The organism is Ralstonia mojiangensis, assembly GCF_023955645.1.
Lineage (GTDB): Bacteria > Pseudomonadota > Gammaproteobacteria > Burkholderiales > Burkholderiaceae > Ralstonia > Ralstonia mojiangensis.
Map to the genome: position 1 here is coordinate 687,093 of NZ_JAMXHU010000005.1, position 111,864 is coordinate 798,956.

Genomic DNA, 111,864 nt, shown 5'->3' on the forward strand with positions numbered 1-111,864 from the left:
TTGCCGGTCGATTTCGATGGTGAGTGCGGGTGTGGGAGCGTTCATGGCGGCCTCGACGGCAAGAAAGGCGGAGACGACTTGGACTAGTCATTTCGACAATTCTTGGCCCTTATTTATAGGGCGTGATTGTTCCACACTGGGTCTCAAGCGATGCGACGACAGCGACATGTTCAGACGGCGCCGCGCCCCTCCAGCACCCTGTGCATTCACTGACTCTCATTCGGAGAATCTGCCATGAAGATTGTCGTAATCGGTGGTTCGGGCCTGATCGGCTCACGTGTTGTCGCGCTGCTTAGCGAGGCCGGTCATGCGGTGCTTGCCGCTTCGCCGCGCAACGGCGTCAACTCCGTGACGGGCGAGGGCCTGAGCGATGCACTCACCGACGCGGATGTCGTTGTTGATGTGACGAATGCACCGTCGTGGGAGCCGCAAGCAGTGCTCGAGTTCTTCCGCAGCTCGGCGCGCAATCTTGGCAAGGCAGAGGTTGCCGCGGGGGTGCGCCATCACGTCGCGCTGTCTATCGTCGGCACTGATCGGATGGCGGACAACGCCTATTTCACCGCCAAAGTTGCGCAGGAAGAGGCCATCGAGGCGGCCGGTGTGCCGTACACGATTGTGCGTGCGACGCAGTTCATGGAGTTCATCGGGGGCATTGCCGACTTCAGCACGGTCGCAGGCACGGTGCGCGTCGGTAACGGTTTGTTCCAGCCGATCGCGGCCGACGATATTGCGGCGATCCTCGCGCAGGTGGCAGTCGCGGCACCGCTGAACGGCACGATCGACATTGCCGGACCGGACCGCGCGCCGTTCGCCCAGATCATCGCGCGCTATCTCAAATCCATTGGCGACACACGCCCGGTCGTGACGGACCCCAACGCGCGCTACTACGGCGGCTTGGTCGAAGAACTGTCGCTCGTACCGCTGGGCGACGCACGGATCGGCCGCATCAGTCTCGACCAGTGGCTCGCCGCACAGGCAAAAAGCCACTGACCACTGACCACCGACTCACACATCCCACCAGGTCCGGGGCCGCGCATTACGCCGTTGCCGGGCACCGCCAAGCGGTCATCTCATCAGGAGCGCATCATGACGCAACGCCTCAACTACTTTCAGCAATCTCCCGAACTGAGCAAGAAGCTCGTGGAGCTCAACACGCTGCTTCAGAAAACGACCATCGAGACGCACATCCGCGAGCTTGTCGAGCTGCGCGTGTCGCAAATCAATGGCTGCGCATTCTGCGTCGACATGCACGTCAAGATGGCGAAGATCCACGGCGAGCGTGAACTGCGCCTGTACCACGTGGCGATCTGGCGCGAATCGACGCTGTTCTCGCCGCGCGAACGCGCCGCGCTGGCATGGGCTGAGGTGCTGACCCAGATTCCCGCCTTGGGCGTGTCAGACGAAATCTACGACAGCGTGCGTGCCCAGTACTCCGAAAAAGAGCTGGCCGATCTGACGTTCCTTGTGGGTGCGATCAACAGCTGGAACCGCCTGAACGTGGCGTTCCGCATGGTGCCCGGGTCATCCGACAAGGCATTCGGGCTCGACAAGGCCCATCTGGAGTGATGCCATGAAAAATCCAGTGTCCTTTGCTGCAGCCGTGGTGTGCTCGTGCCTGCTGATGGCGCAGTTGGTCAAGGCTGCGCCGGAAGCGAGCGTGACGCCGCTGCGCACGGAATCGTTGCCGGAGTACGCAGGCAAAGAGGTTCAGATGATCGTGGTGGACTATCCGCCCGGCTCGGTCGACCCCGTGCATCGCCATGACGCGCACGCCTTTGTCTATGTGCTCGAAGGCAGCATCGTCATGAGTTTGAACGGCGGCAAGGAGGTCACACTCAAGGCTGGCGATACGTTCCACGAAGGCCCCAACGACGTCCATACCGTCGGGCGCAACGCCAGTGCCACGCAGCCGGCCAAGTTTGTGGTGTTCCTGATCAAGAAGAAAGGCGCGCCGATCCTGACGCCGGTGAAGTAGCCGAGTCTTCTACGCAGGCATCGGCAACGCCGATGCCCTTGCAGGCGGGCAAGAAGAGCTCCACCGCAGCGTTCTTGCCTCGCACCTTGCTTCCCTAAGAGAGCTGATCCGCCGATCCGCGCACAAGCGGAGGGCGCCGCTTTGCCATTCGACACAACACGTGAGCTGGATCATGAGCACGTCGACAACGAAACCCTCGCGCCCCGATCGGCGGATTGGCCAATCGCCGGGCGATGCTCGGGCACGCCGGGCACACCGGGTCAGCCCCGCCGCGCGCGCCATTCCCGTTCTGGTGGCCGCCGTGTTGGCCGGCTGCGCCAACTATGCCGGCATCACCAGCGATAAGCACATGGCAGATGCCAGCACCTACGCCGCCACGCAGAGCATTCCGGCCGAGCAAGGCCGCTGGCCATCCGCGGATTGGGCGGCGCAGTTTGGCGACGCGCAACTCAAGGCGTTGATTGACGAGGCACTGCAGATCAGCCCTTCGCTGGAAATGGCCCGTGCCCGTGTGGCGGCCGCCACCGCGTTCAGCGAAGGCGCCAATGCCAACACGTTGCCGCAAGTGGGGGCCGGATATTCATGGACGCGCCAGCGTTTTTCGGAAAGCGCGCTGGTACCGCCCCCGTTTGCAGGCGCCTGGCAATCGGAGAACAAGGCGTTCATCAATGCGTCGTACGAGCTGGACTTGTGGGGCAAGAACCGCGAGGCGCTCAAGTCTGCGGTGTCCGCCCTGCATGCCAGCGAAGCCGAGGCGGAGCAGGTCAAGCTGACGCTCAGCGGTGCAATTGCCCGCGCCTATAACGAACTGGCGCGTCTCTACGCGCTGCACGACATCGCGCAGGATGAGGTCAAGCAGCGCCGCGAAGTGCTGCGCGTGACCAACGGACGCGTCACGCTGGGTCTGGATACCGAGGTGGAGAAGCGCACCGCTGAAGCCAATCTGGCGTCCAGCGAAGTCGCGCTCTCGTCGCTGGACGGCAGTCTCCAGCGCACGCGCTATCAGCTTGCGGCACTGCTCGGGCAAGGGCCGGACCGTGGGCTTGCGATCCAACGCCCCGCCCTTGGCCCTGGCGATGCCGTGCGGCTGCCAGACAACCTGCCGGCCGACCTGGTTGCACGCCGCCCGGATATCGTCGCCGCGCGCTGGCGCGTAGACGCGACCTTGCACGACATCAAGGTAGCCAAGGCGGAGTTCTATCCGGACATCAACCTGAGCGCCATGATCGGCCTTGACGCCTTTGGCTGGGGCCGCTTCCTGCGCGCCGCCAGCCGCACCGCGTCGGTTGGTCCGGCGATCCACCTGCCGATTTTCGATGGTGGCGCCTTGCGCGCCCAGCTCAAGGGCCGCTATGCCGAATTCGACTTCGCCGTAGCGCACTACAACGAGACGCTGGTCAACGCCTTGACCGAGGTCGCCAGCCAACTCTCGGACATCCGCGCCGTCGACGCGCAGATCGACAACGCCGTGCGCGCCGATACCGCCGCGCGCCGCGCACAAGCCCTGGCGCTGGCGCAGTACAAGGCCGGCCTGACCACACAGTTGACGGCGTTGAACGCGCAGACCAACGCGCTGGTCAGCAGCCAGGCGCTTGCCAACCTGCGCATGACGCGCCGCGACGGGCAGATCGCCCTGGCGGCTGCATTGGGCGGTGGCTATACAGCGCCCGCCGCGAGCGAACACGAAAAGGTGATGCGATGAACCAAACGACCCACTCAGCCCCCGCCGTCGAACAGACCGGCGCCAAAGCCGCCGCCGCCACCCAGCCGGCCGGCAAGCGGTCCCGCAAACGCCTGTTGATCCTGCTTGGCCTGAGCGCCGCGCTCGTCGCAGCAGGTTATGGCGCGTACTACTACACCGTTGCGCGCTTTCACGAGGAAACCGATGACGCTTATGTCAACGGCAACCTGATCCAGCTCACGCCGCAGGTGAGCGGCACGGTGGTCGCCGTCAACGCTGACGACACACAGATCGTCAAGGCCGGCGAACCCGTGGTCACGCTCGACACTGCCGATGCAAAGGTCGCGCTGGCTGCAGCCGAGGCAGCGCTCGGCCAAACCGTGCGACAAGTCAGTGCGCTTTATGCCAACAACAATGTGCTCGCGGCGACGGTGCAGCAGCGCCAGATCGACCTTGCTCGCGCACGAGGCGATCTGCGCCGCCGCGCCGAGGTGGTCGAATCCGGCGCGGTGGCTGCGGAAGACTTGGCCCACGCCCGCGACGCAGTCACCGCCGCCGAAGCCGCGCTCGACACTGCGCGTCAGCAGCTTGCTTCCAACCGTACGTTGACCGACCAGGCCACCGTGACTGCCCACCCCAGCGTCCTGGCCGCTGCGGCCAAGGTGCGCGAAGCCTATCTTGCCGATGCCCGCAATGCGCTTCCCGCGCCAGTCACCGGCTACGTTGCGCGCCGATCCGTGCAGGTAGGCCAGCGCGTGGCACCCGGCAACTCGCTGATGGCGATCGTGCCGCTCGACGGTGTGTGGGTCGATGCCAACTTCAAGGAAGTCCAGCTCCAGCACATCCGGATTGGTCAGCCGGTCGAACTGCATGCCGATGTGTATGGCGCCAAGGTGACCTACCACGGCAAGGTTGTGGGTTTTTCTGCCGGCACCGGCAGCGCGTTTTCGGCCCTGCCCGCGCAGAACGCCACGGGCAACTGGATCAAAGTGGTGCAGCGCGTGCCCGTGCGCGTTCAGCTCGATCCAGCGGAGTTGCGCGAGCATCCGTTGCAGGTCGGACTGTCGATGCAGGTCGACGTGCAAACGCGCCGGGAAGACGGTTCGCGCCTTGCCAGCAGTCGCCGCAGTGGTGGCGAAGCACCGGTCCGCACGACCTACCGCACCGACGTATTTCAGCGCTACGGCGAGCAGGCCGATCGTGAAATCGCCCGGATCATCTCGCAGAACCACAACGCACCGGTCAGCACGGAACAGGCGGCCGAACGCGTAGCGCTGCAGAAGCCGAAGGCAGTGCCGCAGCCGGAGCAGAACCGGTTGCGTGCGGCTCCCGGCGCGTCCGCACATCGCGCGGGGCCGGCGGCGGCCTAGACGATACGTCGCGCCTGCGGCCTGTCTTTTCGCATTTGCCTGCCATATCAGCTTTTCATGTGACCCACTCCCTAGGGAGCGCATCATGCAGCCCCAAACCCAGACCTCAGCCGTGCCACCTCCATTGACCGGCGCCAAGCTCGTGATGGGGAGCTTTGCCGTGGCCCTGGCCACGTTCATGAACGTGCTGGACTCGTCCATCGCCAACGTCGCGATCCCGACCATTTCCGGCAACCTTGGCGTGTCGGTGGATGAGGGTACGTGGGTCATCACGCTGTTTGCTGCCGCCAACGCCGTCGCCATCCCGCTGACGGGCTGGCTGACTCAGCGCGTGGGCCAAGTGCGCCTGTTTGTTGGGGCCATCCTGATGTTCGTGTTGTCGTCGTGGCTGTGCGGCATTGCGCCCAACTTGGTCACGCTGCTGGCCGCGCGCATCCTGCAGGGCGCCGTGGCGGGGCCGCTGATTCCGCTATCGCAGTCGATCCTGCTGTCCTCTTATCCCAAGGAAAAAAGTGCCGCCGCGCTTGCGCTGTGGGCAATGACGGCCACGGTCGGGCCGATTGCCGGCCCTGCACTGGGCGGCTGGATGACCGACAGCTATTCCTGGTCGTGGATCTTCTACATCAATGTGCCGGTCGGCTTGTTTGCCGCAGCCGTCACCTGGGCCATCTACCGTGACCGCGAAACCGCCACGCGCGTGCTGCCCATCGACCTCGTGGGCCTCGCCTCGCTCATCACCTGGGTGGCGTCGCTGCAGATCATGCTCGACAAGGGCAAGGACCTCGACTGGTTCAGCTCGCCCGTCATCGTCATCTTGGCCGTCGTCGCGCTGCTCAGCTTCCTCTTCTTCGTGATCTGGGAACTGACCGAACCGAATCCGATCATCGACTTGCGCCTGTTCAAAGGCCGCAATTTCTTGGCTGGCACGGTCGCCATCTCGGTGGCCTTTGCCATCTTCTTTGCCAACCTCGTGGTGCTGCCGCAGTGGATGCAGCAATACCTGGCCTATCCCGCCGTCAACGCAGGGCTTGCGATGGCGCCGTTGGGCATTTTTGCCGTGCTGCTGGCGCCGGTCGTGGGCAAGATCCTGCCCAAGTCGGAATTGCGGGTGCTTGCCACGCTGTCCTTCCTCGGCTTTGCCGGCGTGTTCTACATGCGATCGCAATTCAGCACCGGCGTAGACATGTTCACGCTGGTGCTTCCCACGTTGCTGCAAGGCATTCCGACGGCGCTGTTCTTCGTGCCGCTCACGGCAATCATCCTGTCGGGTCTGCCACCGGAGAAGATTCCGGCAGCTGCCGGGCTGTCCAACTTCGTCAGAGTCTTCTGCGGAGCAGTGGGCACGTCGTTGGCCACGACCGTGTGGAACGACCGGGCCGTGCTGCACCATGCGCGTCTGGTGGAGCAGGCCAGCCCAGGCAACCCGCTGTATGCCTCGGCGCTTCAGTCGATCGAGTCGACCCTGGGCTTCAGTCCCGCACAAGCCGCTGCCTACTTCGAACGCGGCCTGAACACGCAAGCCATCATGCTTGGACTGAACGACATATTCTGGATTTCAGGCGTGATCTTTGCCGCAGTCATTCCGCTGATCTGGTTCACGAAGCCCGACAAAGGGGCCGCATCCAGCACTGCGGCCGCGGCCCACTGACACCAGGAACCGATATGTCGGACAGCGCTCTGCCGCACCGTTGAGAGAGGCACACCATGCACCTGGGGAAATCGTACTCACTGTTCGAGTTCACGCTCTGGTCGAGACGGCAGCTCTATGCCTCTCTGGCATGTGGTTCGCTGCCCGTTCTCCTCTACCAGTTCCTCGGGTTGAAATGGCTGTCGATTCCGGTGTCGGTTGTGGTGCTGCTGGGCACGGCCACGTCATTCATCGTCGGTTTCAGGAATGTGCAGACCTACGGCAGAGCCTTGGAAGCACAGCAAATCTGGACGGAAATCCTGAGCCTCAGCCGAAGCCTGGGTGTCATGGCGCGTGACTTTCCGGCAGCGCCGGCCGCCGGGCGAGACCTGATTCTCCGGCATTGCGCATGGTTGACGGCACTTCGCTATCGACTGAGAAGCCCGCGAGTGTGGGAAAACACCGGCAAGGCAGCCAACATGGAGTACCGGAAGTACTACCAAGTGCCCGAGTGGGAAACATCAGTGGAACAAGCGCTCGCGCGATATCTGCCACAGGCCGAGCTCGACTCGGTTCTGCATGCCGAAAGCAGGACGACCCGACTGCTCGGAACCCAAGCGGCCGCGATCAAACGGCTGCTTTCCTCCGGCGAGATCAGCAATGCCTTCTACCTGGAGTTGGGAGGAGTGATCCGAAGCCTGTTCGTACAGCAAGGGCGGGCGGAGCGCGTCAAGGAGTACCCGTATCCCAGGCAATATGAGGTCATCAACAAGCTCTTTGTCAGTACCTTTTGTCTGCTGCTGCCTTTCGGCATTCTGACTGAGTTCGAAAAGCTCAATGCCAGCGTGACAGGTGTCATGCATGGCCACATGATCTGGCTCGTCATTCCCTTCAGCACGATGATCTCGTGGATGTACCTCGCGCTGGAGCAAGTGGGCGAAAGCACGGAGAACCCGTTCGAAGGCAACCCGAATGACGTGCCCATGGCTCGGATCTGCAGGAAGATCGAACGCGAACTCATGGACATGCTTGGCGAAAAGAGCGATGTGGTCGAACCGGCGGCAGAGCACGGCATCGTCTTGTAGGCCGGGCAAGGCACTTGCCCGGGGGGAGGGCACTGGATGCTGACTTTTCGCCGCTGTTTTTATCCTCCCTTCTTGGTGGGCCTGCCCGAGCCGGCATGACGAATGCGTCAAAAACCTACGAGAAACAGTACATATCGCTGCCGTAGGAGTGTGCGAGAGTGCAAGCCACGGCAATGGCATCCACGTCACATCACGGGCACGCGCACGCTGTGGAATGCCTCGACCGCAAATGCCGGCGCCCGCCCCTTGAGGAGACATGCATGGTCAGCAAGAACACGATCTGTCTGTGGTACGACCGCGATGCGCTGGACGCGGCCAACTTCTACGCCAAGACCTTCCCAGACAGCAAAGTCACCGCCGTGCACCGTGCGCCCGGCAACTATCCCTCCGGCCAGGAAGGCGATGTGCTGACGGTGGAGTTCACCGTGGCGGGCATTCCGTGCCTGGGGCTGAACGGCGGCCCGCAGTTCAAGCACAGCGAGGCGTTTTCGTTCCAGATTGCGACCGACGACCAGGCCGAAACCGATCGGCTGTGGAACGCCATCGTCAGCAACGGCGGGCAGGAAAGCGCGTGCGGCTGGTGCAAAGACAAGTGGGGGCTGTCGTGGCAGATCACGCCGCGTGCGCTCACCGCGGCTTTTACTGATCCGGACCGCGCAGCAGCCAAGCGTGCCGTTGACGCGATGATGACGATGGGCAAGATCGACATCGCCAAGATTGAGGCGGCGCGGCGCGGCTAAGTTCGCCGGTTGCCGCATCTGCATTGCCGAGCGCCAGCGACTCGGCATTGCAGACCAATGCGTTGATCAGGCCGCGCTGGTTTGGCAAAGCCGCGCGGTCACTTCTGCGCCTGCGTGCCGGCCCCCTGGTTTTGGCGCGGGTCATAGCCGGTGAAGTACCAATGCCCGTCTGCTCCTAGCTGGAAACTCACCTTCTCGTAGACGATGCGGCCGTCGGTCAGCCGCGTTGCGAAGTCGACGTTGGCGTACAGGCCATCGGGAACGTCTTTGACCTTCGTATAGGTGAGCCGCGTCACCGAAGCCCAGCCGCGCTGGGTGACAGCCCCTACAGATTTGCGCGCTTGCGTGAGCCCGCTGGCAAAGCGATCCGGCGTGTAGAACCCGCGTACGAAAGGCGCCGTCTGCTGCCAGAGCGCGGTGTAGTCGCCCGCGTCGATGCGCTTGAGCGCGAGCGCAGCGTTGCCGAGCAACTCATCTGCAGAGTCGCCCGCTTCTGCGCCGTGAGCCAGCACGGAAGCGGCGGCAAGCGCGCACGCCGCAACCACCTTGAATGCGCCGTTAAAACGTTTCATCAACCACTCTCCTTCGAATCTGTCTGGTTACTGTGCGGGCTTTGCCGGTGCAAAGGTTTCGCACTGCGGGTCGGCCCATCGCGTCTTGGTCACGCGGTTGTCGTCGTCAAACTGGATCTGGTACTGACACGCGACGGATTTGTCTGCGCTGTGGAAGTGGAACAGGTAGTTCCACACGCGCACGCGAAACACGCTCTCATGAAAGTGCGGCACGCCGATCAGCTCATAGACCTGGCCCTTGGTCATGCCGGGCTCGACCATGCGCAGATGGTCAACGTTGGGGAACGAACCCTCGGGCGTCATCGCCGTGTCCAGTTTGGGGAACGCGGTATCGGTAGGGCCAGGGCCCGCGCATGCCGCAAGGGCGAAGATGCACGAGAGCGTTGCGATGCAGGCTGGGATTGAGCGCTTGTTCATATCAGGAATCCGAAAGTGTCACGTTGCGGTGGTTGCTGTGCTGCGGCTGGCCTCACCACTGATACCCGGCACCGACCACGGCGCCATACGTGCCGCGCGTGTTGGTGGAAACGGCGGCCTTGTAGATCCAGCGGTTGTTTTCCGACACCGTTGAGATACCGAGCGCCTGCCCCGATTGGCCGTTGTAGACACTGCCTGCCACCGCGACCATGCTCTTGCCGGGGCCCGTGGGTTGCGGCAAGCCCGCCATTGCCATGGCCATGGCGGTACCGCCTTCAGCATCGCGCCGGTACGAATCGATGCTGTTGCGCAAGCCCGCGACCTGGTTGTCGGTGTAGTTGTTGGCTTGCGTGACGGCGTTGTTCAGCTGTGACACGTTGACGGCATCGGTGGGTGCCGTGCCGGCGGCCACGTTGATGACCTGCCGCGACAAGGTAGTGGAGCCCACCGAGACGACATCCGTGCGGCCGCCGTCATTGCTGCCTGCGCCAATGGCGGTCGACCCGCTGCCCGTGGCCACGGCGCCGGTACCAACGGCGGTGGTGTTGTTGCCGGTGGCCTGCGAGCTATTGCCCAGCGCCGTGCTGTTGCTGCCCGATGCCACCGAACCCGTGCCCCCCGCCGAAGAGTTCGGCCCCGGCGTGGTCGGCGGCGTGTTGTTGGTGGTGCCGTTGGGCGAGGTAGAGGTGAACGGGCCCCCGCTGTTGCTGATGATCGTTGAGAGCTGCTGCTGGACGGCCTGCAACTGCGACACGTTCACTGCATCCGTACCCAGGCGGCCGGCAGCCACGCCCGTGATCTGGCGGTTGCCAACGTTCAGCTCACCCGACGACGTTTGCGGCGCCGTCAGCCCGAAGGCCATGTAGTTGGTCAACGCGCCCACGGAGGTGAGCGAACCGGCGCCCAGCGCAACGCTGTTGGCAAAGGTGGCGTTGGCGCCAGAGCCCAGCGCCATTGCATCAACAGCAGTGCTCTTGGCACCCGAGCCAATGGCGATGCCGCCCGCCAACGCGGCGTTTGCGTTGGCGCCCTGCGCGATGGACTGGGCACCGTTTGCCGTCGATCCGCTGCCCAATGCAATCGCATCGGCCTGGCCGGAGGTCGATGCCTGCCCAATGGCGATACCGCCAGGCGCGGTTTGCTGGACGATCGCGCCGTTGCCGATGCCGACACCGTTGTCACCGTTGACCACCGTTGTCGGCCCAACGGCCACCGACTGCGAGCCGACCGCGAGCGAATCGGCCGCTGTCGAGTTGGCATGGAAGTACAGCGTGGGCGTGACCGCGAAGGATTGCAGCGCGCCGGTCAACTGGCGGATCGTTGCCGCATCGTGCTGGCCCGTGCCGTCGGCCACGTTGGTCAACTGGCGGTACGTATTGCCTGCGGCGCTGCCGAATGACACGGCGCCCAGCAGCGTCCCGTCGGACGTGTTGAACGGCACGGCCTGACTCCCTGCGGGAATCGACCCGATACCAGAAGCAATGGGGCGGTCAGAGATCGCGCCAGAGCCGATCGCCACACCGCCCGCCACCGACACCGTCGACAGCGAACCGAGCGCGAGCGCGTTGGCCGTTTGCGCCTGCGCGCCATTGCCCGCTGCAAGGCTCGTGGCGCCGGCTGCAACCGCCAGCGGCCCAATGGCCACGCTGTCAGTGCCGGTGGCCTGGCTGTCAGCCGCCGTTGAGTTTGCGTGGAAGTACTTGATGCCGCCGCCGTTCTGGATGTTGGTGATCGAGTTGCCCAGGTTCGTGACGTTCTGGTTGGTGGCGAAGAGCTGCGAGCCATTCACCGCATCCGTGCTGGTGGCATTCAACGCGCCCGGCGCAACGTTGGTGATGATGTTCGGGCCCGTGCCGCCGTGGTTGGCACTGAAGGCGCCCGCGCCGCCGTTGGCGGTCGGGTCCCACAGCAGCGCGTCGTTCTTCGTCTGCGTCAGCTCGGTTTGCACCGACTGCAACTGGCTCACGTTCACAGCATCAGTTGCCGCCGAGCCTGCAGCCACGTTGGTGATGCGGCGCTCGTTGCCGGCCGAACCCACCGAGACCTCGCCCACCGGCGAGGTGCCTGCCAGCGCTGCCGTGCCGGGGTTGTACGCGGCGGCGCCCAGGTTGGCGGTGGTGGTGGAATTGGCGCCGAGCGCGACGGAGTTGGCTGCCGTGGCCTGCGCGCCGTTACCCACGGCCACGCTGTTCGCGCCGCTGGCAACCGCAAGCGGCCCCACGGCCACGCTTTCCGTGCCGGTGGCCTGGCTATCCGCCGCCGTGGAATTGGCGTGGAAGTACTTGATGCCCCCGCCGTTCTGGATGTTGTTGACCGTGGTGAAGATGCCGTCCACCGCCTGATTGGTCGCAAACAACTGCGAGCCGTTGACGGCATCGGTGCTCGAATTGCTCAGGCGCCCGGCAGCGACATTGGTGATCTGACGCTCTGCGCCGAGTGCACCGACGCTGACAACGCTGGTCGGGTTGGTCCCTGCGAAATTGCGCGTGGCACCGGCGATGACAGCGCTCCCCGTCGGATTGGATGCGGCGGTAACGGAGCCGGAGCCGAGTGCCACATCTCCTGCATTGGTTGCACGTGCAGTGGCGCCGAGTGCCAGCGCGTTGGTGGCCTGTGCCTGGGCTCCGTTACCCGTCGCAACGCTGTTCGCCCCACTTGCGACCGCGAGCGGGCCGACGGCGACGCTATCCGTGCCGGTGGCTTGGCTATCCGCCGCCGTGGAATTGGCGTGGAAGTACTTGATGCCCGCGCCGCTCTGGATGTTGTTGACGGTGGTGAAGATGCCGTCCACCGCCTGATTGGTCGCGAAGAGTTGCGAGCCGTTGACCGCATCGGTGCTCGAGTTGCTGAGGCGGCCTGCGGCGACGTTGGTGATCTGACGCTCTGCGCCGAGCGCACCGACGCTCACAACGCTGGTCGGGTTCGTACCCGCAAAGTTGCGCGTGGCACCGGCAACCACCGCGCTCGCTGTCGGGTTGGATGCGGCGGTAACGGAACCGGAGCCGAGTGCAACGTCGCCGGCATTGGTGGCCCGTGCAGTCGCGCCCAGTGCAAGCGCGCTGGCGGCTTGCGCTTGCGCACCGTTGCCGGCTGCCACGCTGTTCACCCCAGTGGCGACCGCGAGCGGCCCCACGGCGACGCTGTCCGTGCCGGTGGCTTGGCTATCCGCCGCCGTGGAATTGGCGTGGAAGTACTTGATGCCCGCGCCGCTCTGGATGTTGTTGACCGTGGTGGAAACGCCATCGATGGCCTGGTTGGTCGCAAAGAGTTGCGAGCCGTTGACGGCATCGGTGCTCGAGTTGCTGAGGCGGCCGGCGGCGACGTTGGTGATCTGACGCTCTGCGCCGAGCGCACCGACACTCACGACGCTGGTCGGGGTTGCACCCGCAAAGTTGCGCGTGACACCGGCAACCACCGCGCTCCCTGTCGGGTTGGATGCGGCGGTAACGGAGCCGGAGCCCAGTGCCACATCTCCTGCATTGGTTGCACGTGCAGTGGCGCCGAGTGCCAGCGCGTTCGCGGCCTGTGCCTGGGCTCCGTTACCCGTCGCAACGCTGTTCGCCCCACTGGCGACCGCGAGCGGGCCCACGGCGACGCTGTCCGTGCCGGTGGCCTGACTATCCGCCGCTGTGGAGTTGGCGTGGAAGTACTTGATGCCGGCGCCGTTCTGGATGTTGTTGACCGTGGTGGAGACGCCATTCACCGCTTGGTTGGTCGCAAACAACTGCGAGCCGTTGACCGCGTCGGTCGAGCTGCTGCTAAGCCGTCCGGCTGCGACATTCTGGATCTGCCGCGGCGCGGCAGCCGAGCCGACACTGACGACATCGCCCGCCGCCGGCGCACCGCCCGCAAACGTATAGTTCGTCCCTGCGATCGTGGCGTTCGGCGTCTGCACCGCCGCCGACACGGTCGAGGCATTGCCGAGGACGACTGCGCCATCCAGGCCGCCGGCTACCGTCACGCCGTTGCCCACGACGAACGCGTTGTTCGCATTGATCGTGTTGTTGTTACCGAGCGAATACGAACCCGAGCCCGTGATGGTGCTGGGATCGCCGATCGCCCCAGAATTCGCCCCACTGACGACGTTGTTTGTGCCAATGCTCACGCTATTGGTGCCCGTAGCCCGCGCGCCCAGACCCATCGCAACGGCGTTCGTGCCGGAGGCCACCGCGTTGTTTCCGATGGCCGTGCCTGACACACCCGACGCCGTTGCACCGCTGCCCATGGCAGTTGCACCACTTTGTGAAGCCACCGACGCGTTGCCCACCGCCACGCCAAAACCGCCCGCGGCCGCCGACTGAACGCCGATGGCGATCGATCCGGTGGCTGATGCTTTGGCGTTCAGGCCGACCGAGGTGGTGCCGTTTGCTGTCACGCCGATGCCCGCGTTCGTGCCGATCGCGACGTTGTCGTTGCCGGATACCAAGTTACCTGCGGAAGCGGCCAGCGTACCGTCATACGTGACCGTGCCGTCGCCCGTGCCGAACGCGACGTTGCGCGTGCCGGTGACGCCAGACCCCGCGCCGCGCATCGCGCTCGCGATACCGCCGCCGACTGCGGTGTTCTGCGCGCCGCTCACGAGCGTGCCGGTGGCGATACCGACGGCGACCGAGCCGGTGTTGCCGGTAGTTGAGCCGGCGCCAGCCCCCTGACCCGCCGCAACGGTGCCGTCGCCAATGGCGAGCGCCTGCCCGCCGATTGCGAGTGCCGTGTTGCCGCTGGCTTTTGCGCCGTTACCGACTGCGGTGGCGGCGGAATTCGTCGCCTGGGCGTTTGCGCCAAGCGCGACGGCGTTGTCTGCGGTTGCCTTTGCCAAAGCCCCGACGGCGGTCGACAAGTTGCCGCTGGCAACGCTTTGGACGCCGATACCAATGCCCGCCGTGCCGCTGGCAGTGACGTCCGTACCGATACCGATCGTCGAATCGGCAGTTGCACCCGTGCCCGGGGCGGTGCGTGCCCCCACGTTGATGGAGTTGGTCCCGGAGGCAATGGATTGGAAGCCGACTGCTATTGCGTTAAGCCCAGTACTGTTGGCGCCATAACCGACGGCCGTGGCCCCGCCTTGCGTGGCGATCGACATGAAACCGACGCACGTCGTGCTGCCGCTGTAAAAATTGTACGGGGCCGTAGAGCAGTTCGCCTGCGCATATGCCTGCCCAGGAAGAACAGAACCCAGGAGCGCCACAGCGGCTGCAATCAATGTCATCGCGCCGCCGGACGTGTTCTGGCAAGCGCGCTGCACAACCGAGCCGCCCTTTCCTTTTGCCCGGTCCAGCTCCGATGCGGCCACCCAAGCGCCCAGCGCCTCATTCCAAATCGTTTTATATGATTTGTTCATATTGATTCCACCGTGCTCGCCGTGAGCTCAAGAAAAGAAATAGAAAAAAAGAGGGGCCATCGCGCGGCGCAAACCATAAGGACGAGCGCGCCCTTGGCACCCGCAAAGGCTGCGGGTTCCCGGTTGATTGGAACTGCCAGAAAATCAATGGCCGATGACCACGTGGCTTTAAAAAGGACGCAGCAACTCGCCGCCCCCCTTTGGGAGCGTCTTCAATACAACGCGAGTTGGATGTTGGTCCGCCGAGCCTAACGTTTAGCGGTCAACGGCTTGGCCTGTGAAGGGCAAAGGAAATCAGGGAGGATCAAAGGGCCATTTGATAGCGACATGAATGGCGTGGGCTGGGCATGAATCGACACATCGCAGGTGCCTTGTATTTGCCCAAACGTTTGCCCAGACCGTGTAGCTCGTCGTACTCATAGCTACCGTACCCCCGGTAGATGCGGCTTTTTTATTGACGAAGGAGCGCCAACTCAAACACACACCCATCTTGATGTGCAGGGGCTGAGCGAGCGCAGAGGGAAAACTCTAAATTCTGAACAAAAGTAGACGACTTTGTGAATTGTGTCTAGATAGTTAGGACTATAAATATCGAGGTTTTTACAATTGAAAAGGCTCAGTATGCGTATTTTGGTAAACCAAATGATTTAGATATAGCGAACGCACGGAATTGTTAACAAACGGAAATATTCCTACAGCATCGGTTGATAAATCCATACTCCGATAGGGGCCAATATCATCGATGACATTTTCAAGAACACTTTTGCGCAAAGAATAAAAAAACGGCACGCCCATACCTAGGCGTGCCGCGCTTTAATTGCGTACGAATTGGGTTAACTGGACAACCGTTCTGAGCAGTGCGTGCTCGTGCCGTTAGACGAGCGCCTTCACTACGCCGCCGGGCGCGGCACCGACGCACGAAACCGATGCGCAAGCGTGTGATAGAACGACGGCGTCAGCGCCTTGGATACCTGGCTGGACAACAACGCCACCGCCATGAGCGGCAAGACCATCTCGTGGCCGTCGATCATCTCCATCACGATCACAAACGATGTGATGGGCGACTGCGTGACCGCCGCCAGGTAGCCGACCATACAGAGCGCGGCAAGACTGGGCAGCGGTATCGCCGATGTTACGAGCGACATGACGTTGCCCAGCCCCGCCCCAATTGCCAGCGACGGCGCGAAGATGCCGCCCGGAATACCGGACAGGTACGACGCGATCAGCGCGCAGAACTTGAGCACCGCATAAAACGGTGAAAGCGCCTGATGGGTCTCCAGCAGGCCCCGAGCTTCTGCGTAACCGCTGCCGAACGTGGTGCCGCCTGAAACCAAGCCGATCAGCGCGATGGCGATACCGCACAGAAAAGCGAACCACACCGGTTGCGCTTGTCGGATATCAACCAGCCGCGCGGGCATCCAGCGCGGTATGTTGAGCAGCAGCCAGCAGAACGCGCCGCCGGCCACGCCCGAGATGACGCTCGCGGCAATCACCACAGGCACCAGCGCCAGATGAAACTGCCCAATGGCCTGGATGCGCCCGAAGTACAGGTAGTTGCCTTGCAGGCCCAGGGCGACCACGCCGGAAAAAATGATGGCCGTAATGAGCGTGCCGCTGTTACGGGCCACGAAACTGCGCGTCAGTTCTTCAATGGCAAACACGACGCCTGCCAGCGGCGTATTGAACGCAGCCGCAAGCCCGGCCGCTGCGCCCGCCAGCGCGAGTTGTCGCTCGATGTGCTTGCTGCTTCGACGATAGCCCCGCCGCATGGCGTACATGAGCGATGCCCCGATCTGCACCGTGGGCCCCTCCCGGCCGATCGTGAAGCCACAGAGGATGCCCAGGAACGAGACCACGATCTTGCCGATCATGATGCGCAGGGAGAGCAGCGCACTCGACAGCCGCCCATCCTCCAGCGTCGCTATGACCTGCGGAATGCCACTGCCTTCGGCACCGCGAAAAAACTGGCGCGTCAGCCAGATGGCAAGCGCCGCACCAACCGGTGTAATGACGATCGGCAGCCAGAACGCGTGCGACACCATGCCTCGAAAAAGCTCGAACCCTAAATCGATGATCTTGGCGTAAGCGACGGATACCAGACCCACGAGAACGGCACCAAGCCAGAAGATGCCGTAGTTTGCCCAGAGTCTCCTGGCCCGACGCGCTGACCGATCGGCGATGTGGAGAGGAGAAAACATGGTGGTTTGGGCGCTGGTCCGTGAAGCGGAGATTATAGGACCCGACGCGAGACGGCCTCCGTGCGGGTTACCGCTAACGCCCCGCAATCGACAGCAGCGAGTCGAACAAGCTGTTTGCTGCCTGCATCACCTTGGCTGATGCCTGGTAGGCCTGCTGATATCGCATCAGGTTCATTGCCTCTTCATCGAGGCTCACGCCCGACACCGATTGCTGCTGCCGCGTTGAGCCTGCCAGCAGCGCCGTCTGCGAGGTGAGGTTGCCGCTGGCCTGGTGGGTCTGCACGCCCACCTGCGTGACGAGGTTGTTCCATGCCGAGCCCATCGATGTGGTACCGCCATCGAGCAGCGTGGCATTGCGCATTTTGGCAAATGCGCTGGCGTTGCCGTTGTCGGTGCTGTTGGCAATATTGGGCGAGAGCTTGAAGGTGTCGCCGTTGGCGGGTGTGCCCGTCATCGCCATCTGCACGCCGTTGAACGCGTACGTTGCACCCTGGGCGTAGGGCGCCGTGCCGGTGTACGTAGTCGACGTGCCGTTGACGGTGACAGTCACGCTGCCCGGAAAGCCCGAGAGCGAACCGCCACCTGCCGCGTTGTAGTTGAGCGTGACGGGGGATGCGAGCGGCGCACTCGCATAGCCCGCATTCACGCCCACGGCCGTAACCGCCCCGCTGCCCTTGTTGTTGCTGCCCACGTCTGCCACCACGGGCGATGCTGCGGCAATGGCGCGCGGATCGCTCGTCAGCGTCTTCATGCTCGACGCGGCATCGGCCGTCGGGCGCACAAGGAACGAATCGCCGTTGTTCATCGTGCCGCTCAGGTTGAGCGTGACGCCATCCACGGTGGTCGGCCAGCTCGTTACCGTGACCGCGCCGCTGCCATCCGGATAGCGCGACACCGTATAAGCGCCGCCCTGGAACTTCACCTGATAGTCGTAACCCTGCCCCGCATTGGCGTTGGTGATGCTGGCGGTGAGCGCGCCGCTGCCGGTGTTGCTGGTGCTGGGTGCGACGCTGGGGCCAGCCACGGAAAACACATCTGCACCCAGCTTGCCGTTGGCGTCCATGCCAAGCCTGTTCTGTGCATTCACACTGGCCGACACGGCGGCCGCCAGACGCCCCAGGCTGTTCTGCGCAGGGATAAGCGTGTTGCGGCGAAACTCCATCAGGCCACCCAGCGCGCCGCCGCCGAGCTGGCTGTCGTCCATGCTGACCGTGCCGGCAGGGCTCTTGTAGCCCACCGACAGTTGCGTCGGGTCATACGGCGACGACACCGCCGTCAATTCGAAACTCTGGTTGCCCTGCACCAGGGCCTGCCCGTTGCCGACGTAGACGTTGTACTGGCCGTCGCCCGTCTGCACTGCACTGGCCTTGATCGACTTGTTGAGCGTCTGCACGAGCTGGTCGCGCTGGTCACGCAAGTCATTCGCCGGCTGGCCGGTGGCGCTTTCTGCCTTGGCGATCTGCTCGTTGAGTGCGGCGAGCTGTTTGGCTGCGCTGTTGACGGTGCTGATGTGCGTCTGCACCTGCGTGTTGACCTGGTTCGTCAGCGCCGTCATCTGCCCCGCCACCGCATTGAAGCGGCTTTGCAGGCCCGAGACGGCGTTCATAAAGACCTGCCGCGCGGTGGTATCCGACGGTTTGGAAGCCAAGCCATCCGCGGCGTTGAAGAAACCGGTGAGCGCTGAACTCAGCCCGCTGTTCGGGTCTGCCAGGTATTTGTCCAGGCCCGTGAGCAGGCTGCTGAGCTGGCTTGCGGCGCTGGTGGCCGCCTGGCCGTTCTGCACCTGCGTGGTCAGAAACTGGTCATAGATCCGCTTGACGGTGGCCACGTTGGCGCCCTGCCCCAGAAACCCGACGCCGGTGTGCAGCGGAATGTTCTGCGTCTGCACTGCTTCCTGGCGCGAGTACCCGGGCGTATTGGCGTTGGCGATGTTGTTGCCCGTCACCTGCAGGTGAATGCCTGCCGTGCGCAAGCCCGATGCGCCAATGTTCAGAAGAGAGGAACTCATATGTGCACCTGCATCACCTCATTACTTGAGTTGCGCGACTTTCTCCAGCATGCGGTCGGCCGTCTGCACGGCCTTGCTGTTGATCTCGTACGCGCGCTGCGTCTGGATCATCTGGATCATTTCTTCCACCACGTTCACGTTGGACGTTTCTACGTAGTTCTGATTGAGCGCGCCCACGCCGTTCGAGCCCGGGTTGGCCAGGTTGGCCGTGCCGGAGGCTTCGGTTTCCGCATACAGGTTTTCGCCCAGGCTGCGCAGGCCGGCCGGGTTGATGAAGTTGGCCAGCTGGAACGTGCCCACCTGTGTGTTGTTGACCGTGCCCGGCGTGGTGACCGTCACAACCCCGTCCTTGCCGATGGTCAGGCTGGTGGCGTTCTGCGGCACCGTCACGGCCGGCTGCACCGCATAGCCGCTGGAGGTCACAAGCTGCCCCTGGGCGTTGATCTGGAAATTGCCGTCACGCGTGTAGGCCAACGTGCCGTCGGGCATCTGCACCTGGAAGAAGCCGTTGCCGTTGATGGCCACGTCGGTGGAATTGCCAGTTTTGGTCAGGTTGCCCTGCGTGTGCAGACGCTCGGTCGTGACCACGCGTGTGCCGGTGCCGATCTGCAGGCCGGAGGGCAGCGTGGTCTGCTGCGATGACTGTGCGCCGGGCTCGCGCGCGTTCTGATACAGCAAATCTTCGAACACGGCGCGCGAACGCTTGAAGCCCGTCGTGTTGACGTTCGCCAGGTTGTTGGACACGACGTCCAGCTGTGTTTGCTGGGCGTCCATCCCGGTCTTGGAAATCCACAGGGAGCGGATCAATTGGTGGCCTCGTCAGAGTCAGAATCAGCAACGTGGGCGATCAACGCAGGCTGACCAGCGTCTGCAGGATCGTGTCCTGCGTCTTGATGGTCTGCGCGTTGGCCTGATACGAGCGTTGCGCAACGATCATGTTGACGAGCTCGGCAGACAGATCCACGTTCGACTGCTCCGCAGATTGCGATTGCAACAAGCCGAATGACCCCATGCCCGGCGTGCCGAGATTGGCCGCGCCCGAATCGACCGTCTCCACCCACTGGTTACCGCCGATGTTCTGCAGGCCGTCCGGCGCCTTGAAGTTGGCCATCGCAAACTGGCCCAGCACGGCGGTGCGGCCGTTGGAGTAGCGCGCCATCACCGTGCCGTCATTGCCCACGGCATAGCTGGCAAGGCGCCCGGTGGCGTAGCCGTCTTGCGAGACGCCCGGCGCGGTGTCGTTGTAGCCACCGCCGTATTGCGTGGTGCCGGTCATATCGATGCTGCCGATGCTCATACCGGCAAAGGCCACGTTCACTTTGGCAGGCGTGGAGGTCAACTGCCCGCTGCCGTTGAAGGTGAGCGTACTGATCGGGTTGCCGCCTGTGGGTGCCGCGCCATCCACCATGGCGTGAACGTCCCACCCCGTGGCGGTGCGCACGTAGTAATTGGTGAGCGTATGAGCTTTGCCCGTGCCGTCGTACACCTGCTGCGACACCGAGTGGTTGAACGTGGCCGAGTTGGTGGCCGAGAACGGCGTGGTGGCGGGCACCTTGGCACCCGCATCCAGATTGACGCCAAACACGGTGCTGGTGGTGGCCAGCGGCGCCAGATCGTTCACGGGAATCTGCAGGTTGACCAGCGCAGCCGTGTTGACCTTGCCCGTTGCATCCACGCCGTAGCCGGTCAGGTTCTGGCCCGTGGCGGAGACAATGTAGCCGTTCTTGTCGGTATGAAACTGGCCGTTGCGCGTGAATGAAACCTGGCCGCTGCCCGGGTCCACCATGCGGTAAAACCCCGTGCCATTGATAGCGATGTCCAGCGGATTGCCCGTCCGCGTGACATTGCCCTGGGTGAAAGACTGCGACACGCGGGTCACGTTCACGCCCTGCCCGATCTGGTTGTCCGACGCGCCCACCAGCGAGCGTGCATACACGTCGCCAAACACGGTGGTCGCTTTCTTGTAGCCGACGGTGTTGGCATTGGCGATGTTGCTGCCGATGGTGTCTAGCGATTTGGACGCGGCATTCAGGCCGCTCAGCCCTTGTTGGAATCCCATGATGTTCTCGCTTGGAAAGTTGTACCGCCGTTCTGGGGGCCAGCCAGTTGGAACGGCCAGCTTGCGTTAAAGACTTCGGAGTCGACCTCACGGCGTCGCCATCCGCTCATCGACCATGATGTTTTCGTCTTTAACCTGCGTGTTGCTTTTCCCTTGCGAACACCTTATTCGGCCTGTTTTTAAAGCGCTTTCTTACGATTCTTACGAGATTCTGATGTCGAAACTTTGAATTAAAAGGCTAAAAGCACCGCATCATTCTGAATTGAATCGAGGCGTTTCATGATGCATGGTCAGACAGGCTCGCCAAACCAGCGCATGGCGGCTTGAACCAGTTCCGCCTGGCTCACTGCACCCTCGGCCGCCCACGCGACGATGCCGTCTGGGCGCACCAGCACGGCGCTCAGGCCCTGCGCGTCGGTCGCATCGCCAGTGACATGGACGAGGCGATCATTCCACCCGTCTGCCAGCGTTTGCAGCGACGCGCCTGCGGTGAAATCCAGCAACAGGCCTCTGCCATTGCGCAGGCGCTCGCCAAGGCGGGTGCCGTCGGCAAGCGCAAAGTCGGGCGCGCTGCGGCCGGCCAGCGGGTGGCCGTCGCCCAGGTCATAACGCAGCGACAGGCCCCAGACGCGGCTTGCAAAATAGGTCGCCCCGTCGCGCGTCTCGATCAGGTCTCGGATGATCGCTGCGAGCGCGCGCGTGCTGGGGCTTGGCCGCATGAGCGCAACCTGCGCGCGCGACCAATCGAGAATCTGCGCGCCCACGGGGTGCCGTTCCAGCGTGTAGCTGTCGAGCAAACCGTCGGGCGCGTCGCCACGAATGGTGGCGGCGAGCTTCCACCCAAGATTCATGGCATCGCCCAGGCCGAGGTTCAGCCCCTGGCCACCCAGCGGTGAATGCGTGTGCGCTGCATCGCCAGCGAGCAGCACGCGCCCGTTGCGGTAGGTGGTCGCTTGAAACGCGCGGTCCGTCCAGGTGGTCACAAGCTTGAGCGCCGCGACGGTGACATCCACGCCGGAAACCCGCCGTAACACCGCTTGCACGTGTTCCAGCGTGACCGGCTGCGTGCGATGAAACGCGCCGCCATCAAAGTCGACCATGGCGATGGTGCCGGGCGGTTGGTAAGTGAACATGCCGGTCGGCGTGTAGTGACGGCCCGGTGCGAGCGTATGCGGCGCTGCCAGTTCAACTTCAGCGGAATAACCGGTGAACTCCGGGTCCGTACCGCCAAATTCGAAACCGCCCGCTTTGCGTACCGTGCTGCGGCCGCCATCGCATCCGACCAGCCAGCGTGCGCGGAAGGTCTCACTGCCCGCATGGATGGTCACAGCGTCGCCGGTCTGCTCGAAGCCGGTCACACCGGCGCCACGCCGGATCTCTGCGCCCATTGCGTTGGCGCGCGTGGCCAGCACGGATTCGATGTGTGCCATGTCGCTGGCCATATGGGTGTCGGCCGGACTTGGTAAGCGATACGGCCAGCGCGCGCTATCGATATCGATCTTGTCGTGGAAAAACTGGATGCCCGCAAAGTGGCCGCCTGGGCGACGCTGGTGTTGCATCCAATGCGCGGTCGACGCGTTGCGGCGGCTATGTGCATCTTGCGCGCGAGGCTGCGCCGCAATGTCGGCCAGCAAACCGCGACGGTAGAACGCTTCGATAGAGGGAGATGACAGCCCGCGCATCCCGAACGGGAGCTGCTTCAAGGGTGAGTGCGGGGTTTCGGCTTGCTCAAGCACCAGCACCGAGAGACGGGCGAGGCGCAGCTCGCAGGCGAGGAACAAACCAACCGGGCCGGCGCCGGCAATGACAACGTCGTAGACAGTTGTGTCGTGCATGAACGACTCCTGTGTGGTCGTTCGACCGGAGCGGCTCGTCGTGTCTCCATCTAGAACCGCACGGACGAACAATGGGCGCCGGAATGGCGTCCGATGTTCGTCGGGGGACTAGTGCACGCGGCACGGCCAGAGCTTCCGCTGCGCGCAATGTAAGTGCAGGGAAGGACTTGGGCTTACCAAACCAAGTCTGCCTTTTTCGACAAGGTCGTAATGTAGCGCTGCGGCTGGCGGGCAGCAATGGGAGGCGCGCTCGGCTGTGGCCAATTCACACAGGTGGGCGTGATAGAGTCGACCGCCATCCCGTACCTGATCGTGTAGCCCTATGTCGACATTCGCGCTTGTCCCCAAGCAAACGGCGTTGTTGGTCATGCACTACCAAACCGACATCATGGCGTTGTTTCCATCGGTCGCGCCCACGCTGCTCTCCAACACCCGCACGCTGTGCGACGCTGCGCGAGCCAAAGGCGTCAGCGTCTATTTTGCGAAGTTCCACTTCAGCCCCGGCTATCCGGAAGTCAGCCCGTTGAACAAGAACGGACAAGGCGTGAAGCAACTGGGGCTGTTCGTTGAAGACAGCATCTCGCCGGAACTCGGCCGGCAGCCCGATGAGTCGATCATCATTGCGCACCGCGCCAGCGTGTTCTACGGCACCGATCTGCAGGTGCGGCTCTCCGCGCAGGGCATCGATACCTTGATCATGGTGGGGGTTGCGTCGACGGGCGTGATGCTGTCGTCCATTGCCCACGCGAGCGATGCGGACTACCGCCTGTTCACCGTGAAGGACTGCTGCTACGACCCGGACCCGATCGTGCACGACCGTCTTTTTGCCACGGCGTTTGAATCGCGCACGACGGTGCTGTCGCTGGCAGATGCGTTGTCGCTGCTGGAGTAATCACAGCGTTTTTTAGCGAGCCTCAGGTGCTGACCACCTTGTTCTTGCCGGCGCGCTTGGCCTGATACATGCCGCGGTCGGCGCGGTGGACGGCCGCCATGGGTGGTTCGTCCTTGCCGACTTCCGCCACGCCGGCAGAGAAGGTGATGAACAGCCGCGTGTCACCCGCCGCAAAGAAGCGCTGCGTGAGCGCCCGCTGCAGACGGACGATGGTCTGCACGCCCTCTTCCAGCGGCGTGTCCGGCATCAGGATCACGAACTCCTCGCCACCAAAGCGGGCGAGCGTGTCTTGCGGGCGCATCGACTCGCGGGCCACCTGGGCCAGGTGCGACAGCGCATCGTCGCCAAAGCTGTGGCCGTGCGTGTCGTTGATCGACTTGAAGTCGTCGATGTCCAGAAACGCAATGGAGAGTGTGGTGTTCTGGCGCGCCGCCCGGGCAACTTCGCGCTCCAGCGCCTCTTCCAGACCTTTGCGGTTGAGCGCGCCGGTCAGCAGGTCGTGTCGCGCTGAAGCCGATGCCATGTCGAGCGCCTTGCGCAGTTGCGCCACCTCGGCGGCGGCCTCTTCGGCCTTCACCTTCATCGCCGACAGCACATCGCGATTGCGGGCCGACTCCACCGACATCCAGCGGGTGGCCGACAGCGCGTCCTGAATGGCCGGCGCGATCTCCGCGATGCTGTTGGCCGATTCGATCTTCTTGGCGCAGGCTTCCATCTGGCGGTGATGCTCGCCCGAGGTTTCGGCGGCGGCCGACAGGCGCTCCATGAAGGCGGCCAGCAGCCGCTTCATCTCTTCCTGGGCTTCGATCGATTTCGACTTCAGCGAGCTTTGCTTCTGGATCACCTCCATGAGGCGGCGCCGCAGGTCATCCAGCCGGCGCAGGCTCACGGGGGCTTCGCTGGCTTTCATCAGGGCTTCGATCTGGCCGCGCAGCCAGCGGTCGTCCAATGACAGCTCGCCGATGTTCTCGAACACCAGTTGCAGCAGGCCCAGCAACGCCCGACGGATCTCGCTCTGGTCTTCGGCCGCGAGCGACAGCCGGTGGTTAAACGTCGAGAGCTTGGCGGTCAGGTTGGCCAGGCTTTCGAATTCGGAGCGGCAGGCCCGGATCAGCGCCCAGGCGGCGGGGCCGATGCTGGCATCGTCCTCACCGAGCACCGGAAGGCAGCATTCCACCGTGCGCGCGAGCTGTTCGCACAACTCCCGTACCAGCGCCATCCGTTCGGCGTCCGAGGCGTCTCCGTTTGGCTTGCTGCCGGCGATCTCGTAATAGATCGAGGCAAAGTTGTCTGGCGTGGGCGCCAACCTGCGTGAGGCCAGCAGCCTGAGGGCATGCCGGGCAGTCTCCGAGGGATTGTTTTCTGTCATTCCGAACTACAGGTTGGCGAGCAGGGTTGGAGCGCGATTCTCCACGGTTCCGGCCCGACCGAAAAGCCGTCCAAAGGGTTATGTGGGCTTTGCGCTGCACGGCTAAAGCTTGCCAAATTGGGTGTCGCGGCAATCATCTACGCGAAGAGCGTGACCCCGTTTGGCAGGATCGCCACGCGCGGCGTTTCGTCACCCGGGCGTGCGCCGCCAGCAATGATGCCCTGCGCCGCGCGCCGCCATCAAAGCGTCTGGATATGCCTCAGGAATGCAGGGGATTTATCTCGTGCGCCGTAGAACCGGATGACGCCCGACACGTCGCCGTACTGCTGTATCAGGCGTTCCGTAGCAGCACGAACGCGCCGAACCTCTGGCACCTTGTTCAGGAAGCACTCCACCAGCGTTGGGTCAAAGTATTGGCCGCTTCGGTCTGCCAGCGCATCGAGTGCGTCGTCTTCCGGCATCGCTTGACGGTAGACGCGCGGCTCCAGCATGGCGTCGAACGCGTCTGCGATGGCCACGATGCGTGCGGCAAGCGGGACGTCTTCACCCGCAAGGCCGGCGGGATACCCGCTGCCGTCAAAGTGCTCGTGATGATGGCGCGCAACGCTCGCCGCCATTTGCAGGATCGGATCGGGCGTTCCGGCAAGCAGGTCGGCACCGATGTCCGAGTGCCGTTGCATGATCTCGTGCTCTGCATCGGTCAGGGATGCGGGCTTGAGCAGCACGTCATCCGGAATGCCCAGCTTGCCGATGTCGTGCACGGGGGCCACAAGGTAGATGTGCCGCTGCTCGGCGTCGTCGAGCTCCAAAACGTTTGCCAGATACGCCGCAACAGCGGCCGTCCGGAGCAGATGGCCCAGAGCCGACGGATAGCGCGACCCGCCAGCAAGCGTCAGGCTGGCGAGGATGATGTGGGGGCGGCTTTGTTGTGCCATGGTGTTGACCTTCTTGGTCGCGCACCTGTCGGTACGCAGTGAGGCTCTATGGAGCATTGCACGATAGTCACCCCGCCGGTCGACCGCAACACCCGCGCCGCTGATTATTGATCTAGCCCATCTGCAACCGTCGCCACAGCGTCGTCTTGCTGATGCCCAATGCTGCGCAGACGGCATCCCGTTCGCGTCTCTGCCGTAGCGACGTAGCTAGCGTCACCGTGTCACGGATGTCGAAAAGCTCGGCAGCAATCCACTTGCTCAGTTACTGCTGCGTCGAAGGACAGTGGCAACAAAGAAATAATCTGACCACGAAAATAAAATAACACCACAAAGTACGCAATAAAATAGTTGAATTTTGCAAACAAAAATCTGCGACCCCAATGAAGAACTATTATCCCCTCCTCATATTCCCATCAAATTGAGCCATTTATATAGGGGGCCGGATGTTTGAACGAGGCGTTCGAGAATCAATGAACAGATTTCCTATTTTATTGCAGCCAGTTCTCACCTGACTCACAGGAAAACCGCTCGATGATTCAGAAAAACCATATTCAATTCCAAAGACAGTAGATATTGCAATGACGCCGCTAATTGGCGCTCTTTCCATTCAACTCTTGGCACTGCTTTCAGAATCGAATACACCGGTCGCATGGCCTCTCATCTTTCTGCTATGGATTGTTCTAGTCGGAGTCTTGCGCAAATTGCAGGTCACTCACTTGCACCACGCCACTCACAATCGCCTCTTTTGCAGCGCAGCACTCAATAAATTCTACACAAAATTAATTCCTTCGATCATCTTTGTGCAAAATGGCAGCGAATATAAAAAAAACACCTTGCGCATCATAACGCAGACATTTTCACCACAAAGCAAGACGCAGATGCCGCATTTCTAGCGCAGCTTGGATTTATGCCTGGTCGAACGAGAAAGGAGTTATGGCAGACGCTTTGGATCACCGTCTTTAGCCCCGCTTTCCACGCACTGTTTCTTCAAGCACGCTTGAGATCGATTCTGGTCCGAGGGAAGAGCCACGAGGTCACGCTGGCATGGGTCATGGTTGGCCTGCATTTTGTGTTCGCCGCTCTGCTCGGTCTGAAGGCGTATCTGATTGCGGTGTTCATTCCCATGACGGTTCTGTACCACATCAGCGCCCTGCTCCAGTTCCTAACCGAACACGCGTGGGATGTGACCGGATCCGCTCCGTCCGACTGGGACGCGCATGCAGCTCGCTGTTGGGGACGATTTTGCGGAGAGCGTTATCCCGAGCGTTCCGGTGGCGGCCCGATTAGAACCACGCGCCACATGATCCAGGTGGCGATTTGGAGCGTGCGAATGTTAGTGATCCATGCACCTGTTCGGCTAGGTTGTCTTGTCTCGGACTTACCCGCCCACGATTGGCATCACCTCGCGCATCTTGCGGGCCAGAACTCCCGAGACTGGCCTCGAAGCCTATACCTGCGTCAGGCCGCTATTGCATGCGGAGACAGGCCCGGTTTCGCCGGGCGGGAATTGTGGGGAATCTCAAACATGATCGAACATCAGTTCCGTTGGCTCGAATACGCACAGCACACCCATTCAAGCTCTGCGGGCAAAGCGCTGGCTACAGCCGCTGATCAACGACTTTTCGTCGCAGTTGAATAAGATGGCATACGCAGACAACGCAAGTAAGACGGTGATCGTCGTGAACTCGGAGTTCCCCGCCCCCACGATCATCAATGCCGTCGCACACTCTGTGCTGGGACTCATTGGATCCAACCGTCGGGATGCATGGAACCTGTTGGCATATCCCAGCCCAGCCTTTTCATCGGAAAGCCGCATCAGCGAGTTTCCTGCCATCGTGCTGCGAGCGAAACGCTCATCCTCCCTCGAGAAGTTGATTTGCGCGCTGCGCGATACAGGCATCCCGCACAACGCCTTCATTGACTCCATGATCGGCACCAGCGCTGAGAATCAGCAGGCAGCAACCCTGGCTGCGACTCCCGAGCAGAACAAGCTGATCTGCGTTGCGCTGTTTGGCCATGAAGAAGCGATTCGCCCGCTCATCAAGTCGTTCTCCCTGTACAAGGAATCGGAGATCTCTCGTGTTGCACCGACGGAATGAAGCACCCGCGACCACGAAGGGATCCGACCGGGCCGCTCTTCTGCGGCTGACCATCCCAGTGGGTATGGGTTATTTACCCACCGGATTTGCCTTTGGCGTCCTTGCCATGCAAGCGGGATTGTCACCCGCCATCGTGGTCGCGATGAGCGTCTTCATCTTTGCCGGCGCACTCCAATTTGCGGCAGTGCCGTTGTTGGGCATGACCACAGGGCTTGGCACATTTGCCATAACGACGCTACTGATCAACCTGCGCCATGTCCTCTACGCCATCCCGCTGATTGAGCAGCTGCCTGCTCGGCGCTGGCACCGGGCCTATGTCGTCGCAGCGCTGACAGACGAAAACTACTCCGTTCTCACCACCCTTCCCGCGAATAGGAGGCAGCAGTTCGCCATGTTCGTGACGTTGATTCATCACGGCTACTGGATCGCGGGAACCGCGCTTGGAGTGCTGTTCGGACAACAGGTTGCGAATTGGATTCCCAACCTGGACTTTGCGCTGCCGTCGCTGTTCACCATTCTCGCCATCGAACAATACCTAACGCAAAGAAAACTGGCCCCGGCACTGGTAGGCGTATTGGCTTACTTTATAGCGACGCGACTGGCGACAGACTATCTGTTGGTCACAGCCCTCGGATTGGGACTGGTCACGTTGCTAGCGCGCGCACTGGTCCGCGGTAGCGCCTTGGAAGCGTCCTGAAGGAGCGAGACGGAATGAGCAGCATTGAACAATGGATCGGCGTCGGCATCATGAGCGTACTGACGGTCCTTCTCAGGGCATCCCCGTTGATGATCAACCGCACGGTGCTACGCAGCCGGCCGGTGACCCAACTCAATCAGGAATTGCCGCTTTGCGTGATGGCCGTCCTGGTTGCGAACGCCCTTGGAAGTAGCGGGATGTCGAGTCAGATCGGCCTGGAATTGATTGCGCTTTGTGGTGTTGCCTTGACCTATCTGATGTGGCGAAACGCACTGCTTAGTGTTATCGTCGGCATCGGCGGACTGACGCTGTTACGCTCCCTCCTTTGATCGCCTGCAAAACGACACGTTGACCGGCGTGCCGCGCCGGAGGAAGGGACTTACCGCGCCGATGCCGCCTCCTGCAACCGCCGCCACAGCGTCGTCTTGCTGATGCCAAGCGCCGCGCAGACCGCATCCCGGTCGCCGCCGTGCGCCGCCAGCGCCACGCGTATCTCTTCGGCTTCCACGCCCCGGCTGCGCTCGCGCAGCGTCAATGCTGCCGATTTGCCCGGCGCGGCGTGGGCAAACACTTCCGGCGCAATCAGCCGCAGCACGTCTTGCGTGACGGCGCTGGCGTCTTCGGTATAAGCCAACTCCACGGCGATCCGTTCGACCACGCTCTGCAATTCGCGCACGTTGCCGGCCCAGGCGTAGCGCCGCAGCGGCTCGGCAATGCCGGCCAGCACGCGGGCGGCCTCTTCCGTATCGGCAATGCGCAGCAGCAGGCGCGGTTCGCGGCGCGCGGCTTGCACGAGCAGTTCGGCGGCCAGGGGCATCACGTCGTCGGGCCTTTCGCGCAACGGGGGCAGCGCAATGCTGAGGATGTTGAGTCGGTAGTAAAGATCTGCGCGGAAAGTGCCGGCCTCTACCGCATCCGTCAGCGCGCGGTGCGTGGCGGCCACCACGCGGATATCGACGCGCGTGGGCTCGGTGGAGCCCAGCCGCACCACCTCGCGCTCCTGCAACACGCGCAGCAAGCGGCTTTGCAGCGGCAGCGGCATCTCGCCGATTTCATCGAGGAACAGCGTGCCACGGTGCGCGGCTTCAATCAGCCCGGTCTTGCCGCCCTTGCGCGCGCCCGTGAAAGCGCCCTCCTCGTAGCCGAACAGTTCGCTTTCGAGCAGCGCCTCGGGAAATGCGCCGCAGTTGATGGCGACAAATGGAAAATCGCGCCGCGCGCTGAGCTGATGCATACCCTGCGCGACCATCTCCTTGCCCGTGCCGGATTCGCCCAACACGAGCACGGTGGCGTCGGATTTTGCATAGCGACGCACCAGCGTGCGCACGCGCTCCATCGGCAGCGACTCGCCCACGAGGTCTTCGAGCCGGTAGCGCGCGCTGAACTGCTGCGGGCGCTGGCGCGAGCGCAGCGTGCGGTCCAGCCGCTCCACCGCGCGGGATTCCTGGAAGGTGAAGACCGTGCCTTCCGCCGCGCCGGCGCCGGTGCTCGTCAGCGGGCCACGGTGGATGACGTAGTTGACGCCCCGCACGGTGCCCAGCGTGTCGCCGTCGGCATCGGGCAGCAAGCCAAGCAGGTTGGGCGCGATGCTGAGCAGCGGTTGCCCGATGGCCTGCTTGGCCTCGATGCCCAGCGCTGTGGCTAGCCGCTGGTTGATGGCTTCCACGCGGCCCTGCGCATCCAGCGCAACCACACCGTCACGCAGATGCTGCAGCAGGTTGTCCAGCCGCTGGCGGCGCAGCGTTTCGCGGCGCGTGGCCTGTACGACTTCCAGCGCGGTATCGAATGCGGCCCGCACAGAGTCACGCGAATACAGGAACACGGCGTTCATGCCCGCCTGCGTCGCCAGGTCCGTCACTAAGCCGGGGCCAACCACCACGCCCACACCACGGTCGCGCAGGTCCAGCACGCAGCTCTCTGCGCCCTGGCGCGAGGTATACGAGGCAAACACCACGTCCATGCCATAGGCGGCGACAAAGCGGCGCACTTCCTCGGGCGTCTCGCCGTGGGTGACGAGCGCTACCGATTCTGCATCCCGCCGTGCCCGCGCCAGCGCGTGCATCACGTCAAAACCTGTCGGGTTGATGACGACCACGGGCAGCGACAGACGCGGCTTCAGATACGCGCCGTTGGAGCCGCCCGCCACCACTACGTCGGGGCGGTCAGCGCCGGCGGCATCGATCTCGCGCACGATGTCTTCAAAGCCGCGTGTGATGACGCGCAGCTCGGCGCGGTCGTTGTATTCGGCGGCAATGTCGAGGAAGAGATCGCTCAGGCGGCTGATGCCGCAAGCCCAGATGCGGGGGCGGTCGGTCAGGTCGGTTTCAGTGGAGCTCATGGTGCGGTGCGGCCAGAAAAAACAGCGGTCCGGACATTATGCGCCGAGCGTTTCCATATTGAAATTGCAAATTTCATTTCTGAAACAGAGTGCACGCGGACGGCAACGTCACATCCATAAGAATCAAGGGGTTACGGTGGCTCGCCCGGGTGGCCCGCTTCCTGCTCTCTTAGGCCGTTCTTTCTGGAGCCCTCATGAGCACAACCCAACGACACCCCGCCAGCGCCGGCGCTAAATTCCGTGCCGCCGTGGCTGAATCCCAACCGCTGCAAGTGGTGGGCGCCATCACCGCCTACGCTGCCAAGATGGCAGAGCAGACCGGCTTCAAGGCTGTGTACCTGTCGGGCGGCGGCGTGGCTGCCAACTCGCTGGGCATTCCGGATCTGGGCATCAGCACAATGGAAGACGTGCTGATCGACGCCCGCCGCATCACCGATGCCGTGCAGATTCCGCTGATGGTCGACATCGACACGGGCTGGGGCGGCGCCTTCAACATCGCACGCACCGTTCGTTCGTTCATCAAGGCCGGTGTGGCCGCCGTGCACCTGGAAGACCAGGTTGGCCAGAAGCGCTGCGGCCATCGCCCAGGCAAGGAAGTCGTTTCCACCGACGAGATGGTCGACCGCGTGAAGGCCGCCGTGGACGCCCGCACCGATGACGATTTCGTCATCATGGCCCGCACCGACGCAGCCGCCTCCGAGGGTATCGACGCCGCCATCGAGCGCGCCGTCGCCTACGTGGAAGCGGGCGCCGACATGATCTTTCCAGAGGCGATGAAGACGCTGGACGATTACCGCCGCTTCAAGGCCGCCGTGAAGGTGCCCATCCTGGCCAACCTGACGGAGTTCGGCAGCACGCCGCTCTTTACCACCGACGAGCTGCGTAGCGCCAACGTCGATATCGCGCTGTACTGCTGCGGCGCCTATCGCGCAATGAACGCAGCGGCGCTCAACTTCTATCAAACGGTGATGCGTGACGGCACGCAGAAGGCGGCCGTGGAAACCATGCAGTCGCGCGCCGATCTGTACCAATATCTCGGCTACCACGCGTACGAAGACAAGCTCGACGCGCTGTTTGCCGCACAGAAATAACGCCTCCGCATCCAAACCAATTCAACGCATCCAAGGAGACCACACCATGAGCGAAGCCGATAACAGCACGCCGAACGCCGGCGCTTTCAAGCCGAAGAAATCCGTGGCCCTGTCGGGCGTGACGGCCGGCAACACCGCATTGTGTACCGTTGGCCGCACTGGCAATGACCTGCACTACCGCGGCTACGACATCCTCGACCTGGCCGGCGCGTGCGAGTTTGAAGAAGTTGCCCACCTGCTGGTGCACGGAAAGCTGCCGAACAAGGCTGAACTGGCGGCCTACAAGGCCAAGCTGAAGGCGCTGCGCGGCCTGCCCGCCAACGTGAAGGCCGCCCTGGAATGGGTGCCCGCCTCCGCGCACCCAATGGACGTGATGCGCACCGGCGTGTCGGTGCTGGGCACGGTGCTGCCCGAAAAGGACGACCACGCCACCCCCGGCGCACGCGACATCGCCGACCGCCTGATGGCCTCGCTCGGCTCGATGCTGCTGTACTGGTACCACTACAGCCACAACGGCAAGCGCATCGAAGTCGAAACGGACGACGACTCCATCGGCGGCCACTTCCTGCACCTGCTGCACGGTGTGGAGCCGCCGAAGTCGTGGGTCGATGCCATGCACGTCTCGCTCAACCTGTATGCCGAGCACGAGTTCAACGCATCGACATTCACGGGCCGCGTGATTGCCGGCACGGGCTCGGACATCTACTCCGCCATCACCGGCGCGATCGGCGCGCTGCGCGGCCCGAAGCACGGCGGCGCCAATGAAGTCGCCTTCGAAATCCAGAAGCGCTACGACACCCCGGACGAGGCCGAAGCCGACATCCGCCGCCGCGTGGAAGCCAAGGAAGTCGTGATCGGCTTCGGCCACCCGGTGTACACCGTGTCGGACCCGCGCAACAAGGTCATCAAGGAAGTGGCGCGCAAGCTGTCGAAGGAAGCCAGCAACACCAAGATGTTCGACATTGCCGAGCGCCTGGAAACCGTGATGTGGGACATCAAGAAGATGTTCCCGAACCTGGACTGGTTCAGCGCCGTGTCGTACCACATGATGGGCGTGCCGACCGCGATGTTCACCCCGCTGTTCGTGATCGCGCGTACGTCGGGCTGGGCAGCGCACATCATCGAGCAGCGCATCGACAACAAGATCATCCGCCCGAGCGCGAACTACACCGGCCCGGACGACCTCAAATTTGTACCGATCGGCAAGCGTCCGTAAGACCGCAACAGAAGGAACGTCAACCCCAGACCGTAGATGGTGTGGCCGTTGACGTTCCTGCCCTAGATGGCGCCTTGAATTTCTGTAAGCGGGCGGAAAGAAGACGGGAAACTGTTTGAGCGAAGCGAGTTTTTCCCGTCTCCGCCCGGTTACAGAAATTCAAGGGGAAGTCGCCATCTCGGGCGCGCCTTTCTTTTGCTTACTTTTCTTTGGCAAGACAAAGAAAAGTGAGTCGGCCCCGGCAGGGGACGATACCCGGGATGGACCACAACCGCCCGCCCCCGATAGGGGATGAAACAAGGGATGCACCCACACCATGAATACAGCACACCGCAAACCCCTCCCCGGCACCCAGCTCGACTACTTCGATGCGAGAGAAGCCGTCGAAGCCATCCAAGCCGGCGCCTACGACAAGCTCCCGTACACCTCCCGAGTCCTCGCCGAGAATCTGGTACGCCGCTGCGCCCCGGCCACGCTCACCGATTCGCTTAAGCAACTCATCGAACGCAAACGCGATCTGGATTTCCCCTGGTTCCCGGCGCGCGTGGTGTGCCACGACATCCTGGGCCAGACCGCGCTGGTCGATCTGGCCGGCCTGCGCGACGCGATTGCCGACCAGGGCGGCGACCCCGCCAAGGTCAACCCGGTGGTGCCCGTGCAGTTGATCGTCGACCACTCGCTGGCGGTGGAATGCGGTGGCTTCGACCCCGACGCTTTCGCCAAGAACCGCGCCATTGAAGACCGCCGCAACGAAGACCGCTTCCACTTCATCGACTGGACCAAGCTCGCGTTCAAGAACGTCGACGTGATCCCGGCGGGCAACGGCATCATGCACCAGATCAATCTGGAGAAAATGTCGCCCGTCATCCAGGCGCACGACGGCGTGGCCTACCCCGACACCTGCGTCGGCACCGACAGCCACACGCCGCACGTGGATGCGCTGGGCGTGATCGCCATCGGCGTGGGCGGCCTGGAAGCGGAGAACGTGATGCTCGGCCGTGCATCGTGGATGCGCCTGCCGGACATCGTCGGCGTGGAGCTGACCGGCCAGCGCCAGCCCGGCATTACCGCCACCGACATCGTGCTGGCACTGACCGAATTCCTGCGCAAGCAGAAGGTCGTGGGCGCATACCTTGAGTTTTACGGCGAAGGCGCCTCCAAGCTCACGCTGGGCGACCGCGCCACCATCTCGAACATGGCCCCCGAGTACGGCGCCACCGCGGCGATGTTCTCGATTGACGACAACACGCTCGACTACCTGCGCCTGACCGGTCGCACCGACGAGCAGGTCAAGCTGGTCGAGACGTACGCCAAGACCGCGGGCCTGTGGTCCGACACGCTCAAGAACGCTGAATACGAACGCGTGCTGCGCTTCGACCTGTCGAGCGTGGTGCGCAACATGGCCGGCCCGTCGAACCCGCACGCACGTGTGGCAACGACCGAATTGGCCGCCAAGGGCATCGCCGCCAAATGGGAAGAAACACCGGGCCAGATGCCGGACGGCGCCGTCATCATCGCCGCCATCACGAGCTGCACCAACACCAGCAACCCGCGCAACGTGATTGCCGCGGCGCTGCTGGCGCGCAATGCCAACCGCCTGGGCCTGACGCGCAAGCCGTGGGTGAAGAGCTCGCTGGCGCCGGGCTCCAAGGCCGTTGAGCTGTATCTGGAAGAAGCCGGCCTGAAGCACGAACTGGAAAAGCTGGGCTTCGGCATCGTCGCGTTTGCCTGCACCACCTGCAACGGCATGAGCGGCGCGCTGGACCCAAAGATCCAGCAAGAGATCATTGACCGCGATCTGTACGCCACGGCCGTGCTGTCGGGCAACCGCAACTTTGACGGCCGCATCCACCCGTACGCCAAGCAGGCGTTCCTCGCGTCACCGCCGCTGGTGGTGGCCTATGCGATTGCGGGCACGGTGCGTTTCGATATCGAACGCGACAGCTTCGGGACGGATGCAAACGGCAAGCCGATCCTGCTCAAAGACCTGTGGCCGACGGACGAAGAGATCGACGCCATCGTGCGTGCGTCGGTCAAGCCGGAGCAGTTTCGCAAGGTGTACATCCCGATGTTCGAACAGCGCAGCGCTTCTGTGGCCAATGTGAGCCCGCTGTACGACTGGCGCCCGCAGAGCACCTACATCCGCCGCCCGCCCTATTGGGAAGGCGCGCTGGCCGGTGAACGCACGCTCCAGGGCCTGCGCCCGCTGGCGGTGCTGGGAGACAACATCACGACCGATCACCTCTCGCCTTCCAACGCCATCCTGGCGAGCAGCGCCGCAGGTGAATACCTGGCCAAGATGGGCCTGCCGGAAGAGGATTTCAACTCGTACGCCACGCACCGCGGCGACCACCTGACCGCGCAGCGTGCGACGTTTGCCAACCCCACGCTCATCAACGAGATGGCCGTGGTCGATGGCACCGTGAAGAAGGGATCGCTCACGCGCATCGAGCCCGAAGGCAAGGTCACGCGCATGTGGGAAGCCATCGAAACCTACATGGACCGCAAGCAACCGCTGATCGTGATTGCCGGCGCCGACTACGGCCAGGGCAGCTCGCGCGACTGGGCCGCCAAGGGCGTGCGCCTGGCCGGCGTGGAAGTCATCGTGGCGGAAGGCTTTGAGCGCATCCACCGCACGAATTTGATCGGCATGGGCGTGCTGCCGCTGGAGTTCAAGTCGGGCACCACGCGCCTCACGCTCGGCATTGACGGCACCGAAACCTTTGACGTGGTCGGCGAACGCAAGCCGCGCGCGGACCTCACGCTCATCATCCATCGCAAAAACGGCGAGCGCGTGGAAGTGCCCGTCACGTGCCGCCTGGACAGCGATGAGGAAGTGTCGATCTACGAAGCCGGCGGCGTGCTGCAGCGTTTCGCACAGGACTTCCTTGAGTCTTCCAAGGAGGCAGCATGAGCCATCCCGCGCAAGTGAAGATTCCCGCCACCTACATCCGTGGCGGCACCAGCAAGGGCGTGTTCTTCCGTCTGCAAGACCTGCCAGAGGCCGCTCAGCAGCCGGGCGCCGCGCGTGACGCCTTGCTGATGCGCGTGATCGGCAGCCCCGACCCGTACGGCAAGCAGATCGACGGCATGGGTGGCGCCACGTCGAGCACCAGCAAAACGGTGATCCTCAGCAAAAGCACGCGCCCGGACCATGACGTGGACTACCTGTTTGGCCAGGTCTCCATCGACAAGCCGTTTGTCGACTGGTCGGGCAACTGCGGCAACCTCTCCGCAGCGGTCGGCCCGTTCGCCATCAGCAACGGGTTGGTCGATGCGAGCCGAGTGCCGCAAAACGGCGTCGCCGTCATTCGCATCTGGCAGGCCAACATCGGCAAGACCATCATCGCGCACGTGCCCATCACCAACGGCGCGGTGCAGGAGACGGGCGACTTTGAGCTCGACGGCGTGACGTTTCCGGCGGCGGAAGTGCAGCTCGAATTCCTCGACCCCGCAGCCGAGGAAGACGGTGACGGCGGCGGCGCGATGTTCCCCACCGGCAACCTCGTCGACGACCTGGATGTGCCCGGCGTGGGCACGCTCAAGGCGACGATGATCAACGCGGGCATCCCGACGATCTTCATCAACGCAGAGGCCATCGGCTACACCGGCACCGAGCTGCAGGACGCCATCAACGGCGATGCGAAAGCGCTGGCGATGTTCGAGACCATTCGCGCGCACGGCGCGGTGCGCATGGGTCTGATCAAGAGCATCGACGAAGCCGCCACGCGGCAGCACACGCCCAAGGTGGCGTTCGTCGCGCCGCCGAAGGACTACGTGGCATCGAGCGGCAAGAAGGTTGGCGCGGGCGATGTGGATCTGCTCGCACGCGCGTTGTCGATGGGCAAGCTGCACCACGCCATGATGGGCACGGCAGCGGTCGCAATCGGCACGGCAGCGGCGATTCCCGGCACGCTGGTCAACCTGGCGGCTGGCGGCGGAGAACGTGGTGCGGTGCGCTTCGGACATCCGTCCGGCACGCTGCGCGTGGGCGCGGAGGCCAAGCTCGTTGACGGCGAATGGACCGTGACCAAGGCCATCATGAGCCGCAGCGCGCGCGTGTTGATGGAAGGCTGGGTGCGCGTGCCGGGCTGACCCGCCGACGGCGCACGCAAAGCAAAACCGCCGCATCCTGCTTCAGCCGGATGCGGCGGTTTTTTTGTTTTTCGGAACTCAGTTTGTGCCGGTGTTCTTCATGCCGAGCACCTCGATCGGCGCAATCTCAGGCGGTGAGGCCAGCAGCTCGGCCGCATTCGCCATGAGCGCCTTGGCGATCGGACCGTCGAGATGTGCCTGGCGATCCTGCTCGCTGGCAAAGGCATCGAAGATGCCGAAGACATTGGGCGCAATGCGCAGCGCAAACCAGATGGGTGTGGTCGCTTCCTGGTTGGCCATTTGCAGGCCGGCGGAAAGGAAATCGGCCACTGCCTGCTCCTTGCCCGGTTTGGCAATGAGCCGGGCAAATAATGCGTGCTTGATCATTTCGGTCTCCTGATACTGCGCTGAAGGGGCATGCGCGGTCAGGCGTACTGTATGCCGAAAGCGGCAGGCCGCGTCATACGAACACGCGTACGAGCCGCCCCACACGCAGCGGGAACGGCTCGATGACGGGCCAAGCGCACAGGCCGGCCCGCCGTGCTGCTACGCTCAGTGGTGCAACGCGCCGCCCACCGTGGTCAGTGCGCCACCCACCGCGCCCGTGACGGGCGCAAGCGGCGTCGCAGCCCCAGTGGAAGTAAGCGAAGTGCCGACGGTGGTGACAAGCGAGCCGACCGGCGCAGTCACACCTCCAGCCGTCGTGCCGCCGCCGGCTGCACCGCCCAAGGCGCCCGTCACGCTCCCCAGCGGATTGCTGCCGCCGCCCACGCCGCCCAGCGCGCCGGTAATCGGCGCCAGCGGATTTGCCGAAGTCGCCCCGCCCGGCGTGGAGGTCACGCCGCCCAACGCGGCCACCGTGTTGCCCGTCGCAGTCACCACACCACCCAGGCCGGACACGACTGGCGCGTTCGTCGCCGTCAGCGACGTACCCACATTCGCCACCCCGTCGCCCACGGTCTGCAGCAGATTGGTTGCCGGAGCGCCCAGGCCTGTTGTGTTACCCAGCGTCTGCGTGGCGGTGGTCACCTGCGAGGTGAGCGGCACCACAGCGGAACTGACCTGCTGCGTGACCTGCTCCACCGGCCCGGTCGACAAGGCCGTGCCGAGCGTGCCGCCCGCGCCCGCCACCGCCTGCCCAACCTGCGAGACCGCGCCGCCCACCGGTGACGTGACCGGCGACAGCGGCTGCAGCGGTCCTGCGCCCAGACTGCTCACAAGGCCACCTGTTGCGTCGACGGTGTTCCCGACCTGCGTCACCACATTGCCGGTGCTCGATACCGTGGTGCCGATCGGGTTCGGGTTGGTGCCGATGCTGCCCAGGCCGGACTGCACGCCCGTGCCGAGGGCCGACACTGTGTTGCCTACGTTGTCGACCACGTTGCCCAGCGCCGATGCGCCTGGCAGATTGCTCCCGCCGATGGTCGAACCGAGCCCGCTGACGGCACCGCCCGTGGCCGTCAGCACGCCGCCGCTCTTGTTCGCCACTTCGCCGGTGGGCGTGGTGGATGCGGTGGTGGTCGTGCCGCCCGAGCCGTTGGAACCGGAGCCACCGCCGTTGTTGGCGGAGCTGCCGTCGCTGCCGGACGTACCGCTCATGTCGCCCGAGCCGGAGCTAGCGCAACCGCCCAGCGCAAGCAGGCCGACCAAGGCCGCCGAAACCAGGGTCCCTCGTTGCAATGTCTTCATGTCTGCCTCCCGTTTTAAAAATGCGCTTGATAATGCGCACTTTTTGCCTGATTCGATACGTTATCGGTACGCCCCCGGATTAACTGGATAGCGCGTTCAAATTAAGTCTATTCACCGATTCTGCGTCAATTGCAAACATTGTAAAACGCGGAGAAACCGCGCCCCGACGCCGGATTTACGTAGGATACCCACGTAAAACCGGGCATAGCGGGGGCCGCAAACGTTCTCGATATACGCGGGCACTTGCATGTGTTTTGAGGCAGCGTTCTAAATTACCCAAATTGAGTTAAATACCGGTGACTGGATTATCGGGTTGCCGCACGAACGAATGGCAGTCGGGGCAGCCGCAAACCGGCGGGGCGTTTCGAAGCGGCGGCATCAAAGTGATGGCGCTCGATAACGATGCCGCGCGCCGGCGCCCCCTCGATGAAGTGCTCGACCATCTCGCGCACGTCCGGGTCGATGTAATCCGCTCGGGCGCCGTCGACGATGAGCGTGGCGTGGTCCGGCACCTGCGCCAGATAGCGCTTGAGCGGCACCTTGCCCATGAACGACACGTCCTTGCGGAACGACAGCAGGAAGTGGTCGTGATGGCGCGCCATGACAATCGTGCGGCGCAGGTTGGCGCGGATCGCCAGCGCGATGCTCAGCGCAATGCCGATCACGATGCCAATCAGCAAGTCCGTCAGCAGCACGCCGACGATGGTTGCAATGAACGGCGCAAAGCGGTCCCACCCCTGCCGCGCCACCGCCACGAACAGCGACGGCTTGGCGAGCTTGTAGCCGGTGAAGATCAGGATGGTGGCCAGGCACGCCAGCGGAATCAGATTGACGATGGCGGTGAGCGCAAACACGCTCGCCAGCAGCAGCGCGCCATGCACGACGGCCGACCAGCGGCTCTGCGCGCCGGCGTGCACGTTGGCCGAACTGCGCACGATGACGGACGTGATCGGCAGCCCGCCCAGCGCGCCCGCCACCATGTTGCCGATGCCCTGTGCCTTCAGCTCGCGATCCGGCGATGCGGCACGTTTCTTTGGGTCGATCTGTTCGACGGCTTCCAGGCACAGCAGCGTCTCGAGGCTGGCCACGATGGCCAGCGCCATCGCTAGGCGCCAGACATCCGGATTGCCCAATGCCCCAAGCGTGGGCGACTCAAGCGCATCGAGAAACGCCCCGAACGACGCGAGCGACGGCAGACCAACACGATGCTCAGCCGGTACTGCAATGCCTGGTGCCACCACTTCAAGCAGCAAGGTCACGCCAATGCCGAGTGCCACCACAACAAGCGGCGAAGGCAGCGCGCGGACCAGCGTGAATCGTCGCAGCATCGGCGTATCCCAGCCGATGAGCACGGCGGCGGAGAGCAGCGTCACCAGCATCGCCGTGACCGAGAACGCGCCAAACGGTGTGGCGAGCGTGCCGGCGCCGGCAGCGGCATCTCCGCTTGCCATCCCAAGCGCGAGCGGCACCTGCTTGATGATCAGCAGCAGCCCGATCGCCGCGAGCATGCCCTTGATGACGGACGACGGCACATACGCCGCAAAGCGCCCGGCGCGCAGCATGCCGAACACAAACTGCAGCGCGCCCGCCAGCGCCACGGCCACCAGAAATGCCGAGAAACCGCCCAGCTTGGCAATGCCGTCCACGACAATCACGACGAGGCCCGCAGCCGGGCCGCTCACGCTCAGTTGCGAGCCGCTGAGCAGCGCGACCACCAGGCCACCGATCATGCCGGAGAGCAGCCCCGCAAGCGGGTCAACGCCCGATGCGTTGGCAATACCCAGGCACAGCGGCAGGGCGACAAAGAACACGATGACCCCGGCGAGCATGTCGCGCGGGAAGAAAGCCGGAGAGGTTGGTGTCTGCATGGTTGTTGGAGTTGTATGAACTGCGCACGCGCGAATGCCTGCCTGCGGGCGGGGGCACCGCCGGCATGCGTGAGGAGAGAAAACGTCGGGAACGGGCGACAGCCGCGAAAGCCACCGCCGATCGGGTTAAGCGATGGCCTCGGCGGGCATCAGGATGTCGCCGCGGGTGGCGTGTTCCGCATCGGGATCGCCCGACGCCAGCACGCGGATATGCCCATCGGCCAGGCCGAAGATCCAGCCGTGTATGCGCGGCGGGCGTTCTGCCTCGCGCACGATGGGGCTCTCGCGCAGGCAGCGCACCTGCTCGAGCACATTCAGTTCGGCCAGGCGATTGACGCGTGCATCCAGATCGGACACGGAATCAAGTTCTGTACGGTGACGGCCGGCCAGCGCGCACAGCGGCGCAATGCGGCGCGCCACGTGTGGCAATCCATCGGGCGGCGGCAGCAGCGATGCACGGACGCCGCCGCAGCCGTCATGCCCGCACACGATCACGTGCGCGACCTTGAGCACGCGCACCGCATATTCCAGCACGCTCATCGTGTTGTCGTCCGCCGGGCAAACGAGATTGGCGATATTGCGGTGGACGAATAAATCGCCCGGGTTGGAATGGGTAATGGTTTCAGCGGGCACACGGCTGTCTGCGCAGCCGATCCATAACACCTGGGGTTGTTGGCCTTGGGCCAAACGCGAAAAAAATCCGGGGTCACGCGCGGCAGTTTCGTGCGCCCACGCGACATTCTCGACAAGCATGCGTTTCGGTCGATGCATTGGTATGGCTCCTGCGGAATCTGCGAAACCGCTGCTGCCCGGAAACCCAGTAGGGCGGGTATTCTCGGCAAACATTGCAGTGCAGCGGAAACGTTACGAAAACCATCGTATGAGAAAGGTTCCCGCTGTGCCAGTGAGGGTATCGACGCCCAATCCAATCGAATATGCACCGATAATGCGCACGCCCTGCGCGACTGTGTCGCACCGATTATCTGCAATCGGGAAACTGCGTGCAGTTATTGCACTGCCCGAGTTATCTATCCGAAATATTTAATCCCTGGATCGGAAAATATTCCATCACAGGTGAATGACCAGCGCGCTGGATCAACCGCGCGGGTGCCCGCATTTGGGGCACATCTTCTAAGCCGATCAACAGCTTGCGCGTTAGCCCAGGCGAACTTGCGCAACGGCTTCGCGCCATTGCGTGAACCGCCGGGCACGCGCTTGCGCATCGCCATCGTCACGCCCATAGCGTAGGGCGACGTAGCCGGCGGCGGCATCGCGCAACGCCTGTGCCGCTTGTGGAAACTGCGTGGCAGCGCGCTCGGCGTAGGCCATCGGGCCTTCGGCAACGCCACGCGTGCAACCATGCCGCGCCAGCCTGTCACACAAGCGCTGCCACTGAGCTTGCACGGGGTCAGGCTTGGGCTTGCGTTGCTGCCACAAAAGCGGCAGCGCGGCGAGCAGGAAGAGGCCCGACACGCCCCATAGCACCGCGCGGGGGTCCGCCGCATCGAGCCCCAGCCACGCAAACAGGCGTGCCTGGCGGTTGCGGTCGTAGCCGAGCACCCAGCTGTTCCAGCCGCTGATGAGGCCATCGAGCCCCCAGCGCACGCTGCGCAGCCAGCCGGGTTCTTCCGCACGGCGCGAGCGGAATTCACTCGCCGGCACGGCGGCGGCCAAGCCGCGTTCAACGCGTTGCGGCGCGACGGCGGCGGTCGGGTCCACACGCACCCAGCCGCGTCCGTCGAGCCACACCTCGGCCCAGGCATGTGCGTCGGACTGGCGCACGATGATGTCGCCGCTCACGGCATTCACCTCGCCCCCGAGGTAACCCACCACCACACGCGCCGGCACGCCAGCCGCGCGCATCAGAAAGACGAAGCTGCCCGCATAGTGCTCGCAGAAACCACGGTGCGTGCGGAAGAGAAAATCGTCAATCTGCTGATTCTGCAGCGGCTCCGGTTCAAGCGTGTAGGCAAACGGTGCGCGGCCGAATAGCTTGAGGGCTGCCGATACGCGCTCGGCCGGCGGCAGCGGTGCCCATTGCGCTGCCAGTGCGCGCGCCTGCGGGTTGCCCGGCGGCAACGCAAGCGCCATCTGCTGCGTGAGAGGGTCCAGCGGCCGTGCATCGTCCGCGCGATTGCGCCCAGGCAACTGCGAGCGCGCGTGATAGCGCACGCGCTGGTCGAGCAGTTGCGTGCTGATGAATTCGCCGTCGATGCTGCGGCCGGTGCCGTCGCGCGCCTCGATCGACTGGCCGCGATCGAGCGCAAACAGCCAGCGCTGGCGCGTCGGCTCGAGCGTGATGTTGTAGTCGAACACACCCGGCGCGCCGCTGATTGCGTCCGCAGAATTGGGTACGCTTTCAGGCGCGGGACGTTGCCGCATCGATGCAGCCGTCCATGTCTGGCCATCGAAACGCCACAGCACCATGCCGCGCCAGTAGAGCGTGTCGAGCGGTGGCGGCGCGCCGACAAAGTCAACGCGGAAGGCAAGATCGTCGGACAGGATCAACTGGCCGACAGAGCCGGGCGCCATGCGATCAGACAGGCCACTGACTGCGGTGTCGGCTGTTTGCGGCAGGCGCCACAGCGGATGATCCAGCCTCGGAAACAACAGGAACAGCACCGCCGCGCACGGCAAACCCATGAGCACCAGGCGCGCCAGCACACGCGCAGGCGACACGCGCGCGCGCGCCTGCGGATGCAGCAGCAACAGCCAGTTGCGCAACAGCAGCGCCACGGTCGCCAGCATGGTGGCGGCCAGCCAGGGCCGCTGGTCAAACAGCACCTGCGAGAGCAGCAGGAAGCAGCACAACTGCGTGACGAGCACGCCGTTGCGCACGGTGTGCGATTCCATCAGCTTGAGCACGAGAAACGCGCCAAGCAGCGCCACCGACAAGTCCCGCCCGATGTTGCCGCCGGTGCGCATGGCGAGCGCCAGCGTTACGACCAGCGTTGCCACGCCCGTCAGCCCCAGCACCCACTTGCCCGGCAATGGCGCCCCCCGCACCCACAACAGCGCGCGCCAGAGCAGCAGCACGCCGAACACGGCACACGTGACGAGCGGCAGCGCACGCAGCAGCGGCGCGAGCACGACGGCAAGCTGGGCAATCAGCCAGCCATGCTCGCGGTGCGTCAATGCGCGGGCGGAGCCGAAGGCGGCCGCTTCGGTGCCGATGGTGGCGGTCGTCGTCATGTAGCCACCTCCCCTCGCATGTCGATCATCCGAGACGGGTGGTGTCGGCGGCCGGCGGCATTCGCGGACGTGCGCATCCCCGCTGCGCGGGGCCCCTGCTTACTGCTCATGCCGCCCCCTCTTCCGGCATCGCAGGCTTGCCCCACAACGCCAACGCCCGTAAACATGCATCCCGATGCGCCGCTCCCCGCGCCGGGCCGATGAAAACGCCCGGCAGGCTCAGCGTGTATTCGGGCTCATCACCGGCGGGCGCGTGCTCGGCGGCCAGCACCCAGGCGCACAGGCGCGACAGGCGTTGCTCCACGTTCATCGAGGGCGGCAATGCCTCCCACGCAAGCACGCATTGCGCGTGACGGACTTGCTGGCCGGTGCGGCTCATCCAGGTATCGAGCCGCGCGCTGTGTTTCCAGGCAATGCTGCGCAGTGCGTCGCCGGGGCGGTATGTGCGCAGTTGGTCTGCGGCTTCTTCGACATGGGTGCGGGCGGCGCGCGTGTCGTCTTCATCCCCGGGGTCGGGGGCAAAGCTCGCGGGCAACGGCGGCGCGGACGGTTCGGGCGCGGGATAGACGAGCACGGTCAGCGGCGCATCGGCATAACTCCACGCGCGAAATAGGCCAAGCGGAAAACGCGTCGACACCGTCAGGCGCGGCAACTTGAACCAGCCGCGCGGCTGATCGGCGAAAGACAACGCGGCCACCACGGCGTCCTGCGCGTCGAGCGACGTTTCCACCGCGGCGGCTTGCGCGGCGCTCACGTCCACCCCCACACGCGCCCATGGCGTGACATTGGCCAATGCCACGCCCACATTCAACGCATGCCCGGCAAACACGGCATCGCCCGCCGCGCCGCGCACTTCCAGATCAACGAGGTTGCGATGGGTCTGCCACATGGCCGACGCCGCCACGCCAGCCAGCACGAACGTCAGTAGGAAGCCCAGGCTCACGTTGTAGTTGAGCGAGGTGAGCAGCATCACCACCAGCAGCAGCGCAAAGCCGCCGCCGGCCGCGGTGGGCAGGATGTAGACGTGATTGCGGTCCAGCCGGATGCGGCCTTCGCGCGGCTTGCGCGGTCGCTGCAGAAAGCGTTGCACGCGTGCCCGCACAAACCGTATGCCGGGCAGCATCGCCAGGCCCGTACCGAGCAGACGCAACGGCGCGAGCAGCAGGGATCGCAATCGCGCCATGGCGCTGCCTACTTAGGGAATGGCGACCGTGTCGAGCAGCCGCTGCGCCAGCGCGGTTGCCGACAGCGTGCCGCCCGTGGGCAACAACCGGTGCGCCGCCACGGCCTTGAATACGGCTTGCACGTCTTCGGGCAGCACGGCATCGCGGGCATCGATGAGCGCCCAGGCACGCGCCGCGGCCAGCAACGCCAGCCCGGCGCGCGGCGACAGGCCCATCTGCACCTGTGCATCTGTGCGCGTGGCATTCACCAGCGCGAGCACGTAGTCGACCAGCGCCGGCGCCACGTGCACGGCATCGGCGGCGGCCTGCAGAGCAACAACTTGCGCAGCCGTCAGCACGGCTTCAATGTCTTGCGGCGCACCGCCCCCAAGGTACAACGCACGTTCGGAGCTTTGATCGGGATAGCCCAGCGACAGCCGCATCGTGAAGCGATCCAGCTGCGATTCCGGCAGCGGATGCGTGCCGATCTGGTTCAGCGGGTTCTGCGTGGCGATCACGAAGAATGGCTCCGGCAGCGGATACGTCGCCCCGTCATGCGTGACCTGCCCTTCGGCCATGGCTTCAAGCAGCGCGCTTTGCGCCTTGGGCGTGGCGCGGTTGATTTCATCGGCCAGCACCACCTGCGCAAACAGCGGGCCGGGGTGAAATTCGAAGGCGCCCTTTTCTTTCACGTAGATCGACACGCCGATCAGGTCGGTGGGCAGCAGATCGCTCGTGAACTGCACGCGCTGATATTGCAGGCCGAGCGTGCGGGCCAGTGCATGCGCGAGCGTGGTCTTGCCTACGCCCGGCAGGTCTTCCAGCAGCAGATGCCCGCGTGCCAGCAGACACGCCAGCGCCAAACGGATCTGCAGCGGCTTGCCCAGCACGATGCGGTCGAGCGCGCGCTGCGCCTGCGACAACGCGGCCGGCAAGGTCAGCGGCGTGGCGGGCGCCGTACGAACGGGAGAAAGCGGGACTTGGTTGGGCGTCATTAAGGTGCGGCCGAGGCAACAATGCTCGCGAGTGTAGCGGCATCGCACGACACCCGCGCGCCCATGTTTCGTGTGCGTGAGTGCGCTACAACATCAGTCCGGTTTGCGCGCGGGAATAGCCGCATCGAGCAACACGCGTGCCGTGCGCGGCAGGCTCTTGATCAGGCGCGGTGCATCGGTGCCGAAGGTCTGGCTGGCGGTGTAGGCGCCTTCGATCAGGAAGGCCAGATCGTCGGCCAGCGCATCGGGATCGGTCGCACCGGCGGCTTGGGCGCGGTCACGCAGGCGGGTGAGCAGCAGCGCCTTGTTGCGCTGGACAAACTGCCGCGCCGGGTGCGTCAGGTCCGGAAACTCCGCCGCCACATTCACAAACGGGCAGCCCCGGTAGCCAGGGCGTGAGGCGCGTTCGGAGACATCGATGAAGAACTGCAGCAGTTGCGCGCGCGCGTCGTCCGGATGCTTGGCCACGCTCGCGTTGAAGTAGCCCCAGAAGCTCTCGTCGCTGCGCTCCAGGTAAGCGATGACGAGATCGTCCTTCGACTTGAACTGGCGGTACAGGCTCATCTTGTTGACGCCCGCCTTCTCCACCACGGCCTCGACGCCCACGGCCCGCACGCCTTCGTAGTAAAACAGTTGACGAGCCGCCTCGAGCAGGCTGGCGTGCGCGTCCTCGCCGCTGATGCGACGCGGCGTCGGCTTGGGTTGATCAACGGTGGAAAGCGCGCGAGGTCCGCGACGGTTGAGCGTGGCCATGGTGATGCTCCTGCAAGCGTGGTGGGACACAAACCCCCAGCCGCGCCGGTGTCATTCGAATGCAGCTTGACATGTTACCGATCGGTACCTACCATCGCAACCACGTTGTTACCGACCGGTAACGAATGCGATATTGTCGCCCCAACAAGAATCGAAAGAATCGGACACCCCATGCAGCGACTTGCCCGCCTCATCGCCCCTCGTTTCCACTACAGCTGGCTTGCGCTGGCGGTGGTGTTCCTGATCCTGCTGTGCGCGGCCGGCACGCGCGCCACGCCCAGCGTGATGATGCTCCCGCTCGAGCACGAATTCGGCTGGAGCCGCAGCACGATCTCGCTGGCCATCTCCATCGGTATTGCGCTGTATGGGCTGACGGGGCCGTTTGCAGCGGCGTCGATGCAGTATTTCGGCATCCGCCCGACGGTGCTCGGCGCGCTGGCGGTGCTGATTTCCGGCACGGCGCTCTCGGCGATGATGCATGAGCCGTGGCAGATGGTGCTGCTGTGGGGCGTGATGGTGGGCGGCGGCACGGGTGTGGCCGCTATCACGCTGGGCGCAACGGTGGTCAATCGCTGGTTCACTTCGCATCGCGGCCTGGCCATGGGCATCCTGACGGCCAGTTCGGCCACAGGGCAGCTTGTGTTCCTGCCGATGATGGCCGCAGTGGTCGAGAGCTACGGCTGGCGCCCGGTGGTGCTGATCGTGGCCGGCGCGCTGGCGCTGCTGTTGCCGGTCGTGTGGCTGCTGCTGCCGGAATCGCCCAAGAGCGTCGGTCTGCGCACCTATGGCGAACCCGCCGATGCGCCGGAAGTCGATCAAGGCCCCCGCGCCAACCCCATCGTCCTCGCCATGCGAACGCTCGTGCAGGCTGCACGCAAGCGCGATTTCTGGCTCCTATTTGCCAGCTTCTTCATCTGCGGCGCGAGCACCAACGGCTACATCGGCACGCACTTCATCGCCATGTGCGCAGACCACGGCTTCTCTGAAGTAAAGGGCGCGAGCCTGCTCGCCGCGATGGGGATTTTTGACCTGGTGGGCACCACGCTATCGGGCTGGCTGTCCGACCGCTACAACAGCCGCGTTCTGCTGTTCTGGTACTACGGCCTGCGCGGGCTGTCGCTGATCTACCTGCCGTATGCGTTCGGCTTCGAGTTCTTCGGCCTGCCGGTGTTCGCGATCTTCTACGGCCTCGATTGGATTGCCACCGTGCCGCCCACCGTGCGCCTGACCAACGACGTGTTCGGCAAGGCCGCAGCGCCCATCGTGTTCGGCTGGATCGTCGCGGGGCATCAATTGGGCGCGGCATTCGCCACGCTGGGTGCGGGCATGATGCGCGCCTCGCTGGGCAACTACACGCTCGCTTCCATGATTTCGGGTGGGCTGTGCGTGGCTGGCGCCTTCCTGGTGCTGCGCATTCACCGCACGCCCAAGCAAGATGCCGAGCGCGCGGGCCAGCCAGCTACCGCGTAATCAAGGTTTCAGGAAACCGTACCTGGCCAGCACCGCCTGGCCGGCAGGCGACAGCACATACGCCACGAAGTCAGCCGCCGATTGCGGCTGCTTCGTGCCCGAGGTCACAGCGATCGGGTACGTAAGCGGTACATTCAGCGGCACGGGGCTCGCCACCTTCACCTTGTCGGCGGCGATGGCGGCATCGGTGGAGAACACTAGGCCGGCCTCGACCTCGCCGCGCGACACATAGTCCAGCGCCTGCCGCACGTTCTGCGCCAGCACCGCCTTGGCCTCCACCGGCTCCCACAGTTTGGCCGCTTCCAGCGCACGCTTGGCATAGCGGCCCACCGGCACCGACGCCGGATTGCCGATCGCCACACGTTTCACTTCGGGCCTCATCAGATCGGCCAGCGCATGCACGGGCACCGTGCCCGTGGCGGGCACGATCAGCACGAGCTGGTTGGCAACAAAGTCGTGGCGCGTATCGGCCTTGATGACTTTCTCGGCCACGGCCTTGTTCATGGCCTCCTGATCGGCGGAGGCAAAGACGTCTGCGGGGGCGCCCTTCACGATCTGCTGCATCAGCACGTCCGACGCGCCGAAGTTGAGCACGACCTTGGTATCCGGGTGCAGCACTTCGTACTGCTGCGCGATCGTCTTGAAGGCGTTGGTCAGGCTGGCGGCCGCCGAAACCACAAGGTCCGCCGCATGCGCGGGCGCTGCCAAGCCCAGCGACAACGCAGCGACCAGACCAATGGCGCGCACGTGCGTGCGCCGCGAGAAGCGTTGCATGAAGAACCCGGGAAAAGTGGATGAATGACCGGTCGTAATATACGAGTCGATATAACGCTCGGTCAATGCGCCACGACGTATGTCCGGTATCACCGATGCCGAACCGAGTCTTGCCACCTCGCTACCGCCCCGGACGCATCGGCGATTCATAAGCAAAACTCAAGATTCCTCAGGCTTGCGCAAAGGCGGCAATGACGATGCTAGCCTCTCGCTTACCGATATACGGGCGCCAGGACGGGGCCGGAATCGAGACACAAACAACAGCAGGCAGCGCACCAGTGGCTTGATCAAAGCCCCGGCATGCATGCCGCGTCTCCACGCAGAAGTACCGCGCAATGCGCCGGCCGTTCTCGTGGTTCGGGATATCTGAATTGGGGGAACAGGCATGGAGCCGCTCGCACCGGGCCACGCGCGCGTGGATCACCGACGTGGCCGCATCTCATTGCAGCATCTTGATGAAGGTCTGCAGCGCCGGCTGCGCGCAGGAATCAGCGCACTTGTCGGCCGCTCGCTCTATCAATGGGATGAAGTCCTGCCCGACCAGGCCGATGTTGTGGTGCTCGCTTCCGGGTCAGTCGATGCTGCCGCTGCAGCCCCCATCAAGATCTGGCTCGACGAGACACCACAATCCAGCCACGGCGACGACGCGTTCCACTTGCTATCTGCGTTCAGCATGCACGATCTCTGGGTGATCCTGGATCGCGTCGCGCTGCGTCTGATGGACAAACCCGCGCGTCCGAGCCCCGCTGCCGTCGAATCTCTCCCCACGCAAATCACTGAGGCGAGCCCCGAGCCGACCTACCGTCTGCTGCACTGGGTCACGCTCGAGATGCATCTGCAGGCGCTGCGTTTCCGGCGAGCGATGGCGACCATGACCAATCGCGCGGTCAGCCTGCGTTGGTTGACGACGGATGGCGGACTCGAACACGAAGAGGCCCGCCTGCTGCTGCGTACGCTGAACCGGCTTGGCGCCCTGCAGATCGACGTACACCGCGATGCCCCGTTGGCAACCGCGCCCGACAAGGCAAGCGTTGCCCACAGCCGCTTCTTCGACGTCGTCGGGCGCTGGCTGCGGACGTCTCGCCATCAACTACAGGGCCGGCCCTGAATGCATCGCATTGGCATCTTCGGCCCGATGGGCATCGGCAAGACCACGGCCATTCGCACGCTGTGCGGTGAGGTGACCATCGATTGCGACGTACCAAACCTTGATCGCCACGCATCTGCCAAGGCCACCACGACGGTTGGTGTCGACTTCGGCGAGGTCGACCTCGGTGATGGCGAACTGCTGCAGATCTACGGCAGCCCCGGACAGGACCGTTTCGATTTCCTGCGGGATTGGCTCATCTCGGTCATCGCCGGCGCGATCGTCATGGTTGACGTCAATGCCCCCGACGCGGGAGAGCGTTGCATCCCTCTGCTGCGTCGTATCGCCTCCGACCCTACGCTGCCATCCACCCTTGTGCTTGTGGCGCGGCCGGCCACGCCTGCTCAGGTCGATGCGTTCTCCGCCCAGCTCAGCCACATGCTCGGGCGGGCCATTCCGGTGGTGATGGCCGATGTCCGCGAGCGGGTACAGATGCTCGATATCGTCGAAATCATGCTCTACACCTTGCAAACATGAACGCAGCAGTGTCCCCCGTTCCAGCCGAACTCACACAAGCCGCAACCGCAGTGCTGAGCAGGTACGCCGATGCGCTACCCGACCTGTCCGCCGCGACGCTCTGTACGCTCGACGGCTTCACGATTGCCTCTGCGCTGGACCCAACGCGCTATAGCGCGGCGCGTCTCTCGGCCATGACGAGCACGGTCATGTCGGTGGTCCGTGCGCTGGGGCGCGAAGTGCGCTTCAACACCTGCCACCGGATGGTGCTCGAAACCGACATGGGGACCATGGTGTTCCAGCCCGTCCGCCAGTCCGCGATCGTGCAGGTGTGCATGGCGAACCGGCAGGATGCCGTGCTCGGGCGCGCCCTATGGGAGGCCAAGCGCATCGCAGAAGAACTCGCTGCGCTGCCCGCCATGTCTTTGCTGCACCGACCCGCCTAGCCGCACCAGCCGCGGTCGCACTGATTTCATCGCCACAACCTACTCACACCATCGGGGGAATCAAATCATGAGCAATCTCAACAGTTCCATTACCCATCTCGCAACCTTCGACGGTGCGATGTGCGCCATGCTGGTCGACAGCGCCAGCGGCATGATCCTCGCATCGGCAGGCGATGGAATCGACCTCGAACTCGCCGCAGCAGGCAATACCGAAGTGGTACGCGCCAAGCTCAAGACCATGCAGGCGCTCAAGCTCGACGACGTCATTGACGACATGCTGATTACGCTCAGCAAGCAGTACCACATCATTCGCCCCGTCGGGAGCAAGCCCGGACTGTTCCTCTACGTCGTGCTCGACAAGAACAAATCGAATTTGGCGCTGGCGCGGCGCAAGGTTCAGGAAATCGAACAGGCCCTGAGCTTTTGATCGGTCGCGTGCCTGCGGCACACCGCATCACTGATGCGGACGCGCGGCTTCGTCAATGCAATCTGCAAGCCGCCCTGCAATGGGCTGGCGGCTGTGGCGAGGGCGTTCGATCAGGCCGATCTCGCGGTAGAAGGTGTCGTCGCCCAGGCTGATGGCACGTGTGCCTGGCGGCCAGGTGGCTTGCGCGGCGGTCTGCGGGGCAAGTGCGACGCCCTGCCCGCGCGCCACGAGTTGCGTCATGCCTTGCAGCTCGTCGAGTTCGATCACGTCGTGCGTGGTGATGCGCTGGTCGCGCAGGAACTGGTCGACGCGGCGGCCGCCGAACGAGCGGCGGTCATAGCGGATGAACGGTTGATGCGCGAGCAGCGCGCGCCAGTCGTAGCCGGGCACGCTGGCGGGCACCAGCAGCACGAAGGGCTCGACCACCAGCGTGCGCCATTCCAGATCGGCCGGCACCGCAAACGGCGGGCGGATGAGCACGGCGAGGTCGATCTCGCCGGCATCCACCAGGCCGAGCAGGTCCAGCGAGACGCCCGGCACGATGCGCGCACGGCAATGCGGGAATTCGCTGCGAAACTGCACCAGCGCATCCACCAGAAACGACGTCTGCACGGAGGCAATCGCCCCGACGCGCACCAGGCCGCGCTGCTCGTTGCCGCCGGCCTGGTCGCCCAGACGGTCATACAGCGTGACGATGTGTTCGGCCAGCGCCAGCGCATCGCGCCCGGCGGCATTGAGTGTGGCCGAGCGGCCCGTGCGATCAAAGAGCGCGAAGCCGAGCGACGCTTCCAGACGCTGGATCTGCGCGCTCACCGCCGACTGCGTAAGGCCGATGCGATCGCCCGCGCCCGCAAAGGTGCCGTGCCGGGCAACGGCGATGAAGGTCTTGAGTTCTCGAAGCATGGAGCGCGCGCATCAGTGGAGAAGCGCAAGGATACGCGTGCCGCGCCGGCTCACTTGGCAAACAGCGACGCCATATTGGCAAACGCCTTCATCTCCATCGCGTTGCCCGACGGGTCGAGGAAGAACATCGTGGCCTGCTCGCCCACTTCACCCTTGAAGCGGATGTGCGGCTCGATGATGAACTCGATGCCGGCGGCACGCAGCTTGTCGGCTGCGGCTTCCCATTCGGGCATGGAAAGCACCACGCCGAAGTGGCGCACGGGCACGTTGTCGCCGTCGACGGCGCTGGTCTTGCGGTGGCCGATTTCGTCCGGCGCGAGGTGGGCAACGATCTGATGGCCGTAGAAATTGAAATCCACCCAATCCGGCGAACTGCGCCCCTCCGGGCAACCGAGGATGTCGCCGTAAAAGGCGCGCGCCGCGGCAATGTCGTGCACGGGAAAGGCGAGGTGGAATGGGGCAAGCACAGGCGTGACGTCGCTCATGGTGGGGGCAAAGGCGGCAGGGATTGAACAAGGCAGCACCGGCACGCAGGTGGGGGGCACCCACGCACCAGGCCACGCAGATGAGTCTATGCGCATCCATTCATCCACAAAAGCGATGATTTTTTGCGCTGAGCGCCATCAATATCGATGAATTGACCAAAAAAGACGCCGCTCAATGGCGGCGAAAGAGACACACGGTAGGCGCGTCTGCAGGGGTGCAGACACGCAAAACTTGGACGATTCAGGCGAAAACGAACGGCGTCATGACCGCTTCAACATCGGCCAGCGGCAGGCGCACGGTGCAGACGGTGGCATCGCCCGGCACATTCGCAACGCGAAAACCCGCATCGCGCGCCAGGCTGATCATGCGGCGGTTGATGGACAGCACCTCGCCGAAGACTTCACGCGCGCCGGACACCCGCGCCGCACGGACCAGCGTGGCAAACAAACGTCGCCCGACGCCCTTGCCCTGCCACGCATCGGCCACCAGCACTGCAAATTCGGCCACGCCGTCTTCCACGACGAAGCGGCCATCGGCGATCAGGTCTTCTCCGGTGCCGTCAGGGCGCGCCACGCTTACGACCAGCGCCATGTGGTTCACGTAATCGATTTGCGTGTAGGCGGCGAGCATCTCGTCGGTCAGCCGGCCGCCGCCCACCAGGAAGCGCGCATAGCGCGACTCGGACGACAGCCCCTCGACCAGGGCAGCCTCAAGGGGAGCGTCTTGCGGCAGAATCGGGCGCACGGTGGCGATGGAGCCGTCGTGCATGGTCCAGCGGTCGATCCATTCGGCGGGGTAACGGTGGATGGTGTAAAGCATGGGGATCTCCTCACGCGATGGATCGTTGTTATTGACCGCCAGCACGGGATCACCGCCTGACTTTCTAATTTGAAGCTAGATTAGCAGAAACCCTGACTTTTGCAAGTAAAGTCAGAATTGACTATGCTTTTGCCATGAGAATTCCGGAACCCTTCCCCGTCCCAGCGGCGTCGGAGCTTGTGACGTCGATGGAAGAGCCCTGCTCCATCGCGGCCGCCGTGTCGATCGTCGGCGAGAAATGGACGTTGCTCGTGTTGCGCGAGGCGTTCTCGGGCGTGACACGGTTTGACGAGTTTTTGCGCCGCACGGGGTGCTCGTCGGCGATCCTGTCGTCGCGGCTCAAGGCGCTGGTGACGTACGGCATCCTGCGCCGCGTGCCGTATCAGGAACCGGGCGACCGCGTGCGCGACGCCTACCGGCTCACGCGGGCGGGCGTCGACCTGCTGCCCGCCATCGTCGCGCTGATGCAATGGGGCGACCGCTACCTCACGCCCGACGGTGAGGGCCCCATGCTGTTGCGCGACCGCGAAAGCGGCACGCCGATCCACGTGGCACTCGTCAATGCGCTGGGCGAGCCGGTTGCGCCCAAGAACTCGATGCGCGAGCGCAATCCCCGTTATGGGCAGAGGGAAAGTGCTGCCGCCACGGCCGACGATACGCCGCCAGCCAACGGGTAACACACAACTTTACAGGCCCGGAAAAACGCCCTATCGTCGCGGATGAATGGGCAAATGGCCGCGTTTGGCCCGGCTTTCCAACGCATCCTGCGCCTTGCCCCATCGCTTGATGGCCGCCCCTCCTGATTTCGCCCTCGACCTCGCTGCTCACGCCCGGAACCACGACTGCCATGCCTGATGCCGTGGTACCGCTCTACCACCAGATCTACGTCGTTCTGCGCCAACAGATTCTTGAGGGCCGGTTCAGCGAAGGCCCGATGCCGGGCGAAATCGAGCTGGCCCGCCAGTTCGGCGCGTCGCGCGTCACGATGCGGCGCGTGTTCGACTACCTCGTCAAGGAAGGTCTGGTGCGCCGCCATCGCGGCATGGGCACGTTTGTCGTCAAACCCGATGACCCGTTGACGATGGGCGGCGGCGCCCAGACGCTGCTGCAGAACATCATCGACGTGGGCGAGCGCACCTCCGCCGTCGTCGTCGAATTTGAAGACGTGCTGGCCCCGCCCGACGAGGCCAAATGCCTGGAAATCGCACCCGGCACGCCGATCAAGAAACTCGTGCGCGTGCGCCATCTGGAAGACACGCCCATGGCGCTCATCACCACGTGGCTGCCGCTGGATGTGACAAGCAAGCTCACGCTGGACCGCCTGGCGAACCAGTCGCTCCTGCGGTTGATCGAGGGCTCGGGCGTGCGGATCGATCGGGCGTCGCAGGTGGTGTCTGCACGTTTGGCCGATGTGGCGACGGCGCAGTATCTGGATGTGTCGGTGGGTGCGCCGCTGCTGTCCGTTCAGCGCATCGTGCGCGAGATGAGCGGGCGGCCCGTGCAACTGCTGCAAGGCCTCTATCGACCCGACCGCTACGAATACCGCATGGAGCTCTCGCGCGTGGGCGAAGACCGCGCTCGCCTGTGGATCGACAACGCCGGCCATGACGTGCAGGGCGGCCACAGCGAAGACGTGGAAGAGGCGCCCACCTCAGCCCCTACCCCTGCCGGCCAGCGCGCCTGACACCACCGCCGGCAAGGTTATTGGCCGTCTGCAGGCCCGCATGAAAGTTGTTAGCATCGCCGCTTCGCTGCGATGCAGCAATTTCCTACAAGAGGTTTCCATGTCGACCTCGCCTGCGTCCCCAACGCCAGCCACCGCTACCACCACCCCTGCCGGACCTGACACCCAAGGGTTGATCCGCCTGCTCACGGCCGGTGCGGGCATCAGTGTGGCGTGCATCTATCTGAACCACCCGCTCCTGGGCCTGATCGGCCGCGACCTCGCCATCGCACCACACGCGTTGGGCGTCCTGCCCACGCTCACGGCGGCGGGCTACGCCAGCGGCATCTTTTTCTTCGGCCCGCTGGGTGACCGTTACGACCGCCGCATCGTCATCCTGTGGAAGGCGGTGCTGCTCACGCTGGCGCTCATCGCCAGTTGCCTTGCGCCTAGCCTGCCAGTGCTGGCTGCGGCAGGCTTTGCAGTGGGGCTGTCGGCCACCATCGCGCAGGACTTCGTGCCCAGCGCGGCCGCCATCAGCACCGATCAAAACCGCAACCGCAACATCGGCACGGTGATGACGGGGCTGCTGATCGGCATCGTCAGCTCACGCGTGTTCAGCGGCATCGTCGCGGACCACTTCGGCTGGCGCGCGGCATTCGGCGTGTCGGCGGTCGCGATTGTTGGCCTGGCGATTGCCGTGCGCGCCGCCCACTTTGGTGTGGCGCCGCCCGCGACCATGCGGAAACCGTACCTCACGCTGCTGCGCTCTCTTGGCACGCAGTTCGCCCAGCACCCGCGGCTGCGCGCGTCGGCCATCACGCAGGCGTTCATCGGCATTGCGTTCTCGGGCTTCTGGTCGACCGTGACACTGCATCTGACGGGTTCGCTCGGGCTGTCGACGGGTCAAGCAGGTCTGCTTGGTCTGGCCGGCGCAGCAGGCGCGCTGGGTGCGAGCATTGCCGGGCGATTGTCTGGCCGCGTTGCGCCAGGCCACATCGCAGCGGGTGGCGCGTTGCTCATGGCGGTGACGTTTGCAGCGATGGCGCTGTTCCCCCAATCGCTCATCGCCATCGTGATCGGCACGCTCGTCTTTGACGTGGGCGTGCAGGCAGCGCTCGTGTCGCACCAGACCATCATCTATGCGCTCGCACCCGAAGCGCGCAGCCGCATCAACGCGGTGTTCATGACGGCGCTGTTCATCGGCATGTCGTTGGGCGCATATGGCGCGAGCCTTGCGTGGACAAGCGCGCGCTGGACGGGACTGATGGCGTTCTGCACGGCGGCGGCGCTGGTGGCGCTCGGGCTGCGCGTGGTGTTCAACGCGCGGCAGGGGGCGCAGTAACAAGCGAGCCAGCAACGTTGCCGTCGTGATCATTTGTGAACTATAGTTTACAGATTGATATGCGGTCCCTAGCATGCCCGCATGCTGACAATCCGCACCACCACCGCGTTTGACACTTGGTTTTCGAAGCTGCGTGACAAGACTGCGCAGCGCCGCATCCAAGTACGGATCGACCGCTTGCAGCTCGGTAATCCCGGTGATGTGAAGCTCGTCCGTGATGGTGTCAGTGAACTACGCATCGACCACGGCCCCGGTTACCGCGTGTATTTCGCCCAGCGTGGCGCCGTGCTTGTCATCCTGCTGTGCGGCGGCGACAAGTCAACACAGGAAGCCGACATCCGGCGGGCGATTGACTTGTCGCGCTATCTCGACGTGGAGTGACCATGCCTACCGACAAACTCGTCAAAACCCGCCTGTGGGACTCCGCCGAGCATCTCAAGACAGAAGCGGACATGGTCGCGTATCTCGACGCTTGCCTGGAGGAGGCCGCCGACGATCCTGCCTTCATCACGCACGCTCTCGGCGTGGTGGCCCGTGCGCGCGGCATGACGCAGCTTGCGCGTGACACTGGCATGACGCGCGAGGGACTGTATAAAGCCTTATCCGAAGAAGGCAATCCCAGCTTTGCCACTGTGCTTAAAGTGATGCGCGCGTTGGGCATCCGCCTGCATGCGGTAGCGGTATAAACGGTCGACCGTACCCGTTTCTGCGTAACCTCAGCACGCCGGTTCCACACCTCCCGCAACACACCATCTCACCCATCGGGGCAACTCCGGGGCGCGACAATCTGCGACATGTCGCTACAATTCTGAGGGTCAGCTTAGGCTGCCCACAGAACAACCACACCGAGACGCCCTCATGGATAGCACTGCCACCCCGCACGCGGTTGACCCGCACGACACACGCCGCCGCATCTTTGCCATCGTCGGCGCGTCGTCGGGCAACCTCGTCGAATGGTTCGACTTTTACGTCTACGCGTTCAGCTCGCTGTACTTCGCGCCGGCGTTCTTCCCCAGCGGCGACCGCACGACGCAACTGCTGAACACGGCAGGCGTATTTGCGGCTGGCTTCCTGATGCGACCGATTGGCGGCTGGCTATTCGGCCGCATTGCCGACAAGCGTGGCCGGCGCACGGCAATGATGATCTCGGTGCTGATGATGTGCGGCGGCTCGCTGCTGATCGCGGTACTGCCGACGTACGCGCAGATCGGTGCGCTGGCCCCGTTCCTGCTGCTCGTGGCACGGCTCTTCCAGGGCCTGTCGGTAGGCGGGGAATACGGCACCAGCGCAACCTACATGAGCGAGGTAGCGCTGAAGGGTCGGCGCGGCTTCTTTGCCTCGTTCCAGTATGTGACGCTGATCGGCGGCCAGTTGTGCGCGGTGCTCGTGCTGGTGATCCTGCAACAACTGCTGACGACGGCCGAGCTGAAAGCCTGGGGCTGGCGGATTCCATTTGTGGTGGGCGCGCTGACTGCGCTGATCGCCCTGTACCTGCGTAAATCGCTGCACGAAACGCAGACCACCTCGGCGCGCAAGGCCGAGCACGCGGGCACGATCCGCGGCGCCTGGCAGCACAAGGGGGCGTTCCTGCGTGTGCTCGGCTTTACCGCCGGCGGCTCGCTGATCTTCTACACGTTCACGACGTACATGCAGAAGTACCTCGTCAACACGGCGCACATGGACACCAAGACTGCCTCCAACGTGATGACGGGAGCGCTGTTCGTCTACATGGTGCTGCAGCCGGTGTTTGGCGCGCTGTCCGATCGCATCGGCCGACGTAATTCGATGCTGCTGTTCGGGGCCCTTTCTGTGCTGGGCACGGTGCCGCTCATGAAGGCACTCGCCACGGTGTCGACCCCGCTCGCGGCGTTTGGTCTCATCACCCTGGCGCTGGCCATCGTCAGCTTCTATACGTCGATCAGCGGGCTGATCAAGGCCGAGATGTTCCCTCCGGAAGTGCGCGCAATGGGCGTCGGCCTGTCGTATGCGATCGCCAACGCGGTGTTCGGTGGCTCTGCGGAATACGTGGCGCTGTGGTTCAAGCAGGCTGGCACCGAATCGACGTTCTACTGGTACGTGACGGCGCTGTGCGCGGTGTCTTTCGTCGTGACGTACTTCATGCCAGACCCGAGCAAGGAAGGGTATCTGCGCCACGAGCCTTAATCGCGGCCCGCGCTTCAACCACAAGCCCTTACCGCGACCACCGATGCCTCAAACGGCGGTCGCGGCCGAGCTTTCTGCATCAGCGTCCGACTAACTCAGCACGCCAAACGCAGCAGCAACCAGGCGACGCTGCTCCGCTTGATGCGCGCGCACCGACGCATGCGCGCCCGACGGCGTTGCGCTGCGGCACACATTGGCCAGTCGGCTCCCCTCCGGTAGACACGCCTCCAGCGCGTCGCGCACGAAGCGCCATGCGCCCTGGTTGGCGTCCTCCTCCTGCGCCCAGACGATTTCCTTCAGGTTCGGGAATGCCCGTAGCGCAGCCACAAGTGGCTCCTGCGGAAACGGGTAGAGCTGCTCAACGCGCACCAACGCCACATCTGCGCAGGCATCGCGCTCGCGCTGCGCATGCAGTTCGTAGAAGAACTTGCCACTGCACAGCACCACACGCGTGATGGTTTGCGTGTCGGTCACCCAGGCATCGGCCAGCACCGACATGAAGCACCCGTCGATCACCTCCTGCAAGCGCGAATGCGAACGCCCGTTGCCGTGCAGTTCCGTCTTGGGCGACATAACGATCAGCGGCTTGGGCGTTGCCAGCGTGGCTTGGTCGCGCAGCAAATGGAACCACTGGCCCGACGTCGACGGCATGACCACGCGCATGTTGTCATCCGCGCAAAGCTGGAGAAAGCGCCCCAGGAATCCGCTGGAATGTTCCGGCCCGACACCCTCGTGGCCGTGCGGCAGCAACATCGCCAATGCAGACTGGCAACCCCACTTGTATTCACCCGAAGCGATGTACTGGTCGATAAAGACCTGGGCGCCGTTGACGAAGTCGCCGAACTGCGCCTCCCACAGCGTGAGCCGTGTACGGGCCTGTACGCTGTAGCCGTACTCGAAGCCCAACGCAGCTTCTTCCGACAACGGTGAGTTGACGATATCGAATGCGCCCTGGCACGACGCCACGTGCTGCAGCGGAACGTATCGGTCGCCGCCGTCGGACAGCATCGCCTGCGAGTGCCACACCGCATGTCGATGCATGAACGTGCCGCGCCCGACATCCATGCCGGACAACCGGATACCGTGCCCGTCTTCCAGCAGCGTGGCATGGGCGAGGTTTTCAGCCAGACACCAGTCGACCGGATTCTCGTCGCTCGATACTGCGGCACGCCAGCGCTCGCAAAGCCCGCGCACGACATCGTGCAGGAGCACGCCGTCGGGCGGTGTGGTGAGTGTCTGCGTCAATGCCCGTGCGCGCTGCAACGACAACGGCTGAAGCTGGCGGCGCGCAGCGCTGTGCAGCGGGGAAACGTCAGCCGCATGCGGCGCCGTGCCAGGGGCTGCCTGCAAATCGCGCACGGCGGCTTCACGCAGATCCGCCAGGCGCATCGATTCCGCACTGGCAGCGTGATACAGCTCGGTCACCGTCGGGTGCGCGGCAATGGCCGCGTGCAGCGCGGGCTGCGTCACGGAAGGCGTGTCGTGCTCCGAGTGCCCAAGGCGGCGGTAACCAATCAGATCAATGACGATATCGGCGCCATGCTCCATGCGATACGCAATGGCAATGCGTGCGGCACGCAAGACGGCTTCGGGGTCGTCCGCGTTGACGTGGAGTACCGGCGCATCAACCATGCGCGTGACGTCGGTGCAGTAGTCGTTGGCACGCACGTCCATCACGTTGGGTGTCGTAAAGCCGATCTGGTTATTGACGATCACGTGCACGACGCCACCCGTCGTATAGCCGCTGCGGCGGGTCAGGTTCAGGGTCTCCATGACAACGCCTTGCCCCGCGAACGCGGCATCGCCATGCACCATCACCGGCAGGCACGGTGTGCCGGGGTGCTCGTCCACATGCGCGCGCGCCATGCCGCAGACGACCGGGTACAGGCTCTGCAGATGCGAGGGATTGGGTGCCAGCACCAGCGTGACCTCATCGTCGGCAACCATCCGGCGCGCAACGCCACCAAGGTGATACGGCAGATCCCGCTGGCTGAAAGCGACTTCCGAATCCGGATCGAGCCGATCGAGCATGCCCCGCGCATCTACGCCCATCACGTTGACGAGCGTGTTCAAGCGCCCGCGATGCGGCAAGCCGAGAAATACGTGCCGCACGCCATGTCCGGCGCCCGCCTCAACCAGCGTATCGAGCAGCGGCACCAGGCTCTCGCAGCCCTCAAGAGAGAAGCGCTTGGCATGCGCGAACGTGCCGGCAGCAAGACGTTCCCACACCTCTGCCGCCACCAGCCGGCGCAGCAGCCAACGCTTCTGGTCCGGGGCAAGCGGCGGCGCCAGCAGTTCTGCCTCCATGCGCGCGTAGAGCCACGCACGGCGCTGGCGCTTGCGCACGCTGCTGCAATCGAGGCCGATCGTTCCGCAGTACACGCGCTTGAGCTGCCATTCGAGCTCCTGCATCGTCGTCGCTGTGGGCAGGACCGTGCTTGCCGGCTCGCGCTTCTGCGCAGCGTCCAGGCCGTGAAACCGCAGGCGAAGCTCGGGCACTTCGGGCAGCGGCACGCGGGCGAGCGGGTCCAGACGCGCGCGGCGATGTCCATGCTCACGATAGGCTTCGATCAACTGCGTGACAGGGGTGGTTGGGGGCGCCGCCGCGGCAGTGCCGGGCAGCGTGTCAGATGGGTCAAACGCTGCGGCCGAATCCGGGGCGGCCATTTGAGGAGCGTGCGAAGACATGGTTGTTCAGGAGATAAGAGACACCGTGGGTTGACCCCGCCATCGGCACTCCGGCGCACGCGCGCGCAATCCCCCGACCAGCACAGCGGTTGCGCAGCAGACACCTGTTCGGCAAATGGCGGGACCGTTCGAAACGCCAAGGCAGGCGCTACGTCGATTCCTTCTGTGACGAGCCGTCTGGTGACGGCCCGTGCCTCCTCCGTTGGACTGCTGACTGCAACATCACTGCGACAACAACGACAACGACGAGTTACGAAAGTGTTTGTGTTCGCGCCCAGCCAGCGTGTGCCAGGGGAGCTGCGTCGGCCTGCGTGCCATGCGCGGGGCCCTGCATGTCGCCATGCAGCGTGAAGGCGCTGACCATATCGGCCAGCTGATCGGCCTGGTCTTGCAGCGCCTGCGCCGATGTCGCGCTTTCCTCCACCAGCGACGCGTTTTCCTGCGTGACCTTGTCCATCTGCGTGATGGCCTCGTTGATCTGCTCGATGCCTTCGCTCTGCTCGCGGCTCGATGCGCTGATCTCGGAAACGATGTTCGTCACGTTCTGGATACCCGCCACCACGTCGCGAATGATCTGGCCGGCCTCTTCCACCTTGGCGGTGCCGGTGCCGACATGGCTGACCGAGTCTTCGATCAACGCCTTGATCTCCTTGGCCGCTGCCGCGCTACGCTGCGCCAGGCTGCGCACCTCGCCGGCCACCACGGCAAAGCCCCGGCCCTGCTCGCCGGCCCGGGCAGCTTCCACCGCGGCATTGAGCGCGAGGATGTTCGTCTGAAACGCGATGCTGTCGATCACGCCGATGATGTCGACGATCTTGCGTGACGACGCATTGATGGTGCTCATGGTTTCGATCGCCTCGCCAACGGCATCGCCGCCCTTGCTAGCCACCAGCGATGCATTGGATGCCAGCCGGCTGGCTTCATGCGCGTTGTCGGCGTTCTGCTTGACGGTGGAGGTGAGCTGCTCCATGGCCGCCGCCGTTTCTTCCAGCGAGCTGGCCTGTTGCTCGGTCCGGCTGGAGAGATCGATATTGCCGCTGGCCACCTCGCGCGATGCACGCGCGATGGTGTCCGTACCGCCTCGCACACGGCCGACGATGCCATGCAGGTTCTCGGTCATGCGCTTGAGCGCGGCCAGCAGGCGGCCGATCTCGTCTTGCGCGCCGACCTCCAGACGATGCGTCAGATCGCCCTGCGCCACGGCTTCGGCCAGGTGCAGCGCACGGTTGATCGGGCCGGTGATCGTGCGGGTGATGAACGCGCCCGTGGCAATGGCAAGCAAGGTCGCCAGCACGGCAAGCACGATCATCTGAATCTTCGCGTTGGCGCCTTGCTCGGCGGCTTCGCCGACGTCGTGCTCCATCTCGCTGGCCTGGCGGTCCACCATCTTGTCGACCAGCACGTAGTACTGGTCTTGCAGGCGGCTCATGTCACCCTGGTACAGAACGCGTGCATCTTCGGGCTTGTTGGCATCGACCAGCTCGAAGAACTTGCGCACGCTGGCACCGTAAGCCGATCGCGCGTCGAACTGTTCCTTGAAGAGCGCCTTGCCCGCATCGGTCTTCAGCATCTTCTCCAGCCGCCCATACGCTTGTCCGTTGGCTTGGCGGATGGCCGCGTAGTCGCTCATGTACTTCGCTTTCTGGTCGGCTGACGTTGCCAGCAGCAGATTGCTGAGGATCCCGTTGGCCTTGTAGCCGTTGTTCTTGATCTGATTGCTCAGCGCGATGAGCGAATAACGCTCGCTGACGATCCGGCCCATCTTCGTGTTGTTGTCGTCCAGCCGTTGGATGCCGACCGCGGCAGTCCCGATCAGCAGCGCCACGACAAGTGCGAACGCTGCACCGAGGCGCACCCCGATCTTCATATCCGAGAGTCTCATTTGCTTCATTCCTGTTTCAGCGGCGTCAGAGAGAGACGTCATGACCTGCGCAACGCCATCGCCGGGGCCAACTGGCGATGCGCTCAGGTGCATGCGTTGAAGCAGGAGAATCTTGAAGACAGGTGCGGCTGTCGTTGACCGATCTTCAAAGCCGTCGCGCTGCAAGATTGCCCAGGCTGCTTCGACGGAAAATGACGGCAACACACAAGGAATCTTGAATGCGACACAGATGCCGCAGCGCGCTTCAAACCTGTGCATGCGACCGCGTGCACACGTTGCCGCTCATGAGCCGTATGGCGCCAGGACTGGCGTGGCGGCACATCTGATCAAAACGAAGCGAATGAAGGCGCACCAGATTTGAGCTTTTTTGAATCTTGGCGGCGCAAAAACTTCCGATCTGAAATTATTTTAAGTCTCGTATGCAGATGGGATCAGCGTGGTTATCGAGCTGCGATCTGCTGCGCGCGTTGAATTCGAACGCCTGGCCGTGCGTCAGCTCGGACACACATTCCTGGAGCGTCTAAACCGCAGCCTGGCCGCCAAACCGTTGGCGAATCAGCTCCGGCGCATACCGATAGTTCCAGCGCAACTCGGCACCGGCGGCCACGCGCTCCGTCGCAAAGAAGGCGCGAATGGAAAAGCGTCGTCCGCAACGTGACGTCGCCTCAAACACCGCGGCCTCCATGTTGTAGCCGGACTCCGCCTGCCGATCGGCTTCTCCACGCTCGTAGGTAAAGAGGGTATTGGCCATCGCCAGGATGTTTTCACCGTCGACCCACGAATCGATACCGCCGGTGCTGGTGCTCAGCACGAACGAATCGTCCAGGCACGTGTAATAAGTGGCGGGCGTCAGAAGCCGGCCGCCGTAGACGCCGAGGCATTCGCCCACGGCTATGTCCCGCGCGGCAAATACGCCGCGCTCGCCAATGAGCGCTTCCTCGCGCATGTCGCGTAGATCAGCGCGTAGCAGCCGCCGGCACACAAGCGTGTGTTGGTACAGCGCGCCACGCACCCTGGGCGCCACATCGGCCTGCAGATACGGCCATACGGCGTCAGCCGGGTAACGCTCGAAGCGGTCTCTGGCGCGCCCGGTCGGCTCCAGCGTGGTGATGAGAATGGGCTGCTCCATTTCATCGCGAAACGGATAGCGCTGATCGACGTCGGGCGAATACGTGAGTCGCGCAATGGCATGCGCCTGCTTGAATGCCTGCGTCTCTTCTCGAAAAGCCTGAGCGCACTTCAGGACGGCGAGGTCGTCCGGTTCTTCGGACACCAATTCCAGAATTTCGGAGCGCAGCGCCTGAGCGACTTCGTAAAAGCGTTCGTGCCGCGCTGCGAGTCCGCTCGTCTCGGCCGCCCGTTGGAGCGACAAGCGAATACGATCGACCAGCGCATCGGCAAAGCAAGACGTTGAGGACAGCATAAGCACCACGGCGGAAGAACGAGTCACGTACGGCGATAACCATAGCGGGCGACCGCTGCACGGCGGTGCCACAGGGCGAAACGAGCCGTTGCGAGGCGAAGCGGGTCTCGCCAATCGAATTCCTTTCGCAACAGAAAAAGCTCGTCCGATCTGTCACAGCGTTGAGCTGTGCCGAATAACTGCGTCAAGTGGCGCGGAAGAAATCCACCCCCTACTTCAGAGGGGAAACGTGGCACGGTTCCTGCGTAATCAGTGCTCGTCTCACGACAATAAAAATACGGGTGGGGTATGAACGAGAAGCGAATCCCGTCGATCGCGCTAGCGAAATGCGAGCGCCAGTTCGGCATGGGTGTTGTACTGAAACCGCGCGCAAACCGGGGGGCGCATCCGCGCTCAACCCCTTCTTTCCAGCCACATCGCGGTACAGCCTTGACCACAGCTGCGGCGGCCTGCTCGACCGCATGTGCATCCCTCGTGCCGCTTTGAGCCCCAAGCACATCGCGTTGCCCGTAAACGTCTGCTTACCGGAGCACGCTTAGCCGTCGGGTCCACCCGTTTCTGCGACGCCGCAAAACGCCTTGCGCAGACGTGTTTTGTTCCACGTCATTCCAGACCTGCGCCGCACGGTGACAGCGCTGTCCCTCATGACGCCCTTGCCTCCTACCTGGTTCCGCCTCCCTGGCCTGGCTGCCGTGCTGATCGGACTGTCGATGGCACAGCAGGCGCATGCCATGGCGACTGACGAGCCCCAGCGATTGCATATCGAGCGATCGACGCTCGAGCATGTCCTGATGGAAATCACGCGGTTGAGCGGCCAGCCGGTGTCATTCGCATCCAGTCTCGTGAAAGACCGCTGGGCGGGCCCCATCGACGGCACGATGACAGCAGCAGACGCTGCCCGGCTGGCGCTGCAAAACAGCGGGCTCGCGCTCTCCGTGCTGCCCGACGGCACGCTCACCGTCGTGGAGGCTGGCAACGCTGGCACCCCAGACGCGCAGCCGCGCGACATCGGCGCGCTGCCACCATCGGAAGTCCATGGCGTTGGCGACACAGGGTTCGCGGTGCTCTCCAGCAGTGCCATCACCCGCGTTGAAATGCCGATGACGAGCATGACGCACGCCGTCAATACGGTCACGCGCGGGCTGCTGGCCAGCCAACAGCCGACCTCTTTGAATGCGGCACTGGCACAGGCCGGCGTGGCATCGGTATTGGCTGACCCGACAGCACCGCCGCTCTACGCCATCCGCGGCTACTTGACCAACACAATTTCGGTGGATGGGTTGCCCGACAAGCTCGCCTCGCTGCGGCCGGTAGACGCACTGGAAGAGATCGACGTCATCAAAGGGCCGAATGCAGACGTGGCGAGCGTCACCATGGCTGGCGGCGCCATCAATGCCAGCCTGAAGGCGCCGACCGTCGCCGCGCAGCGCAGCGTCGCCATGGAGATCAGCTCGCACACCGGGCGCAAGGCGGTAGCCGACCTGGCCGGCGCCATCGGGGCCAACGGATTGGCTTACCGCATGGTCGCGCTCAAGGACACGACGGCCGACAGCGACGCCGGATACGCGGGCCATCGCGTCAGCTATGTCCACGCCGCGCTGGGCTGGAACGACAGCGCAACAAGCATTACCGCCGGCATCGAATCGCTCACCAGCCGGCAGCCCGTGCCGCCCGCCACGTTCGCGCTGGGCGGCGCACCTTCCCGCGTGCCCATGCAGCTTCCCTTCGGCAACGTAGACGACCGCGTGGAAGGCAGCGGCACGCGGGTCTACTACACGGCCTCGCGCAACCTGAGCGATGACTGGGCCATCCATTCGCGGGCGAGCTATGAATCTGTAAGAGAGGAATCCGCCCAGTGGGACCTCGGCTCGGCCTCGTCGTATAACGCCACGCCCAACAACACGATCTGCGGGTTGCGCCAAACAGAGAGCCACCTCTGGGCCATGTCGAACGAGCTGACGGGCAGCCTGTCGCACAACGCGGTGCGCCACACATTCACCCTCGGCTGGGAAGAGATCCAGGAGCGGCAAAACCTGACCAAGCCGGGGTTCATTGCACAAGTCACGCAAGACCCGTTTGCGCCCGTACCCCTGCCGGAGGCAACGTTCGTTCCGGGCAACCGGTTGTCGCAAACGTTGCGGCAATCGATCTTCCGGCTGCGTGACCACATCTCCATTGGCGACAGGTGGGAGGTGTCTGGGTCCATCCGCGCAAACAACTACGTCGCCCTGCTGCCCCATATGGAATTGCGGGGGGTGGCCTGGACGCCTGCCGTCGGCGTGCTCTATAAGCTCACCCCCAGCACGGCATGGTTTGCCGACTACATGCGCGGCTTCCAGATCAACACCGGTTACTTCTATGACGGCACCGGCACACAACCCGAGCACAGCCGCCAGGTCGAAACCGGCCTGCGGTGGGAAAACGCCCACCACACGCTGACGGCACAGGCTGCGCTCTATCGCATCGATGCCAAGAACGTGAGCCTGGCCGACGTATCGCACCCGGGCTACTACACGCAACTGGCCGAACAAACCAACCAGGGCGTGGAACTGTCGATGCAGGGCACGGTGGCGCGCGGCTGGGAGGCCTCGTTGTGGTTGTCGGCCTCTCGTATGTCGGCAAGGCTACCGGGCGGTTACGTACCGGGCGTGCCAGCCCGGAACGCCGCGCTCTGGACGACGTACACCATACAAAGCGGCGTGCTCGCAGGTGCCGGCGTGGGGCTTGGCATCAGCGCGCAAGGCCGAGCCGATGCCCATGGTGACGTCTCGTTTCGGGTGCCCGGCGCCGTGCGCGTCGACAGCAGCCTCTTCTGGCACCAAAAGCGCTGGCGCATCGACGTCTTTGCCCGCAACCTCTTCAACGTGCGCACGTACGGCAACACGCTCAGCAGCAGCTACATCCCGATCCTGCCCGGCCGCACGCTGGCGCTGCGCGTCACGCACAACTTCTGAAACCCACTGTCGATTGGTCCGCCGCATGCCCTGACACGGCGGCGCGCGCGTGAGTTTGCCTCCTCACACATCCCTCTGGGCTGCAATTTCGTCTCGGTGATCAGCGCTTCGGCCTCGGTGCATCGGCTGATGGCCGACATTCCCTAACGTTCCACCAAAGTCGCCCGACATGCCATTTCGCTTTGCGATCGGCGTGCCGGCACGCGGCTGCCCAGGGCTGCGCGGCCCGGCACGGGCAGAACGCGCAGGGCCATGCCGGCCCCGCGACCCGAACCGGAATCGGAAGCGATTGCCGCACCGCCGTTTCTCTGCAGACGTCGGTCGTGCGGCGTTTCTCTCCTCTTTGTATCGGCATGCGTCCAGTCAGCGGCCTGGGCGCTGCCATGCATCACGCCTGCCCACTGAGGTGACACATGAATATGAAGGTCCAAGACAACGCTTCACTGAATATCTCGACCCAGCTCCAACTGGATCAGCCCGGCAAACAGAACCAGGCCGAAAGCCCGCTGCAGCATCTCGTGCAAGACATCCTGAAGGTGCTTGAAGCCATGCTGCGCAACGCCACCGCACAAGGCGGCGCCAATGCAGGCGCTGGCGGCGGCGCGGGTGGCGCAGCCGGCGGTGGCGCCCCAGGCGCGGGCGCTGCGCATGGCCCGTCGGCAAGCCAAGGTGCGCAAGGCGCCCAGGGTTCGCAAGGCGCTCAGGGTGCCAGCAAGGGTCAGCAAGTTGGCGATGACAACGGCGGCGACTCCAGCAGCCAAGACCCGATGCAAGCGCTCATGAAGCTGCTGGAAGACCTGCTGAAGTTCATGACGCTCAGCGAGCAGATGCAGCACAAGCTCGACACCGGCGAAGGCGCCAAGGGCGTCGATGGTGCAGGCGGTGCCAACGGCGGCAAGGGCCTCAATATGGACGACATGCTCCAGATGCTCGACGACGCGCTGCAACTGATGCAGCAGCAGATGATGTCGAACGCGTTCGGCGGTGCTGATGGCGGTGCCGGCGCAGGCGCTGGCGCAGCAGGCAGTGCCGATGGCGGCGCCGACGCTGGGGCAGCCGGCGGTGCCGACAGCTCCAACGGCACAAGCGATGCCGGCGGCGCTGACAGCACGGGCGACGCCAGCGGTGCAAACGGTGCCGACGGCTCCAGCGCAGCCGATGGCGCATCGGGCGCGAACAGCGCCAACGGTGCCGAGGCCAGTGGCCAGAAGAGCAACGACTCCATGATCGAACAACTGCTGAAGGTGTTGGACGATCTGCTGAAGATGCTGGCCCAACAACAGCAACAGGCGCTTGGCGGTGACCAGACGCAAGGCGGCGGCGCTGGCGCGGGTGGCGCAGGCAACGCAGGTGCGGCCGGTGGTGCAAACGGTGCAGGTGGCGCAGCGGGCGGCGCGGCAGCCGGTGGTGCAAACGGTGCGCCCGGTGCATCCGGCACGCCGAACACCTCCGCTGCGGATGGCGCAACCGGCGCAGACGGCACCGGCAACGGCACCAACAGCCCCATGGCCCAGCTCGAGACGCTGCTCAAAGACATGATCAAGGTGCTGGAGCAACTGCAAGCCCAAAAGGCCGGCGGCGCGCAACAGCAGCAGTCCCAGGTGCAAGGCGCGTAACGCCAGGCCATTTAACCTGACGGCCGGGTAACGGCCGTCATTTTTGCTATCTCAAGCACGGAGACTCACCATGAGTATCTTCAGCAAAATCAAGCACGCCTTTCAGCACTTGGGCAATGACATCGCCAAGGTTGGCAAGGGCATCGCCCACGCCGCCGAGAGCGTAGGCAAGAACCTCGCCCACGACGTGGAAGCCGTCGCCAAACAAACAGCAGCCTTGACCAACGACCTGGTGCATCTGCGCATTCAAAAAGCGCTGCACGACGCCGTGGGCGTTGGCGAAGCGACCTTCAAGGGCATGCGGGATCTGAATACCGCCGCCTTTGACGTGGCCGAAAAATCGCTGGAAAACGCCCACCTGAGCAAGGGGCTGGACAAGGCCCTGAGCAAGGTCGACAAGGCCCGCGGTTTCGTCAACGACATCGCCGACCGCACCGTCAAGGGCATCGGCGACAGCGTCAACGGTTTCGCGGACAGCAGCATCGCAGCCGGCAAAGCCGCCGCGCATGGCCACTTTGGTGAAGCGCTGGGTGATATCGGCTCAGCCGCCGGTAACGCTGCACAGTTGGCCTCGGATCTGACGCCGGAAGGCCTGGCCGCCAGCGCGGCGGTGGCAACCCTGCAGAAGACGCACCTGGGCGGCACGGTGGTCGACTCGGTGGTGGAAGGCGCGCTGACCGGCGGCCGCAGCGGCCTGAAGGATGCGGTCAAGCTTGCCGCCAAGGAAGGCACCAAGACCGAGGCCAGCGTACAGGCACAGAACCTGTTCGACAAGGTGAGCGGCAGCGGCAATGGCACCGGCGGCATGCTGCTCGGCGCTGCTGCCGCGGGCGCTGGCATGGCAGGAGACTTCCATGCCTCGCGCAAGACCCGTCACGCTACGCAACCTGAAGCCCACCACACCGGCACGCAACATCAAGCCGTCGCGGACGACCACGAAGGCGCAAGCCGCAAGGGCAAGAAGAAGCACGAGGCCGAAGTCGATTCCGGCAACGGCAACGGCAACGGAAACGGCACCGGAAACGGCACCGGCAAAACGGGCAACGGCAGCAACAACGCTCAACCCAACGGCGCCGACCCCACCGGACAGGACGCGCGCCTGCAGCTGCAACTCCTCCAACAGCAGTCTGCGCATCAAAGCATGCTGAACGGCATCAAGTCGAACGGCAATGACGACGACGATGACGACGGCGACGACGTCACTTCCAAGGCGCCCTCTTCGGCACCGCAGTCCTCCGGCTCGAGCCAAGTGAGCGCTAGCGCCAACGTCAGCACGTCGACGCATAAGAAGGCCGCGTAAGCCAGCGCCTTCGTTTGCTTCACGTCGGCCCCACGCGATGTTTGCGTGGGGCTGATGCTTTCCATCATCGGTGCGACGCCACCGCGGTGCACCTCTCGACGCGAATTTCAATGCCTTCGATCAATCCATTCCGCCGCACTTCGCAGGCTCCGGCCGCCGATTCCACGCCAGCGCGCAGCAACGTCCCCGCCTACGCCACGCCCCCGCGGCAGGAGCCTGCACGGCAGCCACGGCGCAGCGGCATTGCCGGATTGTTCGGGCTGCGCCGCTCGCCCACCAATGCCGCCGGGCCTGCCGCTGCGCGCCCCAACATCCGTGCCGGCACGTCCACTGGCCCATCGCGCACGGCGCCAAACAGCCCACTCCATGTACACGCCCCCGCGCTGGAAAGCCCTCTGCACGGCGCCGCCGCCGTGAATGCGCGCATCGCCGGTTCCGGTGTCCGCCAGGCCCTGGAAGCGTGGCACGCGCAGATGCTTACCCGGATTGCCGACTACCGCCCGGCAAACCCGCCTGCCCACTTCAATGCGGCACGACAGCTCGACGTTGCACTAACGCACATCGAAGACGTAGCGCGAGGGCGTCGAGAGCCCGCAGACAAGATCGAACTGAAAGCGACGCCCGTGCTCCATCTGCCGGATCTCGTCTCCGAAATCGCGCACCTCAAGACGCTCCACCTGTCGGATTGCGACTTGCGCGAGTTGCCGCATGATCTGGGCAACCTTGGCCTGCTGGAGACGCTCAAGCTGCACGACAACCAACGCTTGCATGCGGTGCCCGACACGCTGGGGCAGTTGTCGAGCCTGAAACATCTTGAAATCGTGGGAAGTGGCGTGCGCGAGTTGCCGGCCATGCACGGTCTGGCGAACCTGGAGCACCTTGCCATCCAGCATTCACCGCTCACCTGGCTGCCGCGCGACATTGGCAACGCACGCAAGCTGAAAACACTGTCCCTGGCGCATACCTATCTGCGCGAAATACCTGCCAGCATCGGCAATCTGTCGAAGCTCACCGAACTGAACCTCCAACACAACGTAGGCCTGACTTCGGTACCCGATTCCATTGGGCAACTGCGTCATCTGAAAGCGCTCGATCTCTCCCACTGCCCGCAACTCCGTGCCGTGCCGGCGTCGGTCGGAAACCTACGCCAGCTCAAGACCCTTGATCTGCGTGGCTGCACGGGCCTCACCATGCAGGGTCTGCCGAAATCGCTCATCACCCCGATGCCCGGCCGCAAGGTGCACTTCCCGGAACATCTGCGCACCGAAATCGGCAAGGTGCGTGAAGAATGGGCGATGAAGAATGCGCCGCGCCTTCAACTGCTGCAAGCCGATATCGAGCGCAAGAACGAAGAGATGGAAAACGCCGTCTTCGGTTCGGCAAGCGATATGAATGACGGCCAGTTGGTCTCGGTCGCGTTTCGACTGAAGCATGCCCATGACCGGCTACCGGAAGTGAGGAACCAGGCCCTGCGCAATCCGACGGCCGTGCAGGCCGATGCGTCTGCCGCCATGCGGCAGGCGTTGGCCAACGCGTTCAACGTTGAGCCCGATCGCGAGGTGTTCGCACGTTTGGATACCGCTGCACGTGCATTGCCGCGCGCCCTGCAGCATGAACTGGCCGATCTGGTGGCCTCCAGCTCGGGGCGTCAACTGGTGATCGCCATTGGCGAAGGCGCATTTGGCGTGCGAGGCTCCAGCCCGCTGCAACAGATGCTTCCGGCGTTCGCGCAGAAGATTGCCAACCACGCGCAGATCCAGAGTCTGCGCGAGCAGGCAAGGCGCCCCCTGTCAACCAGCCCTGCGCACCAAGTGGCTGCACAGCTGGTACCGATTGTTCAGCAGTTGTGGACCGCCACACAGGCCCAGGCCACACTCGCGGCGCTTGCACCGCCGTTGCAGACTGAACTGAAACCACTGCTGGCATCAGAAGCTGGGCGCCAGTTCGTGTTGGACCTCAGCAAAGTGGCCGAGGGTGCCAAGGGAACGAGTACGCTCAGGCGTCTTTTGCCGCAATTGGCCACCCGGATTGCGCACGACCCGAAGGCGCAGGCCCTTCACCGGCTGGCACGGCAGGATCAACACGGCACTGCAGACGAACGCCGGGAAGGCCTTGCGCTGGCACTGCTTCCCATCGCCCAGCACCACTGGAATGCGCTTGCGCAGCAAGGCGCCGCCGGGCCGTCAAACCGCCGTTGACCGCGTTGCCGCGAGCACAAACAGAAAAGCCTCCCGACGGGAGGCTTTTCTTTCTGCTGCATTGGCAAGTGGCCTTACAGCGCCACCACTCGCGGGGTCAGCAAAAACAAGCGCTGGAACCGCTGGCCAGTCGTCTGGTCATGCCGGAACAGCGCCCCCAGCAACGGGATCTTCGAAAGCCCGGGCACAGCATCCACACCCTTGGTCTGCTGGTCGACGGAGTAACCGGCGATCAGCAGGCTTTCGCCTTCGTTGATGAGTGCCTGGGTGTCGATCTCGCTCTTGTTCACCACCGGCAGGTTGCCGACCATCTGACTGGTGATCTGGCCATCCTCAATATGGATGTTCATGCGAATGCGCGAGGTGCCGCCATCGGTGACCACCATCGGCAACACGCGCAACGACACGCCCGCCGAAATGCTGTACAGATCCGCCGACTGATACCCCGCCACCGGCACGTAGAAATTCTGCTTGCTGTCCATGATGGCCTCGGTGTTGTCGAGTGTGGCCACCTTGGGGCTCGCGGTAATGTGCGCCTGGTTGGTCTGCTGCAGCGCGCTGATACGCGCCATCAGGTAACGCGATGCCCCACCGATCACGGCGGTCAACACGCCGCCCGTTGGCGTAGCGGCAATGGCGGCGGCGGCGTTGGCCGTAGTGGATACCGCATCGAGCGAGCCCGGATTGGACAACTGCGTGTTGGTGCCGTAACCGGTTTGCATGTCGACGTGGCTGTTGTGCAGACGCCAGTCGACACCGAGGTCTTCCAATGCGCTCTCACTGATCTCGATGATGCTGGCGCTGATCTCCAGCACAGCCGGGCGCGTGTCCAGCGACTCGATCAACGATTGATGGGCCGCCATGCGGTCTGCGCGGTCTCGCACGAGCACCGAATTGCTGCGCGGGTCTGCATGGATGATCGGGGCGCTGCCGCCGCCTTCCTGGAAAGCATCTGCGCGGCTGCGGCCCTCGCTGCTGGGCAACGGTGCCACAGAACCCCCGCCGGCATATTGCCCGATAACGCCAGGCGGCAGCGGCGCTTTGCCGCCATTGCGGTCGTTGCCGCCCAGGCCAGAAAGCGCACGCGTGCCACCACGACCTGCGTTCGCCTCGCCGGGGGCGACGCTGTCGACGCGACGGTCACTGCCGCGCTGCGGGGTGTTCTCCGTGCTCGGTGCGTTGTTGCCGTACATGCTGTTCAGGATGGACGCGACACCGCGGATTGTGATGGACTGGCCGTCCACCATCATGGTGTGGTCCGTGGCCCAGGCATAGCGCAGCGGGAAGGAACGTACGACGGTGCGGTTGGCATCCTCGCGGCCACGATCGATCAGGCGTGCGATGTCCTGCACGAGCTCGACCAGGCGCGGCGGCCCGGATACGACCACGCTGCCGGTTTCGTCGTCGTACAGCACCGGAAAACGCGGGTCGGTTACCCCCAGGCGCGTCAGCGCACGCTTGACCTGCGCGGTGGATGCGCGCTGCAGCGCGATGGTGGCGCTCTGCGCTTCGTTGGCGCCCGTCACACGCAGCACGGCGCCGTCGTAGTACCACGCAAAGCCGAACGTGGCGGCCATGCGATCAAGAAACCGCTGCGGCGTTTCATTGAAGTTGCCCGTCACGCTGCCTTCGACCTGCGGCGATATCCACGTCATGACGTGCTGGCTGGCGCCGAGGTCTCGCAAGACATCCTTCACGTCTTTGCGGTCGGCCACGTATTCAAATTTTTGCGACTGCCACGGGATCACCGCCGCAGCGGCACTTCCGGCCAGCGACAGCACCGCGATGGCCGCAGCCATCAAGCACCGGCACGCGGCCAGCACGCGACCTTTCCGGCCCGCAATTCGAGTCAGATGCATGGTTGCACTCGTGAGAATGATGAAGACAGACCGCACCGGCGCGCGGTCAGGCGATACAGCGCCCGCGGCTTAACGCCAGATAGTTTCCGACGGCGCTTCGTTGAACTGCTTGCGATACCCCTTGACCAGCGCGGAGCGGCTGCGAATGCCCCAACGCGATGCCGTATCGATGATGTTCGATGGCCCGCGCCCCTCGTCCAGCAAATCGGAGCGGATGCCCTCCAGACGCAGGCGCCGGATAACCGAACTGGGCGACATGCCCACCGCGCTCTTGAACGCAAGTTGCAGCGCGCGTTCGGTTACGTTGATGTGCGCGGCCACCTCACGCGTGGTCAGGTCGCTGCGCTCGATGTTGTCGAGGATGTAGTGATAAGCGCGGCGGTACTTGGCAGACAGCCGCGCGCTCACATCATCGGACGCACGTGACGCGGCGGGCGTGGTCTGGCTGACGCGGCGCACGCCGGGCGATTCGGTGCGCAGGCAGCGCAAGGCGTCCTGCATATAGGCGGTGTAGTACTTGAGCGCACCGGCTGCGTCGCCACGCTGCGCGGCCATTTTGGCGCGGCAGTAGAGATAGTCGAAATTCCAGCGGCGCGCGCCGAAAGACGTATCGCGGTTGCAGATCTGGTCATACACCTTGCCGGCCACGTCGTGCTGCTCGCCGCTGAGCGCTGCTAGCACAACCTCCACCTTCGTCTGCATCAACAGGCGGCTACCCATGCGGCGGGACTGCCCGATGATCGCCATGAGCGGGTCGATTGCCGCACGATCGCCATCGGCCATGCGACGCAGCAGGCTCAGGTACTCGGCGCGGCGATGGATCATCGCGGGCACACTCGCATCGTGCTTGCCATTGGTGGCCCATCCGTCGCGGCCGCCCTGGTGATGCAGCATCGCAGCACCCACCTCGGCCGACTGCCAGAACGCGTGTTCCAGCAAGCGGTTGGAGCACCGAATGCCAGCCTGCACCGCAAACTCGTATACGACCAGATCCAGCGTAGCGAGCCAGCCGGCATCATTGCGCTCCGTTGCAATGGCGCGAGCCGATTGCAGCGCCTCGTCTGCTGCATCCTGCTGACCGAGCTGATGGTGCACGAGTGCCAGGCCCAACATGCCTTCGACGCGCTGCAGCCATGTCGCGCCGTCATCTTCGGCCATGCGAGAGAAGCAGCCTGCCGCGGCCGAATAACGATCGCGCAGCAGCGATTGCCAGCCCATGTTTCGGCACGAGACCACGCGCAGTTGATCGTCCGAATGGCGAATCAGACGCTGCGCGGTGCGGAATGCTTCTTCGGCATCTTCATCGCACTCCAGCAGCATCGATGCATCGGCCATGGCGAGCACGCCAGCGTATTCGCCCGCCTCTTTGCCGTGCAGGCCACCATGATCATCGACCAGTTGATACGCGCGATCGAAATCCTCTGCGAAGACGGCCTTCGCATAGTCCGGCAGGCGCTCGCGTGCTGCCAATCCGGAGGCCAAAGCAAAGTAGATGTTTCCCAGCATGTCGACGCTCCCGTGTCAGAGATTGCGGCTGGCGAAGGGCTGGCCGCTTGGTGTTGATTTCCTAAGGACATCCTAAGAAATCGCTGCACCGACAATCTCAACAAAGCTTCGTCAGGCGCTGAACAATACTCACTGCAGATTTTTCGGTTTTGACGACGTGTCGTCGCCCACCAGCCCGTTCTTGACCCGCTGCAGCAACTGGCTGTATGTGAGCGTGTCCCGCACCTGGCTGGACATCGCCACCACCAGCGCCGTGACCATGAGGATGGCCACCGCACCCTTGATGGGCTGGCCCAGCGACGCGGGCTCGAGCTTGTCCGCCGCGCGCGAAAGCAGCCCGATGCCAGCGTCGATGAGGAACAACGTCATCATCACCGGCGCGGCCAGCTTGACGGCCGTAGAGAAGATGGAATCGGTTTGCTGCAGCAGAAAACTCTCGGCCACCGCGCTCATGTCAGGCAGCGTGGCGCCCAGCGGCCACCAGTGGAACGACTCGAACACCACGCCCAGCAGAAACAGCATGCCACCTGCTGCATAGAACAGCGTCACGGCCAGATTCAGCAATGTGTTGCCGATGGGCGTGTTCTGGTCACCCTGCAACGGGTTGCTCATCTGCACGTTGTTAAAGCCGGCCATGTTGTCGACGATCGTGCCCGCCGTCTGCGCGACCCAGAACACCGTGGACGCCGCGTAACCGAGGCACGCGCCCAGAAAGATCTCCTTGCCCGCCAGCAGGAACCACCGGGCCGCGCTCAGATGTTCCGCCACCGCGGGTGGCTGCGCCGTCGCCACGATGATGGCGAGCGTGTAGACCACGCCATTGCGTGCCGTACCGGGTATCGACTGATCGCTCGTGGCCGGCAGGATCGCGAAGATGGTCATGATGCGCACGCACGACAGCGCGAGCAACGCAAGGATGACCTCCGCGCTTTCATCAAGATCAAACCAGGCGTGCAGAACGGTATCGATGGCTTCCATATGCGGGCGTGAATATCGTCAGAATGTTTCGTCATCAAGCCGCTGCGCGTGGGCGCGGACGCGCCAGGATGGCCTCCACGGCCTCTTCCTCGGTGGCAAGCTCGCGCTCGGTGGCTTCCTGCTGGTCGATCCGCTCTGCAGTCTTGCGGCATTGGTCGAGCATGGCATCGAGCCGCGCCAGAGCCTGGCGGCGCGCCTTGAGTTCGGCTTCGCGTTCAGCCACGGCAGCGTGCGCGGCCGCCACGTCGTGCTCCGCCTGCACGACCGCATCGTCCAGTTCGCCGCGAAACGCGTCGTAGCGCAGGTATGCATCGGCCAGCAGCACGGGGGCGGCAATCAGCTGATCCATGCGGTCGATATGCCCGCGCAGCCGCTCATGCGCGCGCTCGCACGCGTCTTCACTGTCTTGCGCGGCGGCCTGTGCATCCGCCACGCCTTGCTGTGCGATAGCGATCTCCGCTTCGACACGACGGCGCTGGCGCGTTTTGGCTTCGATCAGCGTGTGCCATACCGCGGAGCGCTTGCGCTTCATGTCTGGCCTACCTCGCTCAGCAGCCGATATGTCTCATCTGGGCTGCACCACTCGTCGGTGCGTTGGCGCAGGAAGTCTTCCATCCATCCGTTCCATTGCACGGCGGTGTCGGCTACGGCATCGCTGCCTTCCTTGTACTCGCCCATTTGCAGCAGGGTCTCGACTTCGTTGTACTTGGCGAGCAATTGGCGCATGCGGCCGGCAGAGGCGCAATGGTCGGCCGGCGCGACTTGCGTCATCACACGGCTCAGGCTGTTCAGGATGTCGATGGCCGGATAGCGATTGCGCGCGGCAATGTCGCGCGACAGGATCAAGTGGCCATCCAGAATGCCCCGCACTTCTTCGGCCACGGGGTCGTTACCGGATTCGTCTTCGGCCAGCACGGTGTACAGCGCGGTGATGGAACCCGTGGCGCTCATGCCGGCCCGCTCGAGCAAGCGCGGCAGCTCCGCAAACACCGATGGCGGAAAGCCACGCCGTGTCGGGGGTTCGCCCGCGGCAAGGCCGATCTCGCGCTGTGCGCGAGCAAAGCGCGTGAGCGAATCCATCATCAGCAGCACACGCAGGCCCTGGTCACGGAAATACTCGGCGATGGCGGTGCCGACGTGCGCGGCCTTGGCGCGCTCCACGGACGATCGATCCGACGTGGCACACACCAGCACGGAGCGGCGCATGCCTTCTTCGCCCAGAATCTGCTCGATGAATTCGCGCACCTCGCGGCCGCGTTCACCAATCAGCACGATCACGTTGACGTCGCATTCGGTGCCGCGCGCCAGCATGCCAAGCAGCGTGCTCTTACCCACACCGGCCGGCGCAAAGATGCCCATGCGCTGCCCTTCCGCCAAGGTGGCCAATCCGTCGATCACACGCACGCCGGTGGCCAGCGGTTGTTCCACCAAGCGGCGCGACATCGGGTCAGGCGCCTGCGCAAACACTGGCACGTAGTCGTACACATCCAGTGGCGGCCCGCCGTCGGCGGGTCGGCCCAGGCCATCCAGCACGCGGCCGAGCAAGCCGGGCCCGATCCCGACCGAAAGCGTGCGCCCGCTCGGCACCACGCGGGTCGAGCGCGATAAACCCACCACGCCGCCAAAGGGCGCCAGCAATGCAAAGTGCTCGCTAAAGCCGACCACCTCGCCTTGCTGAAGCGCCGTGCCATCCGGTGTGGTCAACGTGCACAGTTCGCCAAGCTTGACGTCCACGCCGCCCACACGCAGCAGGGTGCCCGTCACCTCCACGACCTTGCCTAGCCGCTGGACGGGCGCCACGCTACGGATCGCCTCGTCCATGGCGTCGATCAGCGCGGCCTTGGTCATGCCGCATCCTCGTCAAAGCCGCCGTCGTCATCTGCGAAGCCTTCGTGCGGATCGACATGCTCGAGAGGCTTGCGCCTGCGCGCTGAAAGCGCCTGTCGCAGCGCCGCCAATTGCACACGCAGGCTCGCGTCGGCCACGCCGTGGTCCCATTCGCATTGGCAATGCCCGGGCTCCGCACGATCGTCGGCCAGCACCTCGAAGGCAGCATTGAGCGAGCCCGTCTGCACGGCCTTGGCGAAGGCGGCGCGAGCCGGTTCGATCTCGTCTGCGCACACGCGCACCGTCAGACGCGCCTGGCTTTGCAGCACGCGGCCAAGCGTGGCGGCCACGCGCGCGAACAACGCCTGGCGGTCGGATTCCAGCACCACGTGCTCAACCGCCTGCATGACCGTGGCGATCAGGCGGTCTTCCTCGCGGCGCGTGGCCTCGTCATCGTCGTACGCGCGCGCGGCCATGGACGCGTGAAAATCCTCCAACGCACGTCGCTGGCCGGCGGCATAGCCAAGCTTGGCGCTGCGCTGCGCGCGCTGCTCGGCTTGCCTGAGCAACTCGTCGGCATTGGCCTGGGCTTGCGCGACGACGGCTTCGGCCTGGGCGTGAGCCTGCGCCAAAGCGGCCTCGCGCGCCTCTTCCACGGCGCGCCACGCAGCATCCAGCTCGACCACGTGCCCGTAGTCTTCAGCACGAATCACGTCCGAGCTGATGCCGAGCGGGGCATCGCGCCTCAACCAAATAACCATGACAACTCCGGAAAGAGAACGGGCAACGTCGCCATGAAGGCTTCGGCTTGCGTTTCAGCGATTGGCGTGCCGGCGCACGGCGATACCGGCGCTTGCATGCCGATCGTCAGGCGCATCAATTGCGCGAGCGACGGATCCGACACCGTACCGTCGGCAATCAGCGCATGCAGGCCGGCCTCGGCAAGCTGCGCCAAGTCGAGCGCCGGCAGCGGCCCACCGGCGTCTGGCGCCCAGTGCTCGCGTTGCGTCAAAGCAGCGAGCGCTGCCTCCCCCAACAGACCGGCAAGACCGGCGAGGTAAGCACCGTCGATGCATCGCGCCAACGCGGCGCGCCGGCCGATCAGCATGCGGGCAGCCAGCACGCGCTGGAGATCGTCCTTCTCCAGCACCGCCAGGCGATGCGCATGCGAAAGCAATGTCGGCAAGCCCACCTGGCCCACACCCAGCGCGATGCACACCTGGCGCCAGTCTTTGGCTGCTGCCGCCGGCACATCGGCTCCTTGCACGGCCAGCACCGATGCATCGCGCACGTGCGCAAGCCCATGCAGCCGCTCTTGATACGCGTGCAACATGCGCAGGATCATGGCGGCGGCCGGATCGGGTGCGGCGCTCGTGTGGTTCATGCTGTCGCGCGCTTCTTCCAGCGTGCCGGCAACTTGTCTTCCAGGCGCGCGCGCGCTGCGTCAAGCCGCGTCCGTACAGCAGACAGCCGGGTTGCGGCACGCCATAGCAGGACGATCACGCCCAGTGCGCCCGCCACGGCCGCGAGCGTGGCCCACGACACACCGGCGGGCGCGCGGCTGGCGGCATCGGCGGTAGGCGCATCTACGGTGCCAGGCACCAGCGTGACACTGACGTTCTCATAGGTGAGCCCCTCCACGCTGTGCACGACAAGGTTCTTGATGCTGGGGACCAGCGAAGATACGTTGGCGCTCGGGCGGTATTTGATGAACACCGATGCGCTGGAGGGCTTGACCACGGTGGCCAGCGGATCGTTGTTGGGCAGCACGATCTGTACATTGGCCACGGCCACGCCATCAATGCGCGAGAGCGTTTGCGAAAGCTGCTGTGATACGCCGTAGATGAAGCGCACCCGCTCTTCCGTGGGCGTAGAGATGAGCCCGTCCTTCTTGAAGATGTCGCCCAGGCTCGCGTACTTTTCATGCGGCAAGCCGTGGCTGTGCAGGACTTCCATCGCGCGAGCGAAGGCATCCTGGTCGACCATCACCGTCCAGGTCTTGCCGTCGTCTGGCGAATTTTTTTGCGCGTCGATGCCGGCCTGCAGCAGCACGGTCAGCATGTCGTTGGCGTCAGCCTCGCTCAGCTGCGCAAAAAGCTGCTTGTTGCAGCCCGCCAGCAACGCAGTCAGCACAAACAGCAGTGCCAGCGCGCCGCGCCGCATGCGGCCGGATGGAAGCGCGGTCCGCATCATTGGTTCCGCATCAAGGTCTGCACGGCGTTCTTGCCGGAATGCGCAATGGTGCTGCCCAGATGGATCTTCGTCATGGTGGCCGCGCACTCCATTTGCACGCGCACGCCTTCGGCCACCACTTCCTGCACCGACATGCCACGCTCGGCCTCGGTCATGGCCTCCACACGCGCCATCGACGCCTGCACGGCGGCATCTTCCTTTTTGACCAGTTCGCCAACGGCCGAAGGCGCCTTGCTGTGGTGCTGGCCGTGCTTGGCGTTCTGCAGCATGGATTCGAAGCGAGCGACAAGCTCGGGCGCTGGCGTGGCAGCTTCAGCCGGGGCGATGCCGGTACCCGGTGTGCCGGCAGTCACCGGCGGAATGGCGGTCGGACCTTGGATCATGGTGGACTCCGGGAGGATGGTTAGGCGCGGGTGAAGTAGTGCGCGCTGTGATACGCGCTCAAATCCACACTCTCAGCGGCGGGCGCCGCGGTGGCGGTGCCGAACGTGCCGGCATCCATTTCTTCCTGCACACCGATCAGCGTGCGCACCAGCGCGACGGAATCGAGGTCTTCGTCGCGTGCAAGCACTTCGTTGGCATACACGTGCCATTCCTGATCGCCCAGGGCGTTCAGGCACAGGGCCATCATGGCCGAGGCAAACGGCACCACGCTCTCGGCACGCTCACCGTTGTGCAGCTCACGCAGGATGCGCGCGGCATCGGCGTATTGATGCCGGCCCACCAGCAGCCAGCCTTCCACCAGGTCGAGTTCGCGAAAGTTGGGGCGCAACGTGCGCAATGCAGTCAGCAGCGATTGCGCGTTGTCGAACTGCCCACTGCGCGTCGCATGCATCAAAACTTCGAGCAGCCCACCCAGCAGGCGGTTGCTACATTGAATCGGTTCCATATCGCAGGGTTCTCCGTGTCGGGTCATGTCGATGCCGGCATTGGTAGACCGGCCGACCTCGGGTGGAACCATAGACGCCCGCATGCCGCGCGCCGGGCAGCCGCCCCGAAAAAGAGCGCCCGACCCCGAAGTTGGCCAAGCCCTGTGCCTCAGTGCGCACAACGCAAGACCGCCGACTTTCGCCTCGCCCCGCCCTTGCCCTCCTCCTTGCCCTTTCCCTGGTTTCGGAACGGCGCATCCGCCTTCGCTCAAGCGCCAAGCGCATAGCGCCCGCGTCTGCACAATGCGTCGCATCGCTACGGCACCGTACGCCGCGGCCTCCCCCGTCGACACCCAGGGCACCGCCATGTCGGACGAAAAAACCGAAGAGCCCACAGACAAGAAACTCAGAGACGCGCACAGAGACGGCGAGACCGCCAAGAGCGCCGACCTGATCGCCGCCGTCGTGCTGCTGGCGGGCTGCCTGCTGCTTGCCATGACGGCATCGCTGCTGGGCGACCGCTGGCGCGCGCTGGTCGACCTTGCGCTCGATGTGAACAACAGTCGACACCCTGCGATGACGCTCAAGCAGACGCTCGGCCACGTCGCGCTTCAGCTGGCGCTGATGACGCTGCCGCTGAGCCTGGTGTTTGCGCTGGTCGCATGGATTGCCACGTGGGGGCAGACGGGCATCGTGCTCTCGACCAAGCCGCTCGAACTGAAGATGAGCGCCATCAACCCTGCATCGGGTCTCAAGCGCATCTTCTCCATGCGCTCGATGATTGACCTGCTCAAGATGGTGGTGAAAGCGCTCGCCGTTGGGGCCGCGCTGTGGAAGCTGGTGCTGATGCTGCTGCCGACCATCGTGGGCACGCCGTATCAGCCAGTCATGGATATCGCGCAGATCGGCATGTCGATGCTGGTGAAGCTGCTGGGCGCGGGCGGCCTGCTGTTTCTGGTGCTCGGCGCGGTGGACTTTGGCATCCAGCGCTGGCTCTTCATCCGTGACCATCGGATGAGCAAGGACGAAGTCAAGCGCGAGCACAAGAACAGCGAAGGCGATCCGCACATCAAGGGCCAGCGCAAGCAGCTGGCACGCCAGATGGTGGACGAGGCCAAGCCCAAACAGAGCGTGGCTGGCGCGCAAGCCGTGATCGTCAACCCCACGCACTACGCCGTGGCCATTCGCTACGCGCCCGAAGAGTGCGGCTTGCCATGCATCACCGCCAAGGGCGTCGACGACGAAGCTCTGAAACTGCGCGAAGAAGCGCAGGCGCTAGGCATTCCGATCATCGGCAACCCGCCGCTGGCACGTGCCCTGTACCTCGTGAAGCTGAACGACCCCGTGCCCGAAGCGCTGTTTGAAACCGTGGCCGAGGTGCTGGCCTGGGTAGGCGAGATTGGCGCGAAAGACACCAGCGCCAGACACACCGGCGCAAGCCCTTCCATCTTGAACTGAGGCATCCGATATGGCCAAGAAGACCGCCGTCTCTGAATTCAGCGGCGAAATCGGCATCGCCGCGTTGGTGGTTGCCGTCATCGCATTGATGGTGCTGCCGCTGCCCACCGTCCTGATCGATTCACTGCTGGGGCTGAACATCACGCTATCGGTCGTGCTGCTGATGGTGACGATGTACATCCCTGCGGCGACATCGCTGTCGGCATTTCCGTCGTTGCTGCTGTTCACCACACTGCTGCGGCTCTCGCTGAACATCGCGTCGACCAAATCGATCCTGCTGCATGCAGACGCCGGCCACATCATCGAGAGCTTCGGCAAGCTCGTGGTGGGCGGCAACCTGGTGGTGGGTATGGTGGTGTTCCTGATCATCACCACTGTGCAGTTCATCGTGATTGCCAAGGGCTCGGAGCGTGTGGCCGAAGTCGGTGCGCGTTTCACGCTCGATGCCATGCCCGGCAAACAGATGAGCATTGACGCCGATCTGCGCGCCGGCCACCTGAGCGCAGACGAAGCCCGCAAGCGCCGCGCGCTGCTCGCCATGGAGAGCCAGTTGCACGGCGGCATGGACGGCGCCATGAAGTTCGTCAAGGGCGATGCGATTGCCGGCCTGGTCATCACGCTGGTCAACATCCTGGCCGGCATCGTGATCGGGATCACGTATCACGGCATGACGGCCGGCGAAGCTGCCAACCGTTTTGCAGTGCTGTCGATCGGCGACGCCATGGTGTCGCAGATTCCCTCGCTGCTGATCTCGGTTGCGGCCGGTGTGATGATCACGCGCGTGTCAGACGACGACCACGGCGCCAAGCCAAGCTCCCTTGGCAAGGAGATCGTGCGGCAGCTTTCGACCAGCGCACGGGCCATGTTCACCGCCAGCGCGCTGCTGGCCGGCTTTGCGCTGGTGCCGGGGTTTCCGTCGTTTCTGTTTGTCGCGCTGGCAGGTGCGGTCTTCGCCTTTGGCTACACGTTGCGCAAGCGCCTGAACACCGGGAGCACGACCGACAGCGATACCCTGCCCGCACTGCTGCGCGAAGGGTCAAAAGACAAGGCACCGACGATTGCCGACAAGGCCCCTTCATTCACGGCGCCCCTGGGCGTTCGCCTGGGCACGCGGCTGGCAGAGGGGCTCGACATTCCCAAGCTCGACGCTGCATTCCAAAGCGGGCGGCATGCATTGGCTGAAGAGCTGGGCCTGCCCTTCCCCGGCATTGCCGTATGGAAAAGCGCCGCGCAACCCGAAGACGCCTATGAAGTGCTCGTGCACGACATCCCGGGCCAGCCGGTGGCGGTGTCCGACGGCAAGGTATCGGTATCCGATCTGCCGGAACCATTGCGCGCACAACTGGACGCCACCCCGGATACCGCGCCCCACGCTGCACAGGTGATTGCGGACCACGTCGTGCACGTTTTGCGCAAGCACGCGCATCTGTTCATCGGCCTGCAGGAAACGCAGTGGATCATGGAACGTGTGACCACCGAGTACCCGGGTCTGGTCACCGAGGCACAGAAGGCTGTGCCCGCGCAGCGCATGGCCGACGTGCTGCGCCGCCTGCTGGAAGAGCAAGTGCCCATCCGCAACATGCGCGCCATCCTGGAAAGCCTTGTCATCTGGGGCCCGAAAGAAAAAGACACGTTGATGCTGGTGGAGTACGTGCGCGGCGATCTGGGGCGGCAGATCGCGCACCAGGCCACGTGCGGCTCACGCAAGATGCCCGCCATCCTGCTGGACCCGACGGTGGAGCAGGCGGTGCGCCAGGCGATCAAACCCACGCCGGCAGGCAACTTCCTGACGCTCGATCCGCAGCAGGTCGACACCATCGTCACGCGGCTGGAACACATGAGCCGCAGCGCGCCGCAATCGGCAACAACGCCGGCGGGTGCGCTTGCCATCGTCACGTCCATGGACATCCGCCGCTATGTCCGCCGCATGATCGAGCCGCGCTTGCAGGCACTGAACGTGTATTCGTTCCAGGAGCTGGGCGCGTACGTTGATCTGCAGCCCGTGGGCAAGCTCACGCTGTAAGCCGCCATGACCACGCCTGTACGCCTGTGGCGAGCCCCACCCATCGTCCATCCAACCACGCCCGTCCGGCGCCCTGTGGCGCAACGCAGCGCAGACGGGCGCGCCGGCATACACGCCGAACCTTGCGCGGTTGAAATCACCAGCTGGATACCGCTCGATGCGTACGGCGACGCTGTATGCGAAGACACCGCCGAGCACGAACCGCCCACGCAAGACCACGCCGACGCGCAGCCCGATGAAGCGCAGCCCGAGACCCCGCCGCTGCACACCTCGGCCATGGCCAGCCGCCTGGTGCGCACGTGCTCCGAGATCAGCGTGGGGAGCACCGTGACGGAGCATCTCGCGCAGCTGCTTTCCAGGTTCTGCGGCTCCCGCGTTGTGAAAGCCAACAGCGAATGCTGGGAAGTCACGCTCGACCTCGACCCCCGCGTGCTGCCTGACACCCGCCTCACCCTGCGCCTTTCGCCCCACACGCTATGGCTTCGCTTCCTGGCGGCACACCCACGGGCGCGCGACTTACTCTCCGAGCATGGCGATGCACTGCGCCAACGCATCCACGTTTTGCTGGAGCAGCGCATCGATATCGAACTCGAAGTGTGGTGACCGTTGCCACACCCCACCCGACACCTCCCGCCGACTCGCTATGGACACCGGGCTCACGCCATCCCCGCTCGATGCGCATCTGCGTGCGTTCACGCCGGCCCAGGCCGCGTTGACACGGCTGATCGGCACGCCGGTCCCAGATGACGACGGACGCCACTGGCAACTGCGCGCCATAGACCACGCCGCGCCCATGCAGGCGCCCATGCGATTGGGCATTCGCTCATCGCTGTGCGCGGTCGACGTTGTTGTGGAAGGCACCAACCACCCTGCGCTCCACGCCATCGCACACGAAGCCGATGCGCAACGCCGCACCGCGCTTGCCGGGCTTTGGCTGACGCCGATGCTCGACACGCTGTCTGCCGCCGGCTTGGGAGATGCCGCCCTCGCGACGTTCGCGCCCGAACACAACGATGCGCAACGTAGCGATCGGCCTGAACTGCCGATGCGGCTGGATGGGCCGCATGGTGAAACGCCATGCCGCATCGCCACGCTGGATTGGCATGCCGCCCCGCCCGCACCACCCATGGCCGATCGCAACGCGGTGATTGCGCAACTTGGTGTTGTCGGTCTGCCGGTGGGCGTGCGTATCGCGAGCCGTCGGTGCGCAACGCACACCCTCTCTTCGCTTGCAGCCGGCGACGTTCTGCTCGGCTGGGGCCAGCACGCCTATTGCCCCGACACCGATGCAGGCGCCGTACGCCTGACATGCGGCGACAGCCGACGCGCCCACTTCACTGCCCATGGTCACTACAAGGAAGGCACCGTGACGATTCTCGATGTTCCTACGCTCGCTGACGACGACACGATCGCCGCACACGACACCACACACGACAGCTCAGACGGCATCGCAGTAGAAGCACTGGAGGTGCCCGTACACCTTGAGGTGGCCGTGATGAGCCTGCCGCTTGCCGAGCTGGCCGCGCTGGCGCCGAACCATGTCTTGCAGCTGCCCGTCTTGCTGCGCGATGCCACGGTACGCCTGGTCTGCCATGGCCAGACGCTGGGCCACGGCCAGCTCGTGGCAGTGGGCGAACACCTCGGCTTGCAGATCTCCGCCATGAGCGCGCGCCATGCAGAACATTGAATTCGCCTCGCTCATCATTGCGGCGGTTGCCATTGCACTGTTGCCGTTTGCCGCCATGGTGGTCACGTCGTACACCAAAATCGTGGTCGTGCTCGGCCTGCTGCGCAACGCGCTGGGCGTGCAACAGGTGCCGCCCAGCATGGTGCTCAACGGCATTGCGATGATCGTGTCGTGCTTCGTGATGGCCCCGGTCGGCATGGAAGCGATGCAGCGCGCCCACATGCAGCTCAATGATTCCAGCGCGAACGTCAGCCAGGTCATGCCGCTGCTCGATGCCGCGCGCGAGCCGTTCCGGCAGTTCCTGGACAAGCACACCAACGCACGCGAAAAAGCGTTCTTCATGCGCTCTGCGCAGCAACTCTGGCCGCCAGCCAAAGCCGCACAGCTCAAGGAAGACGACCTGATCATCCTCGCGCCCGCCTTCACGCTGACGGAGCTGACGGCGGCGTTTCGCATCGGCTTCCTGCTGTATCTGGTCTTCATCGTGATCGACCTGGTGATCGCCAACCTGCTGATGGCGCTGGGGCTGTCGCAGGTGACGCCCAGCAACGTCGCCATTCCGTTCAAGCTGCTGCTCTTCGTGGTGATGGACGGCTGGTCTGTGCTGATTCACGGCCTGGTCAACACGTATCGTTAAAGGGGCCGCCATGGACTACGACAACATCACGCGTCTGACCAGCACGGCGCTCATGCTGTGCCTGCTGGTGTCTTTGCCCGCCGTGGCGGTGTCCGCCATTGCCGGGCTGCTGATTTCGTTTGTGCAGGCCGTGACCTCGCTGCAGGACAGCAGCATCTCGCACGGTCTGAAGCTCATCATCGTATCGGTGGTGATTGTGGTGGCTGCGCCCTGGGGAGCGGCGTCGATCCTGCAGTTCGGCAACACGATCCTGCAATCGCTCTTCCAGTAGGGGATGTCATGACACGTATCTCCGCTTCGACGCCCAACGTTTTCTCGCTGCCCGATCCGGCACCGGCACAACCGCCGAACACGGCTGCTCCGCACCATCGCAAGCACCATCGGCATGGCGTGCACGGACACCACCATGCGGCCGAGCAGTTGGTCGAAGAGCAACTGCACCATCACAAGCACATCGCGCAGGTTGCAAAACGCGTGCGCCGGCCCCGCACGGGCAAGCGCAGCGGTGCGGGCTCGCCCGAAGAGCCGATCACCGACAGCACGTTCGAAGAATTGCTCCTGATGCTGGAGGAGCATGCGCGCAAGGTCGAGCCCATGGTGATTGGGCTGTCATCCCGGCAGGGCCAGCGCGACGGCGATGACGAACAGTCGCGAGACCACCGCAGCGCCCAAGGCCGTCGCGCCCTGCTGCTGCAGTACTTGCAGGAACAAGCCGCCGAGACCGACTCCGCCGCGCCGCAGAAAGCCGCGGCCGCCCAGGCTGGCGCGTTGCCGACCGACATGCTGCTGCCCGAGCTGGAGTCGTCCAGCTACCAGCGGCTTGAACAGGAGTTGTTTGCCGTGCGGCACGCCATGCATACGGGCCACCCGATGCCGCTGCGCATGGCGTTCGACATCCTGCGCAGCTATCTGAAACAGGCGCCTATTGAAGGCACGCCAGACACGCTGGCCGCCGTAAAAGACCGGCTGCTTGCCGCCACACCACAGCACGCAGCCGCCGGCGCACTGACCGACCGCGAAAAAACGTTCAACCTGTTGTTTCCCCTCTTGCTCCTGAGCCCATCGCGGCCGCGCATTGGCCGCGAGCGCGGCGAGAGCATCGCACGCAGCAGCGCCGTCGCGCGCCGCTGGACAACCGAACTCTGGTCTTACCGGGCGGGGCTAGGTCTGGCCCTGCCTCCGCTTCCTGATCCTTCCCCGCAATCACCATGAACAAGCACATTCGCGTGTTGGCAGGCGCGCATGCCGGCGCCTGCCTCGACCTGACGCCGGGCCGCTGGACGGTAGGCCCCGACGCACAAGCCAGCATCCGCATCTCTGATTGGGCGGGCGATCCGATCGCGCTGCTCGTCGATACAGAACACGGCGTCCTGATTGAATCCGACGATGGCGGCAACACCTGGGACGACCTGACGCCCCGCCGCTTTGGCGAGATCATTCTCTGCGTCGGCCCGGCCGGTGAGGCATGGCCGTCCGACCTTGCGCTGCTGGAGCGCGTGTTATCGCCTGCAGCTACCGAGGCCAGCACCCAGAGCGTTGCCGCTGTGCAAGCGCCTGCCTCCGACACGCCCGCACCTGCCCGGCCTCGCGCGCGCAAAGGGTGGATGGGCGTGACGGCAGTCGCGCTGCTGACGCCGTGCGCACTGCTCCTGGCATCGACACGCGAAACATCGTCCGCCGCGCACTCCGCGGTCACGGCGCAGGTACCGCTGCTGGACCGGGTGCGCACATGCCTGGCGTTGCACCGTATCGACGGCTTGCAGATCGAGCAGCACGACAACGAAATCATCGTGCACGGCATCGTGACCTCGGCCGCCGAAGAGCTGGCGACTCTGCGCGATCTGCGCGCGGTGTCCACGTCCGTCCACACCGATCTTTCAATCGCGCAGGAGGTCATTGAAAACCTGCGCGAATCGCTGCAGGAACCGGGGCTGCGCATCAGCTATCTGGGCAGCAACCGGTTCTCTATCACGGGGCCAGCCATGCACCCCGAACGTGTTCGTGCAACGGCAGACCATGTGCGCAGCGACCTGGGCGGCAACATCAAGGACATCGCCCTGGACATCACGCAGGCACGCGTGCGTGACCCCAAAGCCGATGCCACATCCGCACTTTCGGTGGATGAACTGAGCTACATCGAAAGCTCCGACGGCACCAAGGATTTTCTCGCTGCGCAGCGTTAAGGCGCCTGTACGTTCTTGCCAATCCCTTTTCTGGAGACCCACATGTTTGACCATTTCTCGCTCGACATCATCGAAACGTTTGACGGCATTCAGGCTTTTGCCAAGCAGGAAGGTCCGAAGGATTTCGGCCCGCTGAACAAGGCTATCGAAGCACTCAAGCACACCGCCATGGACATGGAACAGCACGCCATTCGCGCGACGGACGTCAACAACCGCGAGCAGCTTCGCGTGCTGTCGCACGGCTTTTCCAGCGCGGCACAAGTGTGCTCGGGGTTGATCCCGGCCTAACGTGCGCAGCGCACATACGGGCTTCGCGAGACGACATCACATTTCGCCTCTTCGCCGGTCCAGCGCAAAGAAATCCACGATGATGACTTCACGGCGAACACAACAGCAGCACGTTCGCTAAACCGAATCAGCGACATCCCATTCCGGGGTGTTGTTGAAAAACCCGGCTCTCACCCGAGACCACTTATCCACCGCAAAGGAGTTTTCCATGACGATCCAAACCAAAGCCGCTGCCCTCGGTGACACCGCTAGCCGCCTGTCGTTCAATGCGCAGCAAGAAGCCATCACCAAGGAAGGCGAGGCAGACATGCTGAACGCGGCCCGTCTGCAAAACGAACTGAACCGCACCAACATGTTCGCCAAGCTGATGGAAGCGGGCCCGAAGGCCGCCAAGGACCTGATCTCGTAATGATCAGTTCCGGACGGCACATCCTGTGCCGCCAACGTTCGGGAACGGGGCCGCGCCGTTCCCGAGCGGTTTTTTAGATGTATTGCCCGCGCGCTTCTGCTGTTCTCCCCCGGCCCATCGCGCCGCAGCCCGATTCACCGAATCCGACCCGCTACCGCGATCCCGACATGACCCCCATCCACCACAACGTTTCTGCAACTGCCGCAACCCCTGCGCAGGATTCGTCTGCATCGCACCGTGCGCACGGTCACACAGGTGCGCACGCAACCGGCACGCTGCATGCCGTGGTATCCGCCGGCGCGGAAAACATGCTGAACACAGCCCATCTCGAGGATGAGCTGAACCGCACACAGGCATTCGCCAAGCTGATGGAAGCCGGCCCGAAAGCGGCCAAAGATCTGCTGGTGTAAAGCATGAGCATCGAACGGCGCGACAGCCTCATCCGCGACATGTGCATGCATCTGCAGATTCCGGATGCCGATGCCATCATCGCCGCCGGCCGGCTCACGGTGGAGGGGTTCGAAGTCATCATCGATGCAGTCGAGGAAGACATCGATGCGTTCTACCTGAACTTCGACTACGGCATCGTCACAGGCGGCCGCACGCTGCGCGTGTTCCGCCTCATGCTTGAAGCCAACGTCACCATCTATGCGCAAGACCATGCCCAGCTCGGGTTGGATGGCGATACGGGCGGCATCATCCTGATCGTGCGTGTGGCCTACGACCCCGACATCGACGGCGAGCAACTGGCCGAACTGCTGGGCCACTATGCCGAGCACGGCCGCTACTGGCGCGACAACATCCTGCAGACGACCGACGACATGTTCGAGAACCTCTCGAACGGTACCTACGTGTGGATTCGCGCGTAATGCGCAGCGCGTAAGGCAAGCGACAACGCTTCCTCCGGACCGGCTTCGCAGCACTCGTGATGATTTCGTGAACGCGAACGTCCGCTGTCATATAACGCCGTACGCTCGCGGCATTACATGCGAAGGTGCTCGTTGAAGCTGACGTGTCGGCTGCTGCGGCATCGCCAATCCACGTTCATGTCCGCCTCACGCACACCGTATCTTCCGACCCTAGACATCCCGCTTCTGCGCGCCGATGAGTTCTTCCCGTTCGCTGCACACCCTATCCACATCGGCGCATATCAGCTCTGGTTCACGTGTGATGCCGACGCCGACCCAGAGTCCGTCGTCGTTTGTATCGACCTCGGGAGGCCGCTCGAGATTAATGTTGACGAAGCGCTGCACGTGATCCTGGGGCTCTGCCTCGGCCTGCCGGCTTCGTCGCGGGGCGTGGTGGCGCAGCAGGCGCACACCGGTACGCTGGTCTATCGCTTTCCTTATTTGCTTCACGACGATCCGACGGGCGCCCTGCTCGTTGACGCAATGAGCGGGCTTGCCGCGGCTGCCGTATCGGTCTCGAAGTGGTCGGTGCACTAACGGATCGCGCATGTGCCGGTGACACGCAACTTCGCCACTGTCCCAGCGGATTCGCATTGCACGCGCGTTTGTCATTCGGCCGCATCAAAGTGGTATGCCGATTGACCACGCCAGCGCCTGAACATCCCGAGCCATGCCACCTTCACGCCTGTTGCCCGTCAACGTGCCGACATCGCCGTCGGAGTACGAGACACTCCACGACTTCGCCACGCGCACGCCATCGCCACCGGCCGAGGGCCGCGATGCTTCGCAGCCCCGCAAGAAGGGTGGCTGGCTCAGCAACCTGAAATCGCGCGTGCGCGAAAAGCTGCCCAAGAGCGACGAGACAGAACTGGCCACGCTGTTAAGCGACCGCAAACGCTCCGGCGCATCGTTCAATACGGTGGACAACTACAAGGCGCCCACGCGCGGCACGTTGACAACCACACCCGAGGTAACACCACAGGCCGCCGAGGGCACACCGCGCCCTGCCACACCGCAGGTGCAGGAACAGCACGAGACACGCCGCGCGGCACGTTCCCAGCGCAAAACATCGACCATGATGCAGCGCGCCGAACAAGGCGCGCAGCGCTTACGCCAACGTGGAAAACCGCCGACGCCGCCCGCGCCGGCATCGACAGCGGCGCTGACGGTGCCTGCCACCGCTGAAGCGTTCCGCCAGAGCCTTGCGCAGTTGTTCCGCACGGCGGGCAGCACGAGCGAACGTGAGCTGCTGGCCGATCGGCTCGGCGTCTTGGCGGCTCCGGCGCAGGGCACCTCGTCCGCAGCAGGCAGCTACATCCGCCCGATGTTGGCAGCGCGCGCGCTGGCGGCCACCAGCGGCGGCAATGCGGCCGATGCGCTGCGGGTACTGCAGCACGTTTCGCATGCGGTGCAGTTTGACGCCGCCGCCTTTGCCGCGCCTGTACCGACGCCAGGCAATGAAGGCTCAACGCATTCCACAAGCAGCTCATCGTTGGGCATGGGCCGCCTGTTCAATGAGACCGCATCGGCAACGTCGTCGCACCGCTCCAGCGAGTCTGACCTGAGCCTACCTCATCTGTTTGGCGAGGGCGAAACGTCGCCACAGCGAAGCGAAACCGGCGCCAGCCGAACCAGTGACGAGCAAAGCTCGCGTTCGCTCTCTCGGCAATCCAGCCTGTCGGCTCAGTACGGCTCTGACGGCTCCGCTGGTTCTTCACGCAGCCTGACAGTCCCGCCAATGCCGCAGGGCATGAGCGATGCCGGCGTGGCAAGCGCGGCATGGCGCACGGCGCAGTTGCTCTCGCGCAGCCACCACGGCTTTGAAGCGCTGACCGGTCTGATGCAAACTCCGCCCGCCCCGGAGCAGGCGGACACCGCGCGCGCCTTCCTGCAGGCGGCTGACCATGTGCATACCGCCGCCATCACGGCAGCCGACCCCACCGCCCTGTTGCACGCGCATCCGGCGGGCAGCGGCACCCAGGCCCAGGCGCTCGCTGTCAACGTCATGCACGCCGCTGCGCTCAAGCTGCGCGGCGAGCCCGTCAGCGCGCAACAGGCCGGGTTCCTTTTTGCGTGGCACCAAGGCTTTCGTGAAGACGGTCCAGGATCGGATCTGGCCAACACCAAGGCGCGCCTGGCCAAGTTTGTTGGGCGCAGCATCCCGCGAGTGGAGAAGCAAACCACGAGCAGCCATTTCTGGCAGATGATCGGCAAGAAGAAATCGCCGCTGTCATCGGCGGCGCTCGGCATGCACGGCGCGCAGCGGCCTGGGCTTGTCAAGGAAATGGACGCCTATACGGCGGCGCTGCGAACAATGATCGACGCGCTCGCGCATGCAGACAATGCGCCGTCGATGCACTCCATCGCGCACCCGGGCGATCTCTGGCGCAGCACGATCCTCGCGCACTGGGCCGAGCTGGCAGCCGCCAACGCGCCGTTGAGCGACTACGCGCTTACGGCAGAGAAGCTGCGTGCGCTGCAACCCGAAGTGGGCGCAGCTGTCAGCCGCATGCAGCGCGAAAACGCCGAGCCGACCGCCGTCGCACGCACGCCGGGCAGCTCGCCGGCCCACCAGGAATTCGCGCAATTCGTGGCCCTGACCGGACTGGCCGACGATGCAGACACCCGGGCGTGGGCGCAAACGCGGCTCGACACGCTGACCCTGCCACAGGTGAGCGCCGCGCAGGCCCACGTGGCCAAGCTCATCGATCATGCGGGCCTGGTGGGCGAGCCTCCGGAATACCTCGTGGGACTACAGCCATCGGCCACGCTGTTGCGCTACTGGAGCGCCCACGCGGGCGAGGCCGCCGAGGCGCCCGCTTTCCGAAGTGCGCTTGAACGTGCCGACAAGCTCGAGCACCCGGAAGACCTCAAGATGCGGGCACCCACCATTGAAGACGCCCGAAAGACCATCGAGACGCTGCTCACGTCCATGGAATCAGGCAACAAGGTGCGCCTGTCCAACGGCGGATGGATCGGGGGCAGCACGGCCGGCGTCTCGACAGGCTTGTCTCACGTCGGCAAGGCGTTGCCGGTGCCCGTGTCCGTCCAGTTGGACGCCAATTACGGCAGGGGCCGCCAGGCCGTGGTGGAAATCGGCCGCAGTTCACACGGGCGCGACGTATTCGTCGGCACCGACCGCACGATGCGCGCCTCAGTCGGTGTGGGCGCCTCCGTTGGCTACGACCTCAAAACGTGGGGCAAGCGCCTGCGCGCCAACCTGCTCGCCGTCAAGGTCACGCCATTCGATCTGGAGACAGGTGAGCCGCGCGGCGTGGTCATCCGGGCCACACGGCCCACACAGCGCCCCGTAGAAGGCCACGACGACTGGGAACCCATCAAGTACGACGACAAGGCCGCGGCCGATGCCATCGTCAAGGCCACCAACCTGCTGTTCGAGCAGGCGAGCGCCGCGCCCGAGCACCGGCCCAATGCCGACACGCTGTGGAATACGCTGGCACAGCACTGCGGCGAAAGCGGTGGCAGCGGCGGCATTTCCATCAGTTGGGTCGACCAGACCAAGAAGCGCTGGCGCGCGTCGATGGATGCCAGCGTTGGCATGAACGTACGCGTAAGCAGCCCGCACACACCGGTGCGGATCGGCCCCTCTGCAAGGCTGCGCGGCGAGAAGACACTCAGCAACACAGCCACCCTGCAAGAGAAGACCGGCACGATGCGCATGGAGCAGTTCAGCGTCGCGACAGGGCACAAGGTGACGGCACGCGCCGGCCTGGCGTTCTCGGTGGGCCGCACCTTCTACACGGCGGCCCCCGACGACAACGCATCGGCCAAGGCCGGCGAGAGCGGCAAATTCACACAGTCGTTTACCGGCGGCATGCCGCTGGGGTTCAACTGGAAGCTCTCGGAAGGCGGCCACACGACGAAGGTGAAGATGGCTTACCAGAACGGCAAGATTGCCGATCGCGTCAGCTACTTCGACACCGAATACCGCAGCGTGCGCGAATACCTGGCTGTCGTGCGCAGCGACCGCGATGCGTGGATCAACATGCTCGCCAACAAGCCCGGCGGCACGCCGGAAAAAGCCGCACGCGAGTTCGAGGCCTACTGCGAAACCGTCGAAAAGCACGCTCGTCCTAATCAGCGCTACCTGCACCGGCATCGGCTACGACCGGCTGCCGCACGCGAGATCGAGGGCCACCTTGCCCTGGCGGACCTGCACCGTAGCCTCGACCCGAATTCTGCCGACGCGCAAGCCTCCGAAGCGCTGGCGCAGGCGCTGCTGGAGGCGCCCGCATCGCGCTTGCCGGAAAAGCTGGCCATCGTGGAACAGGTATCCACCAGCCGCAGCCGTGGGCTGACGAGCGCGCTGCAACTACGTGCCAGCAACGAAGCGGAAGGCACGCGCGAACTCGCCGCCATCAAGTTCGGCTGAAGATGATTCATCAAATTGTCATATAACCCGGCGAATTAATCATTTCACCGGTTTTTTATGCGTTCATGCGCATAATCGTTCACACAGAATGCAGCATTCGCATGCTGAAAATAAAAATTGCATAGTCAACAAAAAAAACTCAATCAGATCTAAACACGATTTCACTCTTTATAGGGATGTGTGAGCAAATTGTGAACGTTATGCTTGGCCCCAGTTTGAAGCGCCGCTGCAACGATTCAATTCTTAGTGCAGCGGCTTGAAAGAAGGGGAGCACCATGAAGTTCGCCGTATTGACCTCAAACCCATCCAGCTTTGCCTATGTGGCAAGCTGCCTATCCACCCCGGAGGTGGAGTGCGTCCGCTTTGACGACGCCCTGTCGCTGCTACGTGCGCGCCGCACGGAAACGTTTGATCTGTTGATGATCGATGCCCAGCATTTCCGTACGGCCGGGCAGCTCGTGCTGTCGTGGCGGGAGTGCAATGCCGACATGTGCTGGCCTACGCTGGTGTTCGGGCAGTTTGTCGACCGGGGGGACATGGCGTCGGCCTTCGATGCCGGGGTGGACGATGTGTTGACCGGTCACTTCAGCGCCGAAGAGCTGCAAGCCCGCGTGCAACGGGCACTGCGCCGTGCTGAGCCGGAGCGCCAGAATGCCGGCATCAATGTCGTGGTGGGGCCGTATCGGCTTTGCCGCCTGACCCGCACCGCCACGGTCAACAGCGTCCCCATTCGTATGACCGCTCGGGAGTTTGCGACGGCATGGTTGCTGTTCTCTTCGCCCGGTTCGTTCCTCTCGCGCCAGCAGATCGCATCCGCCGTGTGGGGCGCAGACGCCAGCATCGTCGAGCGCTCGATCGAACAGCACATCTACAAGCTACGCAAGAAACTTCAGTTCGGCCCCGAGACCGGCGTAGAACTCAAGACCGTCTATGCACGCGGCTATCAGCTGGCCGTGCAAGTCGCCAGCAACGAGCCGGCAGGCCCGCAGGCGCACACTGTTCTGGCCGCTTAAGCGGCCTTTTTGCGCAAACGATTGCGCGCCGTAGGCGCCGACCGCGCCTACAGCGAATTGTTTTAGCGTTTCTTAATGAAAATCTTCAGGGCGTATATTTCAGTACCGGCTTAATAAATTCAGTGCCGGTTTAAAACATACTGTCCTGCTATGGTTATCGCGTTAATGACTTTCGCGCGATCTACCTTCACCCACACATTGCTGATATAACGCTGCCAATTCGGTCCGATTGCGTGCTTGTAAACGCATCAGGATTTGACGCACGTGCGATTTCACGGTTTCTACGCCGATATGCAGCGCCTGTGCGATCTCCACATTGGATTTTCCTGAGGCCGCCTCACGCAGGATGTCGCACTGCCGTGGCGTCAGCACGGAGAGCACAGCCCCCTTGCCGGACGAAGCGGCAGGCACCTTCCGCCTTGACTCCAGCATCCGCCCGAGCATCGCGTACGCCTGCTCCAGCGTGACCGGCTGGGCAGGCGGGTCTTCGCCAGCGGCCTCGGCAAGCTCGGTCAGGTCGACCAGGATCACACCGTTTGATGCGCGAGTCACCTCTCGAACCGTGATCGTCACAGGTAGCACCACCGGCGCCCGCCAGGCGGCAGCTACAGGAAGCGGGGAGAAATACCGGCTTTCTCGCGTGTTGTCGGCTGCGTGTAGCAGCACGTCGTTCTGGGCCCGGGCGTTCATGTCGTCCTTCGCTCTTGTGGAAGCTATGCATCTGGATGCAGTGGCGCGCGCGGATGGGGTTCCGCGACAGCCTCTTACTCTCTCTGTGCAACGAGGGAGAAAAACCGGAACCCCAATCGAGAAAAAATTTCGCGGCCGACGTGCGCTCAGCGTGGGCCGATGCGCACCCACACGCCGCCAAGCTCCTTCACCTGGATGGGCAGCGTTTCGGCCAGCATGTGGAGGGCTCGACGTCCCTCCAGTGGGAACCGCCCCGTCACGCGCAGGTCGGCCACCTCGGGGTGCAGCTCGATCAGGCTACGGTGGTAGGGGCGCAATGCGTCGATCACATCCGCCAGCGGCTGATGTTCGACTTCGACCATGCCGCGCGTCCAGGCGGCCACGTTGCGCGCCATCAACGTCAGTTTTTCGATGCCACCGTCGCCAAGACGCCGTACCTCGCCCGCATGCGCCGTGGAAACGGCACCGGCCGGCGTCGACAACCCCGCGCTGCCTTCGAGCACGGCAACCGTCATCGCGCCACTGGGCTCCAGCGTTGCGCAAATCATGCCACCCGTGCATTCCACCGTGCCCGCCGCAGACCACAACCGCAACTGGCCCGACGGCGACCCTGCCACGGCCAGCACGCTGCCGCTGCGCAGTCGCACGTCGTAACCGCGCGCACCCGCAGAGGCATCCACCGCGCTGCGCGCGTTCAGGCGTAGTTGATAGCCGCCGGCCAGCGCGAAGTCGCGGCGCTCCGAGGTGACCGTACGCATGTCGGCAACCAGGTCGGATAGCGGGATCTCTCTGTCAACGAGGGCGGCAACACCCAGACCCAGCCCGCTGAAGATGAGCGCGCGGCGCACATGCCTTGCCGGCGAAGCAGGCGTATCGAGAAGCCGCCGCGCGGCGCGACGGTGCGGGTCTGCCACGGGCGGCAGTGCCATCGAACCCAACGCACCTTGCAAACGCTGCACGGCAGCGGCATGCTCGGGATCGGCTTCCTGCCAGGCGGCAAAGCGCTGGCGCTCCATCTCCGAAGCCGTGCCCGAGCGCAGTACGACCAGCCACTGGATCGCCTGCTCGGCGATCCGATCATCCAGCGCGTGCTTCACGATGATTCGGCCAGATAGCACAGGCGCATGGCCTGCGTCATGTATTTCTGCACCATGCGAACGGAGACCTGCAGGCGCTCGGCAATCTCTGGGTATGTGAGGCCATCGAGCTGGCTGTAGAGAAAAGCGGCGCGCGCCTTGGCGGAAAGCCCATCGAGCATGCGATCGATGGAGGTGAGGGTCTCGAGGATCAACGCGCGGTCTTCAGGGGATGGCAGCGTTGCTTGCGGTTGCGTGGCGGCCCACGCCATATAGGCGTCTTCCAGATCACGACGGCGCCAGAGGTCATAGAGCAAACGCTGCGCAATCGTTGTCAGCAAGGCGCGCGGCTCGCGGATGTCTTGCCACCCGGGCCTTTGCAGCAATTGCACAAACGCCTCCGCCGCAATGTCTTCAGCGCCAAAGCGACAGCCCGTCTTGCCGCCCATACGACGGGCGAGCCATGCATAGTGTTGTCGGAACCAGTCAGAGGCCAGTTCGGTAACTGGCTGGCAGGTTTGCGTCACGGTATCCTCCGCGAAAATCTGTGCTGGCCGTTCCCCGGCAAACGGCCCGATCCGGTGTTGAGAAAGCCCCCACCCAGATGTCGAGATTCTAACCACCGCTGATATTTCAGGTGAGCATTTTTTCGGCTTTTATCGCAGTTTTTCGGCAGACCCGCTACATCCAGATGCCTCTGCTGTCATCGTTCAGCGGTGCAACCCGGTTGCTGCAATTCGTTGCAGCGACAACCGCCACGGCGCCCGCCCATGCCCCCCGAAGAATTGCCCCAACCCCCGTTTGACGACGACGCATTGCCTGCGCATGCCCTGCGCATCGGCACCCGCAACATCTGGCTGGCTTATGACAGCTACGCCGAGCCCGACATGCTCACGGCGTACGTCGAACTTGGGCCGCGCGAGACGCTGGACGTCGCGCTCACGCTCAATCTGCTGCTCGGTCTCTGCCTGGAAGTGGACGGTGCCGCACGTGGCAGCGTCGTGCAACACCCGCAGACCGGCCAGATGATCTATCGCTTCCGCTACGCGCTGGACGACGACCCCGAAGCGACCGATCTGCTCGATGCCATCGCTGCACTCACCGCAGAGCTGGACGGCGGCGGCGCGCCCACGCGGTATTGAGCCGCCGCAAGCAGTCGCTTCGGATGCCGACGCAGCACTTCGGCAGCCGTGATGTTCGCCGGCAGGGGCTGGCTACGCTTGCAAGGTTCAATTGTGCTCGGGCGAAACCGCGTTGCCCCGGCATGCCAACCTCGGAGCCCTCGCCCACCATGAAGATCTTCTCCCGACACTCCAGCGCGACGCCTCCGGCGCAGACGTCGTCCAACGCACCGGCCTCGCAATCCGCGCAGCCGTCAATGCCGAGCGTGCGCAAGACGTCGCAGTTGCCCGGTGGCCTGCGCGATCTTGCCGATATGGTGACAGCGAGCCGCCAGAAGAAAAGCGCTGCCTCGCTGACGAACGAGCAGCTCAAGGTTGCGCTGTCGAGCACCACATTGAGCGGACGCGGAACACGCGCCGCGCACCGGGAGGCCCAGAAGCGTATTCGCAACGGCAAGCTGCAGTGGCCGCCGCAACAGCCCGGGCAACCGCAATCTGCTGCACCGCGGGCACAAGAGCACGCGACCAGCGCCAGCGAAACGCCGCTTCACACCCCACACGCGCAAGCGAATCCGAACCCGACGCCCACGCCGACCGAGCAGCCCCACGCCGAATCGTCTGGTACGGCCCACGCTGAACACACAGAACACACAGAACACGGCACGCAGCAGGACCTGGCCATCGTGCTGCGGCCGCTGTCGCCCTCGTCGCTGTCTCCCTCGTCCAGCGCGCACGCGCAAGGCCGCCACACGCCGCCGAATGCGCCCGTGTTCGATCCGGATACCGGCGCACTCAACAAGCCCCAGTTGCGCCAGATGGCGCTTGCACTGAAAGATGCGCTCCCCACGGTGCCGATGGCGCTCACGCGCTCGCACCCGCACAGTGACGGGCTGCGCGCCAAGCTTCAGCATCAGCTAGGTACCCTCCAGACGATTGCCGCGGACAACACCCGCAAGGCTCCGCACGAGGTTGGCATGGCGGTGCGTGATGCATTTGCATCGGCGGCCAAGACCGCGCGCCAGCTTGCCAAATCGTTGGGCAACCATGATCCGGCCGACGCCTACAAAGGGATCGCCGCGCTGCTCAACGAACTCAAGCGCACGCACCTGAGCGGCAGCGCGCACGACGTCATGAGCCACTATGCCGAGAAGGAAACCGCCAACCTCGAAGCCAAAGCACCGGGTATCAGCACGGCCAAGCCCGGCTCCAACGTGAGCACGGGCACGTCGGGCAGCGTGTCAATCTCAGGCTTTCCCACCAACCGCTATGCGGGTGCCCACGTGTCGGTGGAAGCGGGTGGCGGCAAGGGCCGGCTGTACTTTGCCGATGACGACGGCGACGTCGACTACTGGCCCTCGGCACAGGCCTTCGCCAAAGTTGCGCTGGGCGGCAAGCTGGGCGAGTGGGCCGCCAAGCTGACGGGCCGGTTGGACCTGTCCGGCGGCAATGTCTACCTCGAGCATGATGACTTGCGCCAGCTCGTCAAGCTCGTTGCCAACCACGATGCCAACCGCGCCTGGGTCAAGTCTGCCGGGCCGCATGCGCGCCAGGTGAAGCAGCAGTTGGAATCGTTGGCCAATCTGGTGTCTCACGCCATCGGCCGCAACTACACGGAAGCCCCGGGCAAGCCCTACTTCCTGAACGACGCCAAGATTGCCAAGGGTTTCAACACCTTGAAGATGACGCTGCTGGCCGGCGCAATCGACCAGAAAGTGGGCGGAGACCGCTTCAGCACGCTGATGAAAGCCGCATACCCGCCCATCGCCGACGTGCTGACCGATCGCATTGGCAGCGGGCAGCCCATGCCGGCGCAACCGCGACGCGACGTGCCCGATTCCGTGGCGTATGGCGACCGCTTCCTAGCCTACCGCCAGGTGACCGGCAGCGTAGATGCCACCGTCGGCAACGAAACCCACGGTGGCACCAATCTGGAAGCCGGCGGCAGCTTTGATGTGAACGTGCGCGGCAACGTGGCGCAGTTCTTCACGGAAAGCGCGGCCGCACCGCACACGCTCCTGGACCCGGGCTATCACAAGGATTATCAGTCCACGTTCAAGCTGCATCAGCAGCTCGATGCAGCCTGTGCCGAACCGCCGCCCGCGCAGCTCCACCTGTACAACGAGACACGCAAGGCACTGACGCACGAACTGCATGCGGGCCCCGCGCAGCCCTTCACCGAAGCCGAGCGCCTGCACTACGGCGAGGAAGCCAACATCCCCGCGCAGTTCCGCAACGCCATCACACACGCCAGCCCCGAGCAGCTTAATCACGCGACGGACCAACTGGAGCATCTCATCGGCAGCTATCTGCAATTTGCGGATCACGCCGGCGCCGTGCTCGCCAGGAACGATCGGTTCATGCCCGCCAAAGAGCGCGATACGCTGAACCAGCATCGCGAAGCGGCCTTCGCACAGATCAACCAGACCGTGTGGCATGGCCGCTATCCGCAAAAGGATGCACTCGCCAACCCCGAGGCGTTCGTGGCAAAGAGCCATGCCGCGATCAGCTTGGCGCTGGGCTGCGTGGGTGCGCATATCTCTGTCGTGAAGCAGCAGATGGCACAGCGTGAGGAGCACGGCATGGCCGCCGCCGAAGCCATCCTGACGGCCGATTCGATGTACAAGACTGCGCGCGGAATGCTGGACAAGACGTACCTGCCGCTCAAGAACTACGACGTGCAGAAGAACGGTCCGTTGAAAGACAAATCGCTGTGGCAGCGCTGGGATACGGCACTTAAGGCGACGGTTTCCGGCGGCGCGCAAAGCAGTGCGCTCAACGCGATCCTCAACCGCTTCGGCCGGTCTACCGGCAAAGTGCAACTGGGCCCATTCACGGGTTCCATCTCGGTGGGCAATAGCGCGGGGCAAGTCTCGCTCACCGCCGAGGCGCGCCTGATGAATGCCGATCATCAGGCCAACCCCAGTCGCACGGGCAAGTTCTGGCAATTCACGTTCACCGCGCAGGGCGGTGCGCCCATTACCGGCGTGATACTCAACCAGGCAATTGCAGCGGCCGTCGAGAAATTCGCGCCGAACATGCGGCTGCAGGACGACAAGTTCGATCCGCACGAGTTGATCCGCCAAACGCAGGGGCTGCTGCTCAACGTGACCGACGGCACCAGCCTGGTCGTCAAGTTGCGCCAGGCGCCTGACGTGGAGAACGCCCCGATGGAGCTGCAATATGCGCGCGTCCTGCGCAACAAGAACAGCGGCATGAGCCTGTCGTTGACGGTGCCGACGCCGCACGGCACGTTCACGCCGTCGGTCTCGCATACGGACAGCACGCAGAGCTACGCGGGCGAGGTGATGGGCTCCGACACGAGCTACCTCATCATGCAGCATCCCTTCCTCGCCAAGATCGTCGACGCGGAAGCCCATGGCGAAGACGCCGCGCTACGGCAAGCGTTCGATGCAAATCCGGTGCAACGCGATCGCTACCTCGCCAATCCGAACCTGATGGCCGATGTGGTGGCCAAGTACGCCGCGGCCACGCAAGAGATCAACGCCGCGGCCGCCGAGAACCGCCCCGTCCAGATCAAGAACGAGTTCGTGCGCTATCACGCGGCAACCCCGTTCGCACGTGCGGCACAGGTGTCGACGCAGGTGGCTGCGCACGCTCCGGGTTCGACCGCTAATGGCGAACAGCTATTCAAGCTTGCCGAACCGCTGGCCAAGCCGATCGACGTAAGCCACCTCGACGTGGAGGCGATGCGTGCACGCCTGCAAGCCATGGCGACCATCGAGGAACGCGCCGACTATCTGTGCGACTCCAACCAGGGCCGTCCGCTGCTCGATGCGTTCTCGAAGATCATTGGCAACACGCGCGCCATCAACTCGGCAGCGCTGTTCCATACCGAGGAGCGCAACATCGGCATCCAGTCGCTGGTGCGCAACCCGAAGGCGCTGCAGCGCGAGAACGACCAAACCCAGGCCGCCCTGCACGGCAAGCCGCAACCGTCCGGCACCATCGGCCAACTGCGCACGCGCCTGGAACCGACCAAAGCGTCGATCAAGCAGGCCAACCTGGCGAATCTGCAGCAGCTCGCTGCCATGAACCTGCCGATCAGCCAGCAGGCACAGCAGGAGATTCAGCGCCGCAAAGCGCTGCTTGGCAACGCTTTCCCCGCCGACGAAGGTCAATCGCAAACATAAGCCTCCTCAGACTCCCCCCCTTGACGCCAGCCCAGGAAGCGCCCGGGCTGGCCTTTTTTTGCCTGCTTCCAAGCGTTTTTGGCCGCGTTGCGTTGGACAAAACAAAGGCCGGCATCAAGCCGGCCCATGGGAAAATACGATTGAACGGCCCTGCTAGCCAGCGTGCAGCCAGTCGCGCACGACAGCAACATGCCGCTGTGCGAGGCCGTCGCCAGCCCTGACATAGCGTGCGACGTAACTCTGCAGCGGGGGCCAAGCCGCGAACTTCTGGACCGCCTCGTCAACCGATCCGCCAGCGGCGCCATATTCGAGCAACGCTGCAAAGGCCTCGCCACGCACCATCCGTGCGGCAGCGTCTTCCGGCAACCCGGGCTCGCGCAGGCGCTCGCTCAGCAGCATCGCCATCAGCGCATCAAGCGACAGCGCCTCTTCGTCCAGGCAACCGAGCGCATAGCGCTCTTGGGCTCGCTGAAAGACGGCGCTGCGCAGCGCTGCCAGTTCGCACAGGCCATCCACCAGCAGGCCGAGGCGGCGGCTATCGCGGTATGCACGCAAGGCGTCGGGTGCGATGGCGTTGATATAGCGCTCCATCCAGATGCACAAGGCATCGCTGCCATATTCGGCGTCATAGGGCTGCAGGCGTGCGCGCCAGCCCTGGCGCAGCGCAATCCAATCCGGTGCGATGGCAGAACCGGCCGTCGCGATGGCGCCGGCTATGGGCCGCAACTCAGCCAGCCGAGCAGAGAGGTGCGCCGGCACATCGACACGGCACGCTGGCGGCAGATCGCGCAGCGTATCAGGCAGGCCTGCCAAGGCGTAGCAGCCGCGCAAATCCAAGTGCGTCAGCTGCTTCAGGTCGCCAACCGACGCTGGCAAGCTGCGCAGCGATCCGCAATCGCGCAGGCGCAGCGTGCGGAGTTGCACGCAATGGCCAATGCCCTCCGGCACGGCCACGAGGTTCGACATGCCAGAGACGTCAAGATGACGCAGCTTGCGCAGTCGCCCGAGCGACCCGGGCAGCGTCGTCATGGCAGTGTTCTCGCGCAGGTCCAGCCGCTCCAGTTCGGCCAGGTTGCCCAGCGTGTCGGGCAACACAGAGAGCAGCGGATTGCCGCGCAGGTGAAGCTCGCGCAGTTGCGCAAGCTGGCCCAGGCTGATCGGCAGTTGGCTGAGCAACTTGTTGGATGCCAGCGTCAGCGTCTGCAATGCGGCCAGCGTGCCAAGCTCAACGGGCACGATGCGCAGATCCGTGCCCTGCAGAACCAGGCGCTCCAGCTTCGGCAGTTGAGACAACGACGACGGCAGCGCGCGCAGCGGCGAATCGAGCACGACAATCTCCTGCAACTGCAACAGCTTGCCGATCCGCCCCGGCAACGCTGACAACCGCGGGTTGCGCGCGAAATGCAGCGCGCTCAGGTTGACCGGCAATCCACCAGACGCCGGCCACTCGAAAAGATCGCAATCATGGACGGTCAGCCGCTCAAGCTCTTCGGCCAGGCACAGGGCCGCAGGCAGGCGCATCACAGGAATACCGTCGAGCACGAGGTGCCGATTCTTCTGCTGCATGGCCAGCAGCATGCGCGTGGCCGCCAGGGCCAAGCCTTGCTCCGTGGGCCGTGCGGTGTCGGTCAGCAACGGGCCGCTGTAGCGGTGCAGACGGCGCGCCATCTCCTGCTGCCAACCCGCCACCGCCTCGCATACGGCCAGCCAGCGGCTGGCATCGGTGGGCGGAACAAGGGCTCGTAGGCCGTGGCCCTGTGGCATGGCTTGCTGGATGCGCAATGCATCGCGCGCCGCGCCTGCACGCTGCTGATGCTGTGCGCGCGAAGACGTCGACGCTGCCTGTCGGTCGTGATGCGAAAGCGGCATGTGAAATCGATTGGCGGCCGGCGACGCCTCGGCGTGCCCGGTCCGCACACGCTGCAACACGCGCCGCAATGCGCGCGACAGCTTGTTTGTCACCGAGACACCTGCATCCGCCGCACCCCGGTCGGCATGGCTCTGCGCGACGGTATCGGGCAGCGTGGAGGCACTACCGTAATGTGATTGCATGATGGGCCCAAGAGAAGATGAAGTGGCAATAGGCGGCGGGCAACGCGCCCTTTCCGCCTGTTTGCTGATCGTATGGACCACCGCGCAACACGACCTGTGGCAGGACGAACCCGTTGCGCCCGCGGCGAACCGTCGTGCCCATGCACGCTGTCGATACGGTTTCGCTGCAAGCCCGGCAAATTCGCACTGTGCGTGCGCAACGCCCGGCACGCATTTCTATGATGCGCGCATGCTCGTTACCGGAGATCCGCAATGCATGCCCCATCGTCTCGCATCATGACTGCGCGGGAGCGTCGCGCAGCCACCCATGCAGTACCGCCCACGCGTCGCGAAACGCATCACACCCGGCAGCAGCAACGCCTGCAGCAACGGCACCCCATGACGCGCGCCTGCGCCGGCAGGCAAGAGCATGCGCGGGCGTGACCGGTACGCTGCGGCGCTGCGGCGGGCGCTGGTTTTTGCCATTGCACTGCTGGGCTGCCTGCCTGCTGCAGCCCTGGCCGATTGCATCGACGATGCCGCCGCATACCACGGCGTCAATGCCCAGGTGCTGCGTGCCATCGGCTATCAGGAATCGCACCTGAACCCGCAAGCGCACAACCGGAACCGCAACGGCAGTGAAGACCTTGGCATGTTCCAGATCAACACCATCCACCTACCGGAACTGTCGCGCTACGGTATCGGCCGCCAGATGCTCTATGACCCGTGCGTCAGCGCCTACGTGGCTGCGTGGCATCTTGCGCGCAAGGTGCAACTGCACGGCAACAGCTGGCATGCCATCGGGGCGTATCACTCGGAGTCTCCCGGGGAAAACGGCGTCTATGCCCGGGCCGTTGAGGGCATTCTCAACCGCAAGCTGGCAGCACGCGCGCCGCTGCCGATTGCCGGGCAAACGCGTGCACAAGAGCCGGCGCCGCAGCCCATGCAGGATGGCGCCAAACCCATGCGCCCCGTCGTTCTCAAGCACGCAGCAGCTCAGCCCCTCGAGCACGGCGGGCGCGCATCAAACGTGCCGACGGCAGGTGCAGATGAACACTGGCTCGATGCCATGCTGACCAGCCTGAACCAGAGCGCAAGCCTGCGGGATCGGTTCAGCCGGTAAGTCCGGGCGCCACCGCTTGATTGCGGGGCCGGACCACCCCCCTATACCGCGTCGCATCTTCGAACTCTGAATTTTTCTCAACTCGCGTGTCGGCAATGCCGGTCCGCTGACGAAACGCTCTATCCTTCCCGACCACCCCCCAAACAATAAATCGGGTGTCAGCAATACAAGGGGAGCATTCAACATGAAAAAGCGATTTCCTGGAGGAATTGCGTATCGGCCCGCGCGCAGGTCACTGGCTGCGGCGGCCGCGGCAGCCCTGTGGGCATTCATGCCGGCCGGGCATGCAGTCGAACTGGGCGTGCTACATCTGCATTCGAACATTGGCCAGCCGCTTGATGCGGAAATCGATTTGACGGGGTTGCGGCCCCACGAAGCCCAAACGCTGGTGCTGCAGCCCGGCAACCGCGAAAGCTACCTTGCCGCCGGCGTGCCTTACGGTGCAAGCGCGCCTTCGCTGCGTACGACCCTGGTGCAGCGGCAAGACGGCGGCTACGTCGTTCGCGTGTACTCGACCATTCCGCAGGTGGATTCCATTGCGGATATCGTCGTGCGCCTTGCGGGGCCTGCTGGAAACACGCTGGCGGCATATACGGTGCTGCTCAGCCCGCCAGGCGCGGCAAGCGCCCCCACCACGTTCCTGCAGACGCAACGCAAACCGGCGCCTGCTTCCGCAGTGTCGGCGCCCAGCGGTGCGTCGGCACCACGGGTGCAGACGCCTGCAGCGGCAGGCGCTTCCACTCCGGCGGCAAACGCGACCGCCGGCAGTCAGCCGGACGGCGTGCGTCCATCGGCGGCGGCAACCACCTCGTCTGCGGGTGAAGACGACGAGCGCGCCGCAGCGCCCTATACCGTCAAAGCGGGCGACAGCCTCTCACAGATCGCGTTCGGCACTGTGCGGAATCGGGCGGATGTCTCTGCTGCACAGGCGGCGCTGGCACTTTACCGGAGCAATCCGCACGCCTTTATTGCCGGAAACATCAACGGCCTGCGCGTCGGCGCGACGTTGCGTGTGCCAGCGCCAGACGAAATAACCGCGGTGGCAAGAAGTGAGGCCGAGCGCCAGATCCGCATGCTGACGCAGGCCGTGGCTACCGACCGCACGCCGCCTGTTCCCGAGGCAAATGCCAACGCCGTCGCTGGCAGCAGGCCGCGTTCGGCGCCAGCCAACGCATCGGACAAGGACACGCTGCGCCTTTCCGCCACGGGTGCGCAAGCGCAGGCAAAAGTGGAGCAGCTCAACGAGGAGTTGGTTGCGGCCAGGCAGGCGATCCGTGAACTCGAATCGCGCCTTGCGCAGGTTGAGCGGAATCTGGCCGATATGCGGCGGCTTGCGGCGTTGAAGAATGTGCCTCCACAGACTGCCGCAGCCCCCGCGACGGCACCGTCAGGGGACGAGGTCGAAAGCCGTAGCCCGGTGCCGGCCGATCATCCAGCGCTCTGGAAGCGCGCCGACGTCATCGGTCCAGTCTTAGGCGTCCTGCTGGCTGTGCTATCGGCCGGGTTGATGTTCTACCGCATTCGCATGCGCAAGGTACAGTCCGCACTGGCCGCGATCTATACCCAATTCCACGATCACGCGGATCCGCTGACCGAGCGCGGTCCTCGCGCCAAACGCAATAGGGAAGCTGCGTCACCCCAGTAGATCGCCGAGGGCGTGGAGTTCAGTAGCACGAAGAGCGCGCCGTGAGCCCGTTACGGCTGCGCTCCTGGCTGCCTGCTGAGTCCGGCATGGAGGAGCAAGTGCAGGATCGTTTATATGGCGCGCCATTACAGTCGACGCCCAGGCAGTGAAAACCCGCACGCAAACGTTTTTCTTTGGGGATGCCGGTACACCTCCGCGAGTACGTGCCGATTTAAATCGGGCCCTTGCCTTTCCACCGCGGCGTCAAAACGAGCATGCACACGAACCGACAATCGTTTGCATCACTTGGCTCGGCCTGGCGTCACATTAAGGCGGGTCTATACGGGGCGCAAAAGGCACATGCCGCGCCCCACCGCTGGGGTGGATGGCCTAATTCCAATTGATCGACGTTTGCCTTGCACCAAGCCATGCCTTCCGCGTGCCCTCCGCTTCTGAAAGCCATTCCGATTTGCCTGATCCTGACCGCATGCGGCGGTGGCGGCGACGATACGGTCACCGCGCCGCCCAGCGCAACGCAGCCCGTTGGGCCGATTGGAGCACCGGTCGCGCCGGTAGCCCCCATTGCTCCAGCGACGTACACGATTGCTGGAATGGTCTCGGGCCTGCTCGATTACGGCAGCCTCACGCTGCTTAACAACGGCGCAGATCCGATCGTCCAAGCCGCCGACGGCAGCTTCAGCTTTTCCGTTTCCGTAGCGGCGGGCAAAGCCTACGCTGTCTCCGTCAACGCCCAACCGCTTTGGCAGTCCTGCTCCATTGCAAATGGCAGCGGACTGGCCAACGGTAATGTCAATAACGTAAGCGTGAACTGTGCAGTCGCACAGTCGATGGTGTCCACCATCGCTGGTTCGACCACTGCGGGGTATGCCAACGGCACGGGATCGGCAGCGTCGTTCCGGCAGCCCAGCGGTATTACGCGGGACGCCTCTGGCAACCTGTATGTAGCGGATTACGCCAACCACGTCATTCGCAAAATCGCACCGGGCGGCGTCGTCACGACCCTGGCGGGCACGGGCAGCCCGGGCCACGTCGATGGCATGGCGGGCAGCGCCAAGTTCGCGACGCCTGTCGGCATTGCCGTGGCGGCCAGCGGCAACATCTATGTGACGGAGTTCTACGGCAACGATATTCGAATGATCACGCCGGGCGGCATCGTGACGACGCTTGCCGGTTCGGCAACGGCGGGGAGCGCCGACGGCATCGGCGCAAGCGCCTCATTCAACAACCCGCTGGGCATCGCGGTGGATGCCAACGAAAACGTCTACGTGGCGGATTACAGCAACAACATGATCCGCAAGATCACGCCAGCCGGCGTGGTGACCACACTGGCCGGCACAACTACGGCGGGCTGCGACAATGGCGCGGCAGCCCTCGCCACCTTCAACGGGCCATCGGGAATCGCGCTTTCTCCGTCTGGCACGCTGTATGTGACGGAGTGGTTCAACAGCGATATCCGACAGATTTCCGCGGCGGGCGTCGTCACGACGCTGGCGGGCTCCGGCGCGACCGGCAGTGACGACGGAGTGGGGACTGCGGCAACGTTCGCCCTGCCGGTGGGAATCGCGATCGGTACCAACGGCGTGCTTTATGTCGCTGACGATGGCAACAACTTGGTCCGCATGGTGACCCCGGCGGGCGTGGTTGCCACCTTGGCGGGTTCCCTCACCCCTGGAAGCGCCGACGGCGCTGGCACCACCGCGATGTTCAATCAGCCCTCCGGGATTGCGGTCGACGCAAGCGGCAATCTGTACATCGCCGACCAAGCAAATAACCTGATCCGCAGCGTCGCACCCAACCCGTAAACGTACGGCGTACCCACCGCCCGATTCTGTTTCGCTTTCGCCCTATCGAAAAAAAGAAAGCCCCAGGGCGCTTGTAACCGCCCCGGGGCTTCTTGACCGCTCTTCACGGAGGCACGTGAATCATGGCTACGGATCAGTTTATTGGATCATCGCCCGCGAACGAACGTTGATGAGGTTATTTGAACAACGCGCGCCTCACCGTCATGAAGCATTGTTCATTCAGTGCACCAAGCGATTTAATAAAGCGATCGCGCTATTGAGTCGCCATTAAGCTAACGGCAGACAAACAAGAGAGACACAATTATCCGATCGCTTGGAGTCCAATTGACCAGTGCATTTAGCGCCTGGCTGGCACCAGCATCACCGGAATCGACTTAGATGTCGGCGTCCCGGCCTCGTCCGCGACATACGACAGCGGCACCAGCGGATTCGTCTCAGGGTAATACGCCGCCAGACAACCACGCGGGATGTCATACGCCACCAGACGGAAGCCATCGGCGCGGCGCGTGGTGCCGTCGTCTGACAGTGTCACCATGT

General features: G+C 64.1%; 94 protein-coding genes and 2 pseudogenes (1 of these 96 cut by a window edge). 53 read left to right on the forward strand and 43 right to left on the reverse strand.

Annotation, left to right across the window (positions count from 1 at the left end; all coding sequences use genetic code 11):
* Positions 1–45: the beginning of a MocR-like pyridoxine biosynthesis transcription factor PdxR gene (gene pdxR / locus NG898_RS23480; protein ID WP_252694671.1), read on the reverse strand. It extends 1,488 nt beyond the left edge of the window; 45 of the gene's 1,533 nt are visible here — the first part of the coding sequence; the start codon lies at positions 43–45; its stop codon lies off the left edge, out of view.
* Positions 46–234: 189 nt separating this feature from the next.
* On the opposite strand from pdxR, the gene NG898_RS23485 reads away from it, so the two are divergent.
* The 8 genes from NG898_RS23485 to NG898_RS23520 all read left to right on the forward strand — a co-directional run bounded on the left by NG898_RS23485 (position 235) and on the right by NG898_RS23520 (position 8,478).
* Complete coding sequence (locus tag NG898_RS23485; protein ID WP_252694672.1) at positions 235–990, forward strand: SDR family oxidoreductase; 756 nt, start codon at positions 235–237, stop codon at positions 988–990.
* Positions 991–1,086: 96 nt separating this feature from the next.
* A complete protein-coding gene (locus NG898_RS23490) occupies positions 1,087–1,566 on the forward strand; it encodes a carboxymuconolactone decarboxylase family protein (protein ID WP_092974738.1) in 480 nt (159 codons plus the stop codon).
* Positions 1,567–1,570: 4 nt separating this feature from the next.
* Positions 1,571–1,975 (forward strand): cupin domain-containing protein, encoded by a 405-nt coding sequence (locus tag NG898_RS23495; RefSeq protein ID WP_252694673.1) that lies wholly within the window; start codon positions 1,571–1,573, stop codon positions 1,973–1,975.
* Between the two features lie 172 nt (positions 1,976–2,147).
* Positions 2,148–3,677, forward strand: coding sequence for an efflux transporter outer membrane subunit (locus tag NG898_RS23500; RefSeq protein WP_252694674.1), 1,530 nt, complete (start codon positions 2,148–2,150; stop codon positions 3,675–3,677).
* Positions 3,674–5,026, forward strand: a complete 1,353-nt coding sequence (locus NG898_RS23505; RefSeq protein WP_252694675.1) for an HlyD/EmrA/EmrK family protein — start codon at positions 3,674–3,676, stop codon at positions 5,024–5,026. Before NG898_RS23500 ends, NG898_RS23505 begins: the two co-directional genes overlap by 4 nt.
* Before the next feature lie 85 nt (positions 5,027–5,111).
* On the forward strand, positions 5,112–6,674 hold the full coding sequence (locus NG898_RS23510) for a DHA2 family efflux MFS transporter permease subunit (RefSeq protein WP_252694676.1): 1,563 nt from the start codon (positions 5,112–5,114) through the stop codon (positions 6,672–6,674).
* A 56-nt stretch (positions 6,675–6,730) separates the two neighbouring features.
* The gene (locus NG898_RS23515; protein WP_252694677.1) at positions 6,731–7,738 is read left to right on the forward strand and encodes a bestrophin family protein; all 1,008 of its coding nucleotides are present in this window, start codon (positions 6,731–6,733) and stop codon (positions 7,736–7,738) included.
* Between the two features lie 260 nt (positions 7,739–7,998).
* Positions 7,999–8,478 (forward strand): VOC family protein, encoded by a 480-nt coding sequence (locus tag NG898_RS23520; protein ID WP_252694678.1) that lies wholly within the window; start codon positions 7,999–8,001, stop codon positions 8,476–8,478.
* Between the two features lie 98 nt (positions 8,479–8,576).
* Here the strand turns inward: NG898_RS23520 and NG898_RS23525 are convergent, their stop codons facing one another.
* From NG898_RS23525 to NG898_RS23560, 9 genes and pseudogenes are all read right to left on the reverse strand, one after another.
* Positions 8,577–9,050 (reverse strand): DUF4019 domain-containing protein, encoded by a 474-nt coding sequence (locus NG898_RS23525; protein WP_252694679.1) that lies wholly within the window; start codon positions 9,048–9,050, stop codon positions 8,577–8,579.
* 27 nt (positions 9,051–9,077) lie between these two features.
* Entirely contained in the window at positions 9,078–9,467 is a 390-nt protein-coding gene (locus NG898_RS23530; protein WP_252694680.1) for an outer membrane protein assembly factor BamE, read from the reverse strand.
* Between the two features lie 52 nt (positions 9,468–9,519).
* Positions 9,520–14,547, reverse strand: a complete 5,028-nt coding sequence (locus tag NG898_RS23535) for a beta strand repeat-containing protein (protein WP_420803719.1) — start codon at positions 14,545–14,547, stop codon at positions 9,520–9,522.
* Between the two features lie 123 nt (positions 14,548–14,670).
* Positions 14,671–14,805: pseudogene (locus NG898_RS26270) on the reverse strand (ESPR domain-containing protein); the annotation flags it as partial.
* A gap of 890 nt (positions 14,806–15,695) precedes the next feature.
* Complete coding sequence (locus tag NG898_RS23540) at positions 15,696–17,003, reverse strand: chloride channel protein (protein ID WP_252694682.1); 1,308 nt, start codon at positions 17,001–17,003, stop codon at positions 15,696–15,698.
* A 73-nt stretch (positions 17,004–17,076) separates the two neighbouring features.
* The gene (gene flgK, locus NG898_RS23545) at positions 17,077–19,011 is read right to left on the reverse strand and encodes a flagellar hook-associated protein FlgK (RefSeq protein WP_252694683.1); all 1,935 of its coding nucleotides are present in this window, start codon (positions 19,009–19,011) and stop codon (positions 17,077–17,079) included.
* A gap of 21 nt (positions 19,012–19,032) precedes the next feature.
* A complete protein-coding gene (gene flgG, locus NG898_RS23550; RefSeq protein WP_252694684.1) occupies positions 19,033–19,818 on the reverse strand; it encodes a flagellar basal-body rod protein FlgG in 786 nt (261 codons plus the stop codon).
* A 40-nt stretch (positions 19,819–19,858) separates the two neighbouring features.
* The gene (flgE, locus tag NG898_RS23555) at positions 19,859–21,070 is read right to left on the reverse strand and encodes a flagellar hook protein FlgE (RefSeq protein ID WP_252694685.1); all 1,212 of its coding nucleotides are present in this window, start codon (positions 21,068–21,070) and stop codon (positions 19,859–19,861) included.
* A 290-nt stretch (positions 21,071–21,360) separates the two neighbouring features.
* Entirely contained in the window at positions 21,361–22,905 is a 1,545-nt protein-coding gene (locus NG898_RS23560) for an FAD-dependent oxidoreductase (protein WP_252694686.1), read from the reverse strand.
* Positions 22,906–23,227: 322 nt separating this feature from the next.
* On the opposite strand from NG898_RS23560, the gene NG898_RS23565 reads away from it, so the two are divergent.
* Positions 23,228–23,797: a cysteine hydrolase family protein gene (locus NG898_RS23565; protein ID WP_252694687.1), complete on the forward strand. Its 570-nt coding sequence runs from the start codon at positions 23,228–23,230 to the stop codon at positions 23,795–23,797.
* Between the two features lie 22 nt (positions 23,798–23,819).
* Here the strand turns inward: NG898_RS23565 and NG898_RS23570 are convergent, their stop codons facing one another.
* Positions 23,820–25,166, reverse strand: a complete 1,347-nt coding sequence (locus NG898_RS23570) for a GGDEF domain-containing protein (protein ID WP_252694688.1) — start codon at positions 25,164–25,166, stop codon at positions 23,820–23,822.
* 239 nt (positions 25,167–25,405) lie between these two features.
* Positions 25,406–26,101, reverse strand: coding sequence for an HD-GYP domain-containing protein (locus tag NG898_RS23575; protein ID WP_252694689.1), 696 nt, complete (start codon positions 26,099–26,101; stop codon positions 25,406–25,408).
* Between the two features lie 578 nt (positions 26,102–26,679).
* On the opposite strand from NG898_RS23575, the gene NG898_RS23580 reads away from it, so the two are divergent.
* From NG898_RS23580 to NG898_RS23600, 5 genes are all read left to right on the forward strand, one after another.
* Entirely contained in the window at positions 26,680–26,994 is a 315-nt protein-coding gene (locus tag NG898_RS23580; protein WP_252694690.1) for a hypothetical protein, read from the forward strand.
* A 158-nt stretch (positions 26,995–27,152) separates the two neighbouring features.
* The gene (locus NG898_RS23585) at positions 27,153–27,740 is read left to right on the forward strand and encodes a hypothetical protein (RefSeq protein WP_252694691.1); all 588 of its coding nucleotides are present in this window, start codon (positions 27,153–27,155) and stop codon (positions 27,738–27,740) included.
* Between the two features lies 1 nt (position 27,741).
* On the forward strand, positions 27,742–28,200 hold the full coding sequence (locus NG898_RS23590) for a DUF2000 family protein (protein WP_252694692.1): 459 nt from the start codon (positions 27,742–27,744) through the stop codon (positions 28,198–28,200).
* A 64-nt stretch (positions 28,201–28,264) separates the two neighbouring features.
* The gene (locus tag NG898_RS23595; RefSeq protein WP_252694693.1) at positions 28,265–28,897 is read left to right on the forward strand and encodes an AzlC family ABC transporter permease; all 633 of its coding nucleotides are present in this window, start codon (positions 28,265–28,267) and stop codon (positions 28,895–28,897) included.
* 14 nt (positions 28,898–28,911) lie between these two features.
* A complete protein-coding gene (locus NG898_RS23600; protein WP_252694694.1) occupies positions 28,912–29,226 on the forward strand; it encodes an AzlD domain-containing protein in 315 nt (104 codons plus the stop codon).
* A 50-nt stretch (positions 29,227–29,276) separates the two neighbouring features.
* Here the strand turns inward: NG898_RS23600 and prpR are convergent, their stop codons facing one another.
* The gene (gene prpR / locus NG898_RS23605; RefSeq protein WP_252694695.1) at positions 29,277–31,235 is read right to left on the reverse strand and encodes a propionate catabolism operon regulatory protein PrpR; all 1,959 of its coding nucleotides are present in this window, start codon (positions 31,233–31,235) and stop codon (positions 29,277–29,279) included.
* A 194-nt stretch (positions 31,236–31,429) separates the two neighbouring features.
* On the opposite strand from prpR, the gene prpB reads away from it, so the two are divergent.
* From prpB to prpF, 4 genes are all read left to right on the forward strand, one after another.
* Positions 31,430–32,326 carry a methylisocitrate lyase gene (gene prpB, locus NG898_RS23610; protein WP_252694696.1) on the forward strand — a complete coding sequence of 299 codons (897 nt, stop codon included), beginning with the start codon at positions 31,430–31,432 and terminating at the stop codon, positions 32,324–32,326.
* A gap of 46 nt (positions 32,327–32,372) precedes the next feature.
* The gene (prpC, locus tag NG898_RS23615) at positions 32,373–33,542 is read left to right on the forward strand and encodes a bifunctional 2-methylcitrate synthase/citrate synthase (protein WP_027679536.1); all 1,170 of its coding nucleotides are present in this window, start codon (positions 32,373–32,375) and stop codon (positions 33,540–33,542) included.
* Between the two features lie 316 nt (positions 33,543–33,858).
* Complete coding sequence (gene acnD / locus NG898_RS23620; RefSeq protein ID WP_252694697.1) at positions 33,859–36,456, forward strand: Fe/S-dependent 2-methylisocitrate dehydratase AcnD; 2,598 nt, start codon at positions 33,859–33,861, stop codon at positions 36,454–36,456.
* Positions 36,453–37,637 (forward strand): 2-methylaconitate cis-trans isomerase PrpF, encoded by a 1,185-nt coding sequence (prpF, locus tag NG898_RS23625; protein ID WP_252694698.1) that lies wholly within the window; start codon positions 36,453–36,455, stop codon positions 37,635–37,637. Before acnD ends, prpF begins: the two co-directional genes overlap by 4 nt.
* A 78-nt stretch (positions 37,638–37,715) precedes the next feature.
* On the opposite strand, the gene NG898_RS23630 is transcribed toward prpF, so the two are convergent.
* From NG898_RS23630 to NG898_RS23665, 8 genes are all read right to left on the reverse strand, one after another.
* Positions 37,716–38,024: a putative quinol monooxygenase gene (locus NG898_RS23630; protein WP_252694699.1), complete on the reverse strand. Its 309-nt coding sequence runs from the start codon at positions 38,022–38,024 to the stop codon at positions 37,716–37,718.
* A gap of 165 nt (positions 38,025–38,189) precedes the next feature.
* Complete coding sequence (locus NG898_RS23635) at positions 38,190–39,326, reverse strand: collagen-like triple helix repeat-containing protein (RefSeq protein WP_252694700.1); 1,137 nt, start codon at positions 39,324–39,326, stop codon at positions 38,190–38,192.
* A gap of 305 nt (positions 39,327–39,631) precedes the next feature.
* A complete protein-coding gene (locus NG898_RS23640; RefSeq protein WP_252694701.1) occupies positions 39,632–41,194 on the reverse strand; it encodes a SulP family inorganic anion transporter in 1,563 nt (520 codons plus the stop codon).
* 126 nt (positions 41,195–41,320) lie between these two features.
* A complete protein-coding gene (locus tag NG898_RS23645) occupies positions 41,321–41,965 on the reverse strand; it encodes a carbonic anhydrase (RefSeq protein WP_252694702.1) in 645 nt (214 codons plus the stop codon).
* 384 nt (positions 41,966–42,349) lie between these two features.
* Positions 42,350–44,386: a transglutaminase TgpA family protein gene (locus NG898_RS23650; protein WP_252694703.1), complete on the reverse strand. Its 2,037-nt coding sequence runs from the start codon at positions 44,384–44,386 to the stop codon at positions 42,350–42,352.
* Positions 44,387–44,492: 106 nt separating this feature from the next.
* A complete protein-coding gene (locus tag NG898_RS23655) occupies positions 44,493–45,569 on the reverse strand; it encodes a DUF58 domain-containing protein (RefSeq protein WP_252694704.1) in 1,077 nt (358 codons plus the stop codon).
* Positions 45,570–45,581: 12 nt separating this feature from the next.
* Positions 45,582–46,544 carry an AAA family ATPase gene (locus NG898_RS23660; RefSeq protein ID WP_252694705.1) on the reverse strand — a complete coding sequence of 321 codons (963 nt, stop codon included), beginning with the start codon at positions 46,542–46,544 and terminating at the stop codon, positions 45,582–45,584.
* 93 nt (positions 46,545–46,637) lie between these two features.
* Positions 46,638–47,297 carry a TetR/AcrR family transcriptional regulator gene (locus tag NG898_RS23665; RefSeq protein ID WP_252694706.1) on the reverse strand — a complete coding sequence of 220 codons (660 nt, stop codon included), beginning with the start codon at positions 47,295–47,297 and terminating at the stop codon, positions 46,638–46,640.
* A gap of 171 nt (positions 47,298–47,468) precedes the next feature.
* Here NG898_RS23665 and NG898_RS23670 point away from each other — a divergent pair, with 171 nt between their 5' ends.
* Positions 47,469–48,767 carry an MFS transporter gene (locus NG898_RS23670; protein ID WP_252694707.1) on the forward strand — a complete coding sequence of 433 codons (1,299 nt, stop codon included), beginning with the start codon at positions 47,469–47,471 and terminating at the stop codon, positions 48,765–48,767.
* Here the strand turns inward: NG898_RS23670 and modA are convergent, their stop codons facing one another.
* A complete protein-coding gene (gene modA / locus NG898_RS23675) occupies positions 48,768–49,541 on the reverse strand; it encodes a molybdate ABC transporter substrate-binding protein (protein ID WP_252694708.1) in 774 nt (257 codons plus the stop codon).
* A gap of 385 nt (positions 49,542–49,926) precedes the next feature.
* On the opposite strand from modA, the gene NG898_RS23680 reads away from it, so the two are divergent.
* The 4 genes from NG898_RS23680 (at position 49,927) to NG898_RS23695 (ending at position 52,017) form a co-directional block, all read left to right on the forward strand.
* Positions 49,927–50,649 carry a hypothetical protein gene (locus NG898_RS23680; protein ID WP_252694709.1) on the forward strand — a complete coding sequence of 241 codons (723 nt, stop codon included), beginning with the start codon at positions 49,927–49,929 and terminating at the stop codon, positions 50,647–50,649.
* Entirely contained in the window at positions 50,650–51,165 is a 516-nt protein-coding gene (locus tag NG898_RS23685; protein ID WP_252694710.1) for a GTP-binding protein, read from the forward strand.
* Positions 51,162–51,590: a roadblock/LC7 domain-containing protein gene (locus NG898_RS23690; protein ID WP_252694711.1), complete on the forward strand. Its 429-nt coding sequence runs from the start codon at positions 51,162–51,164 to the stop codon at positions 51,588–51,590. The genes NG898_RS23685 and NG898_RS23690 overlap by 4 nt, the downstream gene beginning before the upstream one ends.
* Positions 51,591–51,657: 67 nt before the next feature.
* Positions 51,658–52,017, forward strand: a complete 360-nt coding sequence (locus NG898_RS23695; RefSeq protein ID WP_092974646.1) for a hypothetical protein — start codon at positions 51,658–51,660, stop codon at positions 52,015–52,017.
* Positions 52,018–52,044: 27 nt separating this feature from the next.
* On the opposite strand, the gene NG898_RS23700 is transcribed toward NG898_RS23695, so the two are convergent.
* From NG898_RS23700 to NG898_RS23710, 3 genes are all read right to left on the reverse strand, one after another.
* A complete protein-coding gene (locus NG898_RS23700) occupies positions 52,045–52,920 on the reverse strand; it encodes a LysR family transcriptional regulator (RefSeq protein WP_252694712.1) in 876 nt (291 codons plus the stop codon).
* Positions 52,921–52,970: 50 nt separating this feature from the next.
* Positions 52,971–53,405, reverse strand: a complete 435-nt coding sequence (locus tag NG898_RS23705) for a VOC family protein (protein ID WP_252694713.1) — start codon at positions 53,403–53,405, stop codon at positions 52,971–52,973.
* A gap of 241 nt (positions 53,406–53,646) precedes the next feature.
* Positions 53,647–54,225, reverse strand: coding sequence for a GNAT family N-acetyltransferase (locus tag NG898_RS23710; RefSeq protein ID WP_252694714.1), 579 nt, complete (start codon positions 54,223–54,225; stop codon positions 53,647–53,649).
* Between the two features lie 134 nt (positions 54,226–54,359).
* Here NG898_RS23710 and NG898_RS23715 point away from each other — a divergent pair, with 134 nt between their 5' ends.
* The 6 genes from NG898_RS23715 to NG898_RS23740 all read left to right on the forward strand — a co-directional run bounded on the left by NG898_RS23715 (position 54,360) and on the right by NG898_RS23740 (position 59,396).
* Positions 54,360–54,902 carry a winged helix-turn-helix transcriptional regulator gene (locus NG898_RS23715; protein WP_252694715.1) on the forward strand — a complete coding sequence of 181 codons (543 nt, stop codon included), beginning with the start codon at positions 54,360–54,362 and terminating at the stop codon, positions 54,900–54,902.
* 170 nt (positions 54,903–55,072) lie between these two features.
* On the forward strand, positions 55,073–55,909 hold the full coding sequence (locus NG898_RS23720; RefSeq protein WP_252694716.1) for a GntR family transcriptional regulator: 837 nt from the start codon (positions 55,073–55,075) through the stop codon (positions 55,907–55,909).
* A 100-nt stretch (positions 55,910–56,009) separates the two neighbouring features.
* Complete coding sequence (locus tag NG898_RS23725; protein ID WP_252694717.1) at positions 56,010–57,233, forward strand: MFS transporter; 1,224 nt, start codon at positions 56,010–56,012, stop codon at positions 57,231–57,233.
* Positions 57,234–57,314: 81 nt separating this feature from the next.
* Positions 57,315–57,614 (forward strand): type II toxin-antitoxin system RelE/ParE family toxin, encoded by a 300-nt coding sequence (locus NG898_RS23730; RefSeq protein ID WP_252694718.1) that lies wholly within the window; start codon positions 57,315–57,317, stop codon positions 57,612–57,614.
* Between the two features lie 2 nt (positions 57,615–57,616).
* Entirely contained in the window at positions 57,617–57,919 is a 303-nt protein-coding gene (locus NG898_RS23735; protein ID WP_252694719.1) for an addiction module antidote protein, read from the forward strand.
* Between the two features lie 172 nt (positions 57,920–58,091).
* Positions 58,092–59,396, forward strand: a complete 1,305-nt coding sequence (locus NG898_RS23740) for an MFS family transporter (RefSeq protein WP_252694720.1) — start codon at positions 58,092–58,094, stop codon at positions 59,394–59,396.
* A gap of 90 nt (positions 59,397–59,486) precedes the next feature.
* On the opposite strand, the gene NG898_RS23745 is transcribed toward NG898_RS23740, so the two are convergent.
* The 3 genes from NG898_RS23745 to NG898_RS23755 form a co-directional block, all read right to left on the reverse strand.
* Positions 59,487–62,084 carry a 2-oxoglutarate dehydrogenase E1 component gene (locus NG898_RS23745; protein WP_252694721.1) on the reverse strand — a complete coding sequence of 866 codons (2,598 nt, stop codon included), beginning with the start codon at positions 62,082–62,084 and terminating at the stop codon, positions 59,487–59,489.
* Between the two features lie 250 nt (positions 62,085–62,334).
* Positions 62,335–63,966: a methyl-accepting chemotaxis protein gene (locus tag NG898_RS23750; RefSeq protein ID WP_252694722.1), complete on the reverse strand. Its 1,632-nt coding sequence runs from the start codon at positions 63,964–63,966 to the stop codon at positions 62,335–62,337.
* 520 nt (positions 63,967–64,486) lie between these two features.
* Positions 64,487–65,416, reverse strand: coding sequence for an SET domain-containing protein (locus NG898_RS23755; protein ID WP_252694723.1), 930 nt, complete (start codon positions 65,414–65,416; stop codon positions 64,487–64,489).
* 566 nt (positions 65,417–65,982) lie between these two features.
* Between NG898_RS23755 and NG898_RS23760 the strand changes: the two genes are divergently transcribed.
* From NG898_RS23760 to NG898_RS23775, 4 genes are all read left to right on the forward strand, one after another.
* Positions 65,983–68,343, forward strand: a complete 2,361-nt coding sequence (locus tag NG898_RS23760) for a TonB-dependent siderophore receptor (RefSeq protein WP_252694724.1) — start codon at positions 65,983–65,985, stop codon at positions 68,341–68,343.
* Positions 68,344–68,756: 413 nt separating this feature from the next.
* Positions 68,757–69,959, forward strand: a complete 1,203-nt coding sequence (locus NG898_RS23765) for a hypothetical protein (RefSeq protein ID WP_252694725.1) — start codon at positions 68,757–68,759, stop codon at positions 69,957–69,959.
* A gap of 70 nt (positions 69,960–70,029) precedes the next feature.
* Positions 70,030–71,259 carry a hypothetical protein gene (locus tag NG898_RS23770; protein ID WP_252694726.1) on the forward strand — a complete coding sequence of 410 codons (1,230 nt, stop codon included), beginning with the start codon at positions 70,030–70,032 and terminating at the stop codon, positions 71,257–71,259.
* A 110-nt stretch (positions 71,260–71,369) separates the two neighbouring features.
* The gene (locus NG898_RS23775; RefSeq protein ID WP_252694727.1) at positions 71,370–73,457 is read left to right on the forward strand and encodes a leucine-rich repeat domain-containing protein; all 2,088 of its coding nucleotides are present in this window, start codon (positions 71,370–71,372) and stop codon (positions 73,455–73,457) included.
* 74 nt (positions 73,458–73,531) lie between these two features.
* On the opposite strand, the gene sctC is transcribed toward NG898_RS23775, so the two are convergent.
* The 10 genes from sctC to NG898_RS23825 all read right to left on the reverse strand — a co-directional run bounded on the left by sctC (position 73,532) and on the right by NG898_RS23825 (position 82,709).
* Positions 73,532–75,316, reverse strand: coding sequence for a type III secretion system outer membrane ring subunit SctC (sctC, locus tag NG898_RS23780; protein ID WP_252694728.1), 1,785 nt, complete (start codon positions 75,314–75,316; stop codon positions 73,532–73,534).
* Between the two features lie 69 nt (positions 75,317–75,385).
* Positions 75,386–76,822, reverse strand: coding sequence for a transcriptional regulator HrpB (gene hrpB / locus NG898_RS23785; RefSeq protein ID WP_252694729.1), 1,437 nt, complete (start codon positions 76,820–76,822; stop codon positions 75,386–75,388).
* A gap of 129 nt (positions 76,823–76,951) precedes the next feature.
* Positions 76,952–77,800, reverse strand: a complete 849-nt coding sequence (gene sctT / locus NG898_RS23790; RefSeq protein WP_252694730.1) for a type III secretion system export apparatus subunit SctT — start codon at positions 77,798–77,800, stop codon at positions 76,952–76,954.
* A gap of 34 nt (positions 77,801–77,834) precedes the next feature.
* Positions 77,835–78,332, reverse strand: coding sequence for a flagellar FliJ family protein (locus NG898_RS23795; protein ID WP_252694731.1), 498 nt, complete (start codon positions 78,330–78,332; stop codon positions 77,835–77,837).
* Positions 78,329–79,648: a type III secretion system ATPase SctN gene (gene sctN / locus NG898_RS23800; protein ID WP_260773008.1), complete on the reverse strand. Its 1,320-nt coding sequence runs from the start codon at positions 79,646–79,648 to the stop codon at positions 78,329–78,331. Before sctN ends, NG898_RS23795 begins: the two co-directional genes overlap by 4 nt.
* Complete coding sequence (sctL, locus tag NG898_RS23805) at positions 79,645–80,388, reverse strand: type III secretion system stator protein SctL (protein WP_252694732.1); 744 nt, start codon at positions 80,386–80,388, stop codon at positions 79,645–79,647. Before sctL ends, sctN begins: the two co-directional genes overlap by 4 nt.
* Positions 80,373–81,011 (reverse strand): type III secretion protein HrpB4, encoded by a 639-nt coding sequence (locus NG898_RS23810; protein WP_252694733.1) that lies wholly within the window; start codon positions 81,009–81,011, stop codon positions 80,373–80,375. The genes sctL and NG898_RS23810 overlap by 16 nt, the downstream gene beginning before the upstream one ends.
* The gene (gene sctJ / locus NG898_RS23815; RefSeq protein ID WP_420803717.1) at positions 81,008–81,817 is read right to left on the reverse strand and encodes a type III secretion system inner membrane ring lipoprotein SctJ; all 810 of its coding nucleotides are present in this window, start codon (positions 81,815–81,817) and stop codon (positions 81,008–81,010) included. Before sctJ ends, NG898_RS23810 begins: the two co-directional genes overlap by 4 nt.
* Positions 81,817–82,203 carry a type III secretion protein HrpB2 gene (locus NG898_RS23820; protein ID WP_024978154.1) on the reverse strand — a complete coding sequence of 129 codons (387 nt, stop codon included), beginning with the start codon at positions 82,201–82,203 and terminating at the stop codon, positions 81,817–81,819. The genes sctJ and NG898_RS23820 overlap by 1 nt, the downstream gene beginning before the upstream one ends.
* Before the next feature lie 20 nt (positions 82,204–82,223).
* Entirely contained in the window at positions 82,224–82,709 is a 486-nt protein-coding gene (locus NG898_RS23825) for an HrpB1 family type III secretion system apparatus protein (RefSeq protein ID WP_252694734.1), read from the reverse strand.
* 283 nt (positions 82,710–82,992) lie between these two features.
* On the opposite strand from NG898_RS23825, the gene sctU reads away from it, so the two are divergent.
* The 15 genes from sctU to NG898_RS23900 all read left to right on the forward strand — a co-directional run bounded on the left by sctU (position 82,993) and on the right by NG898_RS23900 (position 97,688).
* The gene (gene sctU, locus NG898_RS23830; protein ID WP_252694735.1) at positions 82,993–84,147 is read left to right on the forward strand and encodes a type III secretion system export apparatus subunit SctU; all 1,155 of its coding nucleotides are present in this window, start codon (positions 82,993–82,995) and stop codon (positions 84,145–84,147) included.
* 10 nt (positions 84,148–84,157) lie between these two features.
* Positions 84,158–86,170 carry an FHIPEP family type III secretion protein gene (locus tag NG898_RS23835; RefSeq protein WP_252694736.1) on the forward strand — a complete coding sequence of 671 codons (2,013 nt, stop codon included), beginning with the start codon at positions 84,158–84,160 and terminating at the stop codon, positions 86,168–86,170.
* Between the two features lie 6 nt (positions 86,171–86,176).
* Positions 86,177–86,773 (forward strand): type III secretion system protein SctP, encoded by a 597-nt coding sequence (gene sctP / locus NG898_RS23840; RefSeq protein ID WP_252694737.1) that lies wholly within the window; start codon positions 86,177–86,179, stop codon positions 86,771–86,773.
* Positions 86,774–86,813: 40 nt separating this feature from the next.
* Positions 86,814–87,857: a type III secretion system cytoplasmic ring protein SctQ gene (sctQ, locus tag NG898_RS23845; protein ID WP_252694738.1), complete on the forward strand. Its 1,044-nt coding sequence runs from the start codon at positions 86,814–86,816 to the stop codon at positions 87,855–87,857.
* Positions 87,844–88,494: a type III secretion system export apparatus subunit SctR gene (sctR, locus tag NG898_RS23850; RefSeq protein ID WP_045205537.1), complete on the forward strand. Its 651-nt coding sequence runs from the start codon at positions 87,844–87,846 to the stop codon at positions 88,492–88,494. Before sctQ ends, sctR begins: the two co-directional genes overlap by 14 nt.
* Before the next feature lie 10 nt (positions 88,495–88,504).
* Entirely contained in the window at positions 88,505–88,765 is a 261-nt protein-coding gene (gene sctS, locus NG898_RS23855) for a type III secretion system export apparatus subunit SctS (protein WP_024978147.1), read from the forward strand.
* A gap of 8 nt (positions 88,766–88,773) precedes the next feature.
* Positions 88,774–89,706 carry a type III secretion protein HrpV gene (locus NG898_RS23860; protein WP_252694739.1) on the forward strand — a complete coding sequence of 311 codons (933 nt, stop codon included), beginning with the start codon at positions 88,774–88,776 and terminating at the stop codon, positions 89,704–89,706.
* On the forward strand, positions 89,703–90,677 hold the full coding sequence (hrpD5, locus tag NG898_RS23865) for an HrpD5 family protein (RefSeq protein ID WP_252694740.1): 975 nt from the start codon (positions 89,703–89,705) through the stop codon (positions 90,675–90,677). Before NG898_RS23860 ends, hrpD5 begins: the two co-directional genes overlap by 4 nt.
* A 42-nt stretch (positions 90,678–90,719) precedes the next feature.
* Positions 90,720–90,965, forward strand: coding sequence for a type III secretion protein HrpX (locus tag NG898_RS23870; protein WP_232038750.1), 246 nt, complete (start codon positions 90,720–90,722; stop codon positions 90,963–90,965).
* A gap of 208 nt (positions 90,966–91,173) precedes the next feature.
* The gene (locus NG898_RS23875) at positions 91,174–91,374 is read left to right on the forward strand and encodes a serine kinase/phosphatase (RefSeq protein ID WP_147214826.1); all 201 of its coding nucleotides are present in this window, start codon (positions 91,174–91,176) and stop codon (positions 91,372–91,374) included.
* 167 nt (positions 91,375–91,541) lie between these two features.
* Positions 91,542–91,784, forward strand: coding sequence for a serine kinase/phosphatase (locus NG898_RS23880; protein WP_252694741.1), 243 nt, complete (start codon positions 91,542–91,544; stop codon positions 91,782–91,784).
* Between the two features lie 3 nt (positions 91,785–91,787).
* The gene (locus NG898_RS23885) at positions 91,788–92,243 is read left to right on the forward strand and encodes a type III secretion system chaperone family protein (protein ID WP_252694742.1); all 456 of its coding nucleotides are present in this window, start codon (positions 91,788–91,790) and stop codon (positions 92,241–92,243) included.
* Positions 92,244–92,420: 177 nt separating this feature from the next.
* Positions 92,421–92,819, forward strand: coding sequence for a type III secretion system chaperone family protein (locus NG898_RS23890; RefSeq protein ID WP_252694743.1), 399 nt, complete (start codon positions 92,421–92,423; stop codon positions 92,817–92,819).
* Between the two features lie 133 nt (positions 92,820–92,952).
* The gene (locus NG898_RS23895; protein WP_252694744.1) at positions 92,953–96,675 is read left to right on the forward strand and encodes a hypothetical protein; all 3,723 of its coding nucleotides are present in this window, start codon (positions 92,953–92,955) and stop codon (positions 96,673–96,675) included.
* Between the two features lie 275 nt (positions 96,676–96,950).
* Complete coding sequence (locus tag NG898_RS23900; protein ID WP_252694745.1) at positions 96,951–97,688, forward strand: response regulator transcription factor; 738 nt, start codon at positions 96,951–96,953, stop codon at positions 97,686–97,688.
* A gap of 162 nt (positions 97,689–97,850) precedes the next feature.
* Here the strand turns inward: NG898_RS23900 and NG898_RS23905 are convergent, their stop codons facing one another.
* The 3 genes from NG898_RS23905 to NG898_RS23915 form a co-directional block, all read right to left on the reverse strand.
* Positions 97,851–98,378 carry a helix-turn-helix transcriptional regulator gene (locus NG898_RS23905; RefSeq protein ID WP_252694746.1) on the reverse strand — a complete coding sequence of 176 codons (528 nt, stop codon included), beginning with the start codon at positions 98,376–98,378 and terminating at the stop codon, positions 97,851–97,853.
* A 146-nt stretch (positions 98,379–98,524) separates the two neighbouring features.
* Positions 98,525–99,475 carry a DUF4880 domain-containing protein gene (locus NG898_RS23910; RefSeq protein WP_252694747.1) on the reverse strand — a complete coding sequence of 317 codons (951 nt, stop codon included), beginning with the start codon at positions 99,473–99,475 and terminating at the stop codon, positions 98,525–98,527.
* On the reverse strand, positions 99,472–99,981 hold the full coding sequence (locus NG898_RS23915; protein ID WP_092974545.1) for a sigma-70 family RNA polymerase sigma factor: 510 nt from the start codon (positions 99,979–99,981) through the stop codon (positions 99,472–99,474). The genes NG898_RS23910 and NG898_RS23915 overlap by 4 nt, the downstream gene beginning before the upstream one ends.
* Positions 99,982–100,224: 243 nt before the next feature.
* Between NG898_RS23915 and NG898_RS23920 the strand changes: the two genes are divergently transcribed.
* Both NG898_RS23920 and NG898_RS23925 read left to right on the forward strand, forming a co-directional pair.
* The gene (locus NG898_RS23920) at positions 100,225–100,596 is read left to right on the forward strand and encodes a type III secretion system chaperone family protein (protein ID WP_252694748.1); all 372 of its coding nucleotides are present in this window, start codon (positions 100,225–100,227) and stop codon (positions 100,594–100,596) included.
* 149 nt (positions 100,597–100,745) lie between these two features.
* Complete coding sequence (locus NG898_RS23925; RefSeq protein WP_252694749.1) at positions 100,746–104,726, forward strand: type III effector protein; 3,981 nt, start codon at positions 100,746–100,748, stop codon at positions 104,724–104,726.
* 153 nt (positions 104,727–104,879) lie between these two features.
* On the opposite strand, the gene NG898_RS23930 is transcribed toward NG898_RS23925, so the two are convergent.
* On the reverse strand, positions 104,880–106,778 hold the full coding sequence (locus NG898_RS23930; protein ID WP_252694750.1) for a leucine-rich repeat domain-containing protein: 1,899 nt from the start codon (positions 106,776–106,778) through the stop codon (positions 104,880–104,882).
* A gap of 409 nt (positions 106,779–107,187) precedes the next feature.
* On the opposite strand from NG898_RS23930, the pseudogene NG898_RS23935 reads away from it, so the two are divergent.
* From NG898_RS23935 to NG898_RS23945, 3 genes and pseudogenes are all read left to right on the forward strand, one after another.
* A pseudogene (locus NG898_RS23935) lies at positions 107,188–107,697 on the forward strand (lytic transglycosylase domain-containing protein); the annotation flags it as partial.
* A 367-nt stretch (positions 107,698–108,064) separates the two neighbouring features.
* The gene (locus NG898_RS23940; RefSeq protein WP_252694752.1) at positions 108,065–109,525 is read left to right on the forward strand and encodes a type IV pilus assembly protein FimV; all 1,461 of its coding nucleotides are present in this window, start codon (positions 108,065–108,067) and stop codon (positions 109,523–109,525) included.
* Positions 109,526–109,932: 407 nt separating this feature from the next.
* Positions 109,933–111,327: an NHL repeat-containing protein gene (locus tag NG898_RS23945; protein ID WP_252694753.1), complete on the forward strand. Its 1,395-nt coding sequence runs from the start codon at positions 109,933–109,935 to the stop codon at positions 111,325–111,327.
* Between the two features lie 337 nt (positions 111,328–111,664).
* Here the strand turns inward: NG898_RS23945 and NG898_RS23950 are convergent.
* Positions 111,665–111,864, reverse strand: a 200-nt coding sequence (locus NG898_RS23950) for a hypothetical protein (RefSeq protein ID WP_252694754.1), incomplete at its 5' end; no start/stop codon positions are given.

What these genes read in the sequence shown, in the direction of transcription:
- NG898_RS23560 (WP_252694686.1), bottom strand. Translation starts at nt 22,905, where the DNA reads ATGCACGACACAACTGTCTACGACGTTGTCATTGCCGGCGCCGGCCCG.
- sctC (WP_252694728.1), bottom strand. Translation starts at nt 75,316, where the DNA reads ATGCATCTGACTCGAATTGCGGGCCGGAAAGGTCGCGTGCTGGCCGCG.
- NG898_RS23715 (WP_252694715.1), top strand. Translation starts at nt 54,360, where the DNA reads ATGAGAATTCCGGAACCCTTCCCCGTCCCAGCGGCGTCGGAGCTTGTG.
- NG898_RS23875 (WP_147214826.1), top strand. Translation starts at nt 91,174, where the DNA reads ATGACGATCCAAACCAAAGCCGCTGCCCTCGGTGACACCGCTAGCCGC.
- NG898_RS23945 (WP_252694753.1), top strand. Translation starts at nt 109,933, where the DNA reads ATGCCTTCCGCGTGCCCTCCGCTTCTGAAAGCCATTCCGATTTGCCTG.
- NG898_RS23860 (WP_252694739.1), top strand. Translation starts at nt 88,774, where the DNA reads ATGACACGTATCTCCGCTTCGACGCCCAACGTTTTCTCGCTGCCCGAT.
- NG898_RS23695 (WP_092974646.1), top strand. Translation starts at nt 51,658, where the DNA reads ATGAGCAATCTCAACAGTTCCATTACCCATCTCGCAACCTTCGACGGT.
- NG898_RS23810 (WP_252694733.1), bottom strand. Translation starts at nt 81,011, where the DNA reads ATGAACCACACGAGCGCCGCACCCGATCCGGCCGCCGCCATGATCCTG.
- hrpB (WP_252694729.1), bottom strand. Translation starts at nt 76,822, where the DNA reads ATGCTGGGAAACATCTACTTTGCTTTGGCCTCCGGATTGGCAGCACGC.
- NG898_RS23655 (WP_252694704.1), bottom strand. Translation starts at nt 45,569, where the DNA reads ATGGCGCGATTGCGATCCCTGCTGCTCGCGCCGTTGCGTCTGCTCGGT.
- NG898_RS23750 (WP_252694722.1), bottom strand. Translation starts at nt 63,966, where the DNA reads ATGAGACTCTCGGATATGAAGATCGGGGTGCGCCTCGGTGCAGCGTTC.
- flgK (WP_252694683.1), bottom strand. Translation starts at nt 19,011, where the DNA reads ATGAGTTCCTCTCTTCTGAACATTGGCGCATCGGGCTTGCGCACGGCA.
- NG898_RS23530 (WP_252694680.1), bottom strand. Translation starts at nt 9,467, where the DNA reads ATGAACAAGCGCTCAATCCCAGCCTGCATCGCAACGCTCTCGTGCATC.
- prpB (WP_252694696.1), top strand. Translation starts at nt 31,430, where the DNA reads ATGAGCACAACCCAACGACACCCCGCCAGCGCCGGCGCTAAATTCCGT.
- sctP (WP_252694737.1), top strand. Translation starts at nt 86,177, where the DNA reads ATGACCACGCCTGTACGCCTGTGGCGAGCCCCACCCATCGTCCATCCA.
- sctR (WP_045205537.1), top strand. Translation starts at nt 87,844, where the DNA reads ATGCAGAACATTGAATTCGCCTCGCTCATCATTGCGGCGGTTGCCATT.
- NG898_RS23585 (WP_252694691.1), top strand. Translation starts at nt 27,153, where the DNA reads ATGGTTGGCCTGCATTTTGTGTTCGCCGCTCTGCTCGGTCTGAAGGCG.
- NG898_RS23515 (WP_252694677.1), top strand. Translation starts at nt 6,731, where the DNA reads ATGCACCTGGGGAAATCGTACTCACTGTTCGAGTTCACGCTCTGGTCG.
- sctT (WP_252694730.1), bottom strand. Translation starts at nt 77,800, where the DNA reads ATGGAAGCCATCGATACCGTTCTGCACGCCTGGTTTGATCTTGATGAA.
- NG898_RS23885 (WP_252694742.1), top strand. Translation starts at nt 91,788, where the DNA reads ATGAGCATCGAACGGCGCGACAGCCTCATCCGCGACATGTGCATGCAT.
- sctQ (WP_252694738.1), top strand. Translation starts at nt 86,814, where the DNA reads ATGGACACCGGGCTCACGCCATCCCCGCTCGATGCGCATCTGCGTGCG.
- NG898_RS23590 (WP_252694692.1), top strand. Translation starts at nt 27,742, where the DNA reads ATGGCATACGCAGACAACGCAAGTAAGACGGTGATCGTCGTGAACTCG.
- NG898_RS23660 (WP_252694705.1), bottom strand. Translation starts at nt 46,544, where the DNA reads ATGACGCCCAACCAAGTCCCGCTTTCTCCCGTTCGTACGGCGCCCGCC.
- NG898_RS23940 (WP_252694752.1), top strand. Translation starts at nt 108,065, where the DNA reads ATGAAAAAGCGATTTCCTGGAGGAATTGCGTATCGGCCCGCGCGCAGG.
- NG898_RS23870 (WP_232038750.1), top strand. Translation starts at nt 90,720, where the DNA reads ATGTTTGACCATTTCTCGCTCGACATCATCGAAACGTTTGACGGCATT.
- NG898_RS23600 (WP_252694694.1), top strand. Translation starts at nt 28,912, where the DNA reads ATGAGCAGCATTGAACAATGGATCGGCGTCGGCATCATGAGCGTACTG.
- NG898_RS23680 (WP_252694709.1), top strand. Translation starts at nt 49,927, where the DNA reads ATGGAGCCGCTCGCACCGGGCCACGCGCGCGTGGATCACCGACGTGGC.
- NG898_RS23570 (WP_252694688.1), bottom strand. Translation starts at nt 25,166, where the DNA reads ATGACAGAAAACAATCCCTCGGAGACTGCCCGGCATGCCCTCAGGCTG.
- NG898_RS23690 (WP_252694711.1), top strand. Translation starts at nt 51,162, where the DNA reads ATGAACGCAGCAGTGTCCCCCGTTCCAGCCGAACTCACACAAGCCGCA.
- NG898_RS23765 (WP_252694725.1), top strand. Translation starts at nt 68,757, where the DNA reads ATGAATATGAAGGTCCAAGACAACGCTTCACTGAATATCTCGACCCAG.
- acnD (WP_252694697.1), top strand. Translation starts at nt 33,859, where the DNA reads ATGAATACAGCACACCGCAAACCCCTCCCCGGCACCCAGCTCGACTAC.
- NG898_RS23495 (WP_252694673.1), top strand. Translation starts at nt 1,571, where the DNA reads ATGAAAAATCCAGTGTCCTTTGCTGCAGCCGTGGTGTGCTCGTGCCTG.
- NG898_RS23595 (WP_252694693.1), top strand. Translation starts at nt 28,265, where the DNA reads ATGGGTTATTTACCCACCGGATTTGCCTTTGGCGTCCTTGCCATGCAA.
- NG898_RS23880 (WP_252694741.1), top strand. Translation starts at nt 91,542, where the DNA reads ATGACCCCCATCCACCACAACGTTTCTGCAACTGCCGCAACCCCTGCG.
- hrpD5 (WP_252694740.1), top strand. Translation starts at nt 89,703, where the DNA reads ATGAACAAGCACATTCGCGTGTTGGCAGGCGCGCATGCCGGCGCCTGC.
- sctJ (WP_420803717.1), bottom strand. Translation starts at nt 81,817, where the DNA reads ATGCGGACCGCGCTTCCATCCGGCCGCATGCGGCGCGGCGCGCTGGCA.
- NG898_RS23670 (WP_252694707.1), top strand. Translation starts at nt 47,469, where the DNA reads ATGCAGCGACTTGCCCGCCTCATCGCCCCTCGTTTCCACTACAGCTGG.
- NG898_RS23540 (WP_252694682.1), bottom strand. Translation starts at nt 17,003, where the DNA reads ATGTTTTCTCCTCTCCACATCGCCGATCGGTCAGCGCGTCGGGCCAGG.
- prpR (WP_252694695.1), bottom strand. Translation starts at nt 31,235, where the DNA reads ATGAGCTCCACTGAAACCGACCTGACCGACCGCCCCCGCATCTGGGCT.
- NG898_RS23635 (WP_252694700.1), bottom strand. Translation starts at nt 39,326, where the DNA reads ATGAAGACATTGCAACGAGGGACCCTGGTTTCGGCGGCCTTGGTCGGC.
- sctL (WP_252694732.1), bottom strand. Translation starts at nt 80,388, where the DNA reads ATGGTTATTTGGTTGAGGCGCGATGCCCCGCTCGGCATCAGCTCGGAC.
- NG898_RS23775 (WP_252694727.1), top strand. Translation starts at nt 71,370, where the DNA reads ATGCCTTCGATCAATCCATTCCGCCGCACTTCGCAGGCTCCGGCCGCC.
- NG898_RS23795 (WP_252694731.1), bottom strand. Translation starts at nt 78,332, where the DNA reads ATGAAGCGCAAGCGCTCCGCGGTATGGCACACGCTGATCGAAGCCAAA.
- NG898_RS23490 (WP_092974738.1), top strand. Translation starts at nt 1,087, where the DNA reads ATGACGCAACGCCTCAACTACTTTCAGCAATCTCCCGAACTGAGCAAG.
- NG898_RS23700 (WP_252694712.1), bottom strand. Translation starts at nt 52,920, where the DNA reads ATGCTTCGAGAACTCAAGACCTTCATCGCCGTTGCCCGGCACGGCACC.
- NG898_RS23925 (WP_252694749.1), top strand. Translation starts at nt 100,746, where the DNA reads ATGAAGATCTTCTCCCGACACTCCAGCGCGACGCCTCCGGCGCAGACG.
- NG898_RS23565 (WP_252694687.1), top strand. Translation starts at nt 23,228, where the DNA reads ATGTCGACATTCGCGCTTGTCCCCAAGCAAACGGCGTTGTTGGTCATG.
- NG898_RS23745 (WP_252694721.1), bottom strand. Translation starts at nt 62,084, where the DNA reads ATGTCTTCGCACGCTCCTCAAATGGCCGCCCCGGATTCGGCCGCAGCG.
- NG898_RS23500 (WP_252694674.1), top strand. Translation starts at nt 2,148, where the DNA reads ATGAGCACGTCGACAACGAAACCCTCGCGCCCCGATCGGCGGATTGGC.
- NG898_RS23725 (WP_252694717.1), top strand. Translation starts at nt 56,010, where the DNA reads ATGTCGACCTCGCCTGCGTCCCCAACGCCAGCCACCGCTACCACCACC.
- prpC (WP_027679536.1), top strand. Translation starts at nt 32,373, where the DNA reads ATGAGCGAAGCCGATAACAGCACGCCGAACGCCGGCGCTTTCAAGCCG.
- NG898_RS23665 (WP_252694706.1), bottom strand. Translation starts at nt 47,297, where the DNA reads ATGGCCACGCTCAACCGTCGCGGACCTCGCGCGCTTTCCACCGTTGAT.
- NG898_RS23640 (WP_252694701.1), bottom strand. Translation starts at nt 41,194, where the DNA reads ATGCAGACACCAACCTCTCCGGCTTTCTTCCCGCGCGACATGCTCGCC.
- NG898_RS23580 (WP_252694690.1), top strand. Translation starts at nt 26,680, where the DNA reads ATGACGCCGCTAATTGGCGCTCTTTCCATTCAACTCTTGGCACTGCTT.
- NG898_RS23920 (WP_252694748.1), top strand. Translation starts at nt 100,225, where the DNA reads ATGCCCCCCGAAGAATTGCCCCAACCCCCGTTTGACGACGACGCATTG.
- modA (WP_252694708.1), bottom strand. Translation starts at nt 49,541, where the DNA reads ATGCAACGCTTCTCGCGGCGCACGCACGTGCGCGCCATTGGTCTGGTC.
- prpF (WP_252694698.1), top strand. Translation starts at nt 36,453, where the DNA reads ATGAGCCATCCCGCGCAAGTGAAGATTCCCGCCACCTACATCCGTGGC.
- NG898_RS23520 (WP_252694678.1), top strand. Translation starts at nt 7,999, where the DNA reads ATGGTCAGCAAGAACACGATCTGTCTGTGGTACGACCGCGATGCGCTG.
- sctN (WP_260773008.1), bottom strand. Translation starts at nt 79,648, where the DNA reads ATGACCAAGGCCGCGCTGATCGACGCCATGGACGAGGCGATCCGTAGC.
- NG898_RS23575 (WP_252694689.1), bottom strand. Translation starts at nt 26,101, where the DNA reads ATGGCACAACAAAGCCGCCCCCACATCATCCTCGCCAGCCTGACGCTT.
- NG898_RS23825 (WP_252694734.1), bottom strand. Translation starts at nt 82,709, where the DNA reads ATGGAACCGATTCAATGTAGCAACCGCCTGCTGGGTGGGCTGCTCGAA.
- NG898_RS23685 (WP_252694710.1), top strand. Translation starts at nt 50,650, where the DNA reads ATGCATCGCATTGGCATCTTCGGCCCGATGGGCATCGGCAAGACCACG.
- NG898_RS23895 (WP_252694744.1), top strand. Translation starts at nt 92,953, where the DNA reads ATGCCACCTTCACGCCTGTTGCCCGTCAACGTGCCGACATCGCCGTCG.
- NG898_RS23535 (WP_420803719.1), bottom strand. Translation starts at nt 14,547, where the DNA reads ATGTCGATCGCCACGCAAGGCGGGGCCACGGCCGTCGGTTATGGCGCC.
- NG898_RS23720 (WP_252694716.1), top strand. Translation starts at nt 55,073, where the DNA reads ATGCCTGATGCCGTGGTACCGCTCTACCACCAGATCTACGTCGTTCTG.
- flgE (WP_252694685.1), bottom strand. Translation starts at nt 21,070, where the DNA reads ATGGGATTCCAACAAGGGCTGAGCGGCCTGAATGCCGCGTCCAAATCG.
- NG898_RS23650 (WP_252694703.1), bottom strand. Translation starts at nt 44,386, where the DNA reads ATGACGACGACCGCCACCATCGGCACCGAAGCGGCCGCCTTCGGCTCC.
- NG898_RS23770 (WP_252694726.1), top strand. Translation starts at nt 70,030, where the DNA reads ATGAGTATCTTCAGCAAAATCAAGCACGCCTTTCAGCACTTGGGCAAT.
- NG898_RS23510 (WP_252694676.1), top strand. Translation starts at nt 5,112, where the DNA reads ATGCAGCCCCAAACCCAGACCTCAGCCGTGCCACCTCCATTGACCGGC.
- NG898_RS23705 (WP_252694713.1), bottom strand. Translation starts at nt 53,405, where the DNA reads ATGAGCGACGTCACGCCTGTGCTTGCCCCATTCCACCTCGCCTTTCCC.
- sctS (WP_024978147.1), top strand. Translation starts at nt 88,505, where the DNA reads ATGGACTACGACAACATCACGCGTCTGACCAGCACGGCGCTCATGCTG.
- NG898_RS23735 (WP_252694719.1), top strand. Translation starts at nt 57,617, where the DNA reads ATGCCTACCGACAAACTCGTCAAAACCCGCCTGTGGGACTCCGCCGAG.
- NG898_RS23710 (WP_252694714.1), bottom strand. Translation starts at nt 54,225, where the DNA reads ATGCTTTACACCATCCACCGTTACCCCGCCGAATGGATCGACCGCTGG.
- NG898_RS23505 (WP_252694675.1), top strand. Translation starts at nt 3,674, where the DNA reads ATGAACCAAACGACCCACTCAGCCCCCGCCGTCGAACAGACCGGCGCC.
- NG898_RS23485 (WP_252694672.1), top strand. Translation starts at nt 235, where the DNA reads ATGAAGATTGTCGTAATCGGTGGTTCGGGCCTGATCGGCTCACGTGTT.
- NG898_RS23525 (WP_252694679.1), bottom strand. Translation starts at nt 9,050, where the DNA reads ATGAAACGTTTTAACGGCGCATTCAAGGTGGTTGCGGCGTGCGCGCTT.
- sctU (WP_252694735.1), top strand. Translation starts at nt 82,993, where the DNA reads ATGCGTCGCATCGCTACGGCACCGTACGCCGCGGCCTCCCCCGTCGAC.
- NG898_RS23730 (WP_252694718.1), top strand. Translation starts at nt 57,315, where the DNA reads ATGCTGACAATCCGCACCACCACCGCGTTTGACACTTGGTTTTCGAAG.
- NG898_RS23835 (WP_252694736.1), top strand. Translation starts at nt 84,158, where the DNA reads ATGGCCAAGAAGACCGCCGTCTCTGAATTCAGCGGCGAAATCGGCATC.
- NG898_RS23740 (WP_252694720.1), top strand. Translation starts at nt 58,092, where the DNA reads ATGGATAGCACTGCCACCCCGCACGCGGTTGACCCGCACGACACACGC.
- NG898_RS23630 (WP_252694699.1), bottom strand. Translation starts at nt 38,024, where the DNA reads ATGATCAAGCACGCATTATTTGCCCGGCTCATTGCCAAACCGGGCAAG.
- NG898_RS23930 (WP_252694750.1), bottom strand. Translation starts at nt 106,778, where the DNA reads ATGCAATCACATTACGGTAGTGCCTCCACGCTGCCCGATACCGTCGCG.
- NG898_RS23905 (WP_252694746.1), bottom strand. Translation starts at nt 98,378, where the DNA reads ATGAACGCCCGGGCCCAGAACGACGTGCTGCTACACGCAGCCGACAAC.
- NG898_RS23820 (WP_024978154.1), bottom strand. Translation starts at nt 82,203, where the DNA reads ATGATCCAAGGTCCGACCGCCATTCCGCCGGTGACTGCCGGCACACCG.
- NG898_RS23645 (WP_252694702.1), bottom strand. Translation starts at nt 41,965, where the DNA reads ATGCATCGACCGAAACGCATGCTTGTCGAGAATGTCGCGTGGGCGCAC.
- NG898_RS23900 (WP_252694745.1), top strand. Translation starts at nt 96,951, where the DNA reads ATGAAGTTCGCCGTATTGACCTCAAACCCATCCAGCTTTGCCTATGTG.
- NG898_RS23890 (WP_252694743.1), top strand. Translation starts at nt 92,421, where the DNA reads ATGTCCGCCTCACGCACACCGTATCTTCCGACCCTAGACATCCCGCTT.